This window comes from Brachybacterium sp. GCM10030267, assembly GCF_042666875.1.
Lineage (GTDB): Bacteria > Actinomycetota > Actinomycetes > Actinomycetales > Dermabacteraceae > Brachybacterium.
In genome coordinates this window covers 114596-229938 of record NZ_JBHTCX010000012.1, presented here as the reverse complement: position 1 = coordinate 229938, position 115343 = coordinate 114596, and the positions used below count along the sequence as shown (strand labels likewise).

General features: G+C 71.0%; 98 protein-coding genes and 1 tRNA gene (2 of these 99 running past the window's edge). 21 read left to right on the top strand and 78 right to left on the bottom strand.

What is annotated here, in order from left to right; translation table 11 throughout:
• The 4 genes from ACFQS2_RS12120 to ACFQS2_RS12105 all read right to left on the bottom strand — a co-directional run.
• Window positions 1–1339, bottom strand: the 5' portion of a protein-coding gene (locus ACFQS2_RS12120) for an NAD-dependent succinate-semialdehyde dehydrogenase (RefSeq protein WP_377793908.1). Its footprint begins 38 nt before the window's first position; the window shows 1339 of its 1377 coding nt (coding positions 1–1339); its start codon is at window positions 1337–1339; its stop codon lies beyond the left edge, outside the window.
• A 30-nt stretch (window positions 1340–1369) separates the two neighbouring features.
• Window positions 1370–2575 carry an ectoine hydrolase gene (gene doeA, locus ACFQS2_RS12115; RefSeq protein WP_377017118.1) on the bottom strand — a complete coding sequence of 402 codons (1206 nt, stop codon included), beginning with the start codon at window positions 2573–2575 and terminating at the stop codon, window positions 1370–1372.
• On the bottom strand, window positions 2575–3834 hold the full coding sequence (locus ACFQS2_RS12110; RefSeq protein ID WP_377793907.1) for an aspartate aminotransferase family protein: 1260 nt from the start codon (window positions 3832–3834) through the stop codon (window positions 2575–2577). Before ACFQS2_RS12110 ends, doeA begins: the two co-directional genes overlap by 1 nt.
• 197 nt (window positions 3835–4031) lie before the next feature.
• Window positions 4032–5039 carry a LysR family transcriptional regulator gene (locus ACFQS2_RS12105; RefSeq protein WP_377793906.1) on the bottom strand — a complete coding sequence of 336 codons (1008 nt, stop codon included), beginning with the start codon at window positions 5037–5039 and terminating at the stop codon, window positions 4032–4034.
• A gap of 168 nt (window positions 5040–5207) precedes the next feature.
• Here ACFQS2_RS12105 and ACFQS2_RS12100 point away from each other — a divergent pair, with 168 nt between their 5' ends.
• A complete protein-coding gene (locus ACFQS2_RS12100) occupies window positions 5208–6287 on the top strand; it encodes an NADH:flavin oxidoreductase/NADH oxidase (protein WP_377793905.1) in 1080 nt (359 codons plus the stop codon).
• A 133-nt stretch (window positions 6288–6420) separates the two neighbouring features.
• On the opposite strand, the gene ACFQS2_RS12095 is transcribed toward ACFQS2_RS12100, so the two are convergent.
• Window positions 6421–6987: a MarR family winged helix-turn-helix transcriptional regulator gene (locus ACFQS2_RS12095; RefSeq protein WP_377793904.1), complete on the bottom strand. Its 567-nt coding sequence runs from the start codon at window positions 6985–6987 to the stop codon at window positions 6421–6423.
• A 130-nt stretch (window positions 6988–7117) separates the two neighbouring features.
• Here ACFQS2_RS12095 and ACFQS2_RS12090 point away from each other — a divergent pair, with 130 nt between their 5' ends.
• A complete protein-coding gene (locus ACFQS2_RS12090) occupies window positions 7118–9355 on the top strand; it encodes an MMPL family transporter (protein WP_377793903.1) in 2238 nt (745 codons plus the stop codon).
• Window positions 9356–9364: 9 nt separating this feature from the next.
• Window positions 9365–10246 carry a formyltetrahydrofolate deformylase gene (locus tag ACFQS2_RS12085; RefSeq protein WP_377793902.1) on the top strand — a complete coding sequence of 294 codons (882 nt, stop codon included), beginning with the start codon at window positions 9365–9367 and terminating at the stop codon, window positions 10244–10246.
• A 51-nt stretch (window positions 10247–10297) separates the two neighbouring features.
• On the opposite strand, the gene ACFQS2_RS12080 is transcribed toward ACFQS2_RS12085, so the two are convergent.
• The 3 genes from ACFQS2_RS12080 to ACFQS2_RS12070 all read right to left on the bottom strand — a co-directional run bounded on the left by ACFQS2_RS12080 (window position 10298) and on the right by ACFQS2_RS12070 (window position 13338).
• Window positions 10298–11248: an SDR family oxidoreductase gene (locus ACFQS2_RS12080; protein ID WP_377793901.1), complete on the bottom strand. Its 951-nt coding sequence runs from the start codon at window positions 11246–11248 to the stop codon at window positions 10298–10300.
• A gap of 84 nt (window positions 11249–11332) precedes the next feature.
• Window positions 11333–11971, bottom strand: coding sequence for a response regulator (locus ACFQS2_RS12075; protein WP_377793900.1), 639 nt, complete (start codon window positions 11969–11971; stop codon window positions 11333–11335).
• Complete coding sequence (locus tag ACFQS2_RS12070) at window positions 11968–13338, bottom strand: sensor histidine kinase (RefSeq protein WP_377793899.1); 1371 nt, start codon at window positions 13336–13338, stop codon at window positions 11968–11970. The genes ACFQS2_RS12075 and ACFQS2_RS12070 overlap by 4 nt, the downstream gene beginning before the upstream one ends.
• A 120-nt stretch (window positions 13339–13458) precedes the next feature.
• Between ACFQS2_RS12070 and ACFQS2_RS12065 the strand changes: the two genes are divergently transcribed.
• On the top strand, window positions 13459–14805 hold the full coding sequence (locus tag ACFQS2_RS12065; protein ID WP_377793898.1) for an acyltransferase family protein: 1347 nt from the start codon (window positions 13459–13461) through the stop codon (window positions 14803–14805).
• Window positions 14806–14894: 89 nt separating this feature from the next.
• Here ACFQS2_RS12065 and ACFQS2_RS12060 read toward each other — a convergent pair whose 3' ends face one another.
• The 13 genes from ACFQS2_RS12060 to ACFQS2_RS12000 form a co-directional block, all read right to left on the bottom strand.
• Window positions 14895–15698, bottom strand: coding sequence for a carbohydrate ABC transporter permease (locus ACFQS2_RS12060; protein WP_377017278.1), 804 nt, complete (start codon window positions 15696–15698; stop codon window positions 14895–14897).
• A 131-nt stretch (window positions 15699–15829) separates the two neighbouring features.
• The gene (locus ACFQS2_RS12055) at window positions 15830–16786 is read right to left on the bottom strand and encodes a carbohydrate ABC transporter permease (RefSeq protein WP_377017140.1); all 957 of its coding nucleotides are present in this window, start codon (window positions 16784–16786) and stop codon (window positions 15830–15832) included.
• Window positions 16783–18153, bottom strand: coding sequence for a substrate-binding domain-containing protein (locus ACFQS2_RS12050; protein ID WP_377794174.1), 1371 nt, complete (start codon window positions 18151–18153; stop codon window positions 16783–16785). Before ACFQS2_RS12050 ends, ACFQS2_RS12055 begins: the two co-directional genes overlap by 4 nt.
• Window positions 18154–18306: 153 nt before the next feature.
• Entirely contained in the window at window positions 18307–18954 is a 648-nt protein-coding gene (locus tag ACFQS2_RS12045; RefSeq protein WP_377793897.1) for a hypothetical protein, read from the bottom strand.
• A gap of 19 nt (window positions 18955–18973) precedes the next feature.
• The gene (locus ACFQS2_RS12040) at window positions 18974–19447 is read right to left on the bottom strand and encodes an NUDIX domain-containing protein (RefSeq protein WP_377793896.1); all 474 of its coding nucleotides are present in this window, start codon (window positions 19445–19447) and stop codon (window positions 18974–18976) included.
• A gap of 54 nt (window positions 19448–19501) precedes the next feature.
• Window positions 19502–19813 (bottom strand): hypothetical protein, encoded by a 312-nt coding sequence (locus ACFQS2_RS12035; protein ID WP_377793895.1) that lies wholly within the window; start codon window positions 19811–19813, stop codon window positions 19502–19504.
• A gap of 30 nt (window positions 19814–19843) precedes the next feature.
• Window positions 19844–20569 carry an NINE protein gene (locus tag ACFQS2_RS12030; protein WP_377017148.1) on the bottom strand — a complete coding sequence of 242 codons (726 nt, stop codon included), beginning with the start codon at window positions 20567–20569 and terminating at the stop codon, window positions 19844–19846.
• Window positions 20570–20659: 90 nt separating this feature from the next.
• Window positions 20660–22981, bottom strand: a complete 2322-nt coding sequence (gene der / locus ACFQS2_RS12025) for a bifunctional cytidylate kinase/GTPase Der (protein WP_377793894.1) — start codon at window positions 22979–22981, stop codon at window positions 20660–20662.
• Window positions 22982–23001: 20 nt separating this feature from the next.
• The gene (locus tag ACFQS2_RS12020; RefSeq protein WP_377793893.1) at window positions 23002–24111 is read right to left on the bottom strand and encodes a prephenate dehydrogenase; all 1110 of its coding nucleotides are present in this window, start codon (window positions 24109–24111) and stop codon (window positions 23002–23004) included.
• Window positions 24108–24983, bottom strand: coding sequence for a pseudouridine synthase (locus tag ACFQS2_RS12015; protein WP_377017154.1), 876 nt, complete (start codon window positions 24981–24983; stop codon window positions 24108–24110). The genes ACFQS2_RS12020 and ACFQS2_RS12015 overlap by 4 nt, the downstream gene beginning before the upstream one ends.
• Window positions 24983–25855: a ParA family protein gene (locus tag ACFQS2_RS12010; RefSeq protein ID WP_377017156.1), complete on the bottom strand. Its 873-nt coding sequence runs from the start codon at window positions 25853–25855 to the stop codon at window positions 24983–24985. Before ACFQS2_RS12010 ends, ACFQS2_RS12015 begins: the two co-directional genes overlap by 1 nt.
• Before the next feature lie 170 nt (window positions 25856–26025).
• Window positions 26026–27024 (bottom strand): site-specific tyrosine recombinase XerD, encoded by a 999-nt coding sequence (locus ACFQS2_RS12005; protein ID WP_377793892.1) that lies wholly within the window; start codon window positions 27022–27024, stop codon window positions 26026–26028.
• On the bottom strand, window positions 27021–27974 hold the full coding sequence (locus tag ACFQS2_RS12000) for a heme o synthase (protein WP_377017160.1): 954 nt from the start codon (window positions 27972–27974) through the stop codon (window positions 27021–27023). Before ACFQS2_RS12000 ends, ACFQS2_RS12005 begins: the two co-directional genes overlap by 4 nt.
• Window positions 27975–28279: 305 nt before the next feature.
• Between ACFQS2_RS12000 and tkt the strand changes: the two genes are divergently transcribed.
• From tkt to pgl, 4 genes are all read left to right on the top strand, one after another.
• Window positions 28280–30379, top strand: a complete 2100-nt coding sequence (gene tkt / locus ACFQS2_RS11995; RefSeq protein ID WP_377793891.1) for a transketolase — start codon at window positions 28280–28282, stop codon at window positions 30377–30379.
• Between the two features lie 128 nt (window positions 30380–30507).
• Window positions 30508–31620, top strand: coding sequence for a transaldolase (gene tal, locus ACFQS2_RS11990; RefSeq protein ID WP_377017164.1), 1113 nt, complete (start codon window positions 30508–30510; stop codon window positions 31618–31620).
• Between the two features lie 73 nt (window positions 31621–31693).
• Window positions 31694–33256: a glucose-6-phosphate dehydrogenase gene (gene zwf / locus ACFQS2_RS11985; protein ID WP_377793890.1), complete on the top strand. Its 1563-nt coding sequence runs from the start codon at window positions 31694–31696 to the stop codon at window positions 33254–33256.
• A complete protein-coding gene (gene pgl / locus ACFQS2_RS11980) occupies window positions 33253–34962 on the top strand; it encodes a 6-phosphogluconolactonase (RefSeq protein ID WP_377793889.1) in 1710 nt (569 codons plus the stop codon). The genes zwf and pgl overlap by 4 nt, the downstream gene beginning before the upstream one ends.
• A 168-nt stretch (window positions 34963–35130) precedes the next feature.
• On the opposite strand, the gene secG is transcribed toward pgl, so the two are convergent.
• The 9 genes from secG to uvrA form a co-directional block, all read right to left on the bottom strand.
• A complete protein-coding gene (secG, locus tag ACFQS2_RS11975) occupies window positions 35131–35373 on the bottom strand; it encodes a preprotein translocase subunit SecG (RefSeq protein ID WP_377017282.1) in 243 nt (80 codons plus the stop codon).
• A gap of 106 nt (window positions 35374–35479) precedes the next feature.
• Window positions 35480–36259, bottom strand: coding sequence for a triose-phosphate isomerase (tpiA, locus tag ACFQS2_RS11970; protein ID WP_377017170.1), 780 nt, complete (start codon window positions 36257–36259; stop codon window positions 35480–35482).
• Complete coding sequence (locus ACFQS2_RS11965; protein WP_377017172.1) at window positions 36256–37458, bottom strand: phosphoglycerate kinase; 1203 nt, start codon at window positions 37456–37458, stop codon at window positions 36256–36258. The genes tpiA and ACFQS2_RS11965 overlap by 4 nt, the downstream gene beginning before the upstream one ends.
• Before the next feature lie 133 nt (window positions 37459–37591).
• The gene (gap, locus tag ACFQS2_RS11960; protein WP_377017174.1) at window positions 37592–38596 is read right to left on the bottom strand and encodes a type I glyceraldehyde-3-phosphate dehydrogenase; all 1005 of its coding nucleotides are present in this window, start codon (window positions 38594–38596) and stop codon (window positions 37592–37594) included.
• A 105-nt stretch (window positions 38597–38701) separates the two neighbouring features.
• Window positions 38702–39700 carry a DNA-binding protein WhiA gene (gene whiA, locus ACFQS2_RS11955; RefSeq protein WP_377017176.1) on the bottom strand — a complete coding sequence of 333 codons (999 nt, stop codon included), beginning with the start codon at window positions 39698–39700 and terminating at the stop codon, window positions 38702–38704.
• On the bottom strand, window positions 39684–40796 hold the full coding sequence (yvcK, locus tag ACFQS2_RS11950) for a uridine diphosphate-N-acetylglucosamine-binding protein YvcK (protein WP_377793888.1): 1113 nt from the start codon (window positions 40794–40796) through the stop codon (window positions 39684–39686). The genes whiA and yvcK overlap by 17 nt, the downstream gene beginning before the upstream one ends.
• Window positions 40793–41650, bottom strand: coding sequence for an RNase adapter RapZ (rapZ, locus tag ACFQS2_RS11945; RefSeq protein ID WP_377017284.1), 858 nt, complete (start codon window positions 41648–41650; stop codon window positions 40793–40795). Before rapZ ends, yvcK begins: the two co-directional genes overlap by 4 nt.
• Window positions 41651–41730: 80 nt before the next feature.
• On the bottom strand, window positions 41731–43692 hold the full coding sequence (gene uvrC / locus ACFQS2_RS11940) for an excinuclease ABC subunit UvrC (RefSeq protein ID WP_377793887.1): 1962 nt from the start codon (window positions 43690–43692) through the stop codon (window positions 41731–41733).
• Window positions 43693–43698: 6 nt separating this feature from the next.
• Window positions 43699–46575, bottom strand: a complete 2877-nt coding sequence (gene uvrA / locus ACFQS2_RS11935; protein WP_377017182.1) for an excinuclease ABC subunit UvrA — start codon at window positions 46573–46575, stop codon at window positions 43699–43701.
• Between the two features lie 91 nt (window positions 46576–46666).
• Here uvrA and ACFQS2_RS11930 point away from each other — a divergent pair, with 91 nt between their 5' ends.
• The 3 genes from ACFQS2_RS11930 to ACFQS2_RS11920 all read left to right on the top strand — a co-directional run bounded on the left by ACFQS2_RS11930 (window position 46667) and on the right by ACFQS2_RS11920 (window position 50804).
• Window positions 46667–47365, top strand: a complete 699-nt coding sequence (locus ACFQS2_RS11930) for an MBL fold metallo-hydrolase (protein WP_377017184.1) — start codon at window positions 46667–46669, stop codon at window positions 47363–47365.
• Complete coding sequence (locus ACFQS2_RS11925; RefSeq protein ID WP_377017186.1) at window positions 47362–49107, top strand: bifunctional 3'-5' exonuclease/DNA polymerase; 1746 nt, start codon at window positions 47362–47364, stop codon at window positions 49105–49107. Before ACFQS2_RS11930 ends, ACFQS2_RS11925 begins: the two co-directional genes overlap by 4 nt.
• Window positions 49108–49292: 185 nt before the next feature.
• Window positions 49293–50804, top strand: coding sequence for a DUF222 domain-containing protein (locus tag ACFQS2_RS11920; RefSeq protein ID WP_377017188.1), 1512 nt, complete (start codon window positions 49293–49295; stop codon window positions 50802–50804).
• Between the two features lie 44 nt (window positions 50805–50848).
• On the opposite strand, the gene uvrB is transcribed toward ACFQS2_RS11920, so the two are convergent.
• Both uvrB and coaE read right to left on the bottom strand, forming a co-directional pair.
• The gene (gene uvrB, locus ACFQS2_RS11915; protein WP_377017190.1) at window positions 50849–52954 is read right to left on the bottom strand and encodes an excinuclease ABC subunit UvrB; all 2106 of its coding nucleotides are present in this window, start codon (window positions 52952–52954) and stop codon (window positions 50849–50851) included.
• Between the two features lie 10 nt (window positions 52955–52964).
• On the bottom strand, window positions 52965–53609 hold the full coding sequence (coaE, locus tag ACFQS2_RS11910) for a dephospho-CoA kinase (protein WP_377017192.1): 645 nt from the start codon (window positions 53607–53609) through the stop codon (window positions 52965–52967).
• 114 nt (window positions 53610–53723) lie between these two features.
• Between coaE and ACFQS2_RS11905 the strand changes: the two genes are divergently transcribed.
• Both ACFQS2_RS11905 and ACFQS2_RS11900 read left to right on the top strand, forming a co-directional pair.
• Entirely contained in the window at window positions 53724–54662 is a 939-nt protein-coding gene (locus ACFQS2_RS11905; protein ID WP_377017194.1) for a trimeric intracellular cation channel family protein, read from the top strand.
• On the top strand, window positions 54644–55294 hold the full coding sequence (locus ACFQS2_RS11900) for a cyclase family protein (RefSeq protein ID WP_377017196.1): 651 nt from the start codon (window positions 54644–54646) through the stop codon (window positions 55292–55294). The genes ACFQS2_RS11905 and ACFQS2_RS11900 overlap by 19 nt, the downstream gene beginning before the upstream one ends.
• Before the next feature lie 5 nt (window positions 55295–55299).
• Here ACFQS2_RS11900 and aroD read toward each other — a convergent pair whose 3' ends face one another.
• From aroD to polA, 7 genes are all read right to left on the bottom strand, one after another.
• A complete protein-coding gene (gene aroD / locus ACFQS2_RS11895) occupies window positions 55300–56136 on the bottom strand; it encodes a type I 3-dehydroquinate dehydratase (protein ID WP_377017198.1) in 837 nt (278 codons plus the stop codon).
• A gap of 9 nt (window positions 56137–56145) precedes the next feature.
• Window positions 56146–57228, bottom strand: a complete 1083-nt coding sequence (aroB, locus tag ACFQS2_RS11890) for a 3-dehydroquinate synthase (protein ID WP_377017200.1) — start codon at window positions 57226–57228, stop codon at window positions 56146–56148.
• On the bottom strand, window positions 57225–57767 hold the full coding sequence (locus ACFQS2_RS11885) for a shikimate kinase (protein WP_377017202.1): 543 nt from the start codon (window positions 57765–57767) through the stop codon (window positions 57225–57227). Before ACFQS2_RS11885 ends, aroB begins: the two co-directional genes overlap by 4 nt.
• Entirely contained in the window at window positions 57764–59017 is a 1254-nt protein-coding gene (gene aroC, locus ACFQS2_RS11880) for a chorismate synthase (RefSeq protein ID WP_377017204.1), read from the bottom strand. The genes ACFQS2_RS11885 and aroC overlap by 4 nt, the downstream gene beginning before the upstream one ends.
• 73 nt (window positions 59018–59090) lie before the next feature.
• Window positions 59091–59921: an HAD-IIA family hydrolase gene (locus ACFQS2_RS11875; RefSeq protein ID WP_377793886.1), complete on the bottom strand. Its 831-nt coding sequence runs from the start codon at window positions 59919–59921 to the stop codon at window positions 59091–59093.
• Between the two features lie 133 nt (window positions 59922–60054).
• Complete coding sequence (gene rpsA / locus ACFQS2_RS11870; protein ID WP_377017208.1) at window positions 60055–61548, bottom strand: 30S ribosomal protein S1; 1494 nt, start codon at window positions 61546–61548, stop codon at window positions 60055–60057.
• A gap of 247 nt (window positions 61549–61795) precedes the next feature.
• Window positions 61796–64534, bottom strand: coding sequence for a DNA polymerase I (polA, locus tag ACFQS2_RS11865; RefSeq protein ID WP_377793885.1), 2739 nt, complete (start codon window positions 64532–64534; stop codon window positions 61796–61798).
• Between the two features lie 62 nt (window positions 64535–64596).
• Between polA and ACFQS2_RS11860 the strand changes: the two genes are divergently transcribed.
• Window positions 64597–65100, top strand: coding sequence for a PaaI family thioesterase (locus ACFQS2_RS11860; RefSeq protein ID WP_377017212.1), 504 nt, complete (start codon window positions 64597–64599; stop codon window positions 65098–65100).
• Between the two features lie 29 nt (window positions 65101–65129).
• On the opposite strand, the gene ACFQS2_RS11855 is transcribed toward ACFQS2_RS11860, so the two are convergent.
• Together ACFQS2_RS11855 and ACFQS2_RS11850 are read right to left on the bottom strand one after the other, a co-directional pair.
• Complete coding sequence (locus ACFQS2_RS11855; RefSeq protein WP_377793884.1) at window positions 65130–66488, bottom strand: ABC transporter substrate-binding protein; 1359 nt, start codon at window positions 66486–66488, stop codon at window positions 65130–65132.
• 49 nt (window positions 66489–66537) lie between these two features.
• Complete coding sequence (locus tag ACFQS2_RS11850) at window positions 66538–67188, bottom strand: ANTAR domain-containing response regulator (protein WP_377017216.1); 651 nt, start codon at window positions 67186–67188, stop codon at window positions 66538–66540.
• Between the two features lie 107 nt (window positions 67189–67295).
• On the opposite strand from ACFQS2_RS11850, the gene ACFQS2_RS11845 reads away from it, so the two are divergent.
• Window positions 67296–67378, top strand: a tRNA-Leu gene (locus ACFQS2_RS11845).
• Between the two features lie 102 nt (window positions 67379–67480).
• Here the strand turns inward: ACFQS2_RS11845 and pyk are convergent.
• The 28 genes from pyk to ACFQS2_RS11705 form a co-directional block, all read right to left on the bottom strand.
• On the bottom strand, window positions 67481–68950 hold the full coding sequence (gene pyk / locus ACFQS2_RS11840; protein ID WP_377017218.1) for a pyruvate kinase: 1470 nt from the start codon (window positions 68948–68950) through the stop codon (window positions 67481–67483).
• 98 nt (window positions 68951–69048) lie between these two features.
• Window positions 69049–70527, bottom strand: coding sequence for a glutamate synthase subunit beta (locus ACFQS2_RS11835; RefSeq protein WP_377017220.1), 1479 nt, complete (start codon window positions 70525–70527; stop codon window positions 69049–69051).
• A complete protein-coding gene (gltB, locus tag ACFQS2_RS11830; protein ID WP_377793883.1) occupies window positions 70520–75100 on the bottom strand; it encodes a glutamate synthase large subunit in 4581 nt (1526 codons plus the stop codon). The genes ACFQS2_RS11835 and gltB overlap by 8 nt, the downstream gene beginning before the upstream one ends.
• Before the next feature lie 73 nt (window positions 75101–75173).
• Window positions 75174–76145, bottom strand: a complete 972-nt coding sequence (gene lgt / locus ACFQS2_RS11825; protein ID WP_377017224.1) for a prolipoprotein diacylglyceryl transferase — start codon at window positions 76143–76145, stop codon at window positions 75174–75176.
• Between the two features lie 172 nt (window positions 76146–76317).
• Window positions 76318–77151 carry a tryptophan synthase subunit alpha gene (gene trpA, locus ACFQS2_RS11820; RefSeq protein ID WP_377017226.1) on the bottom strand — a complete coding sequence of 278 codons (834 nt, stop codon included), beginning with the start codon at window positions 77149–77151 and terminating at the stop codon, window positions 76318–76320.
• Window positions 77148–78464, bottom strand: a complete 1317-nt coding sequence (trpB, locus tag ACFQS2_RS11815; protein WP_377017286.1) for a tryptophan synthase subunit beta — start codon at window positions 78462–78464, stop codon at window positions 77148–77150. Before trpB ends, trpA begins: the two co-directional genes overlap by 4 nt.
• Window positions 78465–78514: 50 nt before the next feature.
• Window positions 78515–79348 carry an indole-3-glycerol phosphate synthase TrpC gene (gene trpC / locus ACFQS2_RS11810; RefSeq protein ID WP_377793882.1) on the bottom strand — a complete coding sequence of 278 codons (834 nt, stop codon included), beginning with the start codon at window positions 79346–79348 and terminating at the stop codon, window positions 78515–78517.
• A gap of 64 nt (window positions 79349–79412) precedes the next feature.
• A complete protein-coding gene (locus tag ACFQS2_RS11805; protein WP_377793881.1) occupies window positions 79413–79880 on the bottom strand; it encodes a DUF2752 domain-containing protein in 468 nt (155 codons plus the stop codon).
• A complete protein-coding gene (locus tag ACFQS2_RS11800; protein WP_377017232.1) occupies window positions 79877–80125 on the bottom strand; it encodes an HGxxPAAW family protein in 249 nt (82 codons plus the stop codon). Before ACFQS2_RS11800 ends, ACFQS2_RS11805 begins: the two co-directional genes overlap by 4 nt.
• A gap of 83 nt (window positions 80126–80208) precedes the next feature.
• Window positions 80209–80961: a Trp biosynthesis-associated membrane protein gene (locus ACFQS2_RS11795; protein ID WP_377793880.1), complete on the bottom strand. Its 753-nt coding sequence runs from the start codon at window positions 80959–80961 to the stop codon at window positions 80209–80211.
• A complete protein-coding gene (locus ACFQS2_RS11790) occupies window positions 80958–82565 on the bottom strand; it encodes an anthranilate synthase component I (RefSeq protein ID WP_377793879.1) in 1608 nt (535 codons plus the stop codon). The genes ACFQS2_RS11795 and ACFQS2_RS11790 overlap by 4 nt, the downstream gene beginning before the upstream one ends.
• Complete coding sequence (gene hisI, locus ACFQS2_RS11785) at window positions 82562–82957, bottom strand: phosphoribosyl-AMP cyclohydrolase (protein WP_377793878.1); 396 nt, start codon at window positions 82955–82957, stop codon at window positions 82562–82564. The genes ACFQS2_RS11790 and hisI overlap by 4 nt, the downstream gene beginning before the upstream one ends.
• Complete coding sequence (metK, locus tag ACFQS2_RS11780) at window positions 82954–84165, bottom strand: methionine adenosyltransferase (RefSeq protein ID WP_377017240.1); 1212 nt, start codon at window positions 84163–84165, stop codon at window positions 82954–82956. The genes hisI and metK overlap by 4 nt, the downstream gene beginning before the upstream one ends.
• On the bottom strand, window positions 84162–85436 hold the full coding sequence (gene coaBC, locus ACFQS2_RS11775) for a bifunctional phosphopantothenoylcysteine decarboxylase/phosphopantothenate--cysteine ligase CoaBC (protein ID WP_377793877.1): 1275 nt from the start codon (window positions 85434–85436) through the stop codon (window positions 84162–84164). The genes metK and coaBC overlap by 4 nt, the downstream gene beginning before the upstream one ends.
• Window positions 85437–85461: 25 nt before the next feature.
• Window positions 85462–85824 carry a DNA-directed RNA polymerase subunit omega gene (rpoZ, locus tag ACFQS2_RS11770; RefSeq protein WP_377017244.1) on the bottom strand — a complete coding sequence of 121 codons (363 nt, stop codon included), beginning with the start codon at window positions 85822–85824 and terminating at the stop codon, window positions 85462–85464.
• Between the two features lie 109 nt (window positions 85825–85933).
• On the bottom strand, window positions 85934–86530 hold the full coding sequence (gmk, locus tag ACFQS2_RS11765) for a guanylate kinase (protein ID WP_377017246.1): 597 nt from the start codon (window positions 86528–86530) through the stop codon (window positions 85934–85936).
• On the bottom strand, window positions 86527–86853 hold the full coding sequence (mihF, locus tag ACFQS2_RS11760; protein WP_377017248.1) for an integration host factor, actinobacterial type: 327 nt from the start codon (window positions 86851–86853) through the stop codon (window positions 86527–86529). The genes gmk and mihF overlap by 4 nt, the downstream gene beginning before the upstream one ends.
• Before the next feature lie 213 nt (window positions 86854–87066).
• On the bottom strand, window positions 87067–87912 hold the full coding sequence (gene pyrF / locus ACFQS2_RS11755; RefSeq protein ID WP_377017250.1) for an orotidine-5'-phosphate decarboxylase: 846 nt from the start codon (window positions 87910–87912) through the stop codon (window positions 87067–87069).
• Window positions 87909–91262 carry a carbamoyl-phosphate synthase large subunit gene (gene carB / locus ACFQS2_RS11750; RefSeq protein ID WP_377017252.1) on the bottom strand — a complete coding sequence of 1118 codons (3354 nt, stop codon included), beginning with the start codon at window positions 91260–91262 and terminating at the stop codon, window positions 87909–87911. Before carB ends, pyrF begins: the two co-directional genes overlap by 4 nt.
• A complete protein-coding gene (carA, locus tag ACFQS2_RS11745; protein ID WP_377793876.1) occupies window positions 91262–92536 on the bottom strand; it encodes a glutamine-hydrolyzing carbamoyl-phosphate synthase small subunit in 1275 nt (424 codons plus the stop codon). The genes carB and carA overlap by 1 nt, the downstream gene beginning before the upstream one ends.
• Window positions 92533–93024 carry a hypothetical protein gene (locus tag ACFQS2_RS11740; protein WP_377019502.1) on the bottom strand — a complete coding sequence of 164 codons (492 nt, stop codon included), beginning with the start codon at window positions 93022–93024 and terminating at the stop codon, window positions 92533–92535. The genes carA and ACFQS2_RS11740 overlap by 4 nt, the downstream gene beginning before the upstream one ends.
• Window positions 93024–94340 (bottom strand): dihydroorotase, encoded by a 1317-nt coding sequence (locus tag ACFQS2_RS11735; protein WP_377019503.1) that lies wholly within the window; start codon window positions 94338–94340, stop codon window positions 93024–93026. Before ACFQS2_RS11735 ends, ACFQS2_RS11740 begins: the two co-directional genes overlap by 1 nt.
• Window positions 94341–94362: 22 nt before the next feature.
• Entirely contained in the window at window positions 94363–95325 is a 963-nt protein-coding gene (locus ACFQS2_RS11730; protein WP_377019500.1) for an aspartate carbamoyltransferase catalytic subunit, read from the bottom strand.
• Window positions 95322–95927 carry a bifunctional pyr operon transcriptional regulator/uracil phosphoribosyltransferase PyrR gene (gene pyrR / locus ACFQS2_RS11725; RefSeq protein WP_377019499.1) on the bottom strand — a complete coding sequence of 202 codons (606 nt, stop codon included), beginning with the start codon at window positions 95925–95927 and terminating at the stop codon, window positions 95322–95324. Before pyrR ends, ACFQS2_RS11730 begins: the two co-directional genes overlap by 4 nt.
• Window positions 95928–96144: 217 nt before the next feature.
• Window positions 96145–96681, bottom strand: coding sequence for a transcription antitermination protein NusB (locus ACFQS2_RS11720; protein ID WP_377019497.1), 537 nt, complete (start codon window positions 96679–96681; stop codon window positions 96145–96147).
• The gene (gene efp, locus ACFQS2_RS11715) at window positions 96678–97238 is read right to left on the bottom strand and encodes an elongation factor P (RefSeq protein ID WP_377019496.1); all 561 of its coding nucleotides are present in this window, start codon (window positions 97236–97238) and stop codon (window positions 96678–96680) included. Before efp ends, ACFQS2_RS11720 begins: the two co-directional genes overlap by 4 nt.
• Window positions 97239–97313: 75 nt before the next feature.
• A complete protein-coding gene (locus ACFQS2_RS11710) occupies window positions 97314–97931 on the bottom strand; it encodes a MarR family transcriptional regulator (RefSeq protein WP_377019495.1) in 618 nt (205 codons plus the stop codon).
• Window positions 97932–98348: 417 nt separating this feature from the next.
• Complete coding sequence (locus ACFQS2_RS11705; protein WP_377020018.1) at window positions 98349–99953, bottom strand: ABC-F family ATP-binding cassette domain-containing protein; 1605 nt, start codon at window positions 99951–99953, stop codon at window positions 98349–98351.
• A 292-nt stretch (window positions 99954–100245) separates the two neighbouring features.
• On the opposite strand from ACFQS2_RS11705, the gene ald reads away from it, so the two are divergent.
• Window positions 100246–101361 carry an alanine dehydrogenase gene (gene ald / locus ACFQS2_RS11700; protein WP_377020019.1) on the top strand — a complete coding sequence of 372 codons (1116 nt, stop codon included), beginning with the start codon at window positions 100246–100248 and terminating at the stop codon, window positions 101359–101361.
• A 120-nt stretch (window positions 101362–101481) separates the two neighbouring features.
• On the opposite strand, the gene ACFQS2_RS11695 is transcribed toward ald, so the two are convergent.
• From ACFQS2_RS11695 to ACFQS2_RS11670, 6 genes are all read right to left on the bottom strand, one after another.
• Window positions 101482–101814, bottom strand: a complete 333-nt coding sequence (locus ACFQS2_RS11695; RefSeq protein ID WP_377020020.1) for a metal-sulfur cluster assembly factor — start codon at window positions 101812–101814, stop codon at window positions 101482–101484.
• Window positions 101815–101914: 100 nt separating this feature from the next.
• A complete protein-coding gene (gene sufC, locus ACFQS2_RS11690) occupies window positions 101915–102673 on the bottom strand; it encodes a Fe-S cluster assembly ATPase SufC (protein ID WP_377020021.1) in 759 nt (252 codons plus the stop codon).
• A gap of 77 nt (window positions 102674–102750) precedes the next feature.
• Window positions 102751–103089, bottom strand: coding sequence for a non-heme iron oxygenase ferredoxin subunit (locus ACFQS2_RS11685; protein ID WP_377020022.1), 339 nt, complete (start codon window positions 103087–103089; stop codon window positions 102751–102753).
• Entirely contained in the window at window positions 103089–104417 is a 1329-nt protein-coding gene (sufD, locus tag ACFQS2_RS11680; protein WP_377020023.1) for a Fe-S cluster assembly protein SufD, read from the bottom strand. Before sufD ends, ACFQS2_RS11685 begins: the two co-directional genes overlap by 1 nt.
• Window positions 104417–105844 carry a Fe-S cluster assembly protein SufB gene (sufB, locus tag ACFQS2_RS11675; RefSeq protein ID WP_377020024.1) on the bottom strand — a complete coding sequence of 476 codons (1428 nt, stop codon included), beginning with the start codon at window positions 105842–105844 and terminating at the stop codon, window positions 104417–104419. Before sufB ends, sufD begins: the two co-directional genes overlap by 1 nt.
• A complete protein-coding gene (locus ACFQS2_RS11670) occupies window positions 105841–106578 on the bottom strand; it encodes a helix-turn-helix transcriptional regulator (protein WP_377020025.1) in 738 nt (245 codons plus the stop codon). The genes sufB and ACFQS2_RS11670 overlap by 4 nt, the downstream gene beginning before the upstream one ends.
• Before the next feature lie 198 nt (window positions 106579–106776).
• Here ACFQS2_RS11670 and ACFQS2_RS11665 point away from each other — a divergent pair, with 198 nt between their 5' ends.
• The 5 genes from ACFQS2_RS11665 to map all read left to right on the top strand — a co-directional run bounded on the left by ACFQS2_RS11665 (window position 106777) and on the right by map (window position 111835).
• Window positions 106777–107856: a glutathione S-transferase family protein gene (locus tag ACFQS2_RS11665; RefSeq protein ID WP_377020026.1), complete on the top strand. Its 1080-nt coding sequence runs from the start codon at window positions 106777–106779 to the stop codon at window positions 107854–107856.
• 139 nt (window positions 107857–107995) lie between these two features.
• The gene (locus tag ACFQS2_RS11660; protein WP_377020027.1) at window positions 107996–108958 is read left to right on the top strand and encodes an ABC transporter ATP-binding protein; all 963 of its coding nucleotides are present in this window, start codon (window positions 107996–107998) and stop codon (window positions 108956–108958) included.
• A gap of 131 nt (window positions 108959–109089) precedes the next feature.
• Complete coding sequence (locus ACFQS2_RS11655; RefSeq protein ID WP_377020028.1) at window positions 109090–109821, top strand: ABC transporter permease; 732 nt, start codon at window positions 109090–109092, stop codon at window positions 109819–109821.
• Window positions 109822–109958: 137 nt separating this feature from the next.
• On the top strand, window positions 109959–111017 hold the full coding sequence (locus ACFQS2_RS11650; RefSeq protein WP_377020029.1) for a heme A synthase: 1059 nt from the start codon (window positions 109959–109961) through the stop codon (window positions 111015–111017).
• Window positions 111014–111835, top strand: coding sequence for a type I methionyl aminopeptidase (map, locus tag ACFQS2_RS11645; RefSeq protein WP_377020030.1), 822 nt, complete (start codon window positions 111014–111016; stop codon window positions 111833–111835). The genes ACFQS2_RS11650 and map overlap by 4 nt, the downstream gene beginning before the upstream one ends.
• A 93-nt stretch (window positions 111836–111928) precedes the next feature.
• On the opposite strand, the gene ACFQS2_RS11640 is transcribed toward map, so the two are convergent.
• The 3 genes from ACFQS2_RS11640 to acnA form a co-directional block, all read right to left on the bottom strand.
• Complete coding sequence (locus ACFQS2_RS11640) at window positions 111929–113845, bottom strand: 1-deoxy-D-xylulose-5-phosphate synthase (RefSeq protein ID WP_377020031.1); 1917 nt, start codon at window positions 113843–113845, stop codon at window positions 111929–111931.
• A 207-nt stretch (window positions 113846–114052) separates the two neighbouring features.
• Entirely contained in the window at window positions 114053–114400 is a 348-nt protein-coding gene (locus ACFQS2_RS11635; RefSeq protein WP_377020032.1) for an iron chaperone, read from the bottom strand.
• A gap of 199 nt (window positions 114401–114599) precedes the next feature.
• A protein-coding gene (acnA, locus tag ACFQS2_RS11630) for an aconitate hydratase AcnA (protein WP_377793875.1) crosses the window boundary here: on the bottom strand, window positions 114600–115343 show its 3' portion. It continues 2046 nt past the right edge of the window; 744 of the gene's 2790 nt are visible here — the last part of the coding sequence; its start codon lies off the right edge, out of view; its stop codon occupies window positions 114600–114602.

The window sequence follows — 115343 nt, the reverse complement described above, 5'->3', positions numbered from 1 at the left end:
TGACGAACTCCCGGATCCCGTGCGGGCCCAGTTCGCGGCCGTACCCGGAGCGCTTGATCCCGCCGGAGGGCAGGCGCGGGTCGGTCTTGACGATGCCGTTGACGGAGACCTGGCCGGCCTCGATCCGCCGCGCCATCTCCTCGCCCCGCTCGCTCGTGGTCCACACGCTCGCACCCAGCCCGTAGGCCGTGTCGTTGGCCAGCGCCAGGGCGTGCTCGGCGTCGTCGGCGGCGATCACCGCGGCGACAGGCCCGAAGGTCTCCTCGGCGCAGGCGGCCATGCCCGGCTCGACGCCGGTCAGGAGGGTGACGGGGTAGAAGAACCCCTCCCCCTCCGGCATGTGCCCGCCCAGGACGCACGTGGCCCCCGCCGTGACCGTGGAGGTGACCTGACGGTGGAGGTTCTCGCGCAGGTCATCCCGCGCGATCGGACCGACCTGTGTCGTCTCCTCGCGCGGGTCGCCCACCACCAGGTTGCGCAGCCGCTCGGTCAGCAGCTCCACGAACTCATCGTGCACGGACCGCTCGACGATCACGCGCTTGGCGGCGATGCAGGACTGGCCGGCGTTGATGATCCGCGAGAGAGCGGCGACATCGGCCGCCTTCTCCAGGTCCGCGTCAGCCAGGACGATGAAGGGATCCGATCCTCCCAGCTCGAGCACGGCGGGCTTGATCTCCGAGGCGGCCGTCGCCGCCACGGCCGAGCCCGCCCGGTCGGATCCGGTGAAGGAGACCGCCCGGATCCGGGGATCGCGGATCATCGCCTCCACATCCGGGGTGGCCGCCTGGACCGCTTGGAAGACGCCCTCCGGCGCGCCCGCCGCCCGGAACGCTTCCTCGATCGCCGCCGCGCATCCCGGCACGTGCGGGTCATGCTTCATCACGGCCGTGTTGCCCGCCATCAGCGCCGGGGAGCAGAAGCGGAACGCGAGCCAGAACGGCGCATTCCACGGCAGCACCCCGAGCACCGGCCCGAGCGGCAGATACTGCACGTACGACGAGGTCGCATCCGAGGCGATGTGCTCCGTGGCGAGATACGACTCGGCGTGGGCGGCGTAGTGCTCCGCGGCCCACGCGGCCTTGGCCACCTCGCCGCGCGCCTCCGTGATGGGCTTGCCCATCTCCTCGGTCATCAGCGGAGCGAGATGTTCGGTGTTCTCCCGCAAATACGTGGCGACCGCCGTGAGCACCTCGGCACGGCGGGCGAAGCTCGTCGAGCGCCACAGCTCGAAGGCGGTCTGGGACCGTTCGATCGCGGCGGTGAGCTCCTCGGGGCTCGCAGCGGGTACCTCGCGGACCACCTTCTCTGTGGTCGGGTCGACGACTGTCAGCACGGTCATGGCGCTGCTCCCTTCTCCCGTCACCGGGGTTCAGCTCGCACGGGCGTTCAGGTCGGGCACCGGGGCCGGCAGCTCCTCGCCGGGGACGGCGAAGTCCTCCGGCAGGGTGAACAGCGACTCGCAGCCGTCCTCGGTGACATGGAGGGTGTCGGAGATGCCGACGGTCTTGTCACCGTCCACTCCCCACATCCAGGGGATCACGTGGAAGGTCATCCCCGGCTCCAGCAGGGTGTCGTCCCCGGCCATCAGCGAGAGGATGTAGCCCTCGTCCCAGCTCGGCGGGAACGCGATCCCGATGGAGTACCCGGCGCGGGTGACCAGACGGGCGCCGACCTCGTTGGCCTCGATGATGCTGCGCACGATGTGGTCGGTCTCCGAGACGGTCATGCCCGGCCGCATACGGCTGCGCAGCTCGGCCAGCGCCAGCTTCATCGTCTCCTGAGCTTGCCGCATCGACGGGGTCAGTCCACCGGTGACGACGGTACGCATCAGCGCCGCGTGGTAGCGACGGAAACAGCCGCCGACCTCGAGGAACACGTGCTCGCCCGGCTGGATCGTCCGCCCCTCCCACGTGGAGTGGCCGATCATCGAACGCGGACCCGAGGCGACGTAGGGCATGACGGCGGGGAACTCCCCACCGGCCCGGAACATCGCCGCCGAGATGGCGGCGGCGACGTCGTTCTCCGTGGCCCCGGGCACGGCGGCCTCGATCCCGGCGGCCATACCGGCCTCACCGGCGCGAGCGGCCCGGCGCATCACCTCGATCTCGACGTCGGACTTGCGCAGCCTCCCCTCCTCGACGATCCCGAAGCAGTCGACCAGCCCCTCACCGTAGGCGTCGTGGAGACGGTCCTGCTGGTAGGCGGGGAAGTAGTAGCTGTTGCGCTCGAAGCCCAGCCGGGCCTCCCCCAGCCCCCGGTCCTCGAGGACCTGGACCAGGGTGCGGATGGCGTCGCCGGTGTCCGGATAGGGGTTGGTGCGCTCCACCCAGGTGCGGTGGATGACGTTGGACTCCTCCATGGCGCGGGTGATCATCACCGGCTCGTCGTGCAGGGGCACGACCAGGGCCTGGAAGAACGAGTAGCCGGTGGTCTGGTAGTCGGTGAGGTACATGAGGTTCTCGGGATCCGAGATCACCACGGCATCCAGCCGGCGCTCGACCATGCGTTCGCGCAGCTCCCGCACGCGACGCTCGTACTCCTCGGGCGGGAAGGTCATGTCCTCGCGGCGGCGCATCACTTCACCTCCAGGGCGGTCTCGATGGCCTGCTCGAGCCGGTCCAGACCGGCGGTGAGATCATCCTCGGGGATCGTCAGCGGCGGGATCAGCTTGATGACGCGGCCGCCGCTGCCGCAGGGCCCGATCAGCAGTCCGGCCTCGAAGGCCTCCTGCTGGACGAGCTTGGCGAAGGCGCCGTCGCCGGTGTCCAGGGCCTGCATCATGCCGCGCCCGCGCACCTCCCAGCTCTGCCCGGCGTGGGTCTCGGCGATGCGCTGGAGGCGTTCACGCATGACCTCGCCCTTGTCCCGGACCTCGGCGAGGAAGGTGTCATCGGTGAAGTAGTCCAGGGCGACGGTGCCGGCGACGAAGGACAGTCCCTGCCCGCGGAACGTGCCGGTGTGGGCACCGGGGGACCACTTGTCGTCGATCTCGGGCTTGTTGAGGTTCATGGCGATCGGGGTGCCGAAGCCGCCGAGTCCCTTGGCCAGGGTGATGATGTCCGGGTCCAGGCCCATCCCATCGAAGGAGAAGTAGCTCCCGGTGCGCCCGATGCCGGCCTGGATGTCGTCGATGATGAACAGCGCACCCATCTCGTGGGCGACGTCCTGGATCTGGCGGAGCCACTCGGCGGTGGCCACATTGACGCCGCCCTCGGCCTGGACGGCCTCGACCAGGAACGCCGCCGGCTGGGTCAGCCCGCTGGAGGGGTCGGCCACCGCCTCGGCGTACTCGGCGACCGCCGTGGTGCCACCCGGGGCGGTCTCGAAGGGCAGTCGCACGATGTTCTCCAGCGGCACGCCGGCCCACTTGCGGAAGGCGTCGTTCGCGGTCGCGGCGAGTGAGCCCAGCGTCATGCCGTGGAAGCCGTGGCTGAAGGCGACGACCTCGCGGCGTCCGGTGGCCAGTCGCGCGAGCTTCAGAGCGGCTTCGACCGCGTTGGAGCCGGTGGGGCCCATGAACTGCATCCGGTGGTTCATGCCCCGGGGGGCCAGGACCACGTCGTGGAACCGGGAGACGAAGTCGCGCTTGGTGGTGGTGTAGGTGTCCAGGCTGTGGCTGACGCCGTCGGCCTGGAGGAAAGCGATCATCGCGTCCTTCATCCTCGGGTTGTTGTGCCCGAAGTTCAGAACCCCCGCCCCGGCGAAGAAGTCGATGTAGGACTTCCCCTGCTCGTCGACCTGACGGGCATTGGAGGCCGAGCTGAACACCGTGGGGTAATTGCGGCTGTAGCCGCGAATCGTGGACTCATGCTGTTCGAAGATGCTGGTGTCCATGGGAGACCTCTCATCGTGGTGCGAGGCGATCCCGATCTCCGTACCGGACCCCGGCAGCGAAGATCGCCCCTTGTGGCAGGTGCGGTCCGGTGTGATGACCCTCACTCCCCGAGGAACTCCCCGTCAAGTACCCCACGCCCACGAGTTCTTCTCGAGATCTTCCGTCCCAGGTCGCGAGCCCGCGCGGAATCGGCGGGTCAGTCTTCCCGCGTGGTCAGCGGCGCATTCCAGCACACCGCGTCCGCTCGCAGGGCGTCCCGCAGCCGCACCGCGTGCGGATTGGAATCCGCCCCGGGCCGCTGCACCAGGAACAGGGTGTTCAGCGGGCCGTCGCACGGATCGTCGAGCTGGATCAGCCGGCCCGCAGCGAGGTGCTCGGCGGCCAGCGACCGGGGCACCACGCTGTACCCGGCCCCGCGTGCGACGGCGGCCACGACGTCGTGGAGGTTGGGCACCGTCAGCGCGGGACCGATCGGGGGATGCTGGGTCCCGAACACCGTGCGCCAATAGCGGCGCACGATCGGCATGTCGTCGGCATAGCTGACCAGCGGGACCTCCCGCAGCGCGTGGCACAGCACCTGCCCGGACTGCCCGGCACCGACGTGCTGCGCCCAGGATGGTGAAGCCACCAGCACGTACTCCTCGTCGGCCAGCGGGAATGATTCCAGAGCCCGGCCGCGCGGTCGCCGGGTGGTGACGATGAGGTCGTGCTGCCCCTCTCGCAGCTCCTCGAGCAGGGTGTCGCTCACGCCCTGGCTCAGACGCACGTGGACCCCGTCGGCCACCAGCGGGGCGATCGCCGGGACCAACCGGGTGCACACGAGCTCGGAGGGCCCCGCGAGGTGCACCGGGGCCGGGCGCCCCGCGGCGCAGGCCCCGTCGTCCACGCCGGCCAGGGAGTCCAACGGCTCGCTGATGCGGGCGGCGAGTCCTCGCGCATAGGCGGTCGGCTCGACGCCGCGGGGCCGGCGCTCGAACAGCCGGCGACCGGTGTGCTTCTCCAGGGCGCGGATCTGGGTGGTCACCGTGGGCTGGGAGAGTCCGAGCGCCGGGGCGGCGGCGGTGAACGTCCCGGCCCGGAAGACGGCGAGGAAGGTGCGCAGGAGATTGAGATCCGCGGTGCCCGCTCCGGGGCGGTGCGGGTGAGGAGCCGCCGGCGACTCGGCGATCCGAGGTGCCGGTGTGGGATGGCGTGTATCCGTCATCCCCCGATCCTAGGCACGCATCCCATAGTGATCCCTATACCAGTCATAGGGTTCACGATTGGTGCATCGATCGCTGCGGTCGTACATTCGTGGCATCGGTGCTGACACGGCGGTCCCCTGCGACTCGTCCGGTCAGCACCGTTCGTCTCAGATGAGGAGTTCTCCACCATGACCCACGCTCTGTTCGACCCGATCACTCTGCGCTCCCTCGAGGTCCGCAACCGCATCTGGGTCCCCCCGATGTGCCAGTACTCCGTCCATGAGCAGGACGGGAAGGCGACCGACTGGCATCTCATGCACTACGGGTCGTTCGCGCGCGGCGGAGTCGGCGCGGTCATCGTCGAGGCCACCGGCGTGGTTCCCGAAGGGCGCATCGCCCCGCAGGACCTGGGCCTGTGGAACGACGAGCAGCGCGACGCGCTCGCCCGCATCGTCGATCTGGTCCACGACCAAGGTGCGGCGATCGGCATCCAGCTCGCCCACGCGGGCCGGAAGGCCTCCACCCACCCCGAGTGGGGCACCGACGGCTCCGGGAGCCTCACCGAGGACGAGGGCGGCTGGGAGACCGTCGGCCCCTCCGCCGAGCCGTTCCCGGGCCTGAAGGCTCCGCGGGCCCTCGACGCCGCCGGAATCGACGAGACCGTCGAGGCCTTCGTCGCCTCCTCCCGCCGTGCCGTCCAGGCGGGCTTCGACCTGGTCGAGCTCCACGGCGCCCACGGGTACCTGCTGCACGAGTTCCTCTCGCCGCTGAGCAACCTGCGCACCGACGAGTACGGCGGCTCGCTCGAGAACCGGGCCCGCCTGCTGCTGCGCGTGGTCGACGCGGTGCGCGAGGAGATCGGCGAGCAGATGCCGATGCTGGTGCGGCTCTCGGCGACCGATTGGGTCGAGGGCGGCCTCACCGCCGACGAGGTCGGCCAGGTCGGCGCCTGGCTGAAGCAGCACGGCGTGGACATGCTCGACATCTCCAGCGGCGGCAACTACGTTCCCGCCCAGATTCCCGTCGGCCCCGGCTACCAGGTGCCGCTGGCCACCGCCGTGCGCGCCGCCAGCGGCCTGCCCACGGCGGCCGTCGGCATGATCGACGAGCCGTTCCAGGCCGAGCAGATCGTCGCCACCGACCTCGCGGACGTCGTGCTGCTGGGCCGGGAGATGCTGCGCGACCAGAACTTCGCGCTGCGAGCGGCACGGGCCCTGCGCCACGAGGGTGCCTACATCCCGCCGCAGTACGGCCGCGCCCACCGCTGAGGGCCCGCCGAGGCCGAGCGCGGACGCATGTCCCCGGCAGCGGGGCAGCACCGGATGATCCGTCCGGATGCTGCCCCGCTCGTCATGTCGATCCCCCTGCCGGCTCTCGTGGTGAGGGCTGTGCACCCTCGTCCTAGTGCGCACCGTCGAGGGAGATCTCGGCAGTCATGTCCGCGAGGAACGCCGTGACCACCGCGCGCTGAGCGGGCGTCAGGCGACGCGCGGCGTGGACTCGGCGTGCCTGCTGCGCTCCCACAGTCCGGATGGCCGCGGCCCGCGTGGCTGCTTCGAGCCGGATCACCAGCGCCCGACGATCCGCTGGATGCCGCTGACGACGCACGTGCCCGCCGCGCTGGAGGCGATCGAGCAGCTTGGTCGTCGAGGCGGTGGAGATCCCCAGCGACTCCGCGATGGCACCCGGGGTGGCGGGGACACCACGGTTCTCGCAGACGATGAGGAAGTGCAGCGCCCGCATGTCGGTCTCGTTGAGGTTCATGTACCGCCGGGAGGCCTCGGACAGCTCCTTCTCCGCCGCTCGCAGACGCCCGAGAGCGGACATCAGGGCATCGATCTGCTCGATGTCCTGCTCGCTCATCCCCGTGCGGTCGACCAGATCCTGATCGGGATCGCTCCCGGAGAGGCTGTACACGTCGGCCGCCGACGGATGCCCGCCCTCGATGCTCTCCCCCGGGCTCGCCATGCAGGCATGCTACTCGTGCCGCCTCACCCTTCCCGCCGGCGCACGACTAGCTAGCTAGGCTAGCTACTCGTGCGATACTGGCCGTGGCGCACCGGCCGCGCCCCGAGCGGAAGGGACGTGAGCTGCGATGATGGCCCAAGGGACAGATCGCTCCTCTCCGGAGGATCCGAGCCCCTCGCCGGCGGACACGCGTCACACCCACCGTCGGGCGCAGTCACGCACGGGGTATCTGCTGCGACTGCTGCTGCCATCGGTCCTGATCCTCCTCTGGCTGATCGCAGCCGGGATCGGAGGCCCCTACTTCGGCCGCGTCGACGAGGTCTCCTCCAACGACCGCACCGCGTACCTCCCGGAGTCCGCCGAGGCCACCCGCGTCCAGCAGCTCTCCGGCGACTTCACCGGCACCGATGCGATCCCCGCCCTGATCGTCATCACCTCCCCTGCCGAGCTCACCCCCGGGCAGCTCGAGACGATCAGGACGGCCACATCGTCTCTCGCCGATGTCGACGGCGTGCGCGGGGACGTCTCACCACCGATCCCGTCCGAGGACGGTCTGGCCGTGCAGGTCTTCGTCCCGATCGACGCGGAGGCCGATCTCGCGTCCGTGGTCCAGCGCCTGGACGGCCGGCTCGCGGAAGACCTCCCCCCGGGCGTCACCTCCCACGTGACTGGGCCGGCCGGGTTCTCCGCCGACCTCTCCGGAGCCTTCGCCGGAATCGACGGACTCCTGCTCGGGGTCGCCCTGCTGGCCGTCCTGGTCATCCTGGTGGTGGTCTACCGCTCCCTGCTGCTTCCGGTGATCGTCCTGGCCACGAGCATGTTCGCGCTGTGCAGCGCGCTGCTGACGGTGTGGTGGCTGGCCAAGGCGGGGCTGCTGCTGCTGAGCGGCCAGACCCAGGGCATCCTGTTCATCCTGGTGATCGGCGCGGCCACCGACTACTCGCTGCTCTACGTCGCCCGCTTCCGTGATGAGCTGCGCCGCCGGCGCCGCGCCGGGCCTGCCACCGCCGCCGCGCTGCGCGGAACCCTCGAACCGATCCTCGCCTCCGGGGGCACCGTGATCGCCGGCCTGCTGTGCCTGCTGCTGTCGGACCTGAAGTCCAACAGCGCGCTGGGGCCCGTGGCAGCAATCGGCATCGCCTTCGCGATGCTCGCCGCCCTGACGTTCCTGCCGGCCGTGCTCTCCCTCACCGGGCGGGTCGCGTTCTGGCCTCGACGCCCCCGCTACGCCCCCGAGGCCCAGGCCGATGCCGATGCCGATGCCGATGTCGAACACCCCGCCACCGACAGCGGCGCCTGGGGCCGCCTCGCCCGAGCCGTGGCCCGTCGGCCCCGCCCGATCTGGATCCTCACCACCCTGGTCCTCGTGGCCGGCTGCGCCGGGGCGCTCCAGCTGGAGGCCGACGGCGTCCCGCAGTCCGACCTCATCCTCGGACCCTCACCCGCGCGGGACGGGCAGGAGGCGCTCGCGGAGCACTTCCCGGCCGGCCAGGGCAGCCCCGTCCAGGTGCTCGCCGAGGAGGACCAGTTGCAGGACGCCGCCGACGTGCTGCTGGGAACCGCTGGGATCGACAGCGTGACAGTGACCGCCGACGGTGTTCCCAGCGGGAGTGCTCCCGTCACCGCCGACGGCGTTCGGGGCCAGGGTGCCGCGGACGGATCGGCGCCCGAGCCGACCGTGGTCGACGCCCGGGTGCTGCTGCAGGCCACTCTCACCGACGCCCCCGACTCGGCGGCGGCCGAGCGCACGGTCCGCGAGGTCCGGGAGAGCTTCGCCGAGGCGGGCGTGGACGCCGTGACCGGTGGCGTCACCGCGACGGCGATCGATACCGACGACGCCTCGGCGCGCGACCGGGCGCTCATCATCCCGGTGGTGCTGGTCGTGATCCTCGCGATCCTGATGCTCCTGCTGCGCTCCGTGCTCGCGCCCGTGCTGCTGGTGGCCACGACCGTGCTCTCCTTCGGCACCGCCCTGGGGGTCTCCGCACTGGTGTTCACCCATGTCCTCGAGTTCCCGGGGGCGGACCCGGCGGTGCCGCTGTTCGGGTTCGTGTTCCTGGTCGCGCTCGGCATCGACTACAACATCTTCCTCATGACCCGGGTCCGCGAGGAGACACTCCGGCACGGCACAGCGCGCGGGGTGGTGCGAGGCCTGGCTGTGACCGGCGGTGTCATCACCTCGGCGGGACTCGTGCTGGCCGCGACCTTCGCCGCGCTCGGCGTGATCCCCATCCTCTTCCTCGCCCAGATCGCCATCATCGTGGCGCTCGGCGTGCTGCTGGACACCTTCGTCGTGCGCAGCCTCCTGGTGCCCGCCCTCGCACTCGACATCGGCCGGACCATATGGTGGCCCGCTCGCCTCTCCTAGACTCGTCCCATGAGCAGTCCGATCCCCGCCCACCACACCGTCCCCACGCGCGAGTACGTCCTGACCTTCGTGTGCGAGGACCGCCCTGGCATCGTGCACGCCGTCACCGGAGCGATCGTCGGGGTCCGCGGGAACATCACCGAGAGCCGCCAGTTCGAGAGCGGTGCCACCCGGCGCTTCTACATGCGCCTCCAGATCGCCACCAACGCCTCGGCCGACGAGATCCGGGCCGCCATGGCGCCGGTGGCGGACCGCTTCGGCATCGAGTACAGCATCGACTCGGTGGGACGGCCCGTGCGCACCCTGATCCTCGGATCCACGGCCAAGCACTGCCTGAACGACCTGCTGTTCCAGATCGATGCCGGGCACCTCCCGATCGAGCCGAAGCTGGTGCTGGCCAACCATGCCACGCTCGAACCGCTCTCGCAGTTCTACGAGGTCCCGTTCGAGCATCTGCCCACCAAGGACGCCGCGGAGAAGACGGCGTTCGAGGATCGCGTGCGCGAGGTCGTCGCCGAGCACGACATCGAACTGGTGGTCCTGGCCCGCTACATGCAGATCCTCTCCCCCGAGCTGTGCGCCGAGCTCTCCGGACGGTGCATCAACATCCACCACTCGTTCCTGCCCGGTTTCAAGGGCGCCAATCCGTACCGCCAGGCGTACGCGCGCGGGGTGAAGCAGATCGGGGCGACCGCGCACTTCGTCACCAGCGACCTCGATGAGGGCCCCATCATCGAGCAGGACGTGATCCGGGTCGATCACACCCGTTCCCCGCAGGAGCTGATGGCGATCGGGCAGGACGCCGAGGTGCGCACCCTGCGCCAGGCCGTCACCTGGTTCGCCCAGTCACGGGTGCTGCTGGACGGGAACCGGACCGTCATCTTCCGCTGACCGCCTCCAGGCGGGCCGCGGCGTCGGGATCGGGGCCCAGACCCGCACCGCTCAGAAGACCGGTCTGCCGCCGGTCACCCCGATCACGGTGCCCGAGACGTAGCTCGCGTCGGCCGGGCTCGCCAGGAACACGAACGCGCCGGCGCACTCGGCGGGCTGCCCGGCGCGGCCCAGCGGGGTGTTGCCGCCGAAGGCGACGTAGTCGTCCGGGACGCGGGTGGCAACGTTCAGCGGCGTCCAGATCGGCCCCGGCGCGACCGCGTTGACCCGGATCCCCTTCGAGCCCAGGTCGGAGGCGAGGTTGACCGTGAGGTTGTTGATCGCGGACTTCGTGGCCGCATAGTCCATCAGCGGCACCGAGGGATCGTAGGACTGGATCGAGGAGCAGTTGATCACGCTCGAGCCCGGCTGCAGATGCTGGGCGGCCTCCTGGGTGATCCAGAACAGCGCCTCAAGGTTGGTGGTCAGCGTGCGATGCAGCCGCTCGGAGTCGATCCCGGCGAGACCCTTGGGCTCGGCCCTGCCCCACTGGAAGGCGGCATTGTTCACGAGCACGTCCAGATGCCCGAACTCCTCGACGGTGCTCGTGACCAAGGACCTGGCGGTCTGCTCGTCCCGGATGTCCCCGGGCAGCAGCAGGGCTCGCCGGCCGGCCTCCTCGATCCAGCGCCGGGTCTCCTCGGCGTCCTCCTGCTCCTCGGACAGGTAGTTGATCGCCACGTCCGCGCCCTCCCGGGCGTAGGCGATCGCCACGGCGCGGCCGATGCCGGAGTCGCCGCCGGTGATGAGGGCCGACATCCCCTGCAGGCGGCCGTGGCCGACGTAGGTGCTCTCGCCGTGGTCCGGAACGGGCTGCATCGGGGAGGTCAGCCCCGGGGGCTGCTGGTCCTGTGCGGGGAACGACGGCTCGCCGCCGTGGGTGGAGAGGTCGTGGGCGCGCCGGGCGACCTCCGGCACCAGCGGCTGAGTGTGCGCGGACTGCTCGGACGAGGACTGGGACATGCCGTCTCCTTCTTCCATGGTGCGGACCATGTACCGTAGCGCTGCCGCCTGTGCAGGTCACGGCGCGGAACGAGTGGTCGAGCGTCAGACCAGGCCGTGCTCCCATGCGGTGCGCACCGCGGAGGCCCGGTCACCCACGCCGAGCTTCTCGTACACGTGCATGAGGTGGGTCTTCACGGTCGCTTCGCCGATGCCGAGGCGGGAGGCGACGGCCCGGTTGGTGCAGCCGTCGGCCACCAGTCTCAGCACCTCGGCCTCGCGGGCGCTGAGACTGATCTGCTGGCTGCGCGCTCCGGTCAGGGCGGCGAGCGCCGCCGGGGCCAGCACGGGACGGCCCTCGGCGAGGTCATGGACGGCACGGATCACCTCCTCGCGGTGGGCGTCCTTGAGCAGATATCCGTCGGCGCCGGCCTCGAGCGCGCTGCGGATGTCACGATCGGTGTCGTAGGTGGTCAGCACGAGCACCCTGGGCTGGGGGCCTTCACACTCGCGCAATGCTCGGATCGCCTCCGCGCCGGGCATGCCAGGCATCCGCAGGTCCATGAGCACCACGTCCGTGCCGCTCGCGGCGATCTCCCGCAGCGCCTCCCCGCCGTCGGAGGCGGTGGCGACCACCTCGATGCGCTCGTCCGCACCGAGCATGGCCGCCAGGCCGTCGCGCACCACCGGATGGTCGTCGACGACGATCACCCGCACCGGGGCCCCGGCCGGCACGGCGCTCATCGGGACACACGGGCGGTGACGGTGCATCCCCGTCCCGGCTCCGCGACGACGGTGAGGCTGCCCCCGACGGCGCGCAGCCGATCGCTCATGTTCGCCAGTCCGTGGCCGCGCGGGACGCTGCCGGGGTCGAAGCCCTCGCCGTCGTCGGCGATCCGCAGCACGTGCTCGTGCTCGTCGCCGACGAGGGTGATGGTGACGGTGCCGGCCTCGGCGTGACGCGCGACGTTGGCGAGGGCCTCCTGCACGATCCGCACCAGCACGGCACTGTGCTCACCGGTGCGCGGGGCGTCGTCGGCATCGAAGGTGGCGACCACGTGGTGGGCGCGCGCCCATCGGGCCACGAGGTCCCCGAGCGCCTCGATCACATCGCCGTGCTGGAGCTGGTGAGGCCCGAGCGCCTCGACCGCCCGGCGAGCCTCCAGCAGGCTGTCCCGCGCGGCGTCCTCCGCGGCGGCTAGGCGATAGCGGGTTGCTGGATCGATGTGGTCGCCGACGGCTTCGAGCTGACGGATGACGCCCACCAGACCCTGGGCGACGGTGTCATGGATCTCGCGCGAGAGCCGCGCCCGCTCCTCGGCGACGCCGGATTCACGGGCCCGGGCCATCAGCTGCTCGTGCAGCGCCGCGTTCTCGCGAGTGACCCGGCCCCGTTCCCGGACCGCTGCCTCTCGCTGATCGATCATCCGCTCCCGTTCACCGCTGAGGAAGGTCATCGCTCCCGCGAGGCCGAGGTTGACCAGCGCCAGCAGGGCGTAGAACGCGGGATGGGCGAATGCCACCTCGGCCCCTCCGACCTGACCGAGGGCCGACACCAGCGCGGTGGCGGCGAGCACGAAGAGCACGGCACGGCCAGTGAGGAAACGCCCGCTGTCGAGGTAGCCGACGAAGGCATAGATGCACATCAGCGGGTTCACGATCACCGCCGCCGCGACCAGGAGCAGATGCAGCGCGTAGAGGGCGGTGAGTCCGTGGTCCCCGGGGCGGGTGCGACGGAGACGGAGCTCCAGCACCGGGCGCAGAGCCAGCAGGGCAGCCGCGGGCACCAGTGATCCGTTCACCGAGAGTGGCTCGAGCCCACGCCCGGCGACGGCCCGGCCGATGGCCCACGCCAGGACCAGCAGCACGGGAGGCAGCCACACGAGCACCATGGTCCCGATCCGGCCGGCGTCCGCTCCGGTCGCCACCGCGGGCGAGGCGGCGATGGCGGGCGTGCGCTCGCCGTCGAGCGGAGGCCTACCGGCGGACAGCGGGGCGGTCTCCGCTGCAGGGACTGTGGATGCCGACGGCCCGCGCCGGATGGATCCGGACGGCATGGAACCGGCCTGGTCCTCCTCCGTGACCCCGGATCCGGTCGCTGTCCTCGCCATAGCTGTCAGTCTCCCGTGCCGGGCCCGCCAGCACCAGGCCCGCCACCTCCACCGATCGGTGGAGCGCACCCGGCCCGTTCGGGTGAGGCGCTCAGCGCCCGCCGTTCCTAGGTTGTGGACATGCCCGAACATCGCGATCCTGCCCCCGCCTCCCCTGCCGCTCCCCTCTCCGGGCCGGCCTCCGGCCCCGGCACCGCGGCGAAGCCCGCACGGGTACCCGGCTCGCCATCCGGCTCCAGCTCCGGGGCCGGACCTCAGTCGCGGCCCGCTCCCCCGCCGATGCGCATCCCGTCCCTCGACGCCCTGCGCGGTGGTGCGCTGCTGCTGGGCGTCCTGCTCCATGCCGTGATGCCGTTCCTCCCCGGCGTCCCCTGGCTGGTCACCGATTCGCGCAGCTCGGACGCCGCGCTCGTCGTGGTCTACGTGCTCCATCTCTTCCGCATGGTGCTGTTCATGCTCCTCGCGGGCTATTTCGGTCGCATGGTGCTGAACCGGCGAGGCGCCGGGGCCTACCTCCGCGACCGAGCGACCAGGATCGGCCTCCCGCTGGTGGGCTTCTGGCCGATCATGGCGGGACTGACAGTGCTCGCCCTGGTCACGAATCAGCTGCTGCGCAGCGCGGGCCCCCTCACCCAGCCGCCGGCCCCCGAGGGCAGCGGTGGGGACGCGGAGGCGGGCATCCTCGCTCTACCCACCTTCCACCTGTGGTTCCTGCTGCTCCTGCTCGAGATCGTGCTCGTGAACGTCGCCGCTCGCGCCATCCTGGTGCGGATCATCGGTGCTCACCGCGCCGAGAAGCTCATCTCCCGCGCCGGAGGACTGCTCTCCTCACCTGCCGGGGTGCTGATCGCTGCGGTGCCGTACGCGCTGGGTCTGATGGCGCAAGGGACCATGGCGGGCGGGATCGTCGAGCCCCGCACCCTCATGCCTGTGGCAGGCGCCAGCATCGCCTACACCGGCGCGTTCCTCATCGGCTGGGCCCTCCACGCCCGCCCGGAGGCACTCCGGCGACTGCATCGTCAGTGGCCAGCGCACCTCACCTGTGCGGTGCTGCTGAGCATCCTCGGATTCCTCGGTCAGCACCTGGTCCCGCTCCCCGTGGCCGCGATCGTGACGGCCGTGGCGGCGTGGACCTGGGTGTACGCCCTGCTCGGGCTCGCCGGGCGGGTGCTGGACCGCGAGATCCCGGCGGTCCGGTACCTCGCCGACGCCTCGTACTGGATCTATCTCATGCACCTGCCGCTGCTGCTGCTGGTCGAGGTGCCGCTGGCCGACCTCGCCCTACCGGTCATCGTGAAGCTGACCATCACCCTCGTGGTCGTGGTGGGCGTGCTCCTGGTCAGCTACGACCTGTTCGTGCGGTCCACGTGGCTTGGGGCGTGGCTGAACGGGCGACGGCGGCCGCGAGCATTGTTCGCCCGCTCGCAAGCTCGCAGTACCTCGATCAGCCTGCGTTCCACCGCCTGATCTCCTACCGCTCGCAAGCTCGCAGTACGTCGATCAGCCTGCACCCGACCCGCTGATCTCCTACCGCTCGCAAGCTCGCAGTACGTCGATCAGCCTTTGACCCCGCCTGCGGCGGCGAAGCCCGTGCCCAGGCTGCGGCCCAGGAACAGGTACAGCACCACGACCGGCAGGGAGTAGAAGATCGAGAAGGCCGCGAGCTGGCCGTAGGCGACCTGCCCGTACTGCGAGGAGAACGTGTACAGCGTGACCGCGGCCGGGAGGTTCTCCGGGCTCAGCAGCAGCATGAACGGGACGAAGAAGTTGCCCCACATCATCACGAAGGTGAAGATCGTGGCGACCGAGAGGCCCGAACGCATCAGCGGCAGCACCACGGACCACAGCGCCCGGTAGACACCGGCGCCCTCGGTCCATGCCGACTCCTCGATCTCCACCGGGACGCCGTCCATGAAGCCCTTGGTCAGGAAGATGGCGTACGGGAGCGAGCTGGCACCGAGGAACAGGATCGCGCCGAACATCGAGTCGATCAGGTTCACCTGCACGAACAGCGAGTACACCGGGATCATGATCGCGGTGATCGGCAGACCCGTGGAGAAGATGATCGTCAGCAGCAGCGGCCGCTTCGCGCGGAACCGGAACCGCGACATCGGGTAGGCGCACAGGACGGCCGCGGTCATCGTCACCACGGTGGCGCCGCCGCACAGGATCAGCGAGTTCGCCAGCGGCCGGAACGTGGTCTCCATGTTCCAGATGGCGCCGAAGTTGCCCAGGCTCCAGCTCTCCGGCCAGGCCACCGACAGCGACGCCTCGACGTCGAACGAGGCCAGGACCACCCACAGCAGGGGGATCAGGAAGATCAGACCGATCACGAGCATCACCACGCTGCTGGCGGCCATGGTGGCTCGCGCACGCGGTCCCTCCGACGCCCTCGGGGTGATGCTCCGGCGGCCTCCGGAGCCGTCTCCGGCGGGATCCGCCGCGCCGGGGGTGCCGGGGGTGGTCCCGGTCGTGGTCTCTGGGGTCGCGCTCATCGCTTCTCCTCCTCCGGCAGCAGACGCAGGTACACCAGCGAGGCGACAGCCCCGATCATCAGCAGCAGCAGGGCGACGGCGGTGCCGTAGCCGAGCTGGCCGTAGGAGAACGCCTGCTCGTACATGTACAGCGGCAGGGTCTGGCTCTGCCTGGCCGGCCCGCCGCCGGTCATGATGAAGATCAGGCCGAACACCGAGAGGGTCTGCAGGGTGATCAGCATCAGGTTGGTCGCGATCGCCGGCCGCAGCAGCGGCACGGTCACGGACCAGAACCGGCGCACCGGACCGGCGCCGTCCAGCGAGGCCGATTCGTACACGTCGGCCGGCACGGAGCTCAGCGCTGCGGAGTAGACCAGCATCGAGAAGGCCGTGCCCCGCCAGATGTTGGCGAAGGCGACCGCGATGATCGGTGCGCTGAACAGCAGATCCTGCTCAGGCAGCCCGATCGCGGTGATGATCGTGTTCAGGCTGCCCTCCGGAGCGAAGAACGTGTACAGCAGGTACCCGGCCACCACCTCCGGGAGGATCCAGGCCGCGATCACGATCGAGGTGACCGCGAAGGTGATGACACGGTTGGCGCGCTCCATGAGCAGCGCCAGCACCATCCCCATGATGTTCTGGCCGATCACGGCGGAGATCACGGTGAACACCAGGGTCAGGGCCACCGAGTTCCAGAAGTCACCGTCCGTGAACGCATCGGTGAAGTTCTCGAAGCCGACGAAGCTGGTCTCCTCCGCGCCCTTGCCGCGGATCGCACTGTCGGTGAAGGCCAGGTACAGCGAATACAGGATCGGCCCGAGCATGAAACCGACCAGCAGCAGCCCGGCCGGAAGCATCGGGACGGCGCGAGCTGCGGTGAGGCGGTCGCCGAGGCGGGTGCGCCGACGCGGCTGCGCCGGGGCGTCCTGCGCTGCGGCATCCTGCTCCGGGGCTGCGGGTGCACTGGTGGTCATGAGGTGGCCTCCTGCACGTTCTCCGGACCGACGATGTCCGTGACGGTGGCGTCGTACTCGGCGGCCGCGGCCTCCGGCTCGGTGCCGGTCATCACGGCCTCCATGGCCTCCTGGATCGCGGAGGACACCTCCGGGTACGAGGGCAGCGCCGGCCGGTAGTACGCGGTCTCCAGCAGGTCGGTGAAGTACTCGACCGCCGGGGAGTAGCTCAGGTAGCGCTCGTCCTGGGCGACGTCCTCGCGCACGGTGATGTGGTTGTCGGAGATCGCGTAGTTCACGAGGGTCTCGGTGGAGACCAGCTTCTCGAGGAACTGGAAGGCGACCTCGCGGTCCGTGACCCCGTGCGGGATCGACAGGCCCCAGCCGCCGGCGAGGGTGACTGTGCCGGTGCCGCCGCCGTCCTGGGTGGGCATGTCCGCCAGGCCCAGCACATCCGGCCATTCCGGCCACGGGGCGGGCGCCGACTCCGTCCAGTTCTGCGAGATCCAGGAGCCGTCCACGAGGATCCCGAGCTTCCCCTCGGGCAGCAGCGAGGTGTAGATCGTCTCGGAGATGTTGGGATCCAGGTGCTGGCCCAGGGACAGCGTCAGCTCCTCGTCGAACATCGTGCGCAGGAAGGTCAGGGAGTCGATGAAGCCCTGGCTGCCCAGGATCCACTTCTCGGCGTCGCGGTCGTAGAGCCCGGTCCCGTCCCCGGTGCCGTACAGGAGCATCTCGAAGCCCTGCATGGAGGCCTTCTCCCCCTGCGGGGTGCCGGCGAAGATGAACAGCGGGGTCGCCTCGCTGTCGGAGTCGCGGATCGTGCGGGCCGCCTCGAGGATCTCCTCCCAGCTGCCGGGCTGCCAGTCCTCCGGCAGCCCCGCTTCGGCGAAGACGTCCTTGTGGAACCACAGGGCACGGGTATCGGTGGTGATGGGAATGCCGTAGACCTCCCCGTCCTCGCCGGTGACCGCTTCCTTCGAGGCATCGGCGATGTCGTCCCAGTGCTCGAAACCCTCGACCAGGTCGGTGATCGGCTGGAGGTATCCGGCGCCGACGTCGGAGAGCAGGATGAACGAGTCCTCGTAGACCAGGTCGGGGCTGGTGCGCGGCGAGCTCATCAGCAGTTCGTTCTTGGTGAAGTAGTCGTTCTCGGAGGCGACGATCGGGACCAGCTCGACGCTCAGCTCGGGGTGCTCCTCCGAGAACTCCTGGGCGGCCGTGGTGATCCATTCCTCCTTGATCGTCCCCGAGCCGAACTGCTGGAACGCGATCCGGATCAGGTTGGGGTCGCGGTTGGCACTTGAGCAGCCGGCCAGGGCCGTCAACGGCAGCACGGCCGCAGCTCCGGCGGTGAACCGCAGGAAGCTGCGGCGGTCGGCCGGCATCCGATGGAGCGGGGTGGGGGGCACGATGACCTCCTCGTCGTCGTCGTTCACGCACCGAACCATAGCCTGTGTCTCGCGCGTCACACCACATCGCCACCGGCGCGCCGCGGCCCGGACCAACCGGTACGGCGGCGGGCGCCGGGGCGGGCCGGTTCAGGGGCGTGGGCGGGCTCTGCCGGTTCCCTGGGCGCGCTCCGCATCGGCGTACCGCATGCCCGGGGGAACCTGGGCGAGTTCGAACCAGCGCCCGGCTCGCGGCAGCAGCCGGACGTCGTGCCAGGGAATCTCGACGTCCTGGCCCTGCCACAGGGTCAGGGCGATCTCGGCGCGCCGGCCGGCGGCGACCAGCGTCAGCCGCCGCAGCCGCGACAGTGGGTGGGGGTCGGCGCGGCTCGCATCGGGGATCGCGATCGCGCCGCCCAGCGCCAGGGGCCAGACGGTCTCACCCCAGTGCAGCTCGGCCTGATCGGGGGTGCCGACGATCACAGCCGGCGGGCGCAGGTCCGCCGCGGTGACTCGGGCCGGCGCGATCGGCGTTCCGCGGTCGATCACCTCGCGCTGGACCCAGGCCCCGGGCAGGACGACCCGCCCGTCGACCGCGACGTCGACCAGCAGCGCGTCGGCGAACGAGTGCAGAGGCACGCTGAGGCGACCGGCATGGACCATGTCGCGCCGGGGCGCCGCGATCACGCGGACGACGGCGACGTCGTCGACGCGGTCGGTGAGCGGGATGGACACCCGGGTGCCGGGCAGCGGGTGGTGCGCTCCGCCGTGGAGCGGGGAAGGTCGTGGTGACGTCATCGGTGGGAGGCCGGCCGGCTCATGTGCGGAAGCGCGCCTGGGGCTCGTCGGAGAGCGCGAGCTCGAGCTGTTCGAGGAACCGCGCGCTCATCGGCGGAGGCTGATCGAGGGGGAACCAGCGGGCCTCGGTGTTCTCGGCGTCGGCCGGGTACGGGTCGCCGCCGACGTAATGGCACAGGAAGCACAGATCGAGGTACTGGGCGTGATCACCGTTGGCGTACTGGATCGGCGGATGCGTGCGCACGTCGACCAGCCGTATCGGCAGGCAGTCGACGCCCGCCTCCTCGCCGACCTCGCGGACCGCGGCGGTCGCGGGCTCCTCGCCCGGGTCGATGATCCCGGTCACGGGAGTCCAGGCGCCGCTGTCGGCGCGGCGGACCGCGAGCATGCGCGAAGACTGCTGATCCAGGACGATCGCCGTGACCCCGGGCATCCACAGCAGGTCGTGACCGATGCGCTCGCGCAGGGCGAGGACGAACTCAGGCGTGGCCATGGGACCTCTTCGCTCTCGACGCCGGCAGCGGGATGGGCGAGGCGGGACGGGCGCTCACGTCGCGGTGGCCACGGACCCGATCAACAGCACCACGAACCCCGCCCACGCGAGACTCGCCAGCAGCGCGAGCACCGTGATACCCAGCAGCACCCAGGTGATGATCCAGCCGACCTTGTTCATCGTGCGCGCGGAGTACGGATCCGTATCCGCCTGCACCAGGGCGATGATCCCGAAGATCGAGGGGAGCATTCCTCCGCACAGGAATCCGACGACGATCAGCACGATGGCGCTGGTGCGGATGGATTCCTGGTCGGGAACCGGCGCGCTGTAGCCGGGCACGGGAGGCCCAGGGGGCGGATAGCTCATCGCGGTCCTCGCCGTTCGTCGCTGAGAGGATCAATCGGTCAGAGGGCGACCATGGGCGTCGCGCTCGAACTGCGGGGACTTCGCCAGGACCATGATGCCCTCGACAAGACCCCAGATACCGCTGACGAAGCTGAGCATGCCGCAGCTGAGGACCGTGATGCAGACCTGGATGACCCCTATGGTGGTGTATCCCATCAGGAAGCGGTGCACCCCGAAGGCTCCGAGGAAGATGCCGAGCAGGCCGACCAGGAGCCGACTCTGCGCTTCACCGCCGGGCGCACCCGGCTGGCCTCCCTGCGGAGCGCCCTGCTGGCCATATCCCTGCTGGCCATACTCCGGCTGTCCGTATCCCGGTTGGCCGGGCGCCGGCTGGCCATAGGGCGTGCCGGCCGGCTGCGCTCCCCCGGCCGGCTGACCGTAGGGGTCCGAGGCCGACGGGGCGGACCCGGCGGCCGGGGCCCAGGACTGCTGGCCCTGGCCGTACGGATCCGGCGCGGACTGGCCGGACGAGGGACCATAGGGATCGGACGCCGACGGACCCGAGGACTGCCCGTACGGATCCTGAGGCGCGGGCTGGGCCGACGCCTGGCCGTAGGGATCCTGCGACGGCGGCTGGGCCCAGGGATCCTGGGACTGCGGCTGGGCCCAGGGGTCCTGGCCGGCGGCCTGTTCACCGCTGGGGCCGTGGGCGGGCTGCTGGCCGTCGAACTGGTCGTCCTGGGGCGTCCAGGAGCCGTTGTCACCGGAGTTGCTCATGCCGCCCACAATACGTGCTCGCTGGGCGGTCCCGCACTCGCCCCGGCCGTCGACGGGCGCGCCGCGGCTGCGGTGCGGTCGCGGCCGGGATCAGCGCCGCCGCTTCTCCCGGATCCGCACCCCGATGACGATCGGTGAGCCGGTGAACTCGAACTCCTCGCGCAGCCGGCGCTCGATGAAGCGGCGGTAGCCGTGCTCGAGGAATCCGCTGGCGAAGATCACGAAGCGCGGCGGTCGGGTCCGGGCCTGCGTGGCGAACAGGATGCGCGACTGCTTGCCGCCGCGCAGCGGGTGGGGATGTGCGGCGACCAGGGTGCCCAGGAAGGCGTTCAGGCGCCCGGTCGGAATGCGCCGGTCCCAGGATTCCAAGGACTTCTCGATCGCGGGCACCAGGCGTTCTGCGTGCCGGCCGGTCTGGGCCGAGATGTTCACCCGGGGCGCCCAGGCGACGTGCGCCAGGTCCCGCTCGATCTCGCGCTCGAGCAGCTTGTGGCGCTCCTCGTCCAGCAGGTCCCACTTGTTGAAGGCCAGCACCAGGGCCCGGCCGGACTCGAGCACCATGTCGATGATCTTGAGGTCCTGCGTGGAGATCGGCTCGGAGGCCTCCAGCAGCACGATGGCGACCTCCGCCCGGTCCAGGGCCGCACGCGTGCGCAGGGAGGCGTAGTAGTCCGCGCCCTGGGACTGCAGCACCCGGCGGCGGATGCCGGCGGTGTCGACGAAGGTCCAGTCCTTGCCACCCAGGACGATCTTCTCGTCGACCGGATCGCGTGTGGTGCCTGCGCTCTCGTCCACGACCACCCGCTGCTCCCCCGCCAGCCGGTTCAGCAGCGAGGACTTGCCGACGTTGGGGCGACCCACCAGGGCGATGCGGCGCGGGCCGTGATCGGCCGCGGCACCGCGGCCCTCCTCGGGCATCACGGCGAGCACGGCGTCCAGCAGGTCGCCGGAGCCGCGTCCGTGGAGCGCGGAGACGGGATGCGGCTCGCCCAGGCCCAGATTCCACAGCGCGGCGGCTTCGAGCTCCCCGCGCTGATCATCAACCTTGTTGGCCACCAGCACCACCGGGTGCTCGGCCTTGCGAAGCACCTTCAGCAGCTGTTCATCGGTGGCGGTGATGCCGACGTTCGCGTCCACGATGAACATCACGACATCGGCCAGGGAGATGGCGACCTCCGCCTGCTCGGCGACGCGGTGCGCCATTCCCTGCAGGCGGTCCTCCCAGCCGCCCGTGTCCACCAGCCAGAAGTCCTTGCCTGCCCACTCGGCCTCGTAGAACACGCGGTCACGGGTCACGCCCGGGACATCCTCCACGACGGCCTCCCGGCGGCCCAGGATGCGGTTGACCAGGGTGGATTTGCCGACGTTGGGGCGGCCGACGACGGCGACCACCGGCAGGTTGCGCTGCACGGTCGGGCGCGCGTACTCGCCGTCCTCGTCGCCGAGGAGGGCGAGGTCCTCGTCGTCGAGCTCGTAGTCGGTGAGTCCGGCGCGCAGTGCGGTCTCGATCTCCTCGTCGGAGGGTCCGCCGGCGGGATCCTCGTCCGTCCGGTCGGGGCCGACAGGGTCGAGACTGCCGTCGGCCCGCGATCCGCTCGGATCCGGCGCATCCGTCGCCTGTGCCTCGCCCGGGGATCCGGCGCGGCCGTCGGCCTCGTCCTCCAGGACGGACTCCAGCTCGGATTCCGCCTGGGCGACCAGCATCAGCACCTGCTCGACGACGTCCTCGACCTCGAGCCCGGTGGTATCGACCGTGTCGACCCCGTCGGCCGCGCTGAGGAACTCCGAGACCGTGGAATCGTCGCGGTCGCGCCGCAGGACCTGGTCGGCCATCCGCTGGCGGGTGCTCTCGGTGTCCTCCAGGTCGAGCTCGGCGGCGCGTCGGCGCATCCGCTCCTCGTCGCTCGCGGTCAGCAGGACCCGCACGTGGGCGTCGGGGGCGACGACCGTGGTGATGTCGCGGCCCTCGGCGACGCAGAATCCGCGGTCGGCGGCCGTGGCGAACAGCAGCTCGCGCTGGCGGCGCTGGAGGACGGCGCGCACGAGCGTGTTGGTGGCCACGGCGCTGACGTGCTGGGAGATGCGCTCGGTGCGGATCTCGCCGGTGATGTCCTGCCCGCCGACGACCACGCTGGCCCCGCCCGGATCGGTGCCGAGGTCCAGCTCGAGGTCCTGGGCGACCTGCGCCACCGCGTCACGGTCGCCGAGATCGACGCCGCGGTCGAGGCAGGACCAGGTCACGGCGCGGTACATGGCTCCGGTGTCGACGATGCCGCCATCCAGGGCCTCGGCGACGAGGCGGGAGACGGTGGACTTGCCGGAGCCGGCCGGGCCGTCGATCGCGATGGTCACGCCGATCTGCGGTCCCGGGGTCGCGAGGGCAGAGGGATCGTGCGGCGCGCTGGTGTGCATCCTGCAAGGATACGGGGCGCTCAGGCGTCGGCGACGGTCCAGCCGCGTTCGGCGAGCGATCTGGTGAGCAGGTCCTCACGCGAGGCGTCCACGGCGATGTGCGCGAGACCGACCGGCTGGCCGATCGTGTGCTCGAGGCGCAGATCCTCGAGGTTCACACCGATCTCGCCCATCTCGGTCAGCAGGCGTCCCAGCTCGCCCGGGCTGTCGGGCACCAGCACCACGACGGTCGCGAAGGCGTCGGTCGCCCCGCCGTGCTTGCCCGGGATACGCCGCACGCCGCGGTTGCCGTCGGCCACCAGATCGGCGAGGGCGCGGCGCGACCCCACCGCGGGATCCGGGGTGCCGGCGAGTGAGTCGAGAGCCTCCAGCACGTCGTCAGCCCGGTCCCTCACCGAGCGCAGGACGGTGCCGACGGCCTCGGCGTTGGCGCCCAGGATCTCGACCCACAGCCGCGGATCCGAATCGGCGATGCGGGTGGTGTCGCGCAGTCCCTGCCCGGCCAGGCCCAGCGCTTCCTCGGTGGGCTCCAGCAGCGTCGAGGCCAGCAGGCTCGCGAGCACCTGCGGCACGTGGGAGACGTGGGCGACCGCGATGTCGTGGGCGCGGGGGTCCATCACCACGGGCACTGCGCCGATCTCGGTGGCCAGGCCCTTGAGGACGGAGACCGCCCCGGCGCGCGTCTGGGCATGGGGGACGACGACGAAGGGGCGGCCGTGGAACAGGTCGCTGCGCGCGGAGATGACGCCCGAGACCTCGCGTCCCGCCATGGGGTGCGCACCGATGTAGCGCGGCAGATCGCCGGGATCGGCCTGGGCGCGCACACCCTCCAGCACCGTGGCCTTGACGCTGGCGACGTCCGTGACCAGGGCCGAGGGCCAGCGACGCAGCGAGTCCGCGATGACCTGTGCGGCGACGTCGGGCGGAGCGGCGACGACGACCAGCGCCGGGTCCTCGTCCCCGGCCGCGGGAAGCGAGCCGACGCCGAGCTCGACGGCGAGAGCAGTGGTACCCGGGGAGATGTCCTCCACCTGGACCGTGGCTCCGGCGCGGCGCAGCGCCAGCCCGAGGGAGCCGCCGATGAGGCCGGTGCCGATGATCCGCACGGGTGAGGCCACCAAGGGGCTCACAGGCCGACCTCCGCCATCAGAGTGCCGAGCTCGCGCCCGGTGAGCTCGCGGGTCGCCCCCGGGCCGAGGTCACCGAGCAGCACGGGGCCGATGCGGGTGCGCACCAGCGCGGTCAGCTCGAAGCCCTGGGAGGCGAACATCCGGCGCACGATCCGGTTGCGCCCCTCGTGCAGCGTGACCTCGACGACGGCCTCCCGGCCGTTCTGGGCGAGCACGCGCGCGCTGTCGGCGCGGGCCGGGCCGTCCTCGAGCTCGATGCCCTCGCGCAGCGCCTTGACCAGTCCGCGAGGCGGCCCGCCGGGTGCCTCGAAGCGGCACACGTAGGTCTTGGAGACCTCGAAGCGGGGATGGGTGAGGCGATGGGCGAGCTCGCCGTCGTTGGTCAGCAGCAGCAGGCCCTCGGTCTCGTAGTCGAGCCGGCCCACGTGGTAGAGCCGCTGGGGGTAGCCCGCGACGAACTCGGTGAGGTCGCGGCGCCCTTCGGGATCGCTCATGGCCGAGACGACCCGGCGCGGCTTGTGCAGCGCCACGGTCACCTTCGCCGTGTCCAGCTGGAGGCGGCGGCCGTCGACGTGGACCACCTGGGTGGCCGGGTCGATGCGCACGCCCTGCTCGCGGACCACCAGGCCGTCGACCATGACGCGGCCCGTGGAGATCAGCGTCTCGCAGGCACGGCGGGACCCGAATCCGGCGTGGGCCAGGACCTTCTGCAGCCGCTCGCCGTCCTCGCGATGCACGTCGGGACTCTCGTCGTCCGCGCGCGGGGCCGGCGGACGCGGGGTGCCCTCGCCGTCGCGCAGGCGCACCTTCTTCGGCGGGGTGAAGGCGCTGCGGCGGCGCTGACGGCGCCCTGGGGAGGCGGCGCCGGCCATCAGGCCGCCGCGCCGCGGGAGATCAGCTCGCGGGCCAGCTGGCGGTACGCGTCCGCGCCCTTCGTCGAGGAGGCGAAGGAGATGATCGGTTCGGCGGCCACGGACGCGTCGGGGAACTTCACGGTGCGATTGATCGTGGTGTGGAGGACCTTGTCGGGGAAGGCCTCGACCACGCGCTGGCACACCTCGCGGGCGTGGAGCGTGCGCGGGTCGAACATCGTGATGAGGATGCCGTCCATCTCGAGCTTGGGGTTGATGCGGTCCTGCACCTTCTCGATGGTCTCCACCAGCAGCGCCACGCCGCGCAGCGCGAAGTACTCGGCCTCGAGCGGGATGATCACGCCATGGCTGGCCGCCAGGGCGTTGACTGTCAGCAGCCCCAGGGAGGGCTGGCAGTCGATGATGATCACGTCGTACTCGTCCGCGACGGGGCGCAGCACGCGGGCCAGGGCCATCTCGCGCGCCACCTCGTTGACCAGGGTGACCTCGGCGGCCGAGAGGTCGATGTTCGCCGGCAGCACGTCGAGGTCCTCGGTGCCGGTGGACTGGATGACGTCATGGACGTCGTGACCGCGCTCCATCAGCAGGTTGTAGACGGTCACGTCGAGCTCGTACGGGTTGACCCCGGTGCCGGCGCTGAGGGCGCCCTGCGGATCGAGGTCGACCAGCAGGACCTTGCGGCCGAGCTCCGCGAGGGCCGCGCCGAGGTTGATGACGCTGGTGGTCTTCCCCACCCCGCCCTTCTGGTTCACCATCGAGATGACCCGGGCCGGTCCGTGACCGTCGAGCGGGGCTGGCTCCGGCAGCTCCGGCATCGGGCGGCCGGTGGGACCGAGATCGATGTCCAGCTGCTGGTCGGAAGTCGAGCTCACGTCGTTGTCCTGTCGTCGGCGTCGTTCTCTGGTGCGGGGCGGCCCGCCGAGGGACCGGCTCGCGACCGGCCATGGCCCGGGCAGAGCCGGCTGTGGGTGCCGGCCCCGAGTGCTGGTGCGCGGGGCGGGACGGTCGTCGTTCTCGTGCGGGGTCCTCGTGCCGGACAAGTCTAAGCCCCCCGTCGCGCCCGGGGGTGGGCACCGGCGTGTGTCTCTCGCAGCGAATCCACTGTGACCTGCGTGTACAGCTGCGTCGTGGTGACCGAGGCATGACCCAGCAGCTCCTGCACGCTGCGCACGTCCGCTCCCCCGTGCAGGAGGTGGGTCGCATAGGAGTGGCGCAGCGTGTGGGGACTGATGGGCTCGGTCAGCTCGCCGAGATCCGCATCGCCGGCCACGCGCTGGATCACCTGCCAGGCGGCCTGTCGGGTCAGCCGGGTCCCCCGCGAGCCGAGGAAGACGGCCGGGGTGCCCGTCCCCCGGCCGGCGAGGACCGGGCGGCCGCGGGTGAGGTAGGCATCCAGCGCGTCCAGGGCGTACCGGCCGACGGGCACCACGCGCTGCTTGTCGCCCTTGCCGCGCAGGATCGCCGCCCGCTGCTCGCGATCGATGTCGTCGAGGTCGAGGCCCGTGGCCTCGGAGATGCGCGCGCCGGTGCCGTAGAGGACCTCGAGCAGTGCCCGGTCGCGCAGGGCCCGTTCGGTGGCGTCACGTCCGGTCCCGGGGCGTCCGGCCGCCTCCAGCAGCGCCTCGACCTGCTCGATGGTCAAGGGGTGAGGGAGCCGTCCGGGCAGGGAGGGGGTGGGGACCAGGCGGGACGGGTCCCCGGTGTTCGAGACGCGCTCGGCGTCGAGGAAGGCATGCAGTCCGCGCACGGCGGCGAGGGAGCGGGCTGCGGAGGACGGTGACAGAGCGGTGCCGCCGTCGGCCCCGGTCCGCAGGGTCTGGAGCCATCCGGCGAGCCGCCCGGGCTCCACGGCGGCGGGATCGATGTCGTCCTGCGCGAGATCGCGGAGGTAGCGTTCCAGGTCGCGCCGGTAGGCGGCGAGGGTGTTCGCGGACAGTCCCCGCTCGATCCGCAGATGGCTCAGGTACTGCTCGAGGATCCGGCGGTCGCCGGGGCGCAGCGTCGGCTCCCCGGTGGGTCGGCGACCGCCGCGCTCGGTCACAGCCGGACGAAGGGATCGATCGCCAGGGCGACGAAGAGCAGGGTCAGGTAGGTGATCGAGCCGTGGAAGACGACCATCGGGCCGAGCTTCCTGCCGGTCAGGCCACGGTGGACCCGGACGGCGTAGCGGATCACGAGGAACGCGAACCAGGCTCCGGCGGCGACGGCGCTGACGCCGTAGACCCATCCGGTATGGCCCAGCGGGATGATCGCCAGGCTCGCGGCGATCATCAGCAGGGTGTGCATGATCATCTGGCGGGCGACGCTCACGCGGGAGGCCACCACCGGCAGCATCGGCACGCCCGCATCGGCGTAGTCCTGGCTGAACTTCTCGGCCAGCGGCCAGTAGTGCGGCGGGGTCCAGAAGAAGATCACCAGGAACAGCAGCACCGCCGTCCAGGACACCGTGCCGGTCACCGCCGACCAGCCGATCAGCACCGGCATGCACCCGGCCACGCCGCCCCAGACGATGTTCTGGCTCGTGCGGCGCTTGAGGATCATCGTGTAGAAGACCACGTAGAGCACGATCGCGACGAGGGCGAGGCCGGCGGAGGCCCAGTTCACCAGCAGGCCCAGCCATACCCCGGACAGCAGCGACAGGGCGATGCCGAAGATCAGGCCGGCGCGCGGGCTGATCTCACCGGTCACCAGCGGCCGGTTCCGGGTTCGCTTCATGCGCGCGTCGATGTCGCGGTCGAGGTACATGTTCAGCGCGTTCGCGCCGCCGGCGGCCAGGTAGCCGCCGATCATGGTCGTCAGGATCAGCCACGCCGAGGGGAACCCGCCCGCGGCCAGGAACATCGTGGGGATGGTGGTGATCAGCAGCAGCTCGATGATGCGGGGCTTGGTCAGCGCCACGTAGGCCCGGATCACGGAACCTGCCGTGCGCTGCGCAGCGGGGTCACCCCCCGTGCCGGCGTCCCGGGTCGAAGCTCCCTGGGTGGCGGTCACCGCCCACCGTCCTTCCTCCTGAGCGCGACGGGACCGTCGCATGAACCCGGCCAGTCTATGTGCTCGCCCGCCGCTGTCGCAGTCACCGGCGGGGTGAGGCAGGGCACCGTCGGCCGCCGCTGCGAGGGATCTTCGCGGCAACCGGCTGGACGAGGTCCATCATCGGTCTCGACCAGCACTAAGGTGGGACGCGTCGCTTCGGGCAGGAACTGACCACGTCGAAGGATGCTTGTCGGGGATGCCTGCCGGAGCCATCGATCCGCGCGGCCGCTGCGGCCGCTACCCGGCGAAAGGAAGCAATCGACGTGACCGATACGTTCAAGGCCCCGGAGGGTTGGACCGACCTGGACAAGCGCGCAGTGGACACCGTGCGCGTCCTCGCCGCCGATGCGGTGGAGAAGGTCGGCAACGGGCACCCCGGCACGGCCATCAGCCTGGCCCCCGCCGCATACCTGCTCTACCAGGACGTCATGCGGCACGATCCGACCGACCCGGACTGGCTCGGTCGCGATCGCTTCGTGCTCTCGGCCGGCCACTCCAGCCTGACCCAGTACATCCAGCTCTACCTCGGCGGCTTCGGGCTCGAGCTGGAGGACATCGAGGGGCTGCGCACCTGGGGCTCCAAGACCCCCGGCCACCCGGAGAACTTCCACACCAAGGGCGTGGAGATCACCACCGGCCCGCTCGGCCAGGGCATCTCCTCCGCCGTCGGCATGGCCATGGCCCAGCGTCGCGAGCGCGGCCTGCTGGACCCCGAGGCCGCGCCGGGCACCAGCCCGTTCGACCACTTCACCTATGTGATCGCCTCCGACGGCGATCTCCAGGAGGGCGTCAGCAGCGAGGCCAGCTCGCTGGCCGGCACCCAGAAGCTGGGCAACCTCATCGTCCTGTGGGACGACAACGAGATCTCCATCGAGGGCGACACCTCGATCGCCTTCACCGAGGACACCACCGCTCGCTACGAGGCCTACGGCTGGGACGTGCGCACCGTGGACTGGACCCAGGGCGGCGAGAGCTACCTCGAGGACGTGGCCGCGCTCAAGGCCGAGATCCTCGAGGCCCAGAAGGTCACCGACAAGCCGACCTTCATCCGGCTGCGCACCGTCATCGGCTGGCCGATCCCGGAGCTCGCCGGCAGCCACAGCGTCCACGGGGCCAAGCTCGGCTCCGACGCCGTCGCCGGGCTGAAGGAAGCCATCGGCTTCGACCCCGAGAAGTCGTTCCAGGTGGACGAGGACGTGCTCGCCCGCACCCGCTCGCTCGCCGAGCGCGCCGCGACGGCCAAGTCCGAGTGGGACGAGGGCTACCAGGCCTGGCGCTCCGCGAACCCCGAGCGGGCGACGCTGCTGGACCGCCTGGTCGCGCGTGAGCTGCCCGAGGGCTTCGCCGAGGCGTTCCCGGCCTTCGAGGCCGACGAGAAGGGCATCGCCACCCGCGCCGCCTCCGGCAAGATCCTCGCCGAGCTGGCCCCGGTCATGCCCGAGCTGTGGGGTGGCAGCGCCGACCTCGCGGGCTCGAACAACACCACCATGAAGGGCGAGCCGTCGTTCCTGCCCGAGGAGTACAGCTCGGAGCAGTTCGCCGGTGACGAGTACGGCCGTACGCTGCACTTCGGCATCCGCGAGCACGGGATGGGCGCGATCCTCTCGGGGATCTCGCTGCACGGCCTCACGCGTCCCTACGGCGGCACCTTCTTCCAGTTCGCCGACTACATGCGCGGCGCCGTGCGCCTCGCCTCGCTGATGAAGGTCCCCGCCACCTACGTGTGGACCCACGACTCGATCGGTCTGGGCGAGGACGGCCCCACGCACCAGCCTGTCGAGCACCTGGCCGCCTACCGGGCGATCCCGAACCTCTCGATCGTGCGTCCGGCGGATGCCAATGAGACCGCGCAGGCCTGGAAGGCTCTGCTCGAGCGGGACAGCGGGCCCGTCGGGCTGATCCTCAGCCGTCAGGCCATGCCGACCTTCGACCGCTCGGAGTACGCGGGCGCCGACGGGCTGGCCAAGGGCGCCTACGTGATGAAGGAGGCCTCCTCCGGCACTCCTCAGGTGATCCTGATCGGCACCGGCTCCGAGGTGCAGTACGCCGCCGAGGCCCAGAAGCAGCTCGAGGCCGAGGGGATCGCCACCCGGCTGGTCTCGATGCCGTCCGTGGAGTGGTTCGACGAACAGGACGAGGAGTACAAGGAGTCCGTCCTGCCCTCGGCGGTCACCGCCCGCGTCAGCGTCGAGGCCGGGATCGCGATGCCCTGGTACCGCTTCCTCGGCGCCCACGGCCGGGCCGTCTCGCTCGAGCACTACGGTGCCTCGGCCGACGCCAAGACGCTGTTCCGCGAGTACGGCTTCACCCCGGAGGCGGTCATCGCCGCCGCCAAGGAGTCCCTCGCGGCCGCCGGCGCCTGACCGGTGCGGGGCGGGGCCCACGGGTCCTGCCCCGCACCCGCCCCTGGCTGGAAGAAATCCGGCCCGACCAGCGTTAGACGACGACAGCAGTTCGACACAGGGCGCGCAGCGTCCGGAAGGATATGCACATGACTCAGAATCCCCGCACCCAGGCCCTGTCCGACGCCGGCGTCTCCATCTGGCTCGACGACCTCTCCCGCCAGCGGATGACCTCCGGCAACCTGCAGGAACTGATCGATACCCGCAACGTGGTGGGCGTCACCACGAACCCCTCGATCTTCCAGGCCGCGATCTCCGGCCGCTCCGAGTACGACGACGACATCGCTCGCCTGGCCGGTGAGGGCAAGGACGTCGACGGCGTCCTCGAGGTCGTCACCACCGACGACGTGCGCAGCGCCTGCGACCTCTTCCAGGGCGTGCACGAGGCCACCGGCGGCGTGGACGGACGCGTCAGCATCGAGGTCGACCCGCGGCTGGCCCACGACACCGACAAGACCATCGAGCAGGCCAAGCGGCTGCGCGACCTGGTCGACCGGGAGAACCTGTTCGTCAAGATCCCCGCGACCGAGGCGGGCCTGCCGGCGATCACCGCCACCATCGCCGAGGGCATCAGCGTCAACGTCACCCTGATCTTCTCCGTGGCCCGCTACCAGGAGGTCATGGAGGCCTACCTCGCCGGCCTGGAGCAGGCCGCCGAGGCGGGCAAGGACCTCTCGAAGATCTACTCCGTCGCCTCGTTCTTCGTCTCCCGCGTCGATGCCGAGATCGACAAGCGCCTCGAGGCGCTCGGGGGCGAGGCCGAGACGCTGCGCGGCTCCGCCGGCGTCGCCAACGCCCAGGCCGCCTTCGGCGAGTACCTCACCGCCTTCGGGCAGGAGCGCTTCGCGGCTCTCAAGGACAAGGGCGCGAACGTGCAGCGCCCGCTCTGGGCCTCGACAGGGGTCAAGAACCCCGACTACCCCGACACGCTCTACGTCGACAACCTCGTCGCCGATCCGTGCGTGAACACCATGCCGGAGAAGACGCTGGAGGCCGTCGCCGAGCACTCCGAGCCCAAGGCCGCGCTGAACGCCGAGACCGCCAAGACGGGTGAGAGCGTCCTGGAGCGCGTCGAGGAGGCCGGGGTCGACCTGGCCGACGTGTTCGCGCTGCTCGAGCGCGAGGGCGTCGAGAAGTTCGAGAAGTCCTGGCAGGAGCTCATCGACACCGTGTCGGCGACCATCGACGACACCCGAGCCTGAGTTCTCCGAGAGCACGGCCGCGCCCGCTGGGGCAGGCCGTGCTCTCGCCGTCCGTGTCCGAGAAAGGACGATCGTGACCGATACCAGCACTCCTCCGGCAGGGGCCGAGACACCGGAGATCGCCAACCCCCTGCGTGACCCCCGCGACCGCCGGCTGCCGCTCATCGCCGGGCCGAGCTCCATGGTGATGTTCGGCGTCACCGGCGACCTCGCCCGCAAGAAGCTCCTGCCTGCCATCTATGACCTCACCCACCGCGGACTGCTGCCGGCCAGCTTCGGCCTGGTCGGGTTCGGGCGCCGCGAATGGTCCGACGAGGACTTCGCCGAGTACGTGCGCAAGAGCGTCTCCGAGCACTCCCGCACCGGCTTCTCGGAGAGCGTCTTCGAGCAGCTCCGCGGCGGGCTGCGCTTCGTGACCGGCACGTTCGACGACTCCGCGGCGTTCGAGCGCCTCACCGAGGTCGTCGGCGAGCTGGACCGCACCCGCGGGACCGGCGGCAACCACGCCTTCTACCTCTCGATCCCGCCGGACGCCTTCCCGAAGGTCTGCGGTCAGCTCGCCGATTCGGGACTGAACACCCCGCGGGACGGCTCCTGGCGCCGCGTGATCATCGAGAAGCCCTTCGGCCACGACCTCGCCTCCGCGCGCGAGCTCAACGACGTGGTCGAGAAGGTGTTCCGCCCGGAGGACGTCTTCCGCATCGACCATTACCTGGGCAAGGAGACCGTCCAGAACATCATGGCGCTGCGCTTCGCCAACCAGCTCTATGAGCCGGTGTGGAACGCGAGCTATGTCGACCACGTCCAGATCACGATGGCCGAGGACATCGGCATCGGGTCCCGGGCCGGGTACTACGACGGCATCGGCACCGCGCGGGACGTCATCCAGAACCACCTGCTGCAGCTGCTCGCGCTGACGGCGATGGAGGAGCCGGTCTCCTTCCGTGCCTCCGACCTGCGGGCGGAGAAGGAAAAGGTGCTCGCCGCGATCGAGCTGCCCGAGGATCTCGCCGCGCACACCGCCCGCGGGCAGTACGTGGGCGGCTGGCAGGGCGGCGAGGAGGTGCGCCCCTACCGCGAGGAGGAGGGCATCCCCGCGGATTCGACCACGGAGACCTTCGCCGCGATGAGGCTCGACATCGCCACGCGGCGCTGGGCGGGCGTGCCGTTCTACCTGCGCGCCGGCAAGCGGCTGGGCCGGCGGGTCACGGAGATCGCGGTCGTGTTCAAGCGCGCGCCGTTCCTCCCGTTCCGCTCCACCGATACCGCGAACCTCGGCCAGAATGCGATCGTCATCCGCGTCCAGCCGGACGAGGGCGTGACCATGCGCTTCGGCTCCAAGGTCCCCGGCACCCAGATGGAGGTGCGGGACGTGACGATGGACTTCGCCTACGGCATGAACTTCACGGAGGAGTCCCCGGAGGCCTACGAGCGGCTGATCCTGGATCTCCTGCTGGGCGATCCGCCGCTGTTCCCCCGGCAGAAGGAGGTCGAGCTCTCCTGGCGGATCCTCGATCCCATCACCGAGTTCTGGTCGGAGAACCTCGAGCCGGCGCCCTACCGCCCCGGCACCTGGGGGCCCGACACCGCCCACGAGATGCTCGCCCGTGACGGACGTACCTGGAGGCGACCGTGATCACCACCCTGACAGACACCACCGCCTCGGCCATCGACAAGAAGATGATCGAGATGCGGGAGACCTTCGGCGCGAACACCATCGGCCGGGTGCTCACGCTGATCATCATCTCCACCGGAGATGTCGAGGATCCTCTCGAGGCGGCCGTGCGCGCCAGTCACGAGCACCCCGCCCGGGTCCTCGTTCTCGACGTCGACCCGGAGGCCGAGGCCTCGGGACTGGACGCGGAGATCCGCGTGGGCCGTGACGCCGGCGCCGGCGAGATCGTGATCCTCCGCGCCCGCGGGGACATCATGTACTCGCTGGACACGCTGGTGATGGCGCTGCTGCTGCCGGACGCCCCGATCGTCACCTGGTGGCCGGAGAGCGCCCCGTCCTCCCCCGTCCACGACGTGCTGGGCTCCATGTCGCAGCGCCGGATCACCGACGCCGCGGCCTGCTCCAGCCCGCTGGCCACCCTCAAGCGTCTGCGCCGTGGCTACGCCAGCGGGGACTCCGACCTCTCGTGGTCGAGGCTGACCCGGTGGCGCGGGCTCGTCGCCAGCGCCTACGAGGTGCCCCCGATCTCGACCCCGAAGCTGGTGGAGGTCTCCGGCAGCGCCGAGGACCCCTCGGTGGTGCTGATGGCCGCCTGGCTCGAGCACACCCTCGGCGTCGATGTCCGCACGGTCGAGCCGGCCGGTGAGGTCTCGGAGGGCCCCTCCGTGCGGGGCGTGCGTCTGCACCGCGAGGACGGCACGATCGAGCTCGTCCGCACCAGCGACGACTCGATCGTGATGAACCTCCCGGGCGATCAGAGCGGCCAGCATGTGACGATGCCCCGCCGCACGCTCAGCGAGCTGCTGTCCGAGGAGCTGCGCCGGCTGAATCCCGACGAGGTCTACGGCGAGGTCCTCGCCAGCGCCTTCAGCGGGATCGACGATTTCGGCACCTACGCGCGGGGAAAGCCGGAGGCCACCGACCGGGTCCTCGAGGACGCCTCCACGGTCGCGACCGCGGCCGCGGAAGCCGTCGCCTCACAGCTCGCGGACGCCCTCGCCCAGCGCCAGGCGGCGCATCTGGTGGTCACCGGCGGTTCGGTCGGCACGAAGACCGCCGCGGCCCTGCCGGGGGCGCTGTCCTCGGCCGGGGCGGACGTCTCCCGCCTGCATATCTGGTGGGGCGACGAGCGCTTCGTGGACACCGACTCGAGCGACCGCAACGAGGTCGCCGTGCGCTCCTCGTTCCTGGAGCCTCTCCAGGAGGCCGGGCTGCCGGCACGCAACATCCACGTCATGCCCTCCCCCGCCGACGGCATGTCGCTGGACGAGGCCGCCGCGTGGTACGGGCAGCAGCTCGACCAGGCCGGTGGCGACGAGCCGTTCCGCACCCGAGGCCGCGCGTTCTTCGACGTGCTGCTGCTGGGCGTCGGGCCCGACGGTCACGTCGCCTCGCTGTTCCCCGAGCACCCTGACCAGCGGCAGGCAGGAGCCAGTGCGGTCGCGGTGAAGAACTCGCCCAAGCCGCCGCCGGAGCGGATCTCCCTGCCCTGGCCCGTGCTGAACTCCTCGCGTCACGTGGCCTTCCTGGTCGCCGGCGGGGACAAGGCCGAGGCGGTCGCGAGGGCCCACGGCGAGATCGATCCGTGGCCCGTCCCGGCCTCTGCGGTGCGGGGCCTCGAGTCCACCACCTGGTTCCTGGACAGCGCCGCCGCCGAGAAGCTCTGAGCCCCCCTGCTCCCGGAGGGCCGGTCACCACCATGGTGACCGGCCCTCTCTGCAATCTCGGACCCACGGCCCCTCCACGAGGCCGGACGCACGCGACGAGCAAGAGGGCCGATCACCGTAGCGGTGACCGGCCCTCTCGGAGAGTTCAGGAATGTGCGCGCAGCACGTTCAGAGCATGCGTTCCAGGATGCCGAGGGCGACGCAGCACAGGCCCCACACCACCGCGACGGTGACGGTGAGCCGGTTCAGGTTGCGCTCGGCGACACCGGAGGCGCTGGCCGAGGACGACACACCGCCGCCGAACATGTCGGAGAGGCCGCCGCCGCGCCCCTTGTGCAGGAGGACGAGCATGATGGCCAGCAGACTGGTGACGGCCAGCAGGATCTGAAGGATGAGCTTCAGCAGGGGCAGATCCACGAGGGGCGATACCTTCCACGGAGACAGGAGGACCGATCCAGCATACGGCACGGGCCGGGCCTCTCGAAGGCCCGGCCCGCGTGGTGCCAGTCTCGCTCGCTCAGACTCCGGCGTTGTAGCCGGCGATCTTGGCGAACTCCTCGGCCTTGAGCGAGGCGCCGCCGACGAGAGCGCCGTCGACGTCCTCCTTGCCCATCAGCTCGACGACGTTGGAGGACTTGACGCTGCCGCCGTACAGCACGCGGACGGCCTCGGCGACCTCGTCGCCCTGCAGGCGGCGCAGCGCCTCGCGGATCGCGGCGCACACCTCCTGCGCGTCGTCCGGGGTGGCGACCTCGCCGGTGCCGATGGCCCACACGGGCTCGTAGGCGATGACGATCTGCCGGGCCTGGTCGGCGGTCAGGCCGTCGATGCCGCCCTCGACCTGGGCGAGGGTGTACTCGACGTGCTTGCCGGCCTGGCGCTCCTCGAGCGGCTCGCCGACGCACAGGATCGGGGTCAGTCCGGCGGCGAAGGCGGCCTTCACCTTGGCATTGGTGACCTTCTCGTCCTCACCGTGGTGCTGGCGGCGCTCGGAGTGGCCGACGGCCACGTAGCTGCAGCCCAGTGCCTTCAGCATGGGCCCGGAGACCTCGCCGGTGTAGGCACCGGACTCGTGCTCGGAGAGGTCCTGTGCGCCGTAGGCGAGGGGGAGCTTCCCGGCGTCGACCGCGGTCTGGACGGTGCGGATGTCGACGAAGGGCGGCAGCACGACGGTCTCGACCGCGTCGGTGTCGATGCCCTTGAGCTGATCACCGAGGTCCTCGACCAGGGCCAGCGCCTGCTTCCAGTCCAGGTTCATCTTCCAGTTGCCCGCCATCAGCGGGGTACGGGTGCTCACTTGGTGCCCTCCTCGAGGATCGAGATTCCCGGCAGTTCCTGGCCCTCGATGAGTTCGAGGCTCGCGCCGCCGCCGGTGGAGATGTGCGAGAAACGGGATTCGTCGAATCCGAGATTGCGGACCGCGGAGGCGGAGTCTCCCCCACCGACCACGGTGTATCCCTCGGCGGTCGCGAGATGCTCGGCGACGGCCTTGGTACCGGCCGCGAACGCCTCGAACTCGAACACACCCATGGGGCCGTTCCAGAACACGGTCGCCGCGTCGGAGATCTTCTGTCCGAACAGCTTCGCCGTCTCCGGGCCGATGTCCATGCCCTCCTGGTCCGAGGGGATCTGGTCGACCGGCACCACGGTCGCGGGGGCATCGGCCGAGAACTCGGGGGCCACCACCGTGTCGACGGGCAGGACGAGCTCCACGCCCTGGTCCTCGGCGCGCCGCATGTACTCGCGCACCACGTCGAGCTTGCTCTCGTCCAGCAGCGACTGGCCCACCTCGAGACCCTTGGCCTTCTGGAAGGTGTAGGCCATGCCGCCGCCGATCAGGATGCGGTCGGCCTTGCCGAGCAGGGTGTCGATGACACCGAGCTTGTCGGCGACCTTCGCCCCGCCGAGCACGACGACGAAGGGGCGCTCGGGGTCGTCGGTCACCTTGCGCAGGGATTCGACCTCCCCGAGAACGAGCTGGCCCGCGGCCGAGGGCAGCAGGGTCGCCAGCTCGTAGACGGAGGCCTGCTTGCGGTGGACGACGCCGAACCCGTCGGAGACGAACGCGTCGCCGAGAGAGGCCAGGGCCTGCGCGAAGACGTGGCGCTCGCCATCGGCCTTCGCGGTCTCGCCCGGGTTGAAGCGCAGGTTCTCCAGCACGGCGACCTGGCCGTCCTGCAGGCCGCCGACGACCTCACGTGCGGAATCGCCGATGGTGTCGGTGGCGAAGGCGACGTCCTGGCCGATCAGCTCGCCGAGGCGGCCGACGACGGGCTTCAGGGAGTACTTGTCCTCCGGCTCGCCCTTGGGGCGGCCGAGGTGGGAGATGACCACGACGCGCGCGCCGGCCTCGCTGAGCCGGGTCAGGGTGGGCAGCGCGGCGCGGATGCGGCCGTCGTCGGTGATGGTGGTGCCGTCCAGCGGGACGTTGAGGTCTGCTCGCACGAGCACGCGCTTGCCGCGCAGCTCTCCGAGCGAGTCGATGGTCTTCAGCACTGTGGTGGTTCCTTCTGTTCGTGGCCGTGGCGGCGCGAGCGGGACGAGCGGAGCCCGCCGGACACCGACCCCTCGGGGTGGTGACCGGCGGGCTCCGGGGCGGGTCCTTGGTCGTCCGGGGACGACGGGTGGATCAGAGGGACTTGCCCACGAGCTGCGAGAGCTCGACGAGGCGGTTCGAGAAGCCCCACTCGTTGTCGTACCAGGTGAAGACCTTCACCTGGTTGCCGATGACCTTGGTCAGCTGCGCGTCGAAGATCGAGGAGTGCGGGTCACCCTCGATGTCCTTGGAGACGATCGGGTCCTCGGTGTAGCGCAGGACGCCCTTGAGGGGACCCTCGGCAGCCTTCTTCACCGCGGCGTTGACCTCCTCGGCGGTGATCTCGCGGGACGCCTCGAAGGTGAGGTCCGTGATCGAGCCGGTGGGGACCGGCACACGCAGCGAGTAGCCGTCGAGCTTGCCCTTGAGCTCCGGGAGCACCAGCGCCACGGCCTTGGCCGCACCGGTGGTGGTCGGGACGATGTTCAGGGCGGCGGCCCGCGCACGGCGCGGATCCTTGTGGGGGCCGTCCTGCAGCACCTGGTCGGAGGTGTAGGCGTGGATCGTGGTCATCAGGCCCTTGACGATCCCGAACTCGTCGTTCAGCACCTTGGCCACGGGAGCGAGGCTGTTGGTGGTGCAGGACGCGTTGGAGACGATGTGCTGGGTCTCGGGGTCGTAGTCACCCTCGTTCACACCGATGACGAAGGTCGCGTCCTCGTTCTTCGCCGGAGCGGAGATGATGACCTTCTTGGCGCCGGCCTCGATGTGGGCCTTGGCCTTCTCGGCGTCGGTGAAGATGCCCGTGGATTCGATGACGACGTCGGCGCCGATCTCTCCCCACGGGATGTTCTTGGGATCGCGCTCGGCGAAGGCGCGGAAGGTGTTCTCGCCGACGGTGATGGAGTTCTCGTCGTGGGAGACCTCGTAGGGCAGGACGCCACCGATCGAGTCGTACTTGATGAGGTTGGCGAGCGTGGCGTTGTCCGTCAGGTCGTTGACGCCGACGATCTGGATGTCTGCCTTCTGCTCGAGCGCGGCGCGCAGGTAATTGCGCCCGATACGACCGAACCCGTTGATTCCGACCTTAATGGTCACGGTTCCTCCTAGATTCACAGGGGATCTGCGAAATATGGACAGTGGCGCGCACGCCCTCGTACGCTCGGACGGCGCCGGCTGTGACCGACGACCGGGATGATCGTATCAATGCCCCGGGTCGGGCGACGGGGGCAACCGCTCCTCGTCCACTCCGTCCTCCGTCCCGGGCAGTCCCAGCTCCTCGGCGCGCTTGTCCGCCATCGCCAGCAGACGCCGGATCCGACCGGCCACGGCGTCCTTCGTGAGCGGCGGATCGGCCAGGCGACCGAGCTCCTCGAGACTCGCCTGCCGGTTCTCCAGGCGCAGGCGCCCGGCGGCCTGCAGGTGCTCCGGCACCTCGTCCCCCAGGATCTCCAGCGCGCGCTGGACGCGCTGACCGGCGGCCACGGCGGCCCGCGCCGAGCGCCGCAGATTGGCGTCATCGAAGTTGGCCAGCCGATGCGCGGTCGCCTTGACCTCGCGGGTGGTCCGGCGGTCCTCCCAGCTCAGCACGGTCTGGCGGGCGCCCATGTGGCTCAGCAGCGCGGAGATGGCCTCGCCGTCGCGCAGGACGACGCGATCCGCGCCACGGGCTTCGCGGGCCTTCGAGGCCACGCCGAGGCGACGGGCCGCACCGACCATCGCCAGCGCCACCTCCGGGCCCGGGCAGGAGAGCTCGAGGGCGGCGGAGCGGCCCGGTTCGGTCAGGGTGCCGCGCGCCAGGAACGCGCCGCGCCACGCGGCCTCGGCGTCGACGGTGGCGCCTCCCACCACGAACGGCGGCATCCCACGCACGGGACGGCCGCGGCCGTCGAGCAGACCCGCCTGCCGGGCGAGCATGCCGCCTTCGCGGTCGACCCGCACCACGTAGCGGCTGGTGCGGCGTATCCCCGACGGGGCGAGCACCGCGAGCTCGGCGCGGTGGCCGTACATGTCGGAGATGATGGCGTGCAACCGCCGCGCGACCGAGGCGGAGTCCAGCTCCGCCTCGACCACGACGCGCCCGGCGACCATGTGCAGTCCGCCGGCGAAGCGCAGCATCGCGGCCGCCTCGGCCTTCCGTGCCGAGGGGCGGGTCACCTCGAGGCGGCTCAGCTCCTCCTTGGCATCACCGGTCAGTGCCATGCAGGTCCTCCTCGCTGGATTCGGCGTCGGCTCCGGCCGCGCCGTGGTTCTCGGACCGGGCCGGCTCGACGTCACCGTAGGCGTCGTCGAACAGATCGCGGTAGGCCGCGGCCAGGCGCACCGGGTCGTGATGCGGGAGGCCGTCGCCGACGCTGACCTGGCGCAGCAGCGCGCGGATCCCACGCGACTCGGCGGACTGGGCCAGCGCGAGCGCGTCCCCGAGGGCGGTGGGGTCGGCGACCAGGGCGTCGAACCGGGTCCCGTCGGCGTGCTCGAGCAGCACGTCCAGCAGGTCCAGGCTCGTCATGCCCTCGGCCTCCTGTGCGCCCACCGACAGGTTCGTGGTGATGCACCGTCGCGCCGGGCTGCTGCGGATGGCCTCGGCGATCTCCGGGATCATCAGGTGCGGCAGCACCGAGGTGTACCAGGATCCCGGGCCGACGATGATCCAGTCGGCCCGGCCCAGCGCCTCGATCACGTCCTCCGCCACCTGCGGCCGCGGCGGCGTCAGCCGCAGGCCCTCGACCCGTCCGTCGGCGGTCGCGACCTGCCACTGGCCGGCGACGGTGCGCAGCTGCCCGTCCGCGGACCGCACGTCGGCCTCGATGTCCAGGGGCTCCAGCGCCATCGGCAGGACCCGCCCCCGCGCGCCGAGCAGCTCGGCCATCTGGTCGAGCCCTTCGACCGGGTCGTCGAGGATCTGCCACAGCGCCACGATCAGCAGGTTGCCGAGCGAATGGCCGTCGAGCTCGCCGTCGGTGGCGAACCGGTGCTGGATGACGTCACCCCAGATCGAACCCCAGTCGGAGTCCTCGCACAGGGCGGCCAGCGCCATCCGCAGGTCGCCCGGAGGCAGCACGGGCATCTCGGTGCGGATCCTGCCGGAGGAGCCGCCGTTGTCGGCGACGGTGACCACGGCCGTGATGTCGTCGGTCAGCAGGCGCAGCGCCCGCAGGTTCGCGGCCAGGCCGTGCCCGCCGCCGAGGGCGACGACGCGCAGAGGCCGCTGGGGGTCTCCGATGCGTCCGCGCCGGGCTCTGCCGGAACGGTCGGCGCCGCGCAGATGGCGGCGCCCGGAGCGGGCGGCGATGCTCATTCCCGCCCCAGATCACGGTGGCGGATGCGCACGGCGTGGCCGGCTCCGCGCAGCGAGTCGCCGATCCGGTCGGCGATGGCGACCGAGCGATGCTTGCCGCCGGTGCACCCGATGGCCAAGGTGGTGAAGTGCTTGTTCTCGACGCTGTAGCCGCGCAGCACGGGAATGATCATCTCGAGGTACCTGTCGACGAACTCGGCGGCGTTGGCATCCCCCAGGACGAAGTCCGCGACCTCCTGGTCGGTCCCGCGCAGAGGTTTCAGCTCGGGCACCCAGTACGGGTTGGGGATGAAGCGGACGTCGCTGACGTGGTCCGCCTCCAGCGGGATGCCGTACTTGAAGCCGAAGGACAGCATGGTCACGGTCAGCCGCTGCTCGTCACTGGTGCCGAAGACGCTGCGCATCTTCATCGTCAGCTCGTGGACGTTCAACGGAGACGTGTCGATGACCAGGTCCGCCATCCGGCGGTACGGGGCGAGCATCTCCCGTTCGCGGCGTATCCCCTCCAGCACGCCCTCCTCGCCCTGCAGCGGGTGGGGGCGGCGCACCGAGTCGAAGCGGCGCACGAGGGTGGACTCGTCGGCGGTCAGGAACAGCAGGCGCAGGCGGAGATCGGCCCGTCGCAGCTGGGCGACCACGTCGGAGAGCTCGTTGAAGAACGGACCGGAGCGGGGGTCGACGACGACGGCGAAACGGTTCTCGCGGCCCACGGCGGAGGCGCGCAGCTCGTACAGCGTGCTGATCAGCTGCGGCGCGATGTTGTAGACGACGTACCAGCCCATGTCCTCGAGCGCGTGGGCGGCGGTCTCACGGCCGGCACCTGCCAGGCCGGTGATGATGACGACGTCGCCCATCGTGTCGGAGCGGGGGGCCAGCGGGGGTTCGTCGTGCACCAGGCATTCCTTCCGGGGTCGTGGGCTGGGGACGGAGGGGATCAGCGCTCCAGGATCTCGCCGGTCGCCATGTCCACCGCGACGTCGATCGTGCCATCCTCCCCGGCCTCCGCGTCACCGGCGGAAGCGCTCCCGGTCTCGGCTCCGGTGGACGTCGCTTCGTCGGATCGTAGCGCGGCCAGGATCTGCGCGGCCAACGCGGGACCGATCCCCTCGACCTGCTGGAGGTCGTCCTCGGACGCCTGACGGATCGCCGAGACGGTCACGAAGCGGTCGAGCAGAGCACGGCGCCGGGCAGGGCCCAGCCCCGCAATGCCGTCCAGGGCGCTGGCCTGCATGGCGCGCCCGCGCTTGGAGCGGTGATAGGTGATGGCGAAGCGGTGAGCCTCGTCGCGCAGGCGCTGGACCAGGAACAGGGCCTCGCTGGTGCGCGGCAGGATCACGGGATAGTCGTCGCCCGGCAGCCAGATCTCCTCCAGCCGCTTGGCGATGCCGGCCAGGGCGATGTCGGTGATGCCGAGGTCGTCGAAGGCGCGCTGGGCCGCAGCGACCTGGGGCGGGCCGCCGTCGACGAGGATCAGCGAGGGCGGGTAGGCGAAGCGGCGGGCCTCCTCCTCCGTCTGCTCGGGCGGATTCAGGTGGTGCTTCAGTCGGCGGGAGATGACGTCGTACATCGAGGCGGTGTCATCCCGCGCCGCGTCACCGGTGACGGAGTAGCGGCGGTACTCGCTCTTCTTGGGCAGCCCGTCCTCGAACACGACCTGGGAGCCGACGACGTTGGTGCCGTGGGAATGGGAGATGTCGAAGCATTCGATGCGCAGCGGCGGCTCGGCCAGGTCGAGGGCTTCGCCGAGGTCCTCGAGGGCCTTGGTGCGGGCGGTGAGGTCGCCGGAGCGCTTGAGCCGATGCAGCCGCAGCGCCTCCTGCGCGTTCTCGGTGACGGTCGACAGCAGGTTCTTCTTCTCACCCCGCTGGGGGATCCGCAGATCCACCTGCTTGCCGATCAGTTCGAGCACCTGGTCACGGTTCGTGGGCTGGACCGGGACCAGCACCTCCTTGGGCGCGGCGCCCTCGGTGTACAGGGTGGTCACGGCCCGCTCGATCAGGTCGCCGGCGGTGGAGGCGTCGAGGATCTCCGCGGTCCAGCCGCGCTGGCCGCGGATCCGGCCGCCGCGGACATGGAAGACCTGGACGGACGCCTCGAGCTCGTCCTGCGCGAGGCCGATCAGATCGGCGTCGGTGGCGTCGGAGAGGACGACCGAGTTCTTCTCCATGACCTTGTTCAGCGCTTCGAGGTCATCGCGCAGCCCGGCGGCGGTCTCGTAGTCCATGGCCGCGGCGGCCTCGCGCATCTGCTTCTCGATGCGGCGGGTGTAGGTCGCGGTGTTGCCGGCCATGAAGTCCGCGAACTGCTCGGCGAGCTTGCGGTGCTCGTCCTGGGAGATGTCCCCGACGCAGGGCGCGGAGCACTTGCCGATGAAGCCGAGCAGGCAGGGCCGCCCGGAGCGCTCGGCCCGTCGGTACACGCCGGGCGTGCAGGAGCGGACGGGGAAGACCCGGAGCATCAGGTCGAGGGTCTCGCGGATCGCGCCGACCTGGGGGTAGGGACCGAAGGTGCGGTCGCCCTTGGCGCGGGGACGACGGGTGATGTGCACCCGCGGCACCTTCTCCCCCATGGTCAGCACGAGATACGGGTAGGACTTGTCGTCACGGAACTTGACGTTGAACCGCGGGTCGAACTCCTTGATCCACGTGTACTCGAGGGTGAGGGCCTCCACCTCGGTGCCGACCACTGTCCACTCCACGCCGGCGGCGGTGGTGACCATGCGCCGGGTGCGCTCGTGCAGGGCCGCGAGGTCCTGGAAGTAGTTCGACAGCCGCTGGCGGAGGTTCTTCGCCTTGCCGACGTAGATCACGCGGCCGTGCTCGTCGCGGAACCGGTAGACCCCCGGCCGGGTGGGGATGGTCCCGGTCGCGGGACGGTAGGTGGCGGGGTCGGCCATGGCGGATCAGGCCCCGGCCGGCACGCCGACCCGGTTCGAGCGGCCGGAGGCCAGCAAGGGCGCGAGGAAGTTGCCGGTGTACGAGCCCTCGACCGCGGCGACCTGTTCGGGGGTGCCGGTGGCGACGATACGGCCGCCGCCCGCGCCGCCGTCGGGGCCCAGATCGATGACGTGGTCGGCGGTCTTGATGACATCGAGATTGTGCTCGATGACGATCACGGTGTTGCCCTTGTCGACGAGACCGCCGAGCACCTCGAGCAGCTTGCGCACGTCCTCGAAGTGCAGGCCGGTGGTCGGCTCGTCGAGCACGTAGATGGTGCGCCCGTTGGAGCGCTTGTGCAGCTCGGCGGAGAGCTTGACGCGCTGCGCCTCCCCGCCGGAGAGGGTGGTCGCGGACTGGCCGAGCTTCACGTAGCCCAGGCCCACGTCCACCAGCGTCTGCATCTGGCGGCGGATCGCGGGGACGGCGTCGAAGAACTCGAGCGCCTCGGCGATGGACATCGCGAGCACCTCGGCGACGTTCTTGTCCTTGAACTTCACCTCGAGGGTCTCGCGGTTGTAGCGCTGGCCCTTGCACACCTCGCACTGGACGTACACGTCGGGCAGGAAGTTCATCTCGATCTTCAAGGTGCCGTCGCCCGAGCAGGCCTCGCAGCGGCCGCCCTTGACGTTGAAGGAGAAGCGCCCGGCGGTGTACCCGCGCACCTTCGCCTCGTTGGTCTGGGCGAACAGGGTGCGCACCCGGTCCCATACCCCGGTGTAGGTGGCGGGGTTCGAGCGCGGGGTGCGGCCGATGGGCGACTGGTCGACGTGGACGACCTTGTCGAGGTGCTCGAGGCCGGTGACGCGCTTGTGCCGTCCCGGCACGATCCGGGCGCGGTTGAGCTCCTTGGCCAGCACGGAGTACAGCACGTCGTTGACCAGGGACGACTTTCCGGAGCCGGAGACGCCGCTGACGGCGGTGAGCACGCCGAGCGGGAAGCTGACGTCCTGGCCCGTGAGGTTGTTGGCGCGGGGCGCGACGACCTTGATCATGCGCTGGCGGTCCACGGGGCGGCGGGTCAGCGGCAGCGGGATCTCGAGCTCCCCGGAGAGGTAGCGCCCGGTCAGGCTGCGCGGGTTCGTCCGCAGCTCCTCGACCGGTCCGGAGTGGACGACCTGGCCGCCGTGCTCGCCGGCCAGCGGGCCGAAGTCGACCACCCAGTCCGCCGCGTTCAGTGTGTCCTCGTCGTGCTCGACGACGATCAGGGTGTTGCCGAGATCCCGCAGCCGGGTGAGGGTCTTGATGAGACGCTCGTTGTCCCGCTGGTGGAGACCGATCGAGGGCTCGTCGAGCACGTACAGCACACCGACCAGGCCGGAGCCGATCTGGGTGGCCAGGCGGATGCGCTGTGCCTCACCGCCGGAGAGCGTCCCGGCCGCGCGGGCCAGGGTGAGGTAGTCCAGGCCCACGTCGAGCAGGAAGCCGAGGCGGGCGCGGATCTCCCGCAGCACCTCGTCGGCGATCGCGGCCTCGCGCACCCCGAGCCGGAGGCCCTCGTGGAACTCGAGGGCGTCGCGGATCGACATCTCGCACACCTCGGCGATGGAGCGGCCGCCGACGGTCACGGCGAGCACCTCGGGGCGCAGCCGGGCGCCCTGGCACGTGGGGCAGGGCACTTCGCGCATGAACTGCTCGTAGCGCTCCTTGGCCCAGTCCGATTCGGTGTCGGAGTGGCGGCGCTGGAGGAAGTGCAGGATCCCCTCGAAACCGGTGGAATAGGTGCGCTCGCGTCCGAACCGGTTGCGGTAGCGCACGTGGACCTGGAAGTCGTTGCCGTGCAGCAGCGCCTCCTTGGCGCGCTGCGGCAGGGCCCGCCACGGGGTGTCCATCGAGAAGCTGAGCTCCTCGGCGAGCCCGGCCATGACCTCCTGATGGTGGTCGGCAGAGCCCATGGTCCACGGCGCGATGGCTCCCTGGGCGAGGCTGAGGTCCTCGTCGGGGATCACCAGCTCGGGGTCGACCTCGAGGCGCATGCCCAGGCCCGTGCATTCGGGGCAGGCGCCATAGGGGGCGTTGAACGAGAAGGTGCGCGGCTCGATGTCGTCGATGGCCAGCGGGTGGTCGTTGGGGCAGGCGCGCTTCTCGGAGAAGCGGCGGGTGCGCTCCTCGGAGTCCTCGTCGACGTCGACGAAGTCGACCACCACGAGCCCGTCGGCCAGGCGCAGCGCGGTCTCGACGGAGTCGGTCAGGCGGCGCCGTGAATCGGGCTTGGCGGCCAGGCGGTCCACGACCACGTCGATGGTGTGCTTGAACTTCTTGTCGAGCGTGATCTCCTCGTCCAGGCGCCGCGTCTTCCCGTCGATCCGGGCGCGGGCATAACCCTGGGAGCGCAGCGAGCTGATGAGGTCGACGTGCTCCCCCTTGCGGCCCTGGACCACGGGGGCCAGCAGCTGGAAGCGGGTCCCCTCGGGCTGCTCCAGCAGGGAGTCGACGATCTGCTCGGCCGAGGAGGAGCTGACCTCCTCGCCGCAGATCGGGCAGTGCTGGACGCCGGTGCGGGAGAACAGCAGGCGGAGGTAGTCGTAGATCTCCGTGATGGTGCCGACGGTCGAGCGCGGGTTGCGGTTGGTCGACTTCTGGTCGATGGAGACCGCGGGCGAGAGCCCTTCGATGAGATCGACGGAGGGCTTGTCCATCTGGCCGAGGAACTGCCGGGCATAGGCGGACAGCGACTCCACGTACCGGCGCTGGCCCTCGGCGAAGATCGTGTCGAACGCCAGGGAGCTCTTGCCGGACCCGGACAGCCCGGAGAAGACCACCAGGCGGTTCCGGGGGATGTCGATGTCGATGTTCTTGAGGTTGTGCTCGCGCGCACCACGAACGACGAGGGATTCAGTCACCGCTCCATCCTACGAGCGCGCTGCGACGTTCGAACAGCTGTTCGCCGGAGATCCTCGCGACATCTGCCGATCCCCGCGACATACTGGGGCCATGGTTGAGAACGAGTACACCGGACATGTCGAACCCCACGGCCCAAGCGCGCTGCGCTCCTTCGCCGCTCTGGAGATCCGCAAGGCCTCCGTGGGGCCGATGGACAACAACGCCTATCTGCTCACCTGCCGCGACACCGGCGCGCAGCTGCTGATCGACGCGGCCGCCGACGCCGACCGTCTGCAGGCACTGGTGGCCGAGGGCTCAGGCTCCCGCACCGGTGCCGGCTCCGCCGGTCGACTCGACACGATCGTCACCACGCATCGTCACCACGACCACGTCGGCGCCCTCGAGGAGCTGGTCTCCGCGACCGGCGCCCGCACGGCCGCCGGCGCGGAGGACGCTCCTGCCATCGCCGTGCCGACGGATGTGCAGCTGACCCACGGCGACGTGCTCGAGGTCGGCCGGCAGCGCCTCGAGGTGATTGCCCTGCGGGGCCACACCCCCGGGTCCGTCGCGCTGCTGTGGCGCGGCGGTGAGGCCGGCGACCATCTGTTCACCGGCGACTCCCTGTTCCCCGGCGGCGTGGGCAACACGGAGAACGACTCGCTGCGCTTCTTCCAGCTGCTCGACGACGTCGAGGAGCGCATCTTCGATGTGCTGCCGGACGCGACCTGGGTCTACCCCGGGCACGGGGACGACACCACCCTCGGCGCCGAGCGGCCCTCGCTGCCGCAGTGGCGCGAGAGAGGCTGGTGACCAGCACCGCCGATCCCGCCTGGTGCGTCATCGGCCGTGCCGGCGGCGGTGACGTGGTGATCGTCGATCTCGACGAGCACGGGCAGGAGATCGACCGCATCGCTCTGGGAGCCGACGAGCTTCCCGCCCACATCGCCCACCGCGAGCACCGACGCCCCCGCTGGGTGTGGAGCGACGCGGCGACCTGGTACCCGCGCGCGCTCGCAGCGGGCGTCACCGTCGAGCGCTGCCATGATCTGCGCCTGGTCCACCGGATCCTGCGCCATTCGCAGCTGGTCGCGGAACCGGAGGCGATCCGGGAGGCCACAGCCTGGGACGTCCCGATCGAACAGCACCCCGGCGCCGGCGAGGAGAGAGGCGCCGGCGCGACCCTGTTCGACCTGGACTCCTCGGCCCGGACCGACGGCGTTCCCCACCAGATCGAGGCCGCGCTCGCCGAATTCGCTCGCCAGCGCCGCGCCGTCGACGGGTCCATCGACCCCGCGCGGCTGCGCCTGCTGGTCGCCGCGGAATCGGCCGGCGCGCTGATCGCCGCCGAGCTGCACGCCGCCGGGATCCCGTGGGACACGGCCGAGCACGACCGGATCCTGCGCGATGCCATGGGGCCGCGTCCCCCAGCAGGGCAGAGCCCGGCGGGGATGGTGGAGGCCGCCGCGGAGGTCCGCGCGGCCCTCGGTGATCCGCAGCTGAGCCTCGACTCGCCACCCCGGCTGCTGCGCGCACTGCACCGCGCCGGGATCGACGTCGAATCGACCTCGCAGTGGGAGCTGACCCGCTTCGACCACCCCGCGATCGAGCCGCTGCTGCGCTACAAGAAGATGTCGCGGCTGCTCACCGCCAACGGCTGGACCTGGCTCGAGGAATGGGTCCACGACGGCCGGTACCGGCCGGTCTACGTTCCCGGGGGCGTCGTGACCGGCCGCTGGGCCTCCAGCGGCGGCGGGGCTCTGCAGATCCCGCGGCAGCTGCGCCCGGCGCTGCGGGCCGACGACGGCTGGCGCCTGGTCAGCGCCGACGTCTCACAGCTGGAGCCGCGCGTGCTCGCGGCGATGTCCGCCGATCCGGCGATGGTCGCGGCGGGCGCCGGCAAGGACCTCTACTCGGGGATCGTCGAGGCGGGGATCGTGGACAGCCGCCAGGAGGCGAAGATCGGTGTGCTCGGCGCTCTGTACGGCGGCACGACCGGTGACAGCGGGCGGGTGGTGCCCCGGCTGCGGCAGAACTTCCCCCGCGCCATGGCACTCGTGGACGGTGCCGCGCAGGTGGGCGAGCGCGGCGGCACGGTCTCCACGTGGCTCGGTCGCTCCTCCCCCGCCCCCGAGCCCGAATGGAACCAGGCGCAGAACCAGGCCTACCTGCCCGACGCCGAACCCGGCGAGCAGGAACGAGCACGCCGCTCCGCCCGCGACCGGGGACGCTTCACCCGCAACTTCGTGGTCCAGGGAACCGCCGCCGAATGGGCACTGTCGTGGATGGCTGCGCTGCGCCTGGCGCTGGCCCGGTTCGAGCCGGTGGCCGCGGCCGACGCGGCGACGCCGTCGGGGCCCGTGTTCGCGCGGCGCGCGCACCTGGCCTTCTTCCTCCACGACGAGGTGATCGTGCACGCTCCGGCCGCCCAGGCCGACGCGGTCGCCGACGCCATCCGCAGCGCCGCCGATGCCGCCGGTCGGTTGCTGTTCCCCCGCAGTCCCATCGACTTCCCCCTGGATCTGACCATCACGGAGCGCTCGCCGACGAAGTGACGTCACGTCGATTCCGTCGTCTCCGCTCCTCGTCCCCGCCCCGCCGTCCCCGCTCCAGGCTCCGCCCCCTGCTCCTTCCTCCCCAGCGCTCCGCGGTCCACACCGCGTCGGCTGCTGCGTCGTCGGTCACACCCATCTGATGGACTGGGCTCGGAAGCCAGATCAACTGCCGGTTGGAGACCGCCATGACCATCACCCCGCTGCCGTCGAGATCGTCCGAGCACCGGCGCCGCTCCCGCATCGCTCGGCAGGAAGCCGAGGCGCTGGGCGAGCAGATCCAGCAGCAGGCCGCGTTCATCGCCGAGGCCACCTGCGACATGTTGCTGTCGCTGGCCGATTTCGATGCCCGGGACGGGGTGAGCTGGTACGTGGGGCTGAAGTCGACGGCGCACTGGCTGGCATGGGCCTGCTCCATGACCCCGGGCACCGCCCGCGAGCACGTCCGAGTAGCACGGGCTCTGCCGGAGGCGCCGCTGACGGTCGCGGAGTTCCGCGCCGGCCGCCTGTCCTTCTCCAAAGTCCGCGAGATCACCCGCGTCACCGACCGTGTCGACGAAGCCGTGCTGGTGGACATGGCCCGGGCGATGACCGCCTCCCAGCTGGCACGGACCATCTCCTCGTTCCGCGCTGTCGACGGCAGCCGGCTCGGCCAGGATGCCGTGCGCCACGGTCGCTGGCAGACTCGGGACGACGGCATGGTCGAGATCCGGGCGGTGCTGCCCGCCGAGACGGGTGCTGAGGTGGTCACCGCCCTGGATCTGGCCCTGGACCGGGACGGCCACGATCCCTCCTCGCTCGATCCCGGATCCGACGAGCCTCCGAGCGACGACGCCGCAATAGCCGTGGTCACGACCACGCCGACCCTGGAGCAGCGCAAGGCCGACGCCCTGCACAGCGTGGCGCGGAGCTTTCTCGACTCCGAGCCCGACGACCGTTCCGGGGAGGACCGTCACCTGGTGGTCGTCCAGGTCAGCGCCGAGGCGCTGACCGGATCCGTTCCCGCGGGAACGCCATCTCGCGAGTCCGCGCCGACCGCCGACCAGGATGCCGTTGACACGGGGCGGGACACTGCGCCCGCACCCCTGCCCGCCACTCCCGGCGTTCCCGCGGGAACGCTCCAGCGCTGCGGTGTGGTGGGCCAGGGTCCCCTGGAATCTCGTACCGCGGAGCGGCTGGCCTGCACCGGGAAGGTCGCACTGATGGTCACCGACGCCGGTGGCGAGGTGCTCCATCTGGGCAGGTCCCAGCGCCTCGCCTCCCGTGCTCAGCGCCGCGCGCTCCGCCTGCGCGACACCGTCTGCACGTTCCCCGGCTGCCACCAGAGCCGGCATCTCGACGCCCACCACACCACTGCCTGGTCGCGGGGCGGCGCCACGGACATCGAGGACCTGGCGCTGCTGTGCCGGCGCCACCACGTGATGGTCCACGAAGGCGGTCTGCAGCTCGCCCCCGACCCTGCCCGGACCACTGCGCACCAGCCGCGGTTCCAGGTGCTCGACGACGCCGGTCACCCCGTGCAGGCGCGCTGGCCCGCCCTGCATGATCGGATGAGCGTGCGCGAGGTGCCCCACCCCCTTTCGAGCACTGCGAACGATGCAGACCCGGATCGAATCGCTGCGACCACAGGGGGCGCCGGGTTCAGTCTCGCGGACTGCGTCGAGGTCCTCTGCCACAGCGTGGTGGAACCGGCCGCGTGATGGCCCGCCACGGCAGCGTGCCCAGACCCCGCTGACGGCGTGGCTCAGCTCGAGCGCTGGACCTGACGCAGCTCCTTCTTGAGCTCCTGGACCTCATCGCGCAGTCGGGCGGCGACCTCGAAGTTGAGGTTCTCCGCGGCCTGGTGCATCTGCGCGGTCATCTCGTCGATCATGCCGGTCAGCGACCCGACCGGGTCGTCCCCGAGGTCGACGGTCCGGTTGCTGACGGCATCGACCGCGTTCGAACGGGCCTTGTCACGCTGGACCCGCTCCTTGCCCGAGCGATAGTCGGTGGCCATGAGGGTCTCGGTGTCGATGTCCTCGCGGGCCAGCATGTCGGTGACATCGGCGATGCGCTTGCGCAGCGGGGTCGGGTCGATGCCGTGCTCGGTGTTGTAGGCGATCTGCTTCTCGCGGCGCCGGTTGGTCTCGTCGATCGCCGCCTTCATCGAGTCGGTCACCGTATCGGCGTACATGTGGACCTGGCCGGAGACGTTGCGGGCGGCGCGACCGATGGTCTGGATCAGCGAGGTCTGGGAGCGCAGGAAGCCTTCCTTGTCCGCGTCCAGGATCGCGACCAGGGAGACCTCCGGCAGGTCCAGGCCCTCACGCAGCAGGTTGATGCCGACCAGCACGTCGTACTCCCCGGCGCGCAGCGAACGCAGCAGTTCGACCCGGCGCAGGGTGTCGACGTCGGAGTGGAGGTACTGCACGCGCACCCCGTTCTCCAGCAGGAAGTCCGTGAGGTCCTCGGCCATGCGCTTGGTCAGCGTGGTCACCAGCACTCGTTCGTCACGCTGGACGCGCTTCTCGATCTCCTCGCGCAGATCGTCGATCTGGCCCTTGACGGGCTTGACCACGACCTCGGGGTCGATCAGACCCGTCGGGCGGATGATCTGCTCGACCACCCCGCGCGACTTGCCGAGCTCGTAGTCCGCCGGCGTCGCGGAGAGGTAGACCGTCTGGCCGGTGCGCTCGGTGAACTCGGAGAACGTCAGCGGCCGGTTGTCCAGCGCGCTGGGCAGGCGGAAGCCGAAGTCGACCAGGGTGCGCTTGCGGGAGCGGTCCCCCTCGTACATCGCCCCGATCTGCGGGACGGTCACGTGGGACTCGTCGATGACCAGCAGGAAGTCCTCGGGGAAGTAGTCCATCAGCGTGTTCGGCGCGGTGCCCGGCGCGCGACCATCCAGATGACGGGAGTAGTTCTCCACGCCGTTGGTCGATCCCATCTGGCGCAGCATCTCGAGATCGTGGGTGGTGCGCATCCGCAGCCGCTGGGCCTCGAGCAGCTTGTCCTGGCTCTCGAGGTGCTCCAGCTGCTCGGCGAGCTCGACCTCGATCGACTCGATGGCGCGAGAGAGCCGCTCGGGACCGGCGACGTAGTGGGAGGCGGGGAAGATGTGGATGTGGTCCTCCTCGCGGATGACCTCACCCGTCATCGGGTGCAGCGTGTACAGGGCGTCGATCTCGTCGCCGAAGAACTCGATGCGGATCGCGAGCTCCTCGTACATCGGGATGATCTCCACGGTGTCACCGCGCACCCGGAAGGTGCCCCGCTCGAAGGCGACGTCGTTGCGGTCGTACTGCATGTCCACGAAGCGCTGGAGCAGCTGATCGCGATCGAGCTGGTCACCGCGAGCCAGCTGAACCATGCGATCGACGTACTCCTGAGGGGTGCCCAGGCCGTAGATGCAGGAGACCGAGGAGACCACCACGACGTCGCGGCGGGTCAGCAGGGAGTTGGTCGCGCTGTGGCGCAGCCGCTCGACCTCGGCGTTGATCGAGGAGTCCTTCTCGATGTAGGTGTCGGACTGCGGGACGTACGCCTCGGGCTGGTAGTAGTCGTAGTACGAGACGAAGTACTCCACGGCGTTGTGCGGCAGCAGCTCGCGGAACTCGCTGGCCAGCTGCGCGGCCAGGGTCTTGTTGTGCGCCATGATCAGTGTGGGTCGCTGGACCTGCTCGATCAGCCACGCCGTGGTGGCCGATTTGCCGGTGCCGGTCGCGCCCAGCAGCACGACATCCTGCTCGCCGTCGTTGATGCGGCGGGCGAGGTCGGCGATCGCCGTCGGCTGGTCGCCCGAGGGGCTGTACTCGGAGACGACCTCGAAGGGATGCTCGGCGCGGACCAGATCGGTGACAGGACGCATGTCTCCGAGCCTACGACGCGGGCCCGACGGACGACGGGACGTGCTCGTCGAGGATGCGTGAGAGTGCTCTCGTGGCTCTGCGGTCCAGGACCTCACGGCCGGCGGTGTTCAGCACCAGGCGATCGGCCCGACGGATCCTCTCGAGGTCGGTGACCTGCGCCGCTATCACCGACTCGACGTAGGCGCGGTCCCGCCCGCGGTCGCGGACCACGCGGGCGATCCGATCCTCGCGACGCGCGAGGACCACCACGACGGCTCCGTACTCAGCGTCCCTGTGCTTCTCCAGCAGCAGCGGGCTGTCGTGGATCACGAGCGCCTCCCCCGCCGCGGCGGCCTCGGCCTCCTCCCGCGCGACCTCCTCGTCGACGCGAGAGAGCACGATCGCTTCGAGATCGGCCCGGGCTGTGGAGTCCGCGAAGACCAGGTTGGCGAGCGCGGCCCGGTCCATGGTCCCCGCCGCGTTGCGGAACTCCTCGCCGAAGCGGGCGACGGCTTCCTCGACTCCCGGTCCGGGAACGTCGAGCACAGCCCTGGAATGGGCGTCCAGATCGATCACTCGGAGCCCGGCGTTCCGCCAGATCGCCGCGACGGTCGACTTCCCGGAGCCGATGCCGCCGGTCAGGCCGATGCGCAGCAGCGGGCTCTCAGCGGTCATGGCCCGATCCTACGGCGTGCCCGGAGCCTGCCCTGCGGCGCGCCCGGCAGCCGCCGGAGTCAGAGCCGTCACGGCAGCGTTCCCGCAGGCCGGATCGCGGTTTACGGTTCAAGGGTGGATCCCCTCGAACTGCTCGTGACCAACGACCTCCTGCGCGTCCTGGACCTGCTGGGGGTCTTCGTCATGGGCGTGGCCGCCGGGGCGCTGGCTTCCCGGCTGAACTTCGATGCGGTGGGGTTCGCGATCATCGGCATCGCCGCCGGTCTGGGCGGCGGCATCGTGCGTGACCTGATCCTGGATTACGGCACCCCGGCCGCCTTCGACGGGCCCTGGTACCTGGCCTGCGCGCTCGGCGGCTCGCTGTTCTCCTTCGTGATCTCGGCCGAGGGGACCCTGTGGCGGCGCCTGGTCACGGGGCTGGACATCATGGCGATGGGACTGTGGGCGGCAACCGGGACGGCCAAATCGCTCGGGTACGGGCTCGACGTGCTGCCGGCGATCCTGCTGGGCGTGGCCAGCGCGGTCGGCGGGGGCGTGATCCGTGATGTGCTGGTGGGGCGGATCCCGGCGATCTTCGGCGGCGGCCCGCTGTACGCGACCGGCGCGTTCCTCACGGCCCTGCTGACCTGGGCGGTGTTCGCGCTGGGCATGCCGGCCCCATGGGTGCTCGGTGCCGTCGGCATCGGGGCTGTGCTCGCCGGGCTCGCGGCCTGGCGGCAGTGGACGCTGCCCGCGCACAGCGAATGGCAGGTGACCATGTCCGCCTCGCAGCTGAAGGCCCTGGTGCGACGCACCCGGCGCAGCGAACGCACCCGGGTGGCGATGGAGACCGGCACGATCCCAGTGGTCGATGACTCCGTCGATGATCTCGCCGAGGACGTGACGTCGAACGACGCCGACGCTTCGTCGTACGCGGAGCGCGCCTTCGACGACGAGGCCGATGAGCTCGACGACGCCGTGGCTCCTGAGGCCGGCGAGGACGATGACTCGACGACGCTCCGCACCGACCGTTCCGACAACCCGGGAGATCCTCCATGGCCCTCATCGACCTGACGCATCCGATAGCCCCCGGTATGACCATGCACCCCGGCGTTCCTGCGCCCCGGATCCACGATGTCCTCACGTTCGAGGACTCCCGGTCGCACTACGCCCCGGGAACCGAGTTCCGCATCGCGTCCGTCGAACTGGCGACTAGCACGGGCACCTACCTCGACGCTCCGCAGCACCGGTTCCCGAACGGGACGGACATCGCAGATCTCGGCATCGATCGCGTGGCAGATGTGCCGGCCCTCGTGGTCGACGCCACCGGTGTCTCGGCAGTCGGCGCCGATCTCCTGCCCCAGCACGCTCCGGGGCACGCCGTGCTGATCCGCACCGACTGGGATCGACACTGGGGCACCGAGGAATATGGACGCAGCGAGCATCCGCACCTCACCGCGGCCGCGGCCGACCAGGTGGTGCGATCGGGCGCGGTACTCGTGGGAATAGATTCGGTCAATATCGACGCCACCACGGGGGCCGAGCGCGCGGTGCACTCGACACTGCTCGGCCACGGCGTACTCATCGTCGAGAACCTGACGCGGTTGAATGCTCTGCCCAGTGACGGAGCGTTGTTCTCCGCGGTTCCGCTTCCTGTGTCCGGCGCCCCGTCCTTCCCCGTCCGCGCATACGCCCGTGTGGGGTGAGGCGCTCAGGGACGCAGCAGCGTGAGCATGCGCGCGACCTCCCCGGCCTCGAGCTGGCCGGGCGCGGACCCCTCACCGACGGCCGCGAAGGTGGCGGCGCCGGCGAACGTCTCCGCAGCGACCCGGCTGACCGCGCCGAGCGAGCCCATGCTGATCGCGATGTGCGGGCCGAGCCCGTCGTCGGCGACCTGGACGCTTGCCGCGAGCAGGGCCAGCACGTCCCGAGCATCGCGGGGGGTCACGGCGATCTTCGGGAGGTCGGCACCGAGCCGGCGCTGGGTACGCAGGATCTCGGCCATCTCGTCCTCCGGCGGGGTGCGCTCGAAGTCGTGGAACGATCCCACCACCGCGAGCCCCAGCGCGTGCGCCGAGGCGATGACCGAGGCCCCGGTCTCGGGCGATCGGGAAGTCTCCACGTCCACGAGATCGGCGAAGCCGCCCGCCATCACCGCCTCGAGAGTTGCTGCGAGCTCGTCGTCGGAGATCTCCCGACTCCCGCCCTCGGCAGAGGTGCGCAGCGTGACCAGCAGGGCACGATCCTGCCCCATGATCTCGCGCAGGGCCGGGAGCGCCGCGACGGCGGCGTCCCGGTGCGCGGCGACATCCAGGTCCGGGCGGAATCGGTCCAGGCGCCACTCGAGGACCCGGCCGGGCGAGTCGGTGGCAGCGCGCGCCTGGTCCAGGACGGCACCCTGGTCCGCGCCCGTGACCGGGACGATGATCTCCGGCCGCCCCCGGCCGAGCTCGATCCCGCGCACCCTCACGACACCGGCATCGGCGGCGGGACCACCGGCCGCGGGGCCGTCGGCCGCCGGGGAGCCGGAGTCGCCTGAACGTGTCACGGGATCGCCTCAGTCCGCGGTGATCGCCGCGTAGGCGGACAGCAGCAGGGCCGGGTCGGGTCCCTCGAGCCGTGAGACGTGCCCGATCCGATCGAGCACCACGAAGCGCAGCAGACCGGCCCGGGTCTTCTTGTCGCGCTTCATGGCGTCCTCGAGCTTCGGCCACTGCCGGTCGCGGTAGGTGACCGGCAGCCCGAGTGATGTGAGGACGCTACGGTGACGATCGACGTCGGCCTCGGAGAGCTTGCCGGCGAGGTGGGACAGCTCGGCGGCGAACATCATGCCGACGGAGACGGCGGCACCGTGACGCCATTGGTACCGCTCGTTGCGCTCGATGGCGTGGCCGAGGGTGTGCCCGTAGTTGAGGATCTCGCGCTCGCCCGCCTCGCGGAGGTCCGCGGAGACCACTCGGGCCTTGACCCTGATGGCGCGCTCGACGACCTCGCGGAACGCTGCCGAGGAGATGTCCAGGACGGCCTCGGGATCCTCCTCGACGAGTTCCAGGATCCGCTCGTCCTCGATGAAACCGGCCTTGACCACCTCGGCGAGACCGGCGGCGGTGTCGTGATGGCCGAGCCCCGCGAGCACATCGAGGTCAGCGAGAACGGCGATCGGGGGATGGAAGGCGCCGACGAGGTTCTTGCCCTCGGCGGTGTTGATACCGGTCTTCCCGCCCACGGCGGCGTCGACCATGGCGGCGACCGTGGTCGGGACCTGCAGCACGTCGACGCCGCGCAGCCACGAGGCGGCGACGAAGCCGGCCAGGTCGGTGGCCGCTCCCCCGCCCAGGCCGATCACGAGGTCGCCGCGGCCGATCTCCGCCTGCCCGCACACACCCCACAGGAAGCCGGCCACCTGCGCCGTCTTCGCCTCCTCCCCGTCGGGGACCTCGGCGGCGAAGGCGTCGCGTCCGGCCTCGGCGATCGATGCCCGGATCTCCTCGGCGACCTCGCGCAGGCTCGGCTGGTGGACGATGACCACGCGCCGCACCCGATCTGGGATCATCGCGGGGATCTCGGGCAGGATGCCCCGGCCGACGCGGACGTCGTACCCGCCGCTCGGCGTGGTCACGGGGATCACGGTGGTGCTCATGGTCTCTCCTTCTCGGGGCGGGCCAGCAGGTCCTCCCCCAGCATGTCGGTGATGGTGCGCGCGACGGTCGCGGAACTGCCCCGGCGGGCGTCGACCCTCCATCGTGCGAGCTCGCGATAGACCGGATCGCGCTCGAGCGAGAGCTCCCGCCAGCGCTGCAGCGGATCCTGCCCGGTGAGCATGGGCCGGCCGGCCCCGCGGCCCAGGCGTCGGGCGACGGTCTCCTCGTCGACCTCGAGCAGCACCACCGGGCCGCCGCGCAGACGGTCGCGGGACGCGGGGGTCATGACCGCTCCGCCGCCCAGAGCCAGCACTCCGCCGTGGGTCTCCAGAGCGCGGGCGAGGACGCCGGCTTCGAGCTCGCGGAAACCGGCCTCGCCGTCGGCGGCGAAGATCTCCGGGATGGAGCGCCCGGCCTCCTCGACGATCAGGGCGTCCAGATCGGCGAACTGCATGTCGAGGCGGGCCGCGAGCTCCCGGCCCACGCTGGTCTTGCCGGCCCCCATGGGGCCCAGCAGGATGACCGCGGGACCGCTCACGAGGCCGTTTCCGGGCCGTGGCCGAGAATGCGGGACTGGAGGTCCCCGGTACCGGCGAGGTGCGCCCGGATCTCCTCGACGCTGTCGCCGCCGGTCTTCTCCAGCAGCGCGTCGGCAAGCGTGACGGCGACGACGGCCTCGGCGATGACGGCGGCGGGAGCGACCGCGCACACGTCGGAGCGCTGATGATTCGCACTGGTCTGCTCACCGGTGGCGACGTCGATGGTCCGCAGCGCGCGCGGCACCGTCGAGATGGGCTTCAGGCCGCCGCGCACACGCAGCACCTGGCCGTTGGTCATGCCGCCCTCGAGCCCTCCGGCGCGGTTGCTGGCGCGCGGGACGGCCGACGGGTTCCCCCCTGTGGCCGGGTCGGCGAGGATCTCGTCATGGGCGACGGAGCCGCGGCGGGCGGCGGTCGCGAAGCCGTCCCCGATCTCCACGCCCTTCATCGCCTGGATCGACATGACCGCCTGGGCGAGGCGGCCGTCGAGCTTGCGATCCCATTGGGTGTGGGAGCCGAGGCCGACGGGAAGACCGTAGGCGAGCACCTCGACGACGCCGCCGAGGGTGTCACCGTCGGACTTGGCGGCGTCGACCTCGGCGACCATGGCCTCGGAGGTCTCGGGGTGGAAGCAGCGCAGCGGATCGCCGTCCAGGGCGCCGGCGTCGTCCGGGCCCGGCAGCGGGGCGTCCTCGGGCACGCGCACGGAGCCCACCGCAAGGGTGTGGGAGACCAGCCGGATGCCGGCGGCCTGCTCGAGCAGCGCCGCGGCCACGCGGCCGGCGACCACGCGGGCAGCGGTCTCGCGAGCGCTGGCGCGCTCGAGCACCGGGCGGGCGTCGTCGAAGCCGTACTTGAGCATGCCGGAGAGGTCGGCATGGCCGGGCCGGGGGCGGCTCAGCGGGCGGTTCCGGGCGATCTCGCGCTCATCACCGGTGCCGGCGTCGACCAGGAGATCCTCGCGCGGGACCGGGTCGGCGCTCATGACCTTCTCCCATTTCGGCCATTCGGAGTTGGCGATCTCGATCGCCACGGGAGAGCCGAGCGTGCGGCCGTGCCGGAGCCCGCCGTGGATGGTCAGCACGTCCTGTTCGAACTTCTGACGGCTGCCGCGACCGTGGCCGAGACGGCGGCGCGCCAGGGCGGCCTGCAGATCGTCACTGGTCAGCTCGATGCCGGCAGGGACGCCGTCGAGCAGGGAGATGAGGGACGGGCCGTGGGATTCCCCGGCCGTGAGCCAGCGCAACATGGCCCCGATTCTCTCATGTGGCCGTGCGCGCACGAGCGGTCGTCCGCGCTGTGCGCAGGACCTCGGCCGAGGATCAGTCCTCGTCCAGCTCCTGGGACGACAGCGGCGTGAGGCGTTCGACCAGCGGGACGACGTCCGCGATGCCGCTGAGGACGCTGGTGGGCCGGAACGGGTACTTCGTGATCTCGTCCTCGCGGGTGGACCCGGACAGCACCAGCACGGACCGCATCCCTGCCTCGAGACCGGACTTCACGTCGGTGTCCATCCGGTCCCCGATCATCACCGAGGTCTCCGAGTGGGCTCCGAGCCGGTTCAGGGCCGTCCGCATCATCAGCGGGTTCGGCTTGCCGATGTAGTACGGGGAGATGCCGGTGGCGGCGGTGACCATCGCGGCGACGGCGCCGGTGGCCGGCAGCGGACCCTCGGCACTGGGCCCGGTCACGTCCGGGTTGGTGGCGATGAACTTCGCCCCGCGCTTGATCAGTCGGATCGCCCGTGCGATCGACTCGAAGGAGTAGGTCCGGGTCTCCCCCAGCACCACGAACTCCACGTCGGCGTCGGCGAGGATGAAGCCCTCCTCGTGCATCGCGCTGGTCAGGCCGGCCTCACCGATCACGTAGGCGGAGGAGCCGGGAGCCTGCTCGGCGAGGAAGCGCGCGGTCGCCAGGGCGCTGGTCCAGATCGATTCCTCCGGGATGTCGATCCCGCTGCGCGAGAGGCGGGCGCGCAGGTCGCGCGGCGTGAAGATCGAGTTGTTCGTGAGCACCAGGAACGGGCGGGCGAGCCGCTGCAGTTCGGCGATGAAGTCGGCGGCGCCGGGCAGGGCGGCCTGCTCATGGACGAGGACGCCGTCCATGTCGGTCAGCCAGGAGTGGATCGGGTGATCTTCGAGCGCGGTGTTCATGAGCGCAGTCTCCCACCCCGGCGCGAGGATCTGCATCTCAGCTCGAACGCGCTGATTCCGACGATGCTGCCGGACGCACTGCGGCCCGGCCCCCGAGACGGGGACCGGGCCGCGGTGAGGACTTCCCGGAGGATCAGCCGCCGGTCAGCTTGGCGCGCAGAGCGGCCAGCGCCTCGTCCGAGGCGAGCGTGCCCTCATCGGTGGTCGCCGACTGGTAGGACGACGGCTGCTGCTGAGCGGCCGGAGCCGGCGACGGGCTGGAGGTGGAGGCCTGCTCCGCCGGAGCGTTCTCGGACTCCTCGTCGGCCTTGATCGCCTCGGCGACCTGTGCCTTGTGAGCGGTCCAGCGCTCGTAAGCGGCCGCGTACTGGGCCTCCCACTCCTCGCGCTGCGCCTCGTAGCCCTCGAGCCACTCGTTGGTCTCCGGGTCGAAGCCCTCGGGGTACTTGTACTCGCCGTTCTCGTCGTACTCCGCGGCCATGCCGTACAGAGCCGGGTCGAAGGTGGTGTCGTCGCCCTCGGGGTCGACCCCCTCGTTGGCCTGCTTCAGCGACAGCGAGATGCGGCGGCGCTCCAGGTCGATGTCGATGACCTTGACGAAGACGTCCTGGTCGACGGTGACGACCTGCTCGGGCAGATCCACGTGGCGCTGGGCCAGCTCGGAGATGTGCACCAGGCCCTCGATGCCGTCCTCGACGCGCACGAACGCACCGAAGGGAACCAGCTTGGTGACCTTGCCCGGGACGACCTCGCCGATGGCGTGGGTGCGGGCGAACAGCTGCCACGGGTCCTCCTGGGTCGCCTTCAGCGACAGGGAGACGCGCTCGCGGTCCATGTCCACGTCGAGAACCTCGACGCTGACCTTCTGACCGACCTCGACGACCTCGGACGGGTGGTCGATGTGCTTCCAGGACAGCTCGGAGACGTGCACCAGGCCGTCGACACCGCCGAGATCGACGAAGGCGCCGAAGTTGACGATGGAGGAGACAGCGCCCTCGCGGACCTGGCCCTTGGCCAGGGTCTGCAGGAAGTCGGAGCGGACCGCGGACTGGGTCTCCTCCAGGTAGGCGCGACGGGAGAGGACCACGTTGTTGCGGTTCTTGTCGAGCTCGATGATCTTCGCCTCGATCTCCTGGCCCACGTAGGGCTGCAGGTCGCGCACGCGGCGCATCTCCACGAGAGAGGCAGGGAGGAAGCCGCGCAGGCCGATGTCCACGATGAGGCCGCCCTTGACGACCTCGATGACGCGGCCGGTGACCACGCCCTCGTCTTCCTTGATCTGTTCGATCGTGCCCCAGGCGCGCTCGTACTGGGCGCGCTTCTTCGACAGGATCAGACGGCCTTCCTTGTCCTCCTTCTGGAGGACGAGGGCTTCGATGCCGTCTCCGACCTCGACCACCTCACCGGGGTCGACGTCGTGCTTGATGGACAGCTCGCGCGAGGGGATGACGCCCTCGGTCTTGTAGCCGATGTCCAGGAGGACCTCGTCGTGATCGACCTTCACCACGGTGCCCTCGACGATGTCGCCATCGTTGAAGTACTTGATGGTGGCATCGATGGCAGCCATGAGATCGTCGGCGCCGCCGATGTCGTTGATGGCGATCTGGGGGGTCGTGGTTTCGGTCATGTAGGTAGGAACTCCGTCGGAACAGGTATGAGTAGGGATGATGGACGTGCCGCGCCCCTGCGATCGGGGCGCATCCGCGCGCGCACCGCCCTCACGCGAGGGCGACGGACCCTGCCTCGAAGGGCACAGTCCACGCACAGACCCTCGACAGGCTACCAGCCGCGCCACCCTTGTGCGAGGGCGCGAAGCGTCCCCGCCGCCGGTGACGGTGTGAGTTGTCCCGCGTCCCGAGCGGCGGTCCCGAGCGTCAGTGCGCGGCCTCGAGCCAGTTCGCGCCGATGCCGATGCCCACCTCGAGCGGGACGGACAGCTCGAAGGCGGAGCCCATCCCCTCGGCGACCAGCTCGCGCAGCGCCACCTCCTCGCCGTGGGCGACGTCCAGGACCAGCTCGTCGTGCACCTGGAGCAGGACCCGTGAGCTCAGCTCCCGCTCGCGCAGCAGCTGGTCCACACGGAGCATGGCGAGCTTGATGATGTCCGCGGCGCTGCCCTGGATGGGCGAGTTCAGCGCGACCCGCTCGGCGTTCTCGCGGCGCTGACGGTTGTCGGAGGTGAGGTCCGGCAGGTACCGGCGCCGGCCCAGGATGGTCTCGGTGTACCCGGTCGAGCGCGCCGTCTCGACGCTCTGGCGCAGGAAGTCCCGGACCCCGCCGAACCGCTCGAAGTAGCCGTCGCGCAGCGCGGTCGCCTCGGACTGGGAGATGCGCAGCTGCCGGGCCAGCCCGAAAGCGCTGAGCCCGTAGGCGAGGCCGTAGCTGATCGCCTTGGTCTTCGAGCGCATCGCCGGGTCGACGTCCTCGGGAGCCACGTCGAACACACGGGAGGCGACGAAGCTGTGCAGGTCCTCGCCCGAGCGGAAGGCCTCGATCAGGCCGGCGTCCTCGGAGAGGTGGGCCATGATGCGCATCTCGATCTGCGAGTAGTCCGCGGTCATCAGCGCGGCGTACCCCTCGGAGGCGCGGAAGGCGGAACGGATCCGGCGGCCCTCCTCGGTACGGGTGGGGATGTTCTGCAGGTTGGGGTTGTTCGAGGAGAGCCGGCCGGTGGCGGCGATGTTCTGGTGGAAGGTGGTGTGGATGCGCCCGGCCGGGGAGATGAACCGTCGCAGCGTGTCGATGATCTGGCGCATCTTGGTCACGTCCCGATGCGCGAGCAGATCGGCGAGGAAGGGGTGCTGGGTCTTCTCGAACAGTTCCAGCAGCGTCTCCGCGTTGGTGCTGTACCCGGTCTTGGTGCGCCGCCCCTTGGGCAGGCCCAGCCGCTCGTAGAGGACCTCCTGCAGCTGCTTGGGCGAACCCAGGTTGATGTGGTCGCCGCCGATGTGCGAGTACGCCGACTCGGCGACGGCGACCTGCTTGGCCTCATGCTCCTCGTCGAGGCCTGCCAGGACGTCATCGGAGACGGCGATGCCGGTGGCCTCGACCTCTCCGATGACCCCGGCCAGCGGGAGCTCGAGGTCATCGTGCAGGGAGGCGGCTCCGCGTTCGTCGAGCTCGGCGCGCAGCAGGTGCTCCAGGCGCAGCACGGCGTCGGCCGCACGCCCCAGCTGGTCCCCGCCGGACTCCTCGGCGCCCAGGTCCAGCTCCTGCTGGGCGACGGCGGACTCGACCTGCAGGTCCTCCTGCAGGTGCCGCATCGTCAGTCCCGCGAGATCGGTCGGCCGCTGATCGGGCCGGCAGAGGAACTCGGCGATCGCGAGATCCGTGCGCCATCCGGCGACGGCGAGGCCGTGGCCGCGCAGCTGGTGGGAGACCAGCTTGGTGTCGTGGGCGGTCTTGGCGACCGCAGGATCGGCCAGCCACCGGCCGAGCGCCCCCTCGGCGGTGTCGTCGAGCTCTGCGAGATCGACGACCGCCAGCGTGTCGGCGGTGGCGAGGGCGAGCTGGCGCACCTCACCCTGGCCCAGCACCCAGCTCCCGTCGGTCGCGATCGCCGCAGCATCCGCGAAGGCCCCGTCCAGCAGGGAGATCAGTTCGCTCGAGCTCGGCCGCTGCAGCTCGGGCAGCTCGCGCTCGGGCTCCTGCGGGACCTCCTCGGCCGAGGACAGGAAGTCGGCGGGGACGTCACGGCGGATCCCCGGGCCGAAGGCGAGCTCGTCGAACACGGCGTTCAGCGCCGTGGCGTCACCGCGTCCGAGCCCGTAGTGCTCCGGATCCGCAGGCACGTCGAGGTCGGTGACAGCGGCGTTCATCAGCCGGTTGCGCTCGACGTCCTCGAGGTGGTCGCGCAGCGCCTGCCCGGCCTTGCCCTTGATCTCGTCGGCATGGGCGATGATGCCGGGCAGGTCGCCGTACTGGAGGATCCACTTCGCCGCCGTCTTGGGGCCCACGCCGGGCACACCCGGCAGATTGTCGGCGACCTCCCCCACCAGCGCCGCGAGGTCCGGGTACCGCGCCGGAGGGATCCCGTACTTCTCCTCGACCGCCTCGGGCGTCATCCGGCGCAGCTCCGTGACGCCCTTGACCGGCTGCAGCAGGGTCACGTTCTCCCCGACCAGCTGCAGGGCGTCACGGTCGCTGGAGACGATCAGCGCCTCGCCGCCCTCGGCGGCGGTGCGGGTGGCGAGCGTGGCGATGATGTCGTCGGCCTCGTAGTCCTCGACCGTCAGCCAGCGCACCCCGAGGGCATCGAGGAGCTGCATGATCAGCGGGATCTGCCCGGCGAAGTCGGGCGGGGTCTCGTCGCGGCCCGCCTTGTACTGCTCGTACATGCGATCGCGGAACGTCGCGCCGGGCAGGTCGAAGGCGACGACCACGTGGCTGGGACGCTCGGAGGCGACGACGTTGATGAGCATGCGGGCGAACCCGTACACGGCGTTGGTCGCCTGCCCGCGGCCGTCGGTGAATCCGTCGGCGGGCAACGCGAAGAACGCCCGGAACGCCATGGCATGTCCATCGATCAGCAGCAGCCGCTGACCGCTCAGATCGCTCGGGCGCTGGTCGCTCAGGTCGCTCGTACGCTGGCCTTCGAGGTCGTTCGCACTCATGGGGAGCAGTCTCCCACGTCGGCCCGACGCGCGCGCGGGTCCCGCTGTGGCAGGCTCGGTCCATGACCGACACGCCAGAGAACCACCCTGCCGGCTGCGACGGTCCGGCCGACGGTCAGGACCGGGCCGGCGTCTCCGCCCCGCTGTCCGGCGAGGACCTGCGCAGGATCGTCGAGCCCATGATCCGCGGCACGCTCATCGAACGCTGCGGCATGGAGCTGCTCAGCCTCGATGCTCGCGGCGGAACCATGACCATGCCCGTGGCCGGGAACACGCAGCCGGCGGGGCTGCTGCACGGCGGTGCCACCATCGCCCTCGCGGAGTCGGTTGCCTCGTTCGCAGGGATCCTCCGTGCCCGCGAGGTCCACGGCGACGGTGCCCAGGCCGTCGGCACCTCCGTCTCGGCGCTGCATCATCGCTCGGCGCGCGAGGGGATCGTCACGGCGACCTGCACGATCCGCCACGCCGGTCGGCAGGTGGCGAGCTACCTGGTCGACGTGCACGACGAGCGCGGCACACTGCTGAGCACCGTCACCGTCTCCACCATGCTGCTGCCGTCACGCTGACCGGGTGCCGGGGCGGGACGGGTCCGTGGTCAGGCGTCGACCTCGAAGCTGGTCGCTTCTCCGGTCTCGATCTCGTTCGCCTCGGTCCACGAGTAGGTCCGCAGGTCGCCGGTGCGCGGATCGGGACCGTCCCCCAGCTCCAGCGCCCCCATCCTGCCGACGAACGAGATCGTGGCACGGTCCCCGGCCTCCAGTGCGACGCGAAGGGTGCTGCGACAGTCGCCGTAGTCCGTGCATTCCTCGGTGCCGGTGAGCACCTGCCGGATCGAGCTGGCGATGTCGGTCCCCTGGACGGACAGGGCGTTCTGCGCGGCGAGTCCGGCGAGGATCACGGCGTCGTAGGCCTGCTGTGAGTACGCGTACCCGGTGTCCAGGAGGCCAGGGTCCACGTTGAGCATCATGTTGACGTGCTCGACGGTGAGCTCGCCGCCGGGTTCGAAACCCGTCGCCCTGGTCAGGCATTCCGGGGCGAGCTGCTCGTCGGCGTAGTCCACCGTCGCGGCCGGGGACAGTCGCGTGGGGAACTCGACGGTGGGGCGCTGACCCTCGTCCAGCGTCGCCTTGTACAGCTCGGAGAGCAGGCGACCCGCCTCCGGTCCGCCGTTGACCACCAGCAGTGCCGGCGGCGACTCCAGCACCTTCTCGACGATCTTTCCGATCGTGCCGATCTTGCCGAAGGGGTAGAAGTGCTTCGAGACGATCTTGCCGCCCTCGGGGTTGAGGAGCTGCTCCAGCTCGTGCAGCAGGCTCTGGCCCTGGGCGGTGTCCTCGGAGACGTAGGCGACGGTGCCCGGGTCCCCGCCCTTGTCGGAGGACCCCGCCCATGCTTCCTCCGCGTACAGAGCCGCGATCGCGCGGTCGTTGGGGGCCAGCCGCACCAGCATGCCGGAGCTCTGCACCTCGGCCGCGCGCACGCTCATCCCCGAGGTGAAGACGTCGATCACCGCGATGCCGGCCTCCACGAAGGCAGGGATCGCCGCGATCAGTGCGTCCTCGTCGATGGAGGTGATCACGGCGGTCACCCCGGAGTCGGCCATCGAGGTGATCACGTCGGTGAGGTCCTCGCCGACCTCCTCCATCACGTGGCGCTCGGTCATCTCGACCTCATGGCCGAACAGGCCCTTCCAACGCTCGTTGACGTCGATCATGGCCTCGTGGACGGCGATCGCGATGGTCTTCTCGAAGGCGCCGGCGCGCCCGTAGGAGACGCCGATCGAGCCCAGCACCAGCGGAACGTCGGGCTCCTCCTGCGCGGCGCCGGTGGGGGCGGTGGTGGTGGCACGGCCGCGGCCCCGGCCTCTGCGACCGTTGGTGCAGGCTGCCAGCGCGCCGGTGCCGAGGACTCCCGCCCCGAGTCCTCGCACCAGCCTGCGTCGTGAGATCACCATGCCCCCGTGCATCCCCTCCCGCTCCGGGCCCGACGGCCCCGGATCGATGTCACTCCTTGCCGGGACCGCCCAGCTGATCGATGACGGCGTCGGCGACCTCGCGCATGGTCAGGCGACGGTCCATCGAGGTCTTCTGGATCCAGCGGAAGGCCTCCGGCTCCGACAGACCCATGTTGGTCTGCAGCAGGCCCTTGGCGCGGTCCACGCGCTTGCGGGTCTCGAACCGTTCGCCGAGATCCTGGATCTCGGCCTCCAGCTGCGTGATCTGAGTGAAGCGGGAGATCGCGATCTCGATCGCCGGCAGCAGGTCGGCCGGGGTGAAGGGCTTGACGACGTAGGCCATGGCGCCGGCATCGCGGGCACGCTCGACGAGCTCGGCCTGCGAGAACGCCGTGAGCATCACGACGGGAGCGAGGTTGTCCTCACCGATGCGCTCGGCGGCGCTGACGCCGTCGGTCTGCGGCATCTTCACATCCATGATGACGACGTCGGGCCGCAGCTCACGAGCCTTGGTCACGGCGCTCTCGCCATCGCCGACCGCAGCGACCACCTCGAAACCGGCCTCGGTGAGGGTCTCGACGATGTCCATGCGGATGAGGCTCTCGTCCTCGGCCACGATGGCTGTGCGCTGGGAGCGGCCCTCCTCCTGCTCGGGGAGGTCCTGGGTGTCGTCGGGAAGGGAAGCGGTGTCGTCGTTCATGTCGCCCTATGTGTCGGGAGGGCCCGGCCGCGGGTGTCGGCACCCGGGCGGCCAAGGCCGGTGGTCATCAGCGGTATCCTAGTCCAGCCCTACTCCACGGGGGGCGAGCCGGGTTGGCGGAATGGTAGACGCGGCGCACTCAAAATGCGCTGTCCGCGAGGGCGTGCGGGTTCGAGTCCCGCACCCGGCACGCAGTACCGGCGTCGCACATCTCACGTGCGTGCCGCACCGGGAGACGGCGCCCGCCGGCCATGCAGGCCGGCGGGCGCCGTCTCGTCGGAGTGGGTCCGGATCAGGTCTGCGGCCCGGCGGCGATGCGGTCGGCCTCGATACGAGCGGACTCGGTGCCGTCGAGGTCGCCGATGCGGTGGACCCGGAGGGTGTTGGTGGAGCCGTGGACCCCGGGAGGCGACCCGGCCGCGATGATGACCAGATCGTTCTTCTGCAGGCCCTTGTGCTCGCGCAGCAGCTCGTCGACGACGCTGACCATCGCGTCGGAATCCTTCTGCATCGGCACCAGGTGCGCCTCGATGCCCCAGGTCAGGGACAGCTGGCGGGCGACCTCGGGGTACGGGGTCATCGCCAGCAGAGGGATCGTGGGACGCAGGCGGGACAGGCGCCGCGCGGTGTCGCCGGACTCGGTGAAGGTCACCAGGTACTGCGCCGAGAGCTGGTCACCGATCTCGGCGGCCGCGCGGGTGATCGCTCCGCCGCGGGTATGCGGGATGGTGCCCAGCGGGAGGATGCGGTCTGCGCCGTTCTCCTCGGTGTTGGTGACGATGCGGGCCATCGTGCGGACCGCCTCGAAGGGATAGGCGCCGACGCTGGTCTCGCCCGAGAGCATCACCGCGTCCGCGCCGTCGAGGATGGCGTTGGCGCAGTCGGAGGCCTCGGCGCGGGTGGGGCGCGGGCTCGTGATCATCGACTCCAACACCTGGGTGGCGACGATCACCGGCTTGGCGTTGCGGCGGGCGAGCTCGATGGCGCGCTTCTGGACCAGCGGGACCTGCTCCAGCGGCAGCTCGACGCCGAGGTCGCCGCGGGCGACCATGATGCCGTCGAAGGCACCGACGATGGAGCGCAGCGCGCGCACGGCCTGCGGCTTCTCGATCTTCGCGACGACGGGGACGCGGCGACCCTCTTCCTGCATGATCCGCAGCACCTCGTCCATGTCGTGCGCGTCGCGCACGAAGGACAGGGCGATCACGTCGGCGCCCAGGGCCAGGCCCCAGCGCAGATCCGCGACGTCCTTCTCGCTCATCGCCGGGACGGAGACGGCCACGCCGGGCAGGTTGATGCCCTTGCTGTCGGAGACCGGGCCGGGGACCTCGACGACCGTGCTGACCTCGGTCTCGGAGACGTCGGTGACACGGACGGAGACCTTGCCGTCGTCGATCAGGAGGACATCCCCCGGGCGGCAGTCGCCCGGCAGGCCCTTGAAGGTGGTCGAGACCCGCTGCTTGGTCCCCACGATGTCCTCGGTGGTGATGACGAACTCGTCACCGACCTCGAGCTGGTGCGGGCCGTCCTCGAACTTGCCGAGACGGATCTTGGGGCCCTGCAGATCGACCAGGATGGCGACGTTGCGGCCCAGATCCTCGGCCGCCTTGCGGATGTTCGCGTAGACCTGCTCGTGATCTTCGTGGGTGCCGTGGCTGAGGTTCATCCTCGCCACGTTCATCCCCGCCTCGATCAGGGTCCGGATCTGCTCGTAGGTATTGGTCGCCGGACCGAGTGTGCAGACGATCTTCGCTTTGCGCATGTCAACCCATCTGTAGTTCTGATAAGGGCCGCGGCCCGCCGGCGAACGTCACGGACGCTCGCCGAAGGGGCCGCAGCATCGCGTGTGGGCCCAGTCTTTCACACTGTGACGGGCTTCTCTCCCGGCGCGACAGGCGCATGGAGAGAGGTGTCCCCCATCAGGTGGCTGTCGACGGCGGCGGCGCAGGAGCGCCCCTCCGCGATCGCCCACACGATGAGGCTCTGACCGCGGGCGCAGTCGCCGGCGGTGAACACGCCGGGGACGTCCGTCGCCCACTGCCCGTCGTGCGCGACGTTGCCGCGCGAGGTGAGCTCCACGCCGAGCGAGGACAGCAGCCCGTCCGTGCGCGGCCCGGTGAAGCCCATGGCCACCAGCACCAGCGTCGCGGGCAGCACGGTCTCGGTCCCGGGGGTGGGCAGACGCTTCCCGTCGCGGAACTGGGTGCGCGCCACCCGGAGCCCGGTGACGGCCCCGTTCTCGTCGGTCTCGAAGCCGGTGGTCGAGGCGAGGTACGAACGCTCACCCCCCTCCTCGTGGGCGGTGGAGACCTCGTACAGCACCGGGTGCGTCGGCCAGGGCTGGTTCTCGTCGCGCTCGCTGGGGGGCTGAGTGCCGATGGCAAGGGTGGTCACCGACTTCGCGCCCTGGCGCAGGGCGGTGCCGAGGCAGTCCGCGCCGGTGTCGCCGCCGCCGATGATCACCACGTCCTTGCCCTCGGCGGTGATCTGGCCCTCCAGCTCGTCGCCGGCCACCCGGCGGTTGGCCTGGGTCAGGTACTCCATGGCCGGATGGATGCCCGCGGCGTCACGTCCGGGAACGTCCAGCTGCCGCGGCGTGCTCGCACCGGTGGCCAGCACCACGGCGTCGAACCGGGAGCGCAGCTTCTCGACGGAGAGGGCGCCGGGGCCCTCGCCGCCGACGTCGACACCGGTGCGGAACCGCGTGCCCTCGGCGCGCATCTGCTCGAGCCGGCGGTCGATGTGGCGCTTCTCCAGCTTGAACTCGGGGATGCCGTAGCGCAGCAGGCCGCCGATGCGGTCATCGCGCTCGAAGACGACCACCGAGTGGCCGGCACGGGTCAGCTGCTGCGCGGCGGCGAGGCCGGCCGGACCGGATCCGACGACGGCCACGGCGCGGCCGGTCTGACGGGACGGCTCGACGGGCTCGACCCAGCCCTCCTCGAAGGCGCGGTCGATGATCGAGACCTCGACGTTCTTGATGGTCACCGGCGGCTGGTTGATGCCCAGCACACAGCTGGACTCGCACGGCGCCGGGCAGGCGCGGCCGGTGAACTCCGGGAAGTTGTTGGTCGCGTGCAGGCGCTCGATCGCCTCGTGCCAGTCGTCGCGGTAGACCAGGTCGTTCCACTCCGGGATCAGGTTGCCCAGCGGGCAGCCCTGGTGGCAGAAGGGGATGCCGCAGTTCATGCAGCGCCCGGCCTGTCGGGAGACGACGTTCAGCGTGCCCTTCTCGCGGGCCTCGTACACCTCGCGCCAGTCCATGAGCCGCACCGGGACCGGCCGAGGGGCGGGCAGCTCGCGGTCGCGATACCGCAGGAATCCTCGGGGATCAGCCATGAGTGCTCTCCATGATCTCGTTCCAGACGTCGTTCGAATCGGGGTCGACCCCTTGGGCCAGCGCGTCCTCGCGGATCGAGGTGATGCGCAGGAAGGCGCGGGGGGCGACCTCGGTGAGCCGGCTCATCAGCTCGTCCTCGTCGGCCAGCAGGGCGGCCGCACGGTCGGAGCCGGTGCGCCGGGCGTGCTCGGAGACCGCCTCCAGGACGAAGGCCCGGTGCTCCTCGCGCACGGGCGTGATCTCGAAGGTGGCGGCGTCCTTGGGGTTCAGGGAGGCCGTATCGAGATCGAGGACGAACAGCGTGCCCCCGCTCATGCCGGCGCCCAGGTTGCGTCCCGTCGGGCCCAGGATCACCACGGCACCACCGGTCATGTACTCCGCGCCGTGGTCGCCGATGCCCTCGACGACCAGGGTGGCCCCGGAGTTGCGCACGCCGAACCGCTCCCCTGCGGAGCCGGCCAGCAGCAGTCTGCCGCTGGTGGCCCCGTAGGCGCAGGTGTTGCCCGCGATCGGGGCGGAGGTCAGCGAGGGGGCGGAGCCGGCGCCGTGGCCGATGGCGATCACACCGCCGGAGAGCCCCTTGCCGACGTAGTCGTTGGCGTCGCCCCGCAGCTGGAGGGAGATGCCGGCCGGGAGGAAGGCGCCGAAGGACTGCCCGCCGGTGCCCTCGAGATCGAGCACGACGGAGTCCTCGGCCAGACCCTCGCCCCCGGTGCGCCGGGTGACTTCGTGGCCCAGGAGCGTGCCCGTGCTGCGCTGGACGTTGCTGATGGTGTCGGTGATGTGCACCGAGGCCAGCCGTCCCTCGATGACCTCGGCGGCCTGTTCGATCCAGGGGTGGTCCGCCGCCCGTTCCAGCTGGTGGTCCTGGTCGCGCCGGCGCCGGGGGAAGTCGCCCTCGTGGATGACGGGGGCGGCGAGGATCGCCTCGAGATCGAGACCCTCGCGCTTGGCCGCACCCAGCACCGAGCGGCTCATCGTGTCGTCGCGCAGACCCAGCAGGTCGGTGCGACCGATCGCCTCGTCCAGAGAGCGCAGACCCAGTGCGGCGAGGTGCTTGCGGACCTGCTCGGCGACGAACTGGAAGAACGTCACCACGTGCTCGGCCTGGCCGGTGTAGCGCGCACGCAGCTCGGGGTTCTGGGTGGCCACGCCCACCGGGCAGGTGTCCAGGTGGCACACGCGCATCATCACGCAGCCGGAGACGACCAGCGGAGCGGACGCGAAGCCGTACTCCTCGGCGCCCAGCAGGGCGGCGATGATCACGTCGCGTCCGGTCTTCATCTGCCCGTCGACCTGCACCGTGATGCGGTCGCGCAGGCCGTTCAGCAGCAGGGTCTGCTGCGTCTCGGCCAGGCCCAGCTCCCAGGGGGTGCCGGCGTGCTTGAGCGAGTTCAGCGGGCTGGCCCCCGTGCCGCCGTCGTGGCCGGAGATCAGCACCACGTCGGCGTGCGCCTTGGACACGCCGGTCGCGACCGTGCCGACCCCGAAGCGGGAGACCAGCTTGACGTGGACGCGGGCGGCGGGGTTCGCCGACTTGGCGTCGTGGATCAGCTGGGCGAGATCCTCGATCGAGTAGATGTCGTGGTGCGGCGGCGGGGAGATCAGGCCGATGCCGGGGGTGGAGTGGCGGGTCCGTGCGATCCACGGGTAGACCTTCTCCGGGGGCAGCTGGCCGCCCTCGCCGGGCTTCGCACCCTGGGCGATCTTGATCTGGATGTCCCGCGCGAACGTCAGGTACTGGCTGGTCACGCCGAAGCGGCCGGAGGCGATCTGCTTGATCGCGCTGCGCCGCTCAGGATCGTGCAGACGCTCCGTGTCCTCGCCGCCCTCACCGCTGTTGGACATGCCGCCCAGACGGTTCATCGCGATGGCGAGCGTCTCGTGGGCCTCCTGCGAGATGGACCCGTAGCTCATCGCGCCGGTCATGAAGCGGCGGGTGATCGACTCGACCGGCTCGACCTCCTCGATCGGCACCGGCGACTGGTCCTCCGTGCGCAGCTTCAGCAGCCCGCGGATGGTCATCAGACGTTCGTGCTGGTCGTCGACCTCGTCCGTGTAGCGACGGAACTCGTCGTACTGACGGGTGCGCGCCGAGTGCTGCAGGCGGAAGACGGCCTCGGGCGTGAACAGGTGCGGCTCGCCCTCGCGGCGCCACTGGTACTCGCCGCCGACGGGCAGGCTCCGGTGAGCCTGGTGGACGCCGTCGACCGGGTAGGCCAGGGCGTGGCGGGCCGCGTTCTCCTGGGCGATGACGTCGAGGTCGATGCCGCCGATGCGGGAGATGGTGCCCGGGAAGTAGGTGTCCACCAGGTCCTGGGAGAGGCCGACGGCCTCGAAGATCTGCGCGCCGCGGTACGAGGCCACCGTGGCGATTCCCATCTTCGACATGATCTTCAGGACGCCCTTGCCGAGGGCGACGATGAGGTTGCGCACCGCCTGCTCGGGGGCGACGTCGCTGACCACGCCGCGCTCGACGAGCTCCTCGACGCTCTCCATCGCGAGGTAGGGGTTGATGGCGCTGGCGCCGTAGCCGATCAGCAGGGCGGCGTGGTGGACCTCGCGGACGTCGCCGGCCTCGACCATCAGGGCCGCGGCGGTACGGCGGCCCGTGCGCACCAGATGGTGCTGGACGGCGCTGGTCAGCAGCAGCGAGGGGATCGGCGCGAGCACCTGGTTCGCATCACGGTCCGAGAGCACCAGGAAGGTGGCGCCGTCGTCGATCGCGGCGACCGCTTCGTCACAGATCTCCTGCAGACGCTTCTCGAGCGCCTCGGTGCCGCCCGCGACCGGGTACAGGCCCCGCAGGCGCACGGTGCGGAAGTCCGCGGTCGCCGGGTTGGCGTCGACCGCCACGATCTTGGCGAGCTCGTCGTTGTCGATGATGGGGAAGTCCAGCGCCAGCTGGCGAGCGTGCTGCGGGGTGGCGTCGAGCAGGTTCCGCGCCTGGCCGATGGCCACGCCCAGCGAGGTCACGATCTCCTCGCGCAGGGAGTCCAGCGGAGGGTTGGTGACCTGGGCGAACATCTGGGTGAAGTAGTCGAACAGCAGCCTCGGGCGATCCGAGAGCACCGCGATCGGGGTGTCGGTGCCCATCGCACCGAGCGGCTCCGCGCCCTTGGCGGCCATCGGGGCGAGCAGGATCCTCAGCTCCTCCTCGGTGTACCCGAACGTCTGCTGACGCCGGACCACGGAGGAGCGGGTGTGGGTGATGTGCTCGCGGGAGGGCAGCTCGGACAGATTCACCTTCTGCTCGCGCACCCAGGTCCCGTACGGGTGCTCGGTGGCGATGCGGTGCTTGAGCTCCTGGCTGGGCACGATCTCGCCCTCGGCGACGTCCACCAGGAAGATCTCGCCCGGCGCGACGCGCCCGGTGCGCACCAGGGAGGAGCGCGGGACGTCCAGCAGCCCGGTCTCCGAGCCCAGGATCACCAGGTCGTCGTCGGTGACCCAGTACCGCAAGGGGCGCAGCCCGTTGCGGTCCAGGCGCGCACCGACCTGCGTGCCATCGGTGAAGACGACCGAGGCCGGGCCGTCCCACGGCTCCTGCAGGGCGGCGTGGAACTCGTAGAAGGCCCGCAGGTCCGGGTCCATCGAGTCGTCGTTCTCCCACGGCTCGGGGATCAGCATCATCAGCGCGTGCGGGAGCGAGCGGCCCGAGAGGTTCAGCAGCTCGAGGGTCTCGTCCAGGCTCGCCGAGTCCGACGCCCCGGGCGTGCTGACCGGCAGCAGCCGCGCGAAGTCCTCGCCGAACACGTCGGTGCGCATGCTGCCCTCGGCGGCGCGCAGCCGGTTGCGGTTGCCGATCACCGTGTTGATCTCGCCGTTGTGGGCCAGGGTCCGGAAGGGATGGGCCAGCGGCCAGGCCGGGAACGTGTTGGTCGAGAACCGGGAGTGGACGATCGCCAGCTCGGCCTCGAACCGCGGGTCGTGCAGGTCCGGGTAGAACTGCTCGAGCTGGGCCGGGGTGAGCATGCCCTTGTAGACCATCACGCGCGTGGACAGCGAGGGGAAGTAGGCGCGGGTGGTGTGCTCGACCCGGCGGCGCACCGCGAAGGCGGCGCGCTCGAGCTCGATACCGGTGCGCTGACCGGCCGCGTCGGCGACGAAGACCTGCACGAAGTCGGGGCGGACGGCCTCGGCGGAGGGCCCGACGAGGCCGTCGGTGGTGGGCACCTCGCGCTGGCCGAGGACTCGCAGGCCCTCCTCGGCGCAGATCGACTCGAGGGCCTCGAACGCCTCGCGGCGGCCCTCCTCGTCGCGGGGGACGAAGGCGATGCCGGCGGCGTAGGAGCCCAGCGGCGGCAGCTCGAGGCCGCTGACCTCGCGCAGGAACGAATCCGGCAGCTGGACCATGATTCCGGCGCCGTCACCGGTGGCCTCCTCGGCACCGACGGCTCCGCGGTGCTCGAGGTTGCGCAGCGCCGTCAGGGCGTGCTCGACGATGTCGTGGCCGGGGCGGCCGCGGAGGGTGGCGATCATCGCCACGCCGCACGAGTCGCCCTCGCTCTCGGGGCGGTAGAGGCCCTGCGAGGCGGGGAAGCGGGAGAAGCGGGTATCGAGGGGGTGCATACGAGCCCTTCCAGGTGGGCGGCCGGTGACGGCTCGCCGGTGGTCGACGGGTGCCCGGTCCGGGCCACGGTCCTCAAGCGCGTCTGTGGCGTCCGGTGTCCGTGGGGCCCTCCGGGTCCCGGGGGGAGGATTCTTCGTCGGCGGCGGGAGGAGTCCCGGATCTGTCGGGCTCGTCCTCGTCGTCGGGGTCCTCGTCCTCGGCGGGGGCGGGTACGACGAACGATCCGTCGGCCGCGACGACCTCGCCGCCGCGCCGGCGTTGTCGCACGGTGAGGATCACGAAGGCGAGTAGGGCGACCAGAACCATGATGATAGCGACCAGGGTGTGGATGCGCAGCGGCCCGATCATCAGGACGGGCTCGCTGCGGATGGCGTCGATCCAGGCGCGGCCGGTCGAGTAGATCCCGGCGTAGGCCCAGAACACGCGGCCGCCGCCCAGCTCGAAGCGGCGCGCCAGGGCCAGCAGCACCACGACACCGACGAGGTTCCACAGCTGCTCGTACAGGAAGGTCGGGTGGTACGTGCCGGGCTCACAGCCGGGGATCGTGGTGCCGTTGGTGACGCACGTGACGTCCCACGCCCACCAGGTGTCCAGGGGCGGGCCGTAGAGCTCCTGGTTGAACCAGTTGCCGAACCGGCCGATGGCCTGCGCGACCATCAGGGTGGGGGCGATGGTGTCGGCCAGGGCCGTGAACGAGACCTGCTTCATCCGGGCCATGAAGTATGCCGCGATCGCGCCGCCGGCCACGCCGCCGTAGATCGCCAGGCCGCCCTGCCAGATGTAGAGCACGGCGATGGGGTTCCCGCCCTCCCCGAAGAACGGGGCCGGGGAGGTCAGCACGTGCCAGATGCGGGCGCCGATGATCCCGGCGATGATCGCGACGAACACGATGTCGAAGAGGTCGTCGCCGTCGCCGCCGCGCGCGACCCAGCGCTTGGTGGCCCACCACAGGGCCACCCCCATCCCGAGCAGGATGCAGATCGCGTAGAAGTGCACCGTGAGCGGGCCGAGGGAGAGCGAGGAGATGGGCGAACTGGGGATCATGTCCGGGCTCTCCTCACTGTGGTGCGGGACGGCTGGGCGGTGCGGGACGACGGGGCGGCGGACTCGCCGGGCGACGGGCCCGCCCCGCTGGGGCCGGCCCGAGAGCGGACCGGGCGGCCCCTGTGGATGCTGCGCCGACGGGGTGGTGCCGTGCGGGTCCTTCGGGCCGGTACTACGAGGCGGTGCGAGCGCGCTCCACTCCGGCGCGCAGATCGTCGGCCACGGCTGCGAGGGCGGTGCGGGTCGCAGGGGCGTCGCCCGCGTTGTCCAGCAGCGTGCGCACGAAGGCGGAGCCGACGATCACTCCATCAGCGTACGCGCCGACCTGCGCGGCCTGCTCACCGTTCGAGACGCCGAGACCGACGCAGACGTTGCGGGCGCCGGCCGCGCGGGTGCGCGCCACCAGGTCCTCGGTGGCCGCCGACACGCTCGCGCGGGTCCCGGTGACGCCCATCGTGCTCGCCGCGTAGACGAAGCCCGTTGTGTGGGAGACCACATGGGCGAGGCGGTCCGGCGGCGAGCTGGGTGCGACCAGGAACACGCGGTCCACGCCGTGCTCCTCGCTCGCGGCGATCCAGTCGGCGCCCTCATCGGGGATCAGGTCGGGGGTGATGACTCCGGCCCCGCCGGCCGCGGCGAGGTCGCGCGCGAAGGCGGCGGGCCCGTAGGCGAGGACCGGGTTCCAGTAGGACATGACGAGGATGGCGGCTCCGCGGCCCGAGAGCGCCTCGACGGCCTCGAGCACGTGACGGGTGCGCACTCCACCGGCCAGGGCGGCCGAGGCCGCCTGCTGGATCACCGGTCCGTCCATGACCGGGTCCGAGTACGGAAGGCCCAGCTCGATCATGTCGGCTCCGTGATCGATGAGCACCCGGGCGGCGTCGATGGACTGCTCGACGTCGGGATACCCGACGGGCAGGTAGCCGATGAGTGCAGAGCGGTTCTCGCTGCGGGCGATGTCCAGGGCGTCGCCCGCGCGCACGCGGGCGGTCTCGGTGGCGCTCATCGGGACACCCCTCCCTCGGCACCGGCAGGGCCGGTGGCGTCTCCGGCGGTGGTGCGGGCGCGGGCGCGGAGGCTCTCGAGGTCGGCGCGGGCGGGGTCCTCGCCCACCAGGCCGAACCAGCGGGAGGCGGTGTCGACGTCCTTGTCCCCCCGACCGGAGAGGCTGACCAGGATGACGGCCTCCTCCCCCAGCTCCCGGCCCAGTTCGAGGGCTCCGGCCAGTGCGTGGGCGGATTCGATCGCGGGCATGATGCCCTCGGTCATGGACAGCAGGGCGAAGGCGTCCATGGCGGGGCCGTCGTCGATGGCCCGGTACTCGGCACGGCCGATGTCCGCGAGCCAGGCGTGCTCGGGACCCACGCTGGGGTAGTCCAGCCCGGCGGAGACCGAGTGCGAGGGAATGGTCTGGCCGTCCTGGTCCTGCATCACGAAGCTGCGGGCCCCGTGGAGCACCCCGGCGGACCCTCCGGAGATGGTCGAGGAGTGCCGACCCGAGTCGATGCCGTCTCCTCCGGCCTCGCAGCCGATCAGCCGGACGACGGGGTCCACGTCGTCGAGGAACGCGTGGAAGATGCCCATCGCGTTCGAGCCGCCGCCGACGCAGGCGACCACCGCGTCGGGCAGGCGGCCCACCCGCTCGAGGGTCTGGGAGCGCGCCTCCTCGCCGATGATGCGATGGAAGTCGCGGACCATCACCGGGAAGGGGTGCGGTCCGGCGACGGTGCCCAGGAGGTAGTGGGTGCTCTCGACGTTGGCGACCCAGTCGCGGAACGCTTCGTTGATGGCGTCCTTGAGGGTGCGGGAGCCTTGGCTGACCGGGACCACGTCGGCCCCGAGCAGGCGCATCCTGGCGACGTTCAGCGCCTGCCGCTCGGTGTCCTCCTCGCCCATGTAGATCGTGCAGTCCAGGCCGAACAGGGCCGCTGCGGTGGCGGTGGCGACGCCGTGCTGGCCGGCGCCGGTCTCCGCGATGACCCGGGACTTGCCCATGCGCTTGGTCAGCAGTGCCTGGCCGAGGACGTTGTTGATCTTGTGGCTGCCGGTGTGGTTGAGGTCCTCGCGCTTGAGCAGGATCCGGGCGCCGCCGGCGAGCTGGGAGAAGCGCGGCACCTCGGACAGCAGCGAGGGCCGGCCGGTGTACTCCGCTGCCAGGCGCTGCAGCTCGACCGCGAACTCCGGGTCCACGACGGCCTTCTCGTAGGTCTCGGTGAGCTCGTCGAGGGCCGGGACCAGGGCTTCGGGCAGGAATCGACCGCCGAAGTCCCCGAAGTAGGGGCCGGACTCGGAGCGCAGCTGCCCGGCGGGACGCTGCATATCGGTGCGGACCTGGCCATCGGGCGGGACGGGCTGGGGATGCGGGGCGCTCATGCGCGGGCTCCTTCCGGGGCGGTGCGACCGCGACGTGCGACCTGGCGGAACGCGGTGACGGCGGCGGCAGGATCACCGGCGGTGACCAGTGCCTCGCCGACCAGCACGGCGTCTGCTCCGGCCGCGGCATAGGCCTCGACGTCCTGGACGGAGGCCACGGCCGATTCCCCGATGGCCAGCGGTCCGGCCGGGATCCTGCGCAGCAGGTCACCGGCACGGTCGGGGTGCACGTCGAGGGTCTTGAGGTCGCGGGCGTTGACGCCGAGGAGGTCGGCATCCAGGGCGAGGGCACGGTCGAGCTCGTCGGCGGTGTGGGCCTCGATCAGGGCCTGCATCCCCAGCTCGGCCGTGAGCTCGGCGAGGTCGCGCAGCAGTGAATCCTCCAGCGCCGCCACGATCAGCAGGACCAGGTCGGCGCCATGGGCGCGCGCTTCCAGCACCTGGTACGGATCGACGATGAAGTCCTTGCGCAGCACGGGGACGTCGACGCGGGCACGCACGGCGTCGAGGTCCTCCAGGGATCCGCGGAAGCGGCGGGGCTCGGTCAGGACGCTGATCGCGCTCGCACCGCTGTCGGCGTAGATCGCGGCGAGGTCGGCAGGAGCGGGGATCTCTGCGAGTGCGCCCTTGGAGGGGCTGGCACGCTTGACCTCGGCGATGAGGCCCATGGTGGTGCCGTCCCCGCGCAGGGCGGCGCGGGCGTCGCGGGCCGGGGCGGCGTCACGGGCGAGCTGCTCGAGCTCGGTGGCGGGCGTCGCCGCGCGTCGGGGCTCGAGGTCCTCTCGCACCCCGGCGATGATGTCGTCGAGCACGGTGCCGGTGGGGGTCACGGGTGCCTCCTGCAGCGGTCTGGGGCGGGATCGCCGGTGGTGCGATCGGGACGGGGGTCGGTGCTCAGGCGCCGACGAAGGAGATCGGGGCGAGGAACCAGAAGGCGGGGATGTTCCGCAGCACGGTGAACAGGGCCACCAGGGCGCCCAGCAGGATCATCACGCGGTTCGAGGGCAGCATGCCGATCGGCCTGCCCCGTGCCCGTCGTACGGTCCACAGGGCGAGCCCCGCGGCCACGGCCGGCAGGGCGAGGATGATCAGCGCATTGCTGCGCAGAGCGAGCAGCAGGTTCCCCTCCAGCAGCGCGTGGACGGCACGGATCGCCCCGCACCCGGGGCAGTCCAGCCCGGTCAGGGTGTGGACGATGCACAGGGGCACGTTCGTGCGGAAGGGGTCGAAGGTGGCCTGGACCGTGAGAGCGACGAGGAGCCCGCCGGCCACGATCCCCAGGGGCAGCAGGGTCCTGCGGAGTCCGCCGGCGGGGGCGTCCGGCACGGCGTGGCCGTGCTGGTCCCGCGCCGCCGAGGTCATCTCGAGTCGTTCTGGACGAGTTCCGGCTTGGGCTGGCCGAGACCGGCGAGCGACATGACGATGCCCGCGATGATCGCGAGCGCCATCACGCCGATGCCGATCCACACCAGAAGCATCATGGCCAGGATCATTCCCGCGGCCACGATGGCCGAGCCGAAGACCACGCCCATGGTCAGCGTCCAGGCGGCCGCGGTCTTGCCCTCGTTGTGGGGCGGGTGCGGCGGCACGGCGTAGGTCTTGGTCATGGTCCTTCTCCGGTAGGGGGCCCTGTCGAGGCTATTGTGCCACGTCATGGCGCCACGGACGGGGCGGCGTCCGGCACTGTCGCTCAGGTGTCGGAGACCGGGTGATCACGGTCACCGAGCTGCTGCCCGGAGGCGCGGCGCTGCGCGCCGTCGCCCGGTTCGCGATCGGGGCCCGGCTCGGCACGGGCGTCGACGTCCGCACTGGGATCCTCGCCCCGGGTCAGGGCGTCCCAGGCCGCGGCAGGGTCCTCTGCCGGGTCCGCCGTGACGGTGACGGCGGCGCTGCGGTACCGCGTGCCGACGGGCCAGGTCCGGCCCGCCACGAGGACAATCAGACCGGTCGCGGCCACGGCCAGGGCGGGCAGGAGCGTGAGCAGAGGCCAGGCGGTGGCCTGGGCCTGCACCTGGGAGCCGAGGACGCCGGTGGCGCCGGCGACCGCGGAGCCGGAGGCCGAGATCGGATCCGCGCTCACCATGACCGCCGAATATCCGCCGGCCAGTCCCGCGGCGAGCAGCACGGGGCCGGTCACGAAGCGCACCCAGGTCGAGGACAGGGTGGTCGCCAGCGCCGCGGCGACCGCGACGATCGCCACGGCGAGCACGGCGGGAGCGGCGTCGGTGCCCTTGACGGCCACGTCCTGCGTGGTGCCGGCGAGGTCCGGCGCCGAGGCCTGCACCCAGGTCATCCGGGTGGCACCGGCCAGCAGGGCCGAGGCGAGCAGGCCGGCCAGCACGGTCATCCGCCGGCTCGGGGTGCGCCGCGATCGCGCGGGCCCGGCCGGGGCCAGGTCGGACGTCGGCTCTTGCGGAGGGTCCTCGGGGCGGGAGGTGCTCATGCGGACCGCAGCGTATCGGCCGAGGCGACGGCGCGCAGGGCCGCGGCCGCCTTCGACTGGGTCTCGCGGTGCTCCATGGTGGGGTCGGAGTCGGCGACCACTCCCCCGCCGGCCTGGACGTGCGCGGTGCCGTCCTTGAGCACGGCGGTGCGGATGGCGATGGCCATGTCCATGTCCCCGGCGAAGTCGATGTATCCGACGGTGCCGCCGTACACGCCGCGCCGGACCGGCTCGAGCCGGTCGATGATCCGCATGGCCGCCGGCTTCGGGGCCCCCGAGAGAGTCCCGGCCGGGAACGTGGCCCGCAGCGCGTCGTAGGCCAGGGCGTCGTCACGGATGCGCCCGGTGACGGTGGAGACGATGTGCTGGATGTGGGAGAAGCGCTGGATGTGCATGAAGTCGCGCACCACCACGGTGCCGGGATCGCAGAACTTCTGGAGATCGTTGCGGGCGAGGTCGACGAGCATGAGGTGCTCGGAGCGCTCCTTGGCATCGGCCAGCAGCTCCTGGGCGAGGCGCTCGTCCTCCTCCGGGCCCGCGCCGCGCGGGCGGGAGCCGGCGATGGGGTGCGTGGTGGCGGTCCTGCCGCGCACGGTGACCAGCGACTCGGGACTCGCGCCCACCACGTCGATGGGCTCCCCGCTCGCATCGACGGTGCGCAGGAGATACATGTAGGGGCTGGGGTTCATCCGCCGCAGCACCCGGTACACGTCCAGCGGGTCCGCCGCCACCGGCAGGGAGAAGCGCTGCGAGGGCACCACCTGGAAGATCTCGCCGTCGATGATGTCGCGGACGGCGTCCTGCACGGCCCGCTCGTACTCGAGCTGCGCGGTGCGCGCCTTCGGCTCGAGGTCGCGAACGGTCTCGTAGACCATCGCGCCGGTGCTCACCGGGGTGCGCAGGCGCTCCCGCATCGCCTCCAGGCGCGCGAGCGCGTCATCGTAGGCGGCATCGACCCCGTCGGCCGTGGCGTCGAGGTTCAGCGCGTTGGCGACCAGCACCACCGTGGAGTCGTGGTCGTCGTGGACGACCACGTCCTGGGCGAGGAGCATCGAGAGATCCGGCAGGCCCACCTCGTCGGGCGGGGAGGCCTCGAGCTTCTCCCAGTGACGCACCGCGTCGTAGGCGAGATAGCCGACCATGCCGCCGGAGAAGGGAGGCAGGTGCGGCTGGCGGGCGGCGCGGAAGGCGCTGGTGACGGCGCGCAGCGCCTCCACGGGGCTGCCGGTGGTGGGCACGCCGGCCGGGACGTCGCCGATCCAGTGGGCGCTGCCCTCGCGTTCGGTCAGCACGGCGCGGGCGCGGGTGCCGATGATCGACCAGCGTGAGGCCTCGCCCTCCCCCGCGGACTCCAGGAGGAAGGTGCCGCGGCCGTCGCCGTCCGCCGTCAGACGGCGGTACAGCGAGACCGGGGTGTCCTCGTCGGCCAGCAGCCGCATGCTCACGGGGACCACCCGCTGGCGGGCGGCCAGGGCGCGGAAGGTCTCGCGGTCGGGGTGGATCACGCCGAGGGCGTCGCCCTCGCGCCCCGCGACCAGCTCCGGGTACGCCTCGGAGGGGTCGGCGGCAGCGGCATCCGGCGCGGTCGGGTGCTCCGGGTTCATGCGTGCCGCTCCGCGGGCGAGAGGGAGAGGGCGCCCAGGTCCCCGCCGTCGAAGCAGGTCTCGGTGCCGCGGTGGCAGGCCGCGCCGACCTGGTCGACCTGGACCAGCAGCGTGTCGCCGTCGCAGTCCAGTGCCACGGAGCGGACCCATTGCACGTGCCCGCTGGTGTCACCCTTGCGCCAGTACTCCCCGCGGGAGCGCGACCAGTAGGTGGCCCGCCCGCTGGTCAGGGTGCGGTGCAGGGCCTCGTCGTCCATCCAGCCGACCATCAGTACGCGCTGGTCGGCGGCGTCCTGGACCACGGCGGTGAGCAGTCCGCGCTCGTCGTGCTTGAGGCGGGCGGCGAGCTCCGGGTCGAGGCCCGCGGCAGAGGTCGGGTCAGGCGTGGTCACAGGGCGTTCTCCAGCTCCTCGGCTCGATCGGTGCGTTCCCAGGTGAACTCCGGCAGCTCGCGGCCGAAATGGCCGTGGACCGAGGTCAGTGCGTAGATCGGGCGCAGCAGGTCGAGGGCGTCGATGAGGGCGGCCGGCCGCAGGTCGAAGACCTTGCGGACCGCCGCCGCGATCTGGTGGGCAGGGGCGTGGCCGGTGCCGAAGGTCTCGACGTACAGGCCGACGGGTTCGGCGACGCCGATGGCGTAGGCCACCTGGACCTCGCAGCGATCGGCGAGCCCGGCGGCGACGATGTTCTTGGCCACCCAGCGCATCGCGTAGGCACCGGAGCGGTCCACCTTCGAGGGGTCCTTCCCGGAGAAGGCGCCACCACCGTGGCGGGCCATGCCGCCGTAGGTGTCCACGATGATCTTGCGACCGGTCAGCCCGGCATCGCCCTTGGGCCCGCCCAGGACGAAGCGCCCGGAGGGATTGATGTGGACGGCGACGTCGGAGACGTCCAGCCCCAGTCCCGCGAGATCCTCCAGCACGGGCGCGATCACCACGCGCGAAATCGCCGGGGCCAGCTGGCCCTCCAGGTCGACCTCCTCGCTGTGCTGGGTCGAGACCACGATCGCCTCGACGCTGCGGGCCACGCCCTGCTCGTCGTACCCGATGGAGACCTGGGTCTTGCCGTCGGGACGGAGGTAGGGCAGGACCTCATCGCGGCGGGCGACGGAGAGATGGCGCACCAGGCGGTGGGCGGCGTGGATCGGCAGCGGCATCAGCTCGGGGGTGTCGTTGCAGGCGTAGCCGAACATGAGGCCCTGGTCACCGGCGCCGAGCCGTGCGAAGGCGCCGCCGGTCCCTGCGCCGTCCCGGCTCTCGACGGAGTTGTCGACGCCGGCGGCGATATCCGGGGACTGCGCGCCGATGGAGACCTCGATGCCGCACGAGTCCGCGTCGAACCCCTTGATGGAGGAGTCGTAGCCGATGTCCCGGATCACGTTGCGCACGATGGTGGCGACGTCGCTGTAGCCGGTGGTGCGGACCTCTCCGGCGACGTGGACGAGGCCGGTGGTCACCATCGTCTCGACGGCGACGCGGGCGCTCGCGTCCTGGGACAGCAGATCATCGAGGATGGCGTCGGAGATCTGGTCGCAGATCTTGTCGGGATGACCTTCGGTGACCGATTCGGAGGTGAAGGTGCGCAGCTCGCTGGAGGTCATGGGGTCCAGGATACGTCGGCGAACCGACCGGCCAGCTCGTCGAGGACCGCGTGGGCGACGGCGATCTTGCTGCCCGCGCTCTCCGCGATCTCCTCGCCCCGGCCGTCGAGGATCCGTACCGCGTTGTCCGCGCCGCCGAAGACGTCACCGCTGACGTCGTTGAACACGAGCAGGTCGGCTCCCTTGCGGCGCGCTTTCTCGCGGGCGAGCTCGAGGGAGCTGCGCCCCTCTCCCCCGGTCTCCGCGGCGAAGCCGATGATGACGGGGCGGGCTTCCTGCCCGCGTCGCTGCACGCTGGTGCGCAGGATGTCCTCGGTGCGGCGGAGGGCGAGGGCGGGCACGGAGTCCTCGTCGCCGTCGTCCTTCTTGATCTTCGACTCGGAGCGGTCGGCGGCGGTGAAGTCGGCGACGGCGGCCGCCATGATCAGCGCATCGACCTCGCTGCTGTGCTCGGCGATCACTGCGGCGAGCTCTGCGGCGCTGCCGGCGTCGAGGCGCCGTGCCCCGGGGGGCGTCTCGAGCTCGACGTTGGCGGCGGCCAGGCGCACGGTCGCGCCGCGGACCAGGGCGGCGTGGGCCAGTGCCCACCCCTGCCGGCCCGAGGAGTGGTTGGCGAGGAAACGCACCGGGTCCAGCGGCTCACGGGTGCCGCCGGCACTGATCAGGAGCTGGCGACCGGCGAGGTCGCGGCGCACAGCCCCGTGCGCATCCCGCGGAGCGGCGATCGCCGCGTGGGCGGCCTCCAGCAGTGCGTCGGGTTCGGGAAGGCGGCCGGGACCGGAATCCGGTCCCGTGAGACGGCCCACCGCGGGCTCGAGCACACTGACTCCCCGCTCACGGAGCACCTGCACGTTCTCGCGGGTCGAGGGGTGCTCCCACATCTCGGTGTGCATTGCGGGAGCGACCAGCACCGGGGCACGAGTGACCAGCAGTGATGCGGTCAGGAGGTCGTCGGCGCGACCGATCCGCAGCCGTGCCAGGAGGTCGGCAGTGGCGGGAGCGATCACCACCAGATCAGCGTCCTGGCCGACGCGGACATGGGCGACCTCGTCGACGTCCTCGAAGACGGAGGTGCGCACCGGGTGGTGGCTCAGGGCCTCCCAGGTGGCGGCTCCGACGAACTCGAGCGAGGAGGCGGTGGGCAGCACGCGGACGTCGGCCCCGGCAGCAACAAGACCGCGCACCAGGTGCGCGGTCTTGTACGCGGCGATCCCGCCGCCGACGCCCACGAGCACGCGAGCACCCTCGAGGGTGCGCACCACGCTGCTCATCGGATCTCCCGGCGGTGGGGCGGTCTCAGAAGGTGAGGTCGGTCGGCGGGATCTCGGGGGCGTCGTCGCCGAGCTTGAGCGGAGCCGGGGCATTCGGATCGGGCTCGTTGGCGGCGGCGTACTCCTCCTCGTCGACCTCGCGGACCGTCAGCAGACCCTCGTCGATCTCGCGCAGCGCGATCGACAGCGGCTTCTCCTGGTTGTCGACGTCGACCAGCGGGCCGACGAACTCGAGCAGACCCTCGGAGAGCTGCGAGTAGTAGGCGTTGATCTGGCGGGCGCGCTGCGAGGAGTACAGGACCAGGGCGTACTTGGAGTCGACGGTCTCGAGGAGACGATCGATCGGCGGGTTCGTGATGCCTTCGGGCTGAGCGACTGTTCCGGCCACGGATGTCCCTTCGTGAGTTTCGGCGTGCGACGGTCCAGGATACGCCCTGGACCCCGGTGCGGGCGAGGGGTCCGGCGCGCGGGCCGGGTGACCTCGCGCACCCCGGCGGTCAGTCGGGCTCGTGCACGCCCAGCAGGGCGGCGAGCTCCGCGGTGGCGCGGGAGACGTCGTCGTTGATGATCGTGACGTCGAACTCGCTCTCGGCGGCGAGTTCGTCCCTGGCGGTCTCCAGGCGACGCTCGCGCTCCTCGGCGCTCTCGGTGCCGCGGCCCACGAGCCGCTGGACGAGGCTGTCCCAGTCCGGTGGCGCCAGGAACACGAAGCGTGCCTCGGGCACGGTGCGGCGGATCTGCCGGGCACCGGCGAGGTCGATCTCCAGCAGCACGGGGTGCCCGGCCGCCACGGCGGCGTCGACCGGGCCTCGCGGGGTGCCGTAGCGGTGACGACCGTGGACGCGGGCCCACTCGAGCATCTGGCCGGCCTCGACCAGCCGCGTGAACTCGTCCTCGTCCACGAAGTGGTAGTGGACGCCGTCGATCTCACCGGGGCGCGGCGGGCGCGTGGTGGCCGAGACGGAAAGCCAGATCTGCGGGTACCGCTCGCGGATCGCCGCGGAGACCGTGCCCTTGCCCACGGCGGTGGGGCCGGCCAGGACAGTCACGGGGGCCGGCACCGAGCCGGTGCCGGCCCCGTCGGACTGCGTCACTCGGAGAAGTGCGCGACGAGCTTCTCCGCCTGATGGGAGCCGAGGCCGCGGATCTTGCGGGACGGGGAGATGCCGATCTCCTCCATGATCTGCTGCGCCTTGACCTTGCCCACGCCGGGAAGGGCCTCGAGCAGAGCGGCGACACGCAGGCGCCCGACGACCTCGTTGCTCTCGGACTCGGAGAGGACCTTCTTGATCTCCTCGCCGCGGCGGCCGGCGCTGTCCTTGAGCCGCGCCTTGATGGCCGCGCGCTCACGACGAGCCTCGGCGGCCTTCTTCAGGGCATCGGCCCGCTGCTCAGGGGTGAGGGGAGGGAGAGCCACTGTTCTTACCTCTTGTTCTCTTGCTGGTGACGGGCGGGATCCGGGAGGACCTCGCGTGTGGGAAGAGCGTAACCCCAAAATCGTGGCGGAGCGCACTTCTGACACGCACAATCCCAGGTCCGGTGCAGATCGGGCCCTCCGCGACACGATTCGGAACGGTCCCGGCGGCGGTCCCGAGGCCTCGCCGCACGGTCCTGGGCGACCCGGTACGACTCAGGCGAACTGGGCGCTCAGATCGTCCGCGCGCCGGCGGAGATCATCCCTCGCGGGCCCCGCCGCGAGCAGGCCGCGGGAGAGCGAGACCAGCACGTGACCTGCGTTTTCTCCGAACACCTCGGACATCTGTGCAGGTCCGGCGCCCTGAGCGCCGAACCCCGGAGCGAGCAGAGGCGCCGACGGGGCGAGGCGGTCCAGTCCCAGTCGCCGGTACGCGTCGGCGACGGTCGCGCCGACGACCAGGCCGGCACTGCCCCACTCCCCCGTCGTGCCGCCGCCGATCGCCTCGGCGTGTCGCGCGATGACCGCCGCGACCGGCGTGTCCGCCTCGGTGATCGCGTGCTGGACCTGCGGCCCGTCCGGATTCGAGGTCAGGGCGAGCAGGAACAGTCCCTTGCCGTGCTCGGCGGCCAGGTCCGCGGCGGGGTCCAGGGATCCCGTCCCGAGGTAGGGGCTCACCGTGATCGCATCGGCCTCCAGGGGAGCCCCGGGCAGCAGGTGCGCCTGGGCGTAGGCCGTCATGGTCGACCCGATGTCGCCCCGCTTGACGTCGAGGATGCTCAGCAGGCCCCTGCTGCGGGCGTCGGCCAGCAGATCCTCGAGCACCGCGACGCCGGCGGATCCGTGCCGCTCGAAGAAGGCGGACTGCGGCTTGACCGCCGCGACCCGGCCGTCGACGGCCTCCAGCACCGTCCTGGAGAACTCCGCCAGGCCGACAGGGGAATCCGGCAGGCCCCAGGCCTCGAGCAGGCCCGCATGGGGGTCGATGCCCGCGACGATCCGTCCGCGCTCGGCGACGGCCTGCTGGAGGCGCGCACCGAACGTCGGCGGAGAGGCCCTCATGCCAGCGCCCGCGCGGCGCGGCCGTCGAGCAGGTGCTGGGTGTGCGCCTGCAGGCTGCCGACCTCGAAGGGCTCGACCGGGCGGGCCTCGATGGCCTGCACCGCGGCCTGGAACTCCTGCAAGGTGGTGATCATCGGCACGTCCATGCTGGTCGCGGCCGCACGGATCGCGTAACCGTCCACCCGCGCGTTGGATCCCGAGGGGGTGTTCAGCACCAGGGCGACGTCGCCGGCCTCGATGAGCTCGATGACGCTGGCCTCGTTCCCGGCCTCCGAGGCCTTGCGCAGCACCGTGCAGGGGATCCCGGACCGGCGCAGGACGCGGCCGGTGCCGGCCGTGGTGAGGATGTCGAAGCCGAGCGCGGCCAGGCGCGCCACCGGCAGGGCCAGGGAGCGCTTGTCGCGGTCGGCGACCGAGACGAACACAGAGCCGGCCGTCGGCAGGCCCTGGCCCGAGATCGCCAGCTGCGCCTTGGCGAACGCGAGCGGGAAGGTCGCGTCCAGGCCCATCACCTCGCCCGTGGAGCGCATCTCGGGGCCGAGCACCGAGTCCACGGCGTGGCCCTCGCGGGTGCGGAAGCGCTTGAACGGCAGCACCGCCTCCTTGACCGCGATCGGGGCGTCGTCGGGCAGCTCGGTGCCGTCGCCCTGGGCGGGCAGCACTCCGCCGCGGCGCAGGTCCGCGATGGAGGTCCCGGCCATGACCAGGGCCGCGGCCTGGGCCAGTGGCACCCCGGTGGCCTTGGCGACGAAGGGCACGGTCCGGGAGGCGCGCGGGTTGGCCTCCAGGACGTACAGGATGCCCTGGGAGAGGGCGTACTGGACGTTGAGCAGCCCGCGCACGCCCACGCCCGCCGCGATCCCGCGGGTGGACTCGCGGATGCGCTCGAGCATCTCGTCGCCGAGGGTGATCGGCGGCAGGGTGCACGCGGAGTCGCCGGAGTGGATGCCGGCCTCCTCGATGTGCTCCATGATGCCGCCGACGTAGAGCTCCTCCCCGTCGTACAGGGCGTCGACGTCGATCTCGATGGCGGTGTCCAGGAAGCTGTCGATGAGGATCGGGGCCTCGGCGCGGCCGCCGTCGGGCAGGTTCCGGCTGACGTAGTCGACCAGGCCCTGCTGGTCGTAGACGATCTCCATGCCGCGCCCGCCGAGCACGTAGCTCGGGCGGACGAGGACGGGATACCCGATGGCCGCGGCGACCTCGCTGGCATCGCTGAGAGCCCAGGCCGTGCCGTACGGCGGGGCGGGCAGGCCGGCGTCGGAGAGGACGGCGCCGAAGTGGCCGCGGTCCTCGGCGAGGTCGATCGCCGAGGGGCTGGTGCCGATGATGGGCAGCCCGGCCTCCTCGAGACGGCGGGCCAGGGACAGCGGGGTCTGCCCGCCGAGCTGGACGATGACGCCGGCGACGGGGCCGGCGGCCTTCTCCGCCTCGTACACCTCGACGACGTCCTCGAAGGTGAGCGGCTCGAAGTAGAGACGGTCGGCGATGTCGTAGTCCGTCGAGACGGTCTCGGGATTGCAGTTGATCATCACCGTCTCGTACCCGCCGCCGGGCAGGTCCCGGTCCCCGAGGGCGATCGCGGCGTGCACGCAGGAGTAGTCGAACTCGATGCCCTGGCCGATGCGGTTGGGCCCGGAGCCGAGGATGAGCACGGCGGGCCGTTCGCGGGGTTCGACCTCCGTCTCCTGGTCGTAGCTCGAGTAGTGGTACGGGGTGCGCGAGGCGAACTCCGCGGCGCAGGTGTCGACCGTCTTGAACACGGGGTTGATCCCGAGGGCTTCGCGCACGCCCTTGACCACGTCTCCGTGCTGACCGCGCAGCCGGCCGATCTGGTCGTCGGAGAGCCCGTGGCGCTTGGCCAGGCGCAGCAGCTCGGCGTCCAGCACCGGGGAGCCGCGCAGCTCGGCCGCGATCTCGGCGACCAGCAGCATCTGGTCCAGGAACCACCGGTCGATGGAGGTGGCCTCGACCAGGGCATCCACGGTCTCGACCGGGTCCACCACCCCCTCGGCGGCGGCCCACAGGATCCGCGAGATCGCCACCAGGCGGGTGTCGGTCGGGGTGCGCGTGGTCTCGATCAGCTCGGCCACCTCAGAGATCGACGGCGGCTCTCCCGCGTAGCTCGGTGAGGCGCCCTTGACGTCGAGGGATCGCTGCGCCTTGCCCAGGGCCTCGGTGAAGTTGCGCCCCAGCGCCATGGCTTCACCGACGCTCTTCATGGTGGTGGTCAGCGTCGGGTCGGCGGCGGGGAACTTCTCGAACGCGAACCGCGGGACCTTGACGACCACGTAGTCCAGGGCGGGCTCGAAGCTCGCCGGGGTGGTGCCGGTGATGTCGTTGCGGATCTCGTCCAGGGTGTAGCCGATGGCCAGGCGCGCGGCGATCTTCGCGATCGGGAACCCGGTGGCCTTGGAGGCGAGGGCCGAGGAGCGCGAGACGCGCGGGTTCATCTCGATCACGACGATGCGGCCGGTCTCGGGATGGGTCGCGAACTGCACGTTGCAGCCGCCGGTGTCGACGCCGACCTCGCGGATGATGCCGATGCCGAGGTCGCGCAGCTTCTGCAGCTCCACGTCGGTGAGGGTCAGCGCGGGGGCCACGGTCACGGAGTCGCCCGTGTGCACGCCGACCGGGTCGACGTTCTCGATGGAGCAGACGACCACGCAGTTGTCGTGGTGGTCGCGCATGAGTTCGAGCTCGAACTCCTTCCAGCCCAGGATCGACTCCTCCAGGAGCACCTCGGTGGTCGGCGAGTAGTGCAGGCCGTCACCGGCCATGCGCCGCAGGTCCTGCTCGTCGTAGGCCATGCCGGAGCCGAGGCCGCCCATGGTGAAGCTGGGACGCACCACCATCGGGTACCCGAGCTCCTCGGCGGCGGCCACGCACTCGTCCATCGTGTGGCAGATCCGCGACCGCGCGGATTCGCCGCCGACCCGCTCGACGACCTCCTTGAACTGGCTGCGGTCCTCGGCCTTGTTGATCGCGTCCAGGCTCGCGCCGATCATCTCGACGCCGAACTCCTCGAGGACACCGTTCTGGGCGAGGGACATGGCGGCGTTCAGCGCGGTCTGCCCGCCGAGGGTGGGCAGGATCGCGTCGGGTCGCTCAGCGGCGATGATGGAGCGGATGATGTCCGGATCGATGGGCTCGACGTAGGTGGCGTCGGCGATGCCGGGGTCGGTCATGATCGTCGCCGGGTTGGAGTTGACGAGGATGACTCGCAGGCCCTCCTCGCGCAGCACCCGGCACGCCTGGGTGCCGGAGTAGTCGAACTCGGCGGCCTGCCCGATCACGATCGGCCCGGAGCCGATCACGAGGACGGAGGAGATGTCGGAGCGACGGGGCATCAGGACTCCTTGTGTGCGTTGTCGGCGGCCTCAGCGGACCGGACCGGCTGGACGGGGCGGCCGTCCCGGTGCTGGGCGACCACCTCGGCGAGGCGATCGAAGAGGTAGGAGGCGTCGTGCGGGCCGCCCGCCGCCTCGGGGTGGTACTGGACGGAGGAGACTGGACGGTCGAGGCAGCGCAGCCCCTCGACGACGTCGTCGTTGAGGCCGACGTGGGAGACCACGACGCGGCCGTAGCGGCCGCCTCCGTACGGGGCGACGTGCTCGCCCTCCAGGGGGACGTCCACGGCGAAGCCGTGGTTGTGGGCGGTGATCTCGACCTTGCCGGTCTCGCGATCCAGCACGGGCTGGTTGATGCCGCGGTGGCCGAACTTCAGCTTGTAGGTGTCGAAGCCCAGCGCCCGGCCCAGCAGCTGGTTGCCGAAGCAGATCCCGAAGAACGGGAGATCGGCGTCCAGGACGCCGCGCAGCAGCTCGACCTGGTCCTCGGCGGCGGCGGGGTCGCCCGGGCCGTTGGAGAAGAACACCGCGTCGGGCTCGAGCGCCAGCAGGTCCTCCAGGGTCGTGGTCGCCGGCAGCAGCGCCACCCTCATCCCGCGGGCGAGCATGCTGCGCGGAGAGGCACCCTTGATGCCGAGATCGACGGCGGCGACCGTGCCGATCGCCTCGCCCTCGGGCTCGAGGACGACGGGCTGGGCGATGGTCACCTCGTCGACGAAGCTGGAGCCGCTCATGGAGGGCTGTCGGCGGACCTGCTCGAGGAGCTCCTCCTCGCCGGCCTCCAGCGCGTCACCGGAGAAGATGCCTCCGCGCAGCGACCCGGTATCGCGCAGCAGGCGGGTGAGCATGCGGGTGTCGATGTCGCAGATGCCGACGATGTCGCTGCCGACGAGGAGCTCGTCCAGGGACTGCTCGGCGCGCCAGCTGGAGGACAGCCGGCTCGCGTCGCGCACGGCGTAGCCGCGCACCCACACCCGCCGCGACTCCATGTCCTCGGCGTTGGCGCCGGTGTTGCCGATGTGCGGAGCGGTCTGGACCACGATCTGGCCGGCGTAGGAGGGGTCGGAGAGGGTCTCCTGGTAGCCGGTCATGCCGGTGGCGAAGACGACCTCGCCCAGACGGGCGCCGCGCGCGCCGTAGGCGCTGCCGCGCAGGACGGTGCCGTCCTCGAGGATCAGCAGCGCGCGGTCGCGCCGTGCGGCGCGGGAGGGTGTGCCGGAGGGGGCGGTCGCGGGGGCGGGCGGGCCGGCCCTGTGGGGGGTGGGGGCAGTCATGAGTGCTCCTTCCGGGAGAGCAGGAGGTCGTGGTCGGCGCGGCGGGCGAGACGCAGACCGGTGTCGAGGAGCTGGTCGCCGAGGCGCCAGCGGAGGATGAGGATGCCGTCGCCGCCGATGAACTTGCCGGCCATGCCGGGGCCGGCGGTGACCTCGTCGACGGAGGCCGCGGGGATCGTCACGGCGGGCACGCCGCGGCGGGCGATGTGCCAGGTGCCGGTCTCGGAGACGCTCACCTGGGCGGCGGAGCGCTGGCCGAGGCCGTGGGCGACGACGCGCTCGAGGGGCTGCCGGGCGAGGACGGTGTCGACGTACACGGCCTCGAACGGGCCCAGCTCCACCTCTTCCCCGAGCTCGGCGAGCGGGGCTCCGGAGGGGACCGGCAGGTGCTGCTGGGAGCGGCCGCGGCGTCGCCACCCGCGCGCCATCCCCAGCAGGATCAGGGCGAACAGGGCGGCCAGGAGCAGGACCGGGACGAGCTGGTCCATCAGTGCTCCACCACGATGCCCTCACGCACCGTGGCGCGGCCGCCCAGCACGGTCAGCCGGTTCCGACCGGGCAGCTCGAGTCCGGCGAACGGGGAGTTGCGGCTGCGCGAGGCGTGCTCGGCCGGATCCGTGACGCGGACCGGACGGGGGTCCCACACCAGGACGTGAGCCGGAGCGCCGGCCTCGAGCGGGCGGCCCTGGTCGTCGTCGCGGCCGATCTCGGCGGGCTTCTCGGACAGCACGCGGGCCACGTCGCGCCAGCTGAGCCGGCCGGTCTCGACCATGGTGGACTGCACCAGCGACAGGGCCGTCTCCAGCCCGGTCATGCCCATCGCGGCCTGGTCCCACTCACGGTCCTTCGCATCGCGGGGATGCGGGGCGTGGTCGGTGGCGACGATGTCGATCGTGCCGTCGGCCAGGCCCTCGCGGACGGCCTCGACGTCCTCGGCGGTGCGCAGGGGCGGGTTGACCTTGAACACGGCGTCGAACTGGCGCACGTTCTCGTCGGTCAGCAGCAGGTGGTGCGGGGTCACCTCAGCGGTCACGGCGATGCCGCGCTGTTTGGCCCAGCGGACGATGTCCACGCTGCCGGCGGTGGAGAGGTGGCACACGTGCAGGCGCGAGCCGACGTGCTGGGCCAGCAGCACGTCGCGGGCGATGATCGACTCCTCGGCGACGGCGGGCCAGCCGGAGAGTCCCAGCTCGGCGGAGACCACGCCCTCATGCATCTGGGCGCCCTCGGTCAGCCGCGGATCCTGCGCATGCTGGGCGATCACCCCGTCGAAGCTCTTGACGTACTCCAGAGCGCGGCGCATCAGCACGGGATCGTGCACGCACTTGCCGTCGTCGCTGAACACGCGCACGGAGGCGGCCGAGTTCGCCATCGCGTCGAGCTCGGCCAGCCGCTGACCGGCCAGCGCCACGGTGACCGCGCCGACGGGGCGCACGGAGCACCAGCCGGCGTCCTCCCCGCGGCGCGCGATCTGCTCGACGACGCCGGCGGTATCGGCGACCGGCGTGGTGTTGGCCATCGCGTGCACGGCGGTGAACCCGCCGCGGGCGGCGGCACGGGTGCCGGTCTCGACGGTCTCGGCCTCCTCCCCGCCGGGTTCGCGCAGGTGGGTGTGGAGATCCACGAGGCCGGGCAGCACGATGCACCCGTCGGCCTCGATCACCTCGGCGCCCTCGGGGGCCGGGAGGTCGGTGCCGACGGCTTCGATGAGCCCGCCGGTGAGGAGGATGTCCTGGACGTCCTCCCCGTAGGGGCGGCCGCCCCGGATCAGCAGCGGGGCGGCCTCCGCGCCGGCGGAGCCGATCCCGGCGGTGGGTGCGGCGGTCTCAGTTCTCACGGGGCGCCTCCCGGGCGTCGGTGGCGAGCAGGTGGTAGAGAACGGCCATGCGCACGAACACGCCGGAGGCGACCTGTTCGACGATGACGCTGCGCGGGGAGTCGGCGACGTCCCCCGCGATCTCGAAGCCGCGGTTCATCGGGCCGGGATGCAGGACGATCGCGTGCTCCGGCAGCGCGGCGGCCCTCGCCGTGGTCAGTCCGTAGCGGCGGGAGTACTCCCCCTCGGTGGGGAAGAAGCCGCCGCCGACCATGCGTTCGCGCTGGACGCGCAGCATCATGACGGCGTCGGGTCCGGTGGCCAGGGCCTCGTCGAGGTCGTAGGCGACCTCGCAGGGCCAGGCCGAGCCGCCGACGGGCACCAGGGCGGGCGGGGCGACCAGCGTCACCCGCGCCCCCAGCAGCGTCAGCAGCAGCACGTTCGAGCGGGCCACGCGGGAGTGGAGGATGTCGCCGACGATGACGATGTGGCAGCCGTCCAGGCCCGCGGTGGGATCTCCGGGACGCAGGTGGCGGCGCAGGGTGAAGGCATCGAGCATCGCCTGGGTGGGGTGCTCGTGCGCACCGTCCCCTGCGTTGACGATGGGCTGATCGATCCAGCCGGCGTGGGCCAGCAGGTGGGCCGCGCCGGAGGATCCGGAGCGCACCACGACCGCGTCGGCCCCCATGGCCTGCAGAGTCAGCGCCGTGTCCTTGAGCGACTCGCCCTTGGAGAGGCTCGAGCCCTTGGCGGAGAAGTTGATGACGTCGGCCGAGAGCCGCTTCGCGGCCGCCTCGAAGCTGATCCGGGTGCGGGTGGAGTCCTCGAAGAAGAGGTTGACCACGGTGGTGCCCACCAGGGTGGGCAGCTTGCGGATCGAGCGGGACTGGGTCTCGGCCATGTGCGCGGCGGTGGCCAGCACGGCGGTCGCCTCGGCGCGGTCGAGGTCGGCGATGGAGATGAAGTGCCTCATGCCCGTCCCTCCCCCGCTGCCGGACGGACGATGTCGACCGCGTCCTCCCCGTCGGTCTCGGCGAGCTGGACGTGCACGCGCTCGCTGCGGGAGGTGGGGAGGTTCTTGCCGACGTGGTCGGCGCGGATGGGCAGCTGCCGGTGCCCGCGATCGACCAGGACCGCGAGGCGGACGGCGGACGGGCGGCCGATCGCGCCCAGCGCGTCCAAGGCGGCGCGCACGGTGCGGCCGGAATACAGCACGTCGTCGACCAGCACGACGGTGCGGCCGTCGATCCCGGCACGCGGGATCCTCGTGGGGCTGGGAGCGCGGGTCGGGTTGTGGCGCAGATCGTCGCGGTACATCGTGATGTCGAGGCTGCCGGCGAGGTCGTCGACCGGGCGCTGGTCACCCTCGGCCCGGGTGATCTGCTGCGCGAGTCGCTCGGCCAGCGGGACCCCGCGATGCGGGATGCCCAGGAGCACGAGGTCGTCGGCCCCGTGGCCGCTCTCGAGGATCTCGTGGGCGATGCGCGTCAGGGCCCGGCGGATCTCCTCCGCCCCGAGGACCCGGGAGCGCTCTGCCTCGCGGAGGTCCGCGGGGCTCGTGTCGTCGTCATGCATGGGTGTTCTCCCTTCCACGCCTCACGGGACGTGTCGTTAAAGGGTGTGGTGCTCGTGCGAGCTGTGCCGAGTCTAAGCGGGATCGGCCGGGCGCCGCGCGCGGGACCGCCCCTCGGACGCCGCGCCCGAGTCGCCGGGCCAATCCGTCCGGGAGCCTCGAGCGGTGCGCTGTCCGTCCCTGTCGGAGGCCTGTGCCTGTCGGGGGTCGGCGGCCCCGTCAGCTGACCAGTCCGCGGATGTCGACCAGGCGCTGCAGCAGCCCGTTGACGAACCGCGGGGAGTCGTCGGTCGAGAGCACCTCGGCGATCTTGGTGTACTCGCCGATGATCGCGCCGCGACCCGCCTCCTCCTCGCCGTAGAGCACCTCGGCGGCTCCGAGGCGGAGCACGGCCCGGTCCACGGCCGGCATGCGGTGCAGGGGCCAGTCACGCGAATGCGTCGCGAGGTCCTCGTCGATGTCGACGGCGTAGGGCGCGTACAGCTCCACCAGATCCCGCGCGCGCTGCGGGAGCGGGGTCTGCGCGGCGGTCACCCGCAGCCGTTCCTCGAGCACATCGAGCACGTCCAGCTGCCGGGCGTCGGCCTCGAACAGCACGTCCAGGGCACGGACCCGGTCGCGGGAGCGGCCGTGGAGGCGGTCGGTGCGGGCGGGGATGGTGCGCTCGAAGCTGAACTCCTCCCCCTCCCGCGCGGGGAGAGGGAGGCCGGGGTCCCGAGAAGCTCCGGGCTCCTCAGAGGTGGAACCTGGGGTCACTTGACGCGCTCGAGGTATTCGCCGCTGCGGGTGTCGACCTTGACCTTGTCGCCCTGGTTCAGGAACAGCGGCACCTGGATCTCGCGGCCGGTCTCCAGCGTCGCGGGCTTGGTGCCGCCGCTGGAGCGGTCGCCCTGCAGGCCGGGCTCGGTGAACTGGATCTCCATGACCACCGACGGGGGCAGCTCCACGAACAGCGCGTTGCCCTCGTGGAAGGCCACCACGACGTCCTGGCCCTCCATCATGAAGTCCTTGGCGTCACCGACGATCTCCGGCGTGAGGCTGGTCTGCTCCCAGTTCGAGGTGTCCATGAAGACGTACATCTCGCCGTCGATGTAGGAGAACTGCATGTCGCGTCGGTCCACGGTCGCCGTCTCGACCTTCACGCCGGCGTTGAAGGTCTTGTCGACTCCCTTGCCGGACATGACGTTCTTCAGCTTGGTGCGCACGAAGGCCGGGCCCTTGCCGGGCTTGACGTGCTGGAACTCGACAACGCTCCACAGCTGCTTGTCCAGAACGAGGACCATCCCGTTCTTGAGGTCGTTCGTCGTCGCCATGAGTCTCCTCGGTAGTCGTCGGGGCCCGTCAAGGATAGCGCGCAGGCAGGCACCCGCCGGGCGAGACGGGCACGCTCAGCGGGCCGACGTGAGGTCGATCATGCTCAGCAGGCGTATCGCCAGCGGGTGCGCGGCGTGCTCCTCCCGCCAGCCGCTGGTCTTCACCGCCCGCGAGACGGTCTGCTGGGTGACCCCGAGGCGCTGGGCCAGCTGGGCCTGCGTCGCACCGGGATGCTCCCTCAGGGCGCGCACAGCTTCCCACTGGCCGCGGTTGCGGGTACGGATCATCCACCCGATCAGGCGCAGCACGGCCTCGGCGTCCTCGGCGGTCTCGCGGTGGCGCGCATCGGCGGCCCGTACGACGACGGGGACGCTCGAGGTGGTGCGGGCGGATCGCACCGCGCCGGCAGCGGCATCGACCGCTGGGCCCGCGACCGCGCGGACCGATTCGGGCAGGGGCTTCTCGATCGCTCCGACCCCGAGACCGATCGCCCAGTCCCCGTCCTCGCGGGCACGCAGCAGTGCCTCCAGAGCGGCGTCGGCCCGAGCAGCGAGGGCGAGCACGTCGGGGCCAGCGGTGCGTTCGGCGGGCAGCGCGAGGGGGATGGGCGAGAGCGATTCGAGCAGTGCGGGGACCGGGTCGGTGCTCGAACGGGCGCGCAGCGCCTCACCGGAGAACGACAGGACGAACATGGGCTTCCACCACCTGATCCGGGGTCTCCGTCGCGTCCGCGATACCGGACGGTGACTACGCCGATTACGACTGTTCCAGAGAGTACAGCGCTTCGACGCAGACTCCCCGAGATCAGCCGGAACACGCCGAGAGGACGGGACTGTGCCGGGTCGGTCCCGGGCATCGGGACAGGAAATCTCCACGTGGCCGATCTGCCACCGGCACTGGCACGAACAGCACCGGCATTGGCACTGGCACTGGCACTGGCACGAACATGTAGCTCAGCGGCCCGCGCCCCTCTCCTGGAGGGGTCCAGTGCCGCTCAGCTACACGTTTTTGCCACCTGGCGCACGGGCCACTTTGCCACGGGGCGCACGGGCGCACGGGGGCGCTGGCTACGGGTGCCGGCCCGGTCCTGAGCTGTCCGGCCGAGAGGATCAGGCCAGCTCGACGAGCTCCTGGTACGAGGCGTTCCAGAGGTCCTCGACGGCGTCGGGCATCATCAGCACCCGCTCGGGCGACAGCGCGGAGACAGCGCCGGGATCATGGGAGATCAGCACGACGGACCCTTCGAACGCCGCGAGTGCGCCCAGGATCTCCGCACGGCTGGCGGGATCGAGGTTGTTCGTCGGCTCATCCAGCAGCAGCACGTTCGCGCTGGAGACCACCAGAGTGGCCAGCGCCAGACGGGTCTTCTCGCCGCCGGAGAGCACGTGCGTGGGCTTGTGCACGTCGTCCCCCGTGAACAGGAACGACCCCAGGATCTTGCGCGCCTCGACCTCGGGGAGCTCGTAGGCCGCGGTCATCATGTTCTCGAGCACCGTGCGGTCCAGGTCGAGCGTCTCGTGCTCCTGCGCGTAGTAGCCCACGCGCAGCCCGTGGCCGGGGAGGATCTCGCCGGTGTCCGGCTCGTCGACGCCCGCCAGGATCCGCATCAGCGTGGTCTTGCCGGCACCGTTCAGGCCCAGGATCACCACGCGGGAGCCGCGGTCGATGGCGAGGTCCACGCCGGCGAAGATCTCGAGGCTGCCGTAGGACTTCGAGAGGTCGCGCGCCATCAGCGGGGTCTTGCCGCACGGGGCGGGCTTGGGGAAGCGCAGGGAGGCGACGCGATCGGTCTGCCGCTCCTCCTCGACGCCGTCGAGCATGCGCTCGGCGCGCTTGAGCATGTTCTGGGCCGCCACGGCCTTGGTGGCCTTCGCGCGCATCTTGTCGGCCTGTGCCGTGAGCTGCGTGGCCTTCTTCTGGGCGTTCTGCCGTTCGCGCTTGCGGCGCTTCTCGTCGTCCTCGCGCTGACGCTGGTACAGCTTCCAGCCCATGTTGTAGATGTCGATGACGGCGCGGTTGGCGTCGAGGTAGAAGACCTTGTTGACGACCTCTTCGACCAGATCCACGTCGTGGCTGATCACGATCAGCGCGCCGGAGTAGCCCATGAGGTACTCGCGCAGCCACGCGATCGAGTCCGCGTCGAGGTGGTTGGTGGGCTCGTCGAGGATCATCGTCTGCGCCTGGGAGAACAGGATGCGGGCGAGCTCGACGCGGCGGCGCTGGCCGCCGGAGAGGGTGCCCAGCTCCTGCTCGAGCAGGCGGTTGGGCAGACCCAGGTTCGCCGACATGCGCTTGGCCTCGGCCTCGGCCGCGTATCCGCCGCGGGACTCGAGCTCGCTCATCAGTCGCGGATACCGGTCCATGGCCTTCTCGCGCTTGGCCTCGCTGAGGCTCATGTCCCCCATCTCCTCCTCGGCGCGGCGCAGCTTCGAGAAGACGTCGTCGAGGCCACGGGCGGAGAGGATCCGGGAGATGACCGACTCGTGCTCGTCGCCGGTGTGCGTGTCCTGCGGGAGGTAGCCGAGCTCGCCGGAGACGTCGACGGAGCCCTCACTGGGGGCGAGCGTCCCGGAGAGCACCTTGGTCAGCGTGGTCTTGCCGGCCCCGTTGCGGCCGACGAGGCCCACCCGGTCCCCGGGCGTGATCTGGAACGAGACCCCGCTCATGAGCACACGGGCACCGACGCGGATGGCGAGGTCGTGCACGGTGATCACGGGATGATGCTCCTGTTTCGCGGGGTCGGGCGCGCGCCCGGGGCTGCTCGTCTGGCCCGCCGGATCGGTCGCGACCGGTGCGGGGCCGGATCGAGTCTAGGTGCGGGGTGCGCTGGTAGTCGCTGAATATCGCCCCACGGTGCCGCGAACCACAGTCCCGGGCCCGCGGCGGCCCCGTCCGTCACGAGACCGTCTCGCTCCGCCATCCCGGCCCCATCGCCCGAGCATGGGTGCCATCCTGGGCGCGAACGGCCGCGGGAAGCGGCCTCGGAACCACGCAGGAAGGCTCGTCATGCGCATCGGGGTGCCGCGGGAGATCAAGAACAACGAGAACCGGGTGGGCCTGACCGCCGCCGGGGTCCATGAGCTCGCCGTGCGCGGCCACGAGGTGGTCGTCGAGGCCGCGGCGGGCCTGGGAGCGCGCATCACCGATGAGGACTACCGGGCCGCGGGCGCCCGCGTGCTCGGTACGGCCGACGAGGTCTGGGAGCAGGCCGAGATGATCGTGAAGGTCAAGGAGCCGCTGCCGGAGGAGTACGGGCGACTGCGACGAGGCCAGGTGCTGATGACCTACCTCCACCTCGCCGCGGACCAGGGTCTCACCGAAGCCCTGCTGACCTCCGGGACCACGGCGATCGGGTACGAGACCGTGCAGCTGCCGGACCGGTCCCTGCCGCTGCTGGCACCGATGAGCATGATCGCCGGCCGCCTCGCCTCTCAGGTCGCGGCGTATCACCTGATGACGCCGCTGGGCGGCTCCGGCATGCTGATGGGCGGCGTGCCGGGCACCGATGAGGCCGACGTGGTGATCATCGGCGGCGGCGTGGTCGGTGAGCAGGCGGCGATGATGGCGCACGGGCTGCACGCGGACGTCACCGTGATGGATCTGAACGTCTCCCGGCTGGGCCAGATCGCCACCGTCCATCACGGCGGCATCCTCACCCGGTACTCCACCACGCTGGACCTGGCCGCGAAGCTCCGCGAGGCCGACGTGGTGATCGGGTCGGTGCTGATCCCGGGCAAGCGAGCCCCGAAGCTCGTGACCGACGAGATGGTCGCGACCATGAAACCGGGCTCGGTGCTCGTCGACGTCGCGATCGATCAGGGCGGGTGCTTCGAGAACTCCCGTCCCACCACGCACGATGATCCGACCTTCACCGTCCACGACACGGTCTTCTACTGCGTGGCGAACATGCCCGGCTCGGTCCCGGTCACGGCGACGGCGGCGCTGACCAATGCGACTCTCCCCTACGTCCTGAAGGTCGCCGGCAGCGGCTGGCGCGAGGCGATGCGGGCCGACGGCGCTCTGGCCCTGGGCCTGCATACCCACGAGGGAGCTCTCACGCATGCCGGCACCGGTGAGGCGCACGGCCTCGAGGTCACGCCGGCCGGCGATCTCATCGGCTGACGCTCGTCCGGCGACAGCCGGTGATCGATCCGGGTCTCTCCGGGCTCACTGTGGTCCGTCGTGCACAGGAAGAACCCCCTGATCTGCCGTTGGGCAGATCAGGGGGTCCCGTGCGTCAGGTCAGAGGTTGAAGCCGATCGCGCGCAGCTGCTCGCGGCCGTCCTCGGTGATCTTCTCCATGCCCCACGGCGGCATCCACACCCAGTTGATGCGGTGCGTCTCCGTGATGGGGTCGAGCACGGCGAACGTCTGCTCCTCGAGCATGTCCGTCAGGGGGCACGCGGCGGAGGTCAGGGTCATATCGATGACGGCGTGGCCGTCCTCGACGGTGACGCCGTAGACGAGGCCGAGATCGACGACGTTGATCCCGAGCTCGGGGTCGATCACGTCCTTCATCGCCTCGGTGACGTCATCGGCGGTGACGGTGGCCGACGGGGTCTTCTGGTCGGTCATGGCATCCTCCCGGTCAGGCGCGGGCCGCGGTCACGGCCCGCTGGTGGGGTGGTGCCGGGCCGGCCGCGGGATGGATCCCGGGCCGGACCGGATGGTGGCGTCAGTTGGCGCCGACGAGGAAGCGGTCGTAGCCCTCGTTCTCGAGGCGCTCGGCGAGCTCCGGGCCGCCCTGCTCCGCGATCTTGCCGCCGACGAAGACGTGGACGAAGTCCGGCTTCACGTACTGCAGGATACGGGTGTAGTGCGTGATCAGCATGATGCCGACGTCGGTGTTCTCCTTGGCCCGGTTGACGCCCTCGGAGACGATGCGCAGCGCGTCGACGTCGAGGCCGGAATCGGTCTCGTCGAGGATCGCGATGCCGGGCTTGAGCAGCTGCATCTGCAGGATCTCGTGGCGCTTCTTCTCGCCACCGGAGAAGCCCTCGTTGACGTTGCGCTCGGCGAAGACGGGGTCCATGCGCAGATCATCCATGGAGCCCTTGACGTCCTTGACCCAGGTGCGCAGCGAGGGGGCCTCGCCGTCGATCGCGGTCTTGGCGGTGCGCAGGAAGTTCGACACGGTCACGCCGGGGACCTCGACCGGGTACTGCATGGCCAGGAAGAGGCCGGCGCGGGCGCGCTCGTCGACGCTCATCTCCAGCACGTCCTCACCGTCGAGCGTCAGCTCGCCCTCGGTGATCTCGTACTTGGGGTGGCCGGCGACCGCGTAGGCGAGGGTCGACTTGCCGGAGCCGTTGGGCCCCATGATGGCGTGGGTCTCGCCCGACTTGATGGTCAGGTCGACGCCCTTGAGGATCTCCTTGGTGCCCTCGGGGGTCTCGACGGTGGCGTGGAGGTTCTTGATCTCCAGAATCGACATAGGTGGTTCTCCTTGGCCAGGGGTGCTGGTGGATTCGTGAGGTGGGGCGGGCTCCGGCCGGCGGCGCCCGATGATGATCAGAGGGTGGAGGCTCCGGTCGGGTCGACGAGGATCTCGCCGCTGGACTCGTCCACCCGGACGGGGAAGACCCGCACGGGCAGGACGGCGGGCAGCTGCAGGGGCCGGCCCGTGACCAGGTCGAACTGGCTGCCGTGCTTCCAGCATTCGATGGTGCAGCCCTCGACGTCGCCGTCCGACAAGGCGATCTCGTCGTGCGAGCAGACGTCCTCGAGGGCGTGGACGCCGCCGTCCTCGTCGCGCACCAGGGCGATCTCGATGTCGTCGGCGACGACGTCGATCGCCTCGCCGGGGGCGAGACGGTCCAGGGTGGCGACGGGGACGAAGGCGTCGCTCATCAGTTCATGCTCCGTGCGAGCTCGGACTCGATGGACTCGAAGAGGTGCTCACGGATCTCGGGCACGTCGATGCGCTGGATGAGCTCGGCGAAGAAGCCGCGCACGACCAGACGCCGCGCCTCCTTCTCCGGGATCCCCCGCGCGCGCAGGTAGAACAGCTGCTCGTCGTCGAAGCGACCGGTGGCAGCCGCGTGACCGGCACCCTCGATCTCCCCGGTCTCGATCTCCAGGTTCGGCACCGAATCGGCGCGGGCACCCTCGGTCAGAACCAGGTTGCGGTTCAGCTCGTAGGTGTTGGTGCCCTCGGCCTCCTTGCGGATCAGTACGTCGCCGACCCAGACGGACCGTGCCTTGCTGCCCTGCAGCGCACCCTTGTAGGCCACGTTCGAGGTGCAGTTCGGCGCCGCGTGATCGACGAAGAGCCGGTGCTCGAGGAACTGGCCGGAGTCGGAGAAGTACAGGCCCAGGTTCTCGATCTCGCCGCCCGGGGCGGCGAACTCGCCGATGGCGTTGACCCGCACGGCGCTGCCGCCGAGGGAGACCACGATGTGCTTGATCTTCGCGTCACGCCCCACACGAGCGTGGTGGGTCGCCACGTGCAGCGCGTCGTCGTCCCAGTCCTGCAGCGCGATGACCGTCATCTGCGAGTTGTCGCCGACGACCATCTCCACGTTCTGCGCGTACTGGGCCGAGCCGGTGTGGTTCAGCACGAAGGTCGCCGAGGAGGACTCCTGGGTCTCCAGCACGATGTGTGCGTTGCCGCGACGGTCCGCGCCCTGACCGTTGATCCCGACCCGGAACGGCTCGGAGAGCTCGGTGTTCTTCGGTGCCACCAGGTGCAGGGCCTGCTCGGTGCGGGCCGAGGCGATGGCAGCGGTGAGGTCCTCGGGCACCAGTGCGGTGCCGCGGGGCGCCTGGCCGGGGGCGAGCACCGAGGTCTCCGGGGCGCCCTCGGGCACGTCGATGCTGTAGTCCAGGGCGGGATCGCCCTCACGGTCGTCGGTGGGGACGTCCTCGAACAGCGGGGCGAAGCGGCGCAGCGGGGTGAAGCGCCACTCCTCGACCTTGCTGGTGGGCACGGCGTGGTCGCCGAGCTCGAAGGAGCGCTTGCGCGCGCCGCGGTTCAGCGCGGCACGCTCGGGATTCTTCTCGCCGGGAAGGGCCAGGCCCTCCTCCTCCAGCTCGGGGGCGGCCGCCGGCCGCGCACCGTCCAGGGCCGACTGAGCAGCGACGGGAGCCGCACCGGCGGCGTTCCCGACGTTCTCGTTGGCCGCGGGATCCCCAGCGCTCTCGGCACCGGTGAGGTCGTACGTATCTGAGGCAGTCATCAACCGACTGCTCCTTCCATCTGCAGCTCGATCAGGCGGTTCAGTTCGAGGGCGTACTCCATGGGGAGCTCGCGCGCGATGGGTTCGATGAACCCGCGCACGATCATCGCCATCGCCTCGGTCTCCTCCAGGCCTCGGCTCATGAGGTAGAACAGCTGCTCCTCGGAGACCTTGGAGACGGTCGCCTCGTGGCCCATCTGGACGTCGTCGACGCGGACGTCCACGTAGGGGTAGGTGTCGGTGCGGGAGATCTGGTCCACCAGCAGCGCGTCGCACAGCACGGTGGAGGCCGCGTGCTCGGCGCCGGGCATCACCTGGACCAGGCCGCGGTAGGACGTGCGGCCACCTCCGCGCGAGACCGACTTGGAGACGATCGAGCTGGAGGTGTGCGGGGCCATGTGGACCATCTTGGAGCCGGTGTCCTGCTGCTGGTTCTCGCCGGCGAAGGCGATCGACAGCGTCTCGCCGCGGGCGTGCTCGCCCATCAGCCAGACCGCCGGGTACTTCATGGTGACCTTGGAGCCGATGTTGCCGTCGACCCACTCCATGGTGCCGCCCTGCTCGACCGTGGTGCGCTTGGTGACCAGGTTGTACACGTTGTTCGACCAGTTCTGGATCGTCGTGTAGCGGACACGGGCGTCCTTCTTGACGACGATCTCCACGACGGCCGAGTGCAGGGAGTCCGACTTGTAGATCGGCGCGGTGCAGCCCTCGACGTAGTGCACGTAGGAGCCCTCGTCGGCGATGATCAGCGTGCGCTCGAACTGGCCCATGTTCTCGGTGTTGATCCGGAAGTAGGCCTGCAGCGGGATCTCCACGTGCACGCCCTTGGGGACGTAGACGAAGGAGCCGCCCGACCACACCGCGGTGTTCAGCGCGGAGAACTTGTTGTCACCGGCGGGGATGACGGAGCCGAAGTACTCCTGGAACAGCTCCGGGTGCTCGCGCAGCCCGGTGTCGGTGTCCATGAAGATGACGCCCTGCTCCTCCAGGTCCTCGCGGATCTGGTGGTAGACGACCTCGGACTCGTACTGCGCGGCGACACCGGCGACCAGGCGCTGCTTCTCGGCCTCGGGGATGCCGAGCCGGTCGTAGGTCTCCTTAATGTCCGCGGGCAGGTCGTCCCAGTCGGTGACCTGGGCCTCCGTGGACCGCACGAAGTACTTGATGTCCTCGAAGGCGATGCCCGACAGATCCGGGCCCCACGTGGGCATGGGCTTCTTGTCGAACAGCTTGAGCGCCTTCAGGCGGCGCTCGAGCATCCATTCGGGCTCGTCCTTCTTGGCGGAGATGTCACGGACGACCTCTTCGCTCAGGCCGCGGCGCGCGCTGGCACCGGCCGTGTCCTCGTCGTGCCAGCCAAAGGCGTACTGGCCGACGGACTCGATGATCTCGTCCTGTGTCAGCTTCTCTGGTGCGCTCGTCATGGTGTCCTTCCCTCGGTGAGCGGAATGTGTGTCGTGCAAGCGTGCGCGCCCTGCGCCAGGGTGGCCAGGCGCTGGACGGGTGCTCCGATAATGCGGGAGATGACTTCAGTCTCGGCCTCGCACAGCTCGGGGTGATCTGCGGCGACGTCGAGGACGGGGCAGTGCCCATGGCACAGCTGCGCTGTCACGAGCGTACGCGGGCTGCCGCCCGGTCGTGTGTTCGTGGCAGGCATCGGGACGTGCAGCGGACGCACCGTGGTGGCGTACCCGCGGGCGGTGAGCATCTCGGCCAGCAGTTCCACCCGCCGAGCCAGGGTGACGGTCTCCCCGGCGGCCTCGCACTCGGCGACCCGCTGCGACAGCGCCGCCTCCCAATCCGCGATACGGCGCCCGGCGAGCCGTGACACCGCCTCGTCCCCGCCGAGGCGCGCGAGCTCCTCGAAGGCCATCACCGCGAGGTCGTCGTACCCGCCGGGCAGGGACTCGTGGGCGGACTTCGAGAGCACGAAGGCCTTGCTGGGGCGTCCACGGCCGCGATGGCCGATGGGTACGTCATGCTCGGCGATGGTCCCGTCGGCCTCCAGCGCCGCGAGATGGCGACGCACCGCAGCACTGGTGAGACCGAACCGCTCCGCCAGCTGGCGGGCAGTGATCGGGCCGTGCGCCGAGATGGCGTCGACCAGGCGATCTCGCGTGGTGAGAGTGCTGCCGGGATCCGGCTGTTCCGCTGTCATCGGCGCCTCACCTTCTCCCTGCTCTGGCCTGCTCACCTGACGGCACCCCAATATTTTACAACACGTAGCTTTCCTAAAACCGCTCGACCGGTGTGCGGCATGGCACCGCTTCCGTCTCCGCTCATTTTCAACTACCCTGGGAGGCGGCGCGGCATCCCCCGCGATCGCCTCCCCACGAGAGACCGAGGAAGAGAAGCCATGAGCATCGAGGACGCCACCAGCACCGCGGACTCCGGCCAGGAGCATTCGACCGAGGGCTCCTACGTCCACCAGGGCAAGCCCTTCGACCGCGACATGAACTACATCGCCGACCGCATCACGGAGGACGCCCGGGACGGATGGCCCGTCGAGCCCGGCCGCTACCACCTCGTCGCCGCCCGCGCCTGCCCGTGGGCCAATCGCACCCTGATCTCGCGCCGCCTGCACGGCCTCGAGGACGTCCTCTCCGTGGGCATGCCCGGTCCCACCCACGACAAGCGCTCGTGGACTTTCGATCTCGATGAGGGCGGGAAGGACCCGGTCCTGGGCTACGAGCGTCTCCAGCAGGCCTATTTCGCGCGCTTCCCCGACTACCCGCGCGGCATCACGGTGCCCGCCATGGTCGACATCCCCTCCAAGGCCGTCGTGACCAACGACTTCCAGCAGATCACGCTGGACTTCGCCACCCAGTGGAGCGCCCACCACCGCGACGGCGCCCCGGATCTCTACCCCGAGGCCCAGCGCGAGGAGATCGACGCCCTCAACACGTGGATGCTGCACCGGGTCAACAACGGTGTGTACAAGACCGGTTTCGCCGGCTCCCAGGACGTCTACGAGAGCGAGTACCGCAAGCTGTGGGTGGCGCTCGACGAACTGGAGGACCGTCTCTCGCACAGCCGGTACCTGATGGGGCCCGCGATCACGGAGGCCGACGTGCGCCTGTTTCCCACCCTGATCCGCTTCGACCCGGTCTACTACAGCCACTTCAAGGCGAACCGTCAGCCGCTGGCGACCATGCCGAACCTGTGGAACTACACCAAGGACCTGTTCCAGACGCCCGGCTTCGGCGACACGATCGACCTCGAACAGATCAAGACGCACTACTACTACGTCCAGACCGACATCAACCCGACCCAGGTGGTGCCCGTCGGTCCGGATATGAGCCACCTCATGGATGCTCACGACCGTGACCGCTTCCCCACCAACACGTGGGGCGATGGTGGCACCGCCCCCGAGCCGCCGTTGGCGGCCGAGGTCGTCGACCCCGAGCACACCCCGCTGCACGTGACCGGGCGCTGAGCGCCCACGGACAGCAGGGCAGGTTCGCTCGGGGCCTGCGGCCGGGCGCGGCGGGCCGGTCGGCCGCGGCGGGGCGGCCACGGCGGGGCGGCCGCGGCGGGGCGGTCGCACCTCCGCCGCGCCTACCATGGGTGCCGACATGACAGACCACTCCCCCGCGCCGTCCCCGGCGCCGCCGGCCCTGCACGCCGAGAGCCTCACGCACTTCTACGGCCCCGTCCGCGCCCTGGACGGGCTCTCGCTGACCGCGCGCCGCGGTGAGGTGACAGCGCTCCTGGGTCCCAACGGCGCGGGCAAGACCACCGTGGTCTCCTGCGCCACCGGGCTGCTGCGCCCCGTCGGCGGAACCGTGTCGGTGCTGGGCCGCGACCCCTGGCGCGCCGGCCCCGGCCACCGTGCCCGCGTCGGCGTCATGATCCAGGACGGCGGGCTGACCTCGGGGGCCCGAGCCATGTCTCTGCTGCGCTACGGGGCGAGCCTGCATGCCGCCCCGCTGCCGGTGGACGAGGTCGCCGAGCACCTCGGGATCGACGAGTTCGCCACCACCCTCGTGCGGAGGCTGTCCGGTGGACAGCGGCAGCGCCTCGCGCTGGCCCTCGCGATCATCGGCCGTCCCGAGCTGATCTTCCTGGACGAGCCCACGGCCGGCATGGACCCCTCGATCCGGCAGCGGGTGCGCCACCTGATCCGTTCCCTCGCCGACACCGGCACGGCCGTCGTGCTGACCACCCACATGATGGACGACGTGGTCGGCCTGGCCGACGCCGTCTGCGTCATCGCCGGCGGGAGGACCCTGGCCACGGGCTCCGTCCAGGACATCATCACCGCGCACGACGCCCAGCACGGCGCCGTCGCCGTACGCGCGACCGCGCACGGCGTCGACCCGGCCTCCGTGCCCGCTCTCGAGGCGGACCTGCAGGCCGCCGCCGCTCGTCACGGCGCACGGCTGGAGATCACCGGTGCCGGCGCCGCGGATCTCGAGGCCGTGCTGCTGGACCTCATGCAGCAGGACCGTGCGGATCGGCAGGAGCCCGCGTCGCGAGCTGGGGCGCCGCTCGCCCCGGGCAGCAGTGTCGCCGCGCCCGCTGAGGAGCTGAGATGAGCCCCGCCGCCGATGACGCACCCCTGTCGTCACCATCGCCCGCATCACGGCCTGCCCAGACCCGCCGAGCCGGCGGGAGCCCGGGGCCGACCTCGGCGCCTGCCCCGCGGCCCGCGCCGCGGCCTGCGTCGATGCTGCGCAGGGTGATCGCCCATGCCGCGCTCGAGGCACGGACGCTCCTCTCGAACGGCGAGCAGCTGATGGTGGCGATCGCCCTGCCCGCCATGGTGCTCATCGGCCTGCGCCTGCTGCCCATCGGCAGCCTCGACGGCGCGGACCCGATCGACACGGCGCTCTCCGCGACCCTGGCCACCGCGCTGATCTCGACGTCCTTCACCTCCCAGGCGATCCAGACCGGGTTCGACCGCCGCAACGGCGTGCTGCGCTGGGTGGCGACCACACCGCTGGGACGCGACGGGTACCTCGCCGGCAAGATCCTCGCCACGCTGCTCGTCCAGGTGATCCAGGTCCTCGTGCTCGGCGGGCTCGCTCTGATCCTCGGCTGGAGACCCGCAGCGCTGGAGATGCTGGCGGTGGTCCCGGTATGGGTGCTCGGCACCGTCGCCTTCGGCTCGCTCGGCCTGCTGATCGCCGGCCTCCTGCGCACCGAAGCGGTGCTCGCGGTCTCCAACCTGGTGTTCGTCGTCCTGGTGGCCGCCGGCGGTGTCGCCCTGCCGCCGGCGACCTATCCGCATCTGCTGCGCGGCCTGGTGGATCTGCTGCCCTCGGGTGCTCTCGGGGAGCTGATGCGGGCGTGCCTGGCCGGAGGCCCGTTCTCCCCGGGCTCGCTGCTGGTGCTGATGGCATGGGCGGTGCTCGGTGCGCTCGCCGTGATCCGCTGGTTCCGCTGGACCGACAGCTGAAGGATCCCCTGCCGCGGTGATCGACCCGCTGAGTGCCCGGGGCTCGGAGCGGTCGCCATCCCGATGCAGTGCGGGATCGGTCGCATCAGCGACGCTCGATCAGGGAACTTCCCGTCGCCATCCCTAGAATCGACCGCATGTCCTCCGGTCCCGTCGCCTCGCCCGCGACCGCACGCGTCCCCGAGCGCCACGGCCGCATCACCACGCTGCCCGATCCTCGCCTGCGGTCCTGGGGACCGCGGCGCCGGGCACGCCTCGCCGCGATCGCGCTGTGGGGAAACCTCATCTGCCAGATGGGCATCATCCTCTCCGGCGGCGCGGTGCGGTTGACCGGCAGCGGGCTGGGCTGCTCGACGTGGCCGAACTGCGAGCCCGGCCAGTTCACACCGGAGTTCACGATGGCCTCCGGTATCCACCCGTTCGTGGAGTTCGGAAATCGCACCCTGACCGGCGTGCTGAGCATCTTCGCGATCGCGGTGCTGCTGGTGACGTGGCGGTGGCTGAGCCACAAGGGTCCCGGGTTCCGCCGCTTGGCCTGGGTGCCGCTGATCGGCACCCTGCTGCAAGGGCTGATCGGGGCTTTCGTGGTGTGGCTCCACCTCCACCCGGGACTGGTCAGCCCGCACTTCCTGATCTCCCCGCTGCTCGGGGCGGTCTCCATGGTGCTGCTGGTGCGCCTGTACGACGGGGACGGCCCCGTCCGGCCGGCCGTGCCGACCCGCGCGCTGGGGATCTTCATCGCGCTGGCAGCCGTCGGGTTCACTGTGCTCGTGCTGGGCACGATCGTCACCGGCACCGGCCCCCATTCCGGCGACGCCGGCGAGATCACCCGCATCGCGATGGATCCGCGCCTGGCCGCCCGGCTCCACGCCGGTGCCGTCTACGTGTTCTGCGCCCTGCTGATCGCTCTGCTGATCGTGCTGCACCGCCACGGGGCCCGCCCCGAGGCCACCACCGCCGCCTGGGGCCTCGTCGTGCTGACTCTGCTCCAAGGCGTCATCGGGTACGTCCAGTACTACACCGGGCTCCCGGAGCTGATCGTCTTCTTCCACCTGATCGGCGCCTCGCTGTTCGCCGCCGCCATCGCCTGGGTGGGAGCCCGCCTGGTCACCTGGCAGTGGGCCGAGGAGCGCACGTCCTCCGCTGACCCAGCCGATCCCCCTGCCGCCCGCCCCGACACCTCGGAGACCTCATGATCCTCGGACGACGCCGCCGCGACGCGACGCAGGAGCTGCCCACCCTGGACCAGGCCCGGCCGGCCGGCGAGTTCGTCGCCTCGGTGCTCTCCCACCTGCGCTCCGTGGTCGATGTCGGATGGAATCTGCTGGAGATCGACGCCGAAGCGCATCGGCTGATCCGCGAGGTCGGCGCGACCAGCTGCTATCTCGATTACCACCCGGCCTTCGGGGCCTCCCCCTTCGGCCACGTCATCTGCACCTCGGTCAACGACGGCGTCCTACACGGCCGCCCCTACGACCGGGTCCTGGCCGACGGCGACCTGCTCTCGCTGGATTTCGCCGTGGAGGTCGAGGGCTGGGTCGCCGACTCCTGCCTCTCGATCACGGTGGGCACGCCCCGCCCCGAGGATCTGCAGCTGATCCGCGACACCGAACAGGTGATGTGGGCGGGCATCGATCAGGTGCGCGCCGGCAACACGGTCGGCGACATCGGCCATGCCGTCATGAACGAGGCCCACAGCCTCGGATACACGATCAACAACCGCTTCGGCGGGCACGGCGTCGGCCGGACCATGCACGAAGCGCCGTTCGTGCCCAACCACGGCACCCCGGGCGGAGGGCTCGAGCTCGTCGCCGGCCAACTGCTGACCGTCGAGCCGTTCCTCTCCCCCACCACCTCCGAGCTCGTGGTCGATGAGGCCGACGGCTGGACCCAGCTCTCGGCCGACGGCTCCCGCGGAGCGCACGCGGAGCACACGCTGCAGGTCACCGAGGGCGACCCGGTCATCCTCACGGCCCGGGCGGACGACCCCGCTCCGCGCAGCTCCCTGGGCTGAGCAGCTCCCTGGGCCGAGGAGCCCTGGACCGAGGAGTCACAGCTCCCCGGGCCATGGAGCCATGGCTCCCCAGGACGGGTGCAGCCGCGCGCGTCAGCGCAGCACGTCACGCACCGCCGATGCGATGCCGGGAGCGTCCAGGCCCTGCTCGGCGAGGAGGCGTCCGCGGTCCCCGTGCGGGATGAACGACTGGTCGATCCCGAGGGTGCGCACGGGCGGCGTCGGCCTCGAGACGCTCGCGCGGTCGCCGAGGTGTCCGCGAAGCGCCGCTCCGACACCACGGGAGGCGACGCCGTCCTCGAGGGTGACCACGGCGCGGGCACCGGCGGCCAGGTCGACCAGCTCCGCGGGGACAGGCAGCGCCTGGAGAGGATCAAGGACCACGACGTTCCCCAGCCCGGAGCATTCCTGAGCAGCCGCGACAGCGCGATCGGCCAGCGCGCCGATGCTCACGATCAGCACGTCGATCGGCTGCTCGACATCCCCGGCCAGCACATGCCCCGCCGCCGTCACGGTGACGGCGTCCATCTCCGCCGGGCACGAGCCCTTCGGGAAGCGCACCAGCGACGGCCCCGCCACGGTGAGGGCGGCGGTCACAGCATCATCGAGTCGCGTGCCGTCACGCGGCGCCCAGACGGCCATTCCCGGGACCTGGGCAGCGAGGGCGAGGTCCCAGATGCCGTGATGGCTCGGCCCGTCGGGGCCGGTGATCCCGGCGCGGTCGAGCGTGAGGGTGACGTCCTCGCCGTGCAGCGCGACGTCCAGCAGCAGTTGGTCGAAGGCCCGGTTCAGGAACGTCGAGTACAGGGCGACCAGAGGCTTCGCCCCGCCGCGGGAGAGTCCGGCAGCGGTGTCCAGGGCGAGCTGTTCGGCGATGCCGACGTCGATCACGCGCTCGGGCAGCTCGCGCTGCATCGATGCGAGGCCGACGGGGTCGATCATCGCGGCGCTGAGGGCCACGACGCGATCGTCCGCGCGTGCGGCCTCGAGAACCGCCGCGGAGAAGCGAGCGGTCCAGGTTGCGGGAGGGGCCGGCGAATCGCTCGCCTCCGGGACCGGAGCGCTCTCGGGTTCGTTCGGCGGCTCGATGTCGAAGGGCCCGGTGGTGTGCCAGTGGTCGAGGGCGTCCATCTCGGCGCGGGCGAAGCCTGCTCCCTTACGGGTGATCACGTGCAGCACCACACCGGGGCGCTCCGGATCCTCGGCCGCCGCCCGGGCCTGCCGCAGTGCGCGCGCCAGGGCTGCGTGGTCGTGGCCGTCGATCGGCCCCAGGTAGGTCAGTCCCAGGGAGCTGAACAGGTCGTCGCCCGCCGCGACCGTGCCCTCGCGCAGGTCTCGCAGGTGCTGTGACAGTCCCCCGACGGTCGGCGCGTAGGAACGGGTGTTGTCATTGAGCACCACGATGGTGCGTGAGCCGACGTCGGTGGCGAGCTCGTTGAGCGCTTCGAGGCCGACGCCGCCGGTCAGTGCCCCGTCGCCGGTGACCGCGACGGACACCCCGGGCTCGCCGGCGAGGCGGTGGGCGCGGTCGATGCCGTGCGCCCAGGCGATCGAGCCGGAGGCGTGGGAGTTCTCGACGACGTCGTGGGCGGACTCGGCGCGGTCCGGGTACCCGGCCGTGCCTCCGGCGCCGCGGAGGCCGGCGAGATCGGCGCGGCCGGTGAGCATCTTGTGCACGTAGGCCTGATGGCCGGTGTCGAACACGATCGCCTCGCGCGGCGAGTCGAGCTCGCGGTGCAGGGCGAGGGTCAATTCGACGACGCCGAGGTTGGGACCGAGGTGCCCGCCGTGCTGCGAGGTGATCTCCACCAGCCGTCGGCGCAGGGTGCGTGCGAGCGCCGGGAGCTCGGTGGGGGCCAGCTCGCGCAGCCGGGCGGGATCGGCGGGGATGTCCACGTCCGTCGGTCCGGCCCCGGGTGAGGCGTCACCGGCGGCCGGGCGAGGGGCCGCGGAGGGGGCCGGCGCGGACGGTGCGGCGTACCGGACGGCATGCTGCTGAGAGGTCGACATGCGCAGGTCCTCCATCGGCCTCGGGGACGGGATGCCGCCAGCTTACGTCGTGCTGACCTGTATCGACGGACCGCATGGTCACATTCGTGCACATCTTCACCGGTGATTCACCGGTCCCCACCGGAGTGTGCATCGCGGTGCAGTATCCGTGCGCAGCGGTGCACTAGTGGACGTCGCCGCGCTGCTGCGCGGTGCCGTCGGGCTCGCTCATCTCCCGTGCTCGCGGCGGGAGGCGAGCGCGAGCTGACGGATCAGATCCCCGGGTATCGGCTTCCGCGCAGTGAAGGTGACACCGGTCTTGGTCGCCTTCAGCCCGGCCGCGGCGATGTCCTCGGCGTGCGACGCGATGGCACCTGCGGCGACATACAGGCCGCACTGCCGGCTGAAGGCGGCATACCCCGCGACGACCGATCCCCCGATCTCGAAACCCGGCATGTCGTACTTGAGGACCTCACGTGCCTCCGGCAGGGCGGCCGCAAGCTCGCCGCGGAGCTGTTCGAGCACCGGCCGGAATTGCTCGGGCGCCGCGGAGATGTAGGCCTCGTGATCGGACATCATCATCCCCTTCCGGACGTCTCGGACCAGCGCTGGCCAGGAGCCTAGTCCCATATCCGGAGGAGAACCATGCCCGCCCCGCGCAGAGCGCCCCGCCAGGCCGAAGCCTGACGGGGCGCACGCACTCACGGGGACTCTCGCCCACGGTCGATGAACCGGGGTCGACGACCCGGGCTGCGGGAGCCCGGGCCGTCCCGGCTCACGCGACCAGCTGGCGCAGCACGTACTGCAGGATGCCGCCGTTGCGGAAGTACTCGGCCTCGCCGGGGGTGTCGATGCGGACGTCCGCATCGAACTCCACCGTGGTGCCGTCCTCCTTCTGTGCGGTGACGGCGACCTGCTTGGGGCTGGCGCCCTCGTTGATGGCGGAGACGCCGGCGATGGAGAAGGTCTCGCTGCCGTCCAGGCCCAGCGACTCGGCGGACTCGCCGGTCGGGAACTGTAGCGGCAGCACGCCCATCCCGATGAGGTTGGAGCGGTGGATGCGCTCGAAGCTCTCGGCGATCACGGCCTGCACCCCGAGGAGCTTGGTGCCCTTGGCGGCCCAGTCCCGGGAGGAGCCGGTGCCGTATTCCTTGCCGGCGAGGACGACGAGCGGGATGTCCTGCTCGGCGTAGGCCTGGGCGGCGTCGTAGATGAACTCCTGCTCACCGGTCAGGAAGTTCTTCGTGTAGCCGCCCTCGACCCCGTCCAGGAGCTGGTTGCGGATACGGATGTTGGCGAAGGTGCCGCGGATCATCACCTCGTGGTTGCCGCGTCGCGAGCCGTAGGAGTTGAAGTCCTTGCGCGCGACCCCGTGCTCCTGGAGGTAGCGACCGGCCGGGGAGTCGAGCTTGATCGCGCCCGCGGGCGAGATGTGGTCGGTGGTGGTGGAGTCGCCGACCTTGACCAGGACACGGGCGCCCTCGATGTCGGTGACCGGCTCCGGGCGCAGCTCCATGCC

What these genes read in the sequence shown, in the direction of transcription:
- doeA (WP_377017118.1), bottom strand. Translation starts at nt 2,575, where the DNA reads ATGCGCCGCCGCGAGGACATGACCTTCCCGCCCGAGGAGTACGAGCGT.
- ACFQS2_RS12110 (WP_377793907.1), bottom strand. Translation starts at nt 3,834, where the DNA reads ATGGACACCAGCATCTTCGAACAGCATGAGTCCACGATTCGCGGCTAC.
- ACFQS2_RS12105 (WP_377793906.1), bottom strand. Translation starts at nt 5,039, where the DNA reads ATGACGGATACACGCCATCCCACACCGGCACCTCGGATCGCCGAGTCG.
- ACFQS2_RS12100 (WP_377793905.1), top strand. Translation starts at nt 5,208, where the DNA reads ATGACCCACGCTCTGTTCGACCCGATCACTCTGCGCTCCCTCGAGGTC.
- ACFQS2_RS12095 (WP_377793904.1), bottom strand. Translation starts at nt 6,987, where the DNA reads ATGGCGAGCCCGGGGGAGAGCATCGAGGGCGGGCATCCGTCGGCGGCC.
- ACFQS2_RS12090 (WP_377793903.1), top strand. Translation starts at nt 7,118, where the DNA reads ATGGCCCAAGGGACAGATCGCTCCTCTCCGGAGGATCCGAGCCCCTCG.
- ACFQS2_RS12085 (WP_377793902.1), top strand. Translation starts at nt 9,365, where the DNA reads ATGAGCAGTCCGATCCCCGCCCACCACACCGTCCCCACGCGCGAGTAC.
- ACFQS2_RS12080 (WP_377793901.1), bottom strand. Translation starts at nt 11,248, where the DNA reads ATGTCCCAGTCCTCGTCCGAGCAGTCCGCGCACACTCAGCCGCTGGTG.
- ACFQS2_RS12075 (WP_377793900.1), bottom strand. Translation starts at nt 11,971, where the DNA reads ATGAGCGCCGTGCCGGCCGGGGCCCCGGTGCGGGTGATCGTCGTCGAC.
- ACFQS2_RS12070 (WP_377793899.1), bottom strand. Translation starts at nt 13,338, where the DNA reads ATGGCGAGGACAGCGACCGGATCCGGGGTCACGGAGGAGGACCAGGCC.
- ACFQS2_RS12065 (WP_377793898.1), top strand. Translation starts at nt 13,459, where the DNA reads ATGCCCGAACATCGCGATCCTGCCCCCGCCTCCCCTGCCGCTCCCCTC.
- ACFQS2_RS12060 (WP_377017278.1), bottom strand. Translation starts at nt 15,698, where the DNA reads ATGGCCGCCAGCAGCGTGGTGATGCTCGTGATCGGTCTGATCTTCCTG.
- ACFQS2_RS12055 (WP_377017140.1), bottom strand. Translation starts at nt 16,786, where the DNA reads ATGACCACCAGTGCACCCGCAGCCCCGGAGCAGGATGCCGCAGCGCAG.
- ACFQS2_RS12050 (WP_377794174.1), bottom strand. Translation starts at nt 18,153, where the DNA reads ATGCCGGCCGACCGCCGCAGCTTCCTGCGGTTCACCGCCGGAGCTGCG.
- ACFQS2_RS12045 (WP_377793897.1), bottom strand. Translation starts at nt 18,954, where the DNA reads ATGACGTCACCACGACCTTCCCCGCTCCACGGCGGAGCGCACCACCCG.
- ACFQS2_RS12040 (WP_377793896.1), bottom strand. Translation starts at nt 19,447, where the DNA reads ATGGCCACGCCTGAGTTCGTCCTCGCCCTGCGCGAGCGCATCGGTCAC.
- ACFQS2_RS12035 (WP_377793895.1), bottom strand. Translation starts at nt 19,813, where the DNA reads ATGAGCTATCCGCCCCCTGGGCCTCCCGTGCCCGGCTACAGCGCGCCG.
- ACFQS2_RS12030 (WP_377017148.1), bottom strand. Translation starts at nt 20,569, where the DNA reads ATGAGCAACTCCGGTGACAACGGCTCCTGGACGCCCCAGGACGACCAG.
- der (WP_377793894.1), bottom strand. Translation starts at nt 22,981, where the DNA reads ATGCACACCAGCGCGCCGCACGATCCCTCTGCCCTCGCGACCCCGGGA.
- ACFQS2_RS12015 (WP_377017154.1), bottom strand. Translation starts at nt 24,983, where the DNA reads ATGGCCGGCGCCGCCTCCCCAGGGCGCCGTCAGCGCCGCCGCAGCGCC.
- tal (WP_377017164.1), top strand. Translation starts at nt 30,508, where the DNA reads ATGACTCAGAATCCCCGCACCCAGGCCCTGTCCGACGCCGGCGTCTCC.
- whiA (WP_377017176.1), bottom strand. Translation starts at nt 39,700, where the DNA reads ATGGCACTGACCGGTGATGCCAAGGAGGAGCTGAGCCGCCTCGAGGTG.
- yvcK (WP_377793888.1), bottom strand. Translation starts at nt 40,796, where the DNA reads ATGAGCATCGCCGCCCGCTCCGGGCGCCGCCATCTGCGCGGCGCCGAC.
- rapZ (WP_377017284.1), bottom strand. Translation starts at nt 41,650, where the DNA reads ATGGGCGACGTCGTCATCATCACCGGCCTGGCAGGTGCCGGCCGTGAG.
- uvrC (WP_377793887.1), bottom strand. Translation starts at nt 43,692, where the DNA reads ATGGCCGACCCCGCCACCTACCGTCCCGCGACCGGGACCATCCCCACC.
- ACFQS2_RS11930 (WP_377017184.1), top strand. Translation starts at nt 46,667, where the DNA reads ATGGTTGAGAACGAGTACACCGGACATGTCGAACCCCACGGCCCAAGC.
- ACFQS2_RS11920 (WP_377017188.1), top strand. Translation starts at nt 49,293, where the DNA reads ATGACCATCACCCCGCTGCCGTCGAGATCGTCCGAGCACCGGCGCCGC.
- uvrB (WP_377017190.1), bottom strand. Translation starts at nt 52,954, where the DNA reads ATGCGTCCTGTCACCGATCTGGTCCGCGCCGAGCATCCCTTCGAGGTC.
- coaE (WP_377017192.1), bottom strand. Translation starts at nt 53,609, where the DNA reads ATGACCGCTGAGAGCCCGCTGCTGCGCATCGGCCTGACCGGCGGCATC.
- ACFQS2_RS11900 (WP_377017196.1), top strand. Translation starts at nt 54,644, where the DNA reads ATGGCCCTCATCGACCTGACGCATCCGATAGCCCCCGGTATGACCATG.
- aroB (WP_377017200.1), bottom strand. Translation starts at nt 57,228, where the DNA reads ATGAGCACCACCGTGATCCCCGTGACCACGCCGAGCGGCGGGTACGAC.
- aroC (WP_377017204.1), bottom strand. Translation starts at nt 59,017, where the DNA reads ATGTTGCGCTGGCTCACGGCCGGGGAATCCCACGGCCCGTCCCTCATC.
- ACFQS2_RS11875 (WP_377793886.1), bottom strand. Translation starts at nt 59,921, where the DNA reads ATGAACACCGCGCTCGAAGATCACCCGATCCACTCCTGGCTGACCGAC.
- rpsA (WP_377017208.1), bottom strand. Translation starts at nt 61,548, where the DNA reads ATGACCGAAACCACGACCCCCCAGATCGCCATCAACGACATCGGCGGC.
- polA (WP_377793885.1), bottom strand. Translation starts at nt 64,534, where the DNA reads ATGAGTGCGAACGACCTCGAAGGCCAGCGTACGAGCGACCTGAGCGAC.
- ACFQS2_RS11860 (WP_377017212.1), top strand. Translation starts at nt 64,597, where the DNA reads ATGACCGACACGCCAGAGAACCACCCTGCCGGCTGCGACGGTCCGGCC.
- ACFQS2_RS11855 (WP_377793884.1), bottom strand. Translation starts at nt 66,488, where the DNA reads ATGGTGATCTCACGACGCAGGCTGGTGCGAGGACTCGGGGCGGGAGTC.
- ACFQS2_RS11850 (WP_377017216.1), bottom strand. Translation starts at nt 67,188, where the DNA reads ATGAACGACGACACCGCTTCCCTTCCCGACGACACCCAGGACCTCCCC.
- pyk (WP_377017218.1), bottom strand. Translation starts at nt 68,950, where the DNA reads ATGCGCAAAGCGAAGATCGTCTGCACACTCGGTCCGGCGACCAATACC.
- ACFQS2_RS11835 (WP_377017220.1), bottom strand. Translation starts at nt 70,527, where the DNA reads ATGGCTGATCCCCGAGGATTCCTGCGGTATCGCGACCGCGAGCTGCCC.
- gltB (WP_377793883.1), bottom strand. Translation starts at nt 75,100, where the DNA reads ATGCACCCCCTCGATACCCGCTTCTCCCGCTTCCCCGCCTCGCAGGGC.
- lgt (WP_377017224.1), bottom strand. Translation starts at nt 76,145, where the DNA reads ATGATCCCCAGTTCGCCCATCTCCTCGCTCTCCCTCGGCCCGCTCACG.
- trpA (WP_377017226.1), bottom strand. Translation starts at nt 77,151, where the DNA reads ATGAGCGCCACCGAGACCGCCCGCGTGCGCGCGGGCGACGCCCTGGAC.
- trpB (WP_377017286.1), bottom strand. Translation starts at nt 78,464, where the DNA reads ATGCAGCGTCCCGCCGGGCAGCTGCGCTCCGAGTCCGGCCCCTACTTC.
- ACFQS2_RS11805 (WP_377793881.1), bottom strand. Translation starts at nt 79,880, where the DNA reads ATGACCTCGGCGGCGCGGGACCAGCACGGCCACGCCGTGCCGGACGCC.
- ACFQS2_RS11800 (WP_377017232.1), bottom strand. Translation starts at nt 80,125, where the DNA reads ATGACCAAGACCTACGCCGTGCCGCCGCACCCGCCCCACAACGAGGGC.
- ACFQS2_RS11795 (WP_377793880.1), bottom strand. Translation starts at nt 80,961, where the DNA reads ATGAGCACCTCCCGCCCCGAGGACCCTCCGCAAGAGCCGACGTCCGAC.
- ACFQS2_RS11790 (WP_377793879.1), bottom strand. Translation starts at nt 82,565, where the DNA reads ATGAACCCGGAGCACCCGACCGCGCCGGATGCCGCTGCCGCCGACCCC.
- metK (WP_377017240.1), bottom strand. Translation starts at nt 84,165, where the DNA reads ATGACCTCCAGCGAGCTGCGCACCTTCACCTCCGAATCGGTCACCGAA.
- coaBC (WP_377793877.1), bottom strand. Translation starts at nt 85,436, where the DNA reads ATGAGCAGCGTGGTGCGCACCCTCGAGGGTGCTCGCGTGCTCGTGGGC.
- pyrF (WP_377017250.1), bottom strand. Translation starts at nt 87,912, where the DNA reads ATGAGGGCCTCTCCGCCGACGTTCGGTGCGCGCCTCCAGCAGGCCGTC.
- carB (WP_377017252.1), bottom strand. Translation starts at nt 91,262, where the DNA reads ATGCCCCGTCGCTCCGACATCTCCTCCGTCCTCGTGATCGGCTCCGGG.
- carA (WP_377793876.1), bottom strand. Translation starts at nt 92,536, where the DNA reads ATGACTGCCCCCACCCCCCACAGGGCCGGCCCGCCCGCCCCCGCGACC.
- ACFQS2_RS11740 (WP_377019502.1), bottom strand. Translation starts at nt 93,024, where the DNA reads ATGGACCAGCTCGTCCCGGTCCTGCTCCTGGCCGCCCTGTTCGCCCTG.
- ACFQS2_RS11730 (WP_377019500.1), bottom strand. Translation starts at nt 95,325, where the DNA reads ATGAGGCACTTCATCTCCATCGCCGACCTCGACCGCGCCGAGGCGACC.
- pyrR (WP_377019499.1), bottom strand. Translation starts at nt 95,927, where the DNA reads ATGCATGACGACGACACGAGCCCCGCGGACCTCCGCGAGGCAGAGCGC.
- efp (WP_377019496.1), bottom strand. Translation starts at nt 97,238, where the DNA reads ATGGCGACGACGAACGACCTCAAGAACGGGATGGTCCTCGTTCTGGAC.
- ACFQS2_RS11710 (WP_377019495.1), bottom strand. Translation starts at nt 97,931, where the DNA reads ATGTTCGTCCTGTCGTTCTCCGGTGAGGCGCTGCGCGCCCGTTCGAGC.
- ald (WP_377020019.1), top strand. Translation starts at nt 100,246, where the DNA reads ATGCGCATCGGGGTGCCGCGGGAGATCAAGAACAACGAGAACCGGGTG.
- ACFQS2_RS11695 (WP_377020020.1), bottom strand. Translation starts at nt 101,814, where the DNA reads ATGACCGACCAGAAGACCCCGTCGGCCACCGTCACCGCCGATGACGTC.
- sufC (WP_377020021.1), bottom strand. Translation starts at nt 102,673, where the DNA reads ATGTCGATTCTGGAGATCAAGAACCTCCACGCCACCGTCGAGACCCCC.
- ACFQS2_RS11685 (WP_377020022.1), bottom strand. Translation starts at nt 103,089, where the DNA reads ATGAGCGACGCCTTCGTCCCCGTCGCCACCCTGGACCGTCTCGCCCCC.
- sufD (WP_377020023.1), bottom strand. Translation starts at nt 104,417, where the DNA reads ATGACTGCCTCAGATACGTACGACCTCACCGGTGCCGAGAGCGCTGGG.
- sufB (WP_377020024.1), bottom strand. Translation starts at nt 105,844, where the DNA reads ATGACGAGCGCACCAGAGAAGCTGACACAGGACGAGATCATCGAGTCC.
- ACFQS2_RS11670 (WP_377020025.1), bottom strand. Translation starts at nt 106,578, where the DNA reads ATGACAGCGGAACAGCCGGATCCCGGCAGCACTCTCACCACGCGAGAT.
- ACFQS2_RS11665 (WP_377020026.1), top strand. Translation starts at nt 106,777, where the DNA reads ATGAGCATCGAGGACGCCACCAGCACCGCGGACTCCGGCCAGGAGCAT.
- ACFQS2_RS11660 (WP_377020027.1), top strand. Translation starts at nt 107,996, where the DNA reads ATGACAGACCACTCCCCCGCGCCGTCCCCGGCGCCGCCGGCCCTGCAC.
- ACFQS2_RS11655 (WP_377020028.1), top strand. Translation starts at nt 109,090, where the DNA reads ATGCTGCGCAGGGTGATCGCCCATGCCGCGCTCGAGGCACGGACGCTC.
- ACFQS2_RS11650 (WP_377020029.1), top strand. Translation starts at nt 109,959, where the DNA reads ATGTCCTCCGGTCCCGTCGCCTCGCCCGCGACCGCACGCGTCCCCGAG.
- map (WP_377020030.1), top strand. Translation starts at nt 111,014, where the DNA reads ATGATCCTCGGACGACGCCGCCGCGACGCGACGCAGGAGCTGCCCACC.
- ACFQS2_RS11640 (WP_377020031.1), bottom strand. Translation starts at nt 113,845, where the DNA reads ATGTCGACCTCTCAGCAGCATGCCGTCCGGTACGCCGCACCGTCCGCG.
- ACFQS2_RS11635 (WP_377020032.1), bottom strand. Translation starts at nt 114,400, where the DNA reads ATGTCCGATCACGAGGCCTACATCTCCGCGGCGCCCGAGCAATTCCGG.